Consider the following 111812-nt stretch of genomic DNA (forward strand, 5'->3'; position numbering starts at 1 on the left):
CTCCCGCTCCAGCTCCCGGATCCGGGCCCGGTCCGGCCCGGAGACCGGCTGCCGCTCCTCCTGCGCGCTGGCGATCCGATGCCGGTTCACCCAGCCGCCCAGGGTGCTGGCGTTGATGTCGAACTCGCGCGCCACCGACGCGACCGTTCGATCGCCCTCCAGCACCATGCGGATGGCTTCTTCCTTGAACTCCCGCGAGAACTGCCTGCGACGCCTCGTCACGTACCTACCTCTTCCAGACTTCTGTCAGCTTATGTAGCTGACTGTCCGAAATCTGCTGGGCACCTCATACCAGCGGATGCGGTGACACGCTGGGCCGACTTGTGTCACCCGACGGCACCCAGCGGGAGGACGAGTCTTGATGACACCTGGGTGACACAAGAAAAAAAGCCACAGCATCCGATCTCGGATACTGTGGCTCCGACCTGCGAAAACGCAGTCGGGACGACAGGATTTGAACCTGCGACCCCTTGACCCCCAGTCAAGTGCGCTACCAAGCTGCGCTACGTCCCGGTCGTGCTGACCGCCCTTGCGGGCGAGACGTCATAACCTTAGCGCACATCGAAGGTGCACGCGTACTCAGCGGGCGGGAGCGAGGAGGGCCGGTGGGCCGCAGGCCGACGATCGATCGGGACGAGCTGACCAGGCTCGTCGCCGAGGGGCTGACCGTGCAGGAGCTGGCCGCGCGCTTCGGGGTGAGCGAGTCGGGGGTGCTGCAGGCGAAGCGGGCGGCCGGGCTGGCCAAGCCGATGCTCGACCACAGCCGGGCGGTGCCGTGGAAGGTGGCCAGGGCGCACACGCAGTCGGGGCCGGCGACCAATCTGCGCAACCTGTCGGCGGCCGCCCAGGGCAAGCCGCCCGCCTCCGAGCGGCTGAACACGGCTCTGCGGTGGGCGCAGCGGCTCGTCGACGCCGGTCTCGACGTGGATTACGACCAGGCGGAAGGGTTCCGGGAGGTTCCGGCCTCACCTGGTGACTCGCACGTCGCCGGCGTGCTCGCGGCGGCCCGAAAAGCGCTGGAAGGCCGCTGACGCAGCGTTTCGAGAGTCCGATCAGGGGCAGTCGCTGGTCTCTACACGAAGACCGGAGGCGAACATCATGTCCACCTTGATCTGGGTGGCCGTCGTCGTGGTCGCGGTGGTGGCGGTCGCCGCAGTCGGTTACGTGGTGCTGCAGCAACAGCGCCGTAGCCGGCTCCGCACACGTTTCGGCCCCGAGTACGAACGGCTGATGGCCGAGCACGACAACAAGCGGGAGGCCGAGCAGGAACTGCTCGCCCGCGAGCAGCGCCATTCGGAGCTCGACATCCGGCCCCTGCCGGAGGAGTCGCGCGACAGCTACGCGCACCGGTGGACCGAGGTGCAGGAGCGCTTCGTCGACGCTCCCGGGTTCGCGGTGACCGAGGCGGACCAGCTGGTCACGTCGGTCATGGCGGACCGGGGCTACCCGACGGAGGACTTCGAGCAGCGGGTTTCCGACTTGTCCGTCGGCCACGCGGCCACCCTCGACCACTACCGCAAGGCGCACGAGATCAGCGGGCGTGCGGCCCGTAAGGAGGCCTCCACGGAGGAGCTCCGCCAGGCGATGGTCCACTATCGCGCGCTCTTCGAGGAACTGCTGACCGAAACCACGCGAGGACGGTGAAGCGATAATGACCGACGAATTGAGAGTGCCGTCGCAACGAGCCGATGAGGCCGACGACGACAACGCTCGTGACCCCCACTCCCCCGCGAACGACCACGACGTACGGGCGAACGACGACCTTCGAGTGATCGAACCGAACGATCACGATGTACGGGCGAATGACGACGATCTGCGGGACGGCGACCCGAACGACGAGCACGTGCCGGTGAACGACGCGGACGAGGACACCTCTTACCGTGACCCCTACGGCAGGACCGGTGACACGCCGGCCGAGCCGGACCTGGACCCCGACCACGAGCAGACCCGCGTACACGCGGACCCGGTGGTTGACCAGCAGCCGGTCTACGGCGAGCCCGTGGTGGACCAGGCGCACGACGAGCCCGTGATGGGCGGTACGCCCACCCACGCCGCCCCTCAGGAGGTGATCCTGTTCGACCAGGACCCGGCCGAGGTGCAGGCCCGCTGGCGTGACGTGCAGGCGTCCTTCGTGGACGATCCCGGAGACGCGGTCCAGCGCGCCGACGGGCTGGTCGGCGAGATCGTGGAGTCCCTCACGGCCGCTCTCACCAGCCACACCGGCGAGCTGCGCGGCCGCTGGCAGGGCGCCGACAAGGAAGACACCGAGCAGCTCCGTCTGGCGCTGCGCGACTACCGGAACGTACTCGAGCGGCTGCTGTCGTTCTCCGGCTCCGAGAAGAGGTGACGTGACATGCTCGCGATCGCTGCGGCCATCATCTTCGGACTTGGCTTCCTGCTCGATCTGCTGAACGTGCGGATCGCGGCGGGCATCTCCGGCACGACGTTCATGCTGCTCGGCCTGACACTGCTGGCGCTGCATCAGGCGGGCATAGGTACGGCCGGCGTCCGCAACTCCAGCGGCGGCTGGCGCGGTCGTACCCGCCGGTAGACCACGCCGATGCCCGGCAGCCCGTGCGCGAACCCCCAGCACGGGCTGCCGGGCATCATCATGTCGTACAGCGCCACGTCCAACGAGCAGAGAACGCGGCACCGGCGAAGGGGTCAGGACTCACCGGGGAACCGCATGGTGATCGTGCTCCCGCTGCTCCCGACCTGCAGGTTGAGGTCGAGGGCGAGCAGCCGAGCCACCCACAGCCCCATCCCCCCCACCGACCCGGGCATCGGCCCAGGCTTCCATTCGCCTTTGTCGTGCACCTCGACGACGACGTCACCGGCGTCGACCCAGAGGCGTACCCGGCCGTCCGTGGTGCCGTGGGTGACGGCGTTGGTGGCCACCTCGTTGACGGCGATCACGAAGTCGCCGATGGCCTCCTCCGGCATACCCGCCGTGCGAGCCTCGGTCTCGGCGAAGTGCCGGACCTGGGGCAGGTCCGGCAGCCGGAAGCGGAGCATCTTCACGGGCGCGCCGGGTGGCGGGCTCGTCGAGCCCGTTACTTGAGGATCAAGGTCCTCGTCCACCCGGAGATCCGCCCCTAACCGACGAGTTCTGTGCGTAGCTGGTCCAGCACCTTACGCAGAATTCGCGATACGTGCATCTGCGAGATGCCGAACTCGGCCGCGATCTCCGCCTGGGTCATGTTGCCGAAGAACCGCAGCAGCAGGATGTGCTTCTCGCGCGACGGGAGAGCGTCGATCAACGGTTTGACCGCTTCGCGGTCGAGCATGGTGCTCAGGGTGTCGTCGTCCTCCGGGATGACATCGCCCAGGGAGGCGGCGTCGTCGTCGGTGCCGAGGGGGGCGTCGAGTGAGAGCGTGCTGTAGGCCGCGGACGCATCGAGTGTCAGCAGGACGTCCTCCTCGGAGATGTTCATCTTGGCCGCGAGCTCCGCCACAGTGGGGGAACGGCCCAGGTCCTGGCTGAGGTCGGCGACGAGTCTGTTGAGCTCGGAGCGCCGCTCCTGGTAGAGGCGCGGCACCCGGATGGCCCAGGTGCGGTCACGGAAGTGTCGCTTGACCTCTCCGGTCATCGTGACGACAGCGTAGCCCCTGAACGCGTGGCCGAGTGTGGGGTCGAAGCCGTTGACGGCCTTCATGAGCCCGACGTACGCCGCCTGGAGGAGGTCTTCCATGGGCTCACCGCGATAGCGGTAGCGCCGGGCGATCTCCATGGCCAGGGGGCGGTGCATCTCGACGATTCGCTCGCGCAGCCGTTCCCTCTGGCCGTCGGGGGTGCCTTCTCTGACCATCTCGGCCAGGAGTTGCTCGGCGGTCATCTCTTCGAGGACGTACTCCTGCACAGCCATCGCTGCTCCTCTTAACGTGCTTCGCGGGAGCGCCTCGGCCAAACGGGAAAAGCCCAGGCAGAGGCACACCTCGCGGTAATACGAGACGAAAGCCCTCTGCTGGACTTCGCCCCAGTCTATCCCCCCGTCGCGCGGAAGTATTCCTCTCCACCGCAGTGACAGTAGGGTTGCCTGCGTGACAATGCCGGAGAACGGTGAGGGCTCGGTCGCCGCCCTGAGCCTCAGCTCGTCGACTGTGGACGAAATCACTGTGGTCAAGGTGGACGGCGTGCTCGACGCGACGACGCGGGAGCAGTTCGCCGACTACCTGTCCCTGGCCGGCTCGGACCTGATTCTGGACCTGGCCGGGGTGACCTTCATGGATTCGCGGGCTCTGGGGCTGATCGTCCACCAGTGGCAGAACAGCCTGGCGTCAAAAGCCAAGTTCGCGCTGGTGGGGGTCGAGTATTCGAAGTCCAAGGTGATGTGGATCACCGGGCTGGCCCAGCGGCTGCCGCTTTACGACACGCTGGACGACGCTCTGGCCGCCATTGGCTAGCAGGCGGCGGCTAGCGGCGCGACTTGCGCTGGTGCTCCTCGACCAGCAGCCGGGCCAGGTCGGCCACCTTGACCTGGTGATGCTGCGAGATCCGGCGCAGTTCCTCGAAGGCGGCCTCGGCGGTGCATCCGCTGGTCTGCATGATGATGCCCTTGGCCTGGTCGATCACGGCCCGGCCGGCGAGGGCCTCCTGCAACTGGGCCGCGTCGGTCCGAACGTCCTCGAAGTCGGACATGTTGGCCATGGCCACTCCGACCTGCTCGGTCAGCATCTCCGTGAGCGCGTGGGCGGCCAGCGGGGTGAAGGCTCCGGGGCGTACGGAGTAGAGGCCGACGACCAGCAGCGCGGGGCGCGCCTTGATGGGCAGGGCCAGCACGGAGCGCACGCTCCAGCGGGTGGCGAGGGCGGCGTAGCCTGGCCATCGGCCGTCGGTCAGCACGTCGGTCACGACCACGCGGCCGCCGGTCTGCCGCGCTTCGATGCCAGGGCCCTCGCCGAGGTCGTGCTCTCCCTCGACGAGCATGATCAGCTCGCTGTGGGAGCCGGAGACCAGCACGCGGTGGTCTCGCCAATGCTCGGCCGAGCCTCCGGAGCAGCCCGGCACGCCGGCCGCGAGGGCGGTGGTGAGGCCGCGGAGCACACTTTCGGTGGAGGTGTCCTGGTTGAGCCGTCCCAGCGCCGCCAGATCCCGCGCCAACCCAGATGTCATCATTGCCGTTGATTCCATAGCAAAGTGCCCCTACCCCTTAGTAGCTAGCATTATCCCCCGTGGCGTAGCGTCAGAGGATGACCATGCCCGACCTCGAGCACGCCCTGGACGCACTCACCGTGCGCGTCTCCTCGTTGCGTGAGGCGAGGACGGCGTACCCTTCCGACCTCGCCCCGACCCTGGACGCGGCGCTGGCCGAGCTCGACACCGCCGCCGAGCTGCTGGCCGCGGCCCGCGAGGAGTTGCACAAGGCGACGACCCGGCGGCCGGGCGGCAAGAAGGAGGGGCCGCAGCGGGAGCTCAAGCTGCTGCGCCAGGTCTTCAAGGCCTTCCCGGTGCCGGTGATCGTGCTCGACGGCGGCGGGGTGGTCAGGCGCATCAACGGGGAGACCTCGCGGGTGCTCGGCAGTCCCGACGGCTACCTGGTGGGCCGGTCCTTCCCGCTGCTGGTCGACGTGTCGAGGCGGGCGGCCTTCCGCTCGCACCTGACGTCGGTGCTGCAGACCGGGCAGCCGGCGGCGTTCGAGACCCGGCTGGCGCACCAGGGCAGGACCCACACCGTGCAGCTGGCGCTGACCCGGCTGACGATGCCGGGTGAGCCGCAGCAGATGGTGGCCGCCGTGGCGCTGCCGACCGAGGTGCAGCTGTCCGGTCCGGGCGCCGGGCGGCCGGAGCAGTCCGACGGCGCGCTGCTGATGGCGGCCTCGAAACGCCAGGATCTGCTGGCCAGGATGGGCGCGCTGCTGCTCGACGAGGACGCGCTCAGGCAGCCGATCGCGCTGGCCAGGGCGACGCGGCTGCTGGCGGCCGACTGGGCCGACTGGGTGGTCGCGGACATGGTGCGCGAGGGGCTGCCGCGCCGGGCGGTCGTGGTCGCGCCCAAGAACCATCCGCTGGGCGGTCTGGTGCGGCAGGTGGAGGACGCCGATCCGGCGGCGAGCCAGGTGGTGGCCCAGGTGCTGGAACGTGGCTCCGGCGTGGTGCAGGAGATGATCGACGACGAGACGATCCTGGGCTTCTGCGCCGACGGTCCGCTGCTGACCGCGATGGGGGCCGGGTCGCTGCTGTGCGTGCCGATCGGCTCGAACGACGGGGCGCTGACGCTGGTCAGGGCGGGCGACCGGCCGCCGTTCACGCTGGCCGACCTGGGCGTCATCCAGGAGGTCGGGCTGCAGCTCGGGCTCGCGGTGCGCGCGCAGAGCAGCTTCCAGAGCCGCTCACGGGCGGCGGAGGCGCTGACGGCGAGCGTCGCGCCACGCAACCTGCCGGATGTGCCCGGTTACGAGGCGAGCGCGATCTACAACCCCGGCACGTCGGTGGGCGCCGAGTTCTACGACGTGTTCCCCGTGACGGGCGGCTGGGGGTTCGCCCTGGGCGGCGCGGCGGGCAAGGGCGAGGATGCGGCGTCGGTCAGCGCGATGGTGCGGGGCGGCCTGCGGGTGCTCAGCGCTTGGGACGCCGACCCCGACGTGGTGGTGCGCAAGGTCAACGAGGCCCTGGTCAAGCAGGGCACCGGCATGTTCGTGATGGCGGTCACGGGGTTCGTACAGGGGCGCAAGATCCGGCTGTCGTCGGCGGGCCACCATCCGGCGGCGCTGCTGCATCCCGACGGCGGGGTGCGGTTCGCCTCGGGCGGCGGGGTGCCGCTGGGCATCTCGCCCGAGGCGGAGACCGGTGTGGAGGATCTCACCGTCGGTGTGGGCGAGACTCTGGTCCTTTATTCCGAGGGTCTGATCTCCTCCAGGAACGAGACGGGCGAGCCGTACGGCGAGGAGCGGCTGGCCGACGTGCTGGGCAGATGCACAGGTCAGGCGCCTGCCACGGTGGTCAAGGCGATCGAGGCCGACCGGCACGCCTTCTCCGGCGGGCAGGTGTGGGACGAGATCGTCATCCTGGCACTTCGGGGCGTCTGACCGAGAAGTCTGATCTGTCGGGGTTTGCGTCTGACCGGTTCTTGGGTAAAGTCTTGGAGCAGACAGACGTGCCTAAGACGCAGGCACACCTTGAAGGCTTTTTTCACGCTGAGGTGTGCCATGAATATCGCGATCGTCGCTTCCGTCTCCGGCAACAAGCGCCACAACCTTCACTCCGTGGCGCGCGAACTGGGCCGCGACCACCAGGTCACCATCTACTCCCGCCGTGACAGCGCCGAGGGCAAGCCCAGGACGCGGGTCGCCCCGGGGGTCATGCTGGAGCACATCGACGTGGGCCCGGCCCGCAGCCTCACCGCCGACGACGTCGTCCCCTACCTCAACGACGTCGGCACCCACCTGATGAAGCGCTGGCGCCAGGACCGGCCGGACGTGATCCACGCCTACTCCTGGACCGGCGGGCTCGCCGCGGTGGCCGGAGCCAAGGGTCTGGACGTGCCCGTGACGCAGACCTTCCACACCGTGGACCCCACCCATCTCAAGCTGGAGCGGGCGCTCGGCCGCAGGGCCGACGCCGTCATCGCCGGATCCGGTGACCAGGAGTCGGCGCTGATCAGGCTCGGCGTCCCGCGCAACAACATCGCCATCGTCCCCTACGGCATCGACACCGAGCGCTTCCACCGCCAGGGCGCGGCGGCCGCGCGCGGCACCCGCAGGCGGCTGCTGCACGTGGGCCCCCTCTCGCCGGACCGCGGCGCGCACACGATCGTCCGCGCGCTGCAGGGACTGTCGGACGTCGAGCTCGTGCTGGCCGGCGGACCTGACCCCGACCAGCTCGACGACGACAGGGAGGTACGCCGCCTGCGCGCCCTGGCCGAGCAGCTCGGCGTGGCCGACCGGGTCACCCTGCTCGGGCAGGTCAAGCGAGCCGCGGTGCCGAAGCTCATGCGCAGCGCCGACGCGGTGGTGTCCGTGCCGCGCGAGGCCTCGACCGGGATCGTCGCGCTGGAGGCGATGGCCTGCGGCGTGCCGGTGATCGCCTCGTCCGTCGGGGCCCACCTCGACTCCGTCATCGACGGCGTGACCGGCCTGCTGGTGCCGCCGGACCGGCCCGCCCGCACCGCCCGGCTGGCCCGTGAGCTGCTGACCGATCCGACTCTGCGGACCGCCCTCGGCTACGCCGGCGCCGACCGCGCCCGTTCCCGCTACTCGTGGGAGCGCGTCAGCCAGGAGCTCGTCCGCGTGTACGAGGCCGCCTGCGCCTGACGGCGCCGCGGGTCCTATCGTCTGCCTATGCTGATCCATCCTTGGGACGCCGGCGACGAGGCACGGTCCCTCGCGTTCGTACGCGACAACCTGTTCGGGCACCTGATCGCCGCCGGGCGCGGCCGGGACGTCCCGGTGGTGGTGCCCACGCAGTTCGCGCTGGCCGGCGACCTGACCGTGCTGCTCCACCTGGCCAGGCCCAACCCGGTGTGGGCGGCGATCGAGGAGAACCCGAAGGTGCTGTTGTCCGTGGGGAGCCCGTGGGCGTACATCCCGGGCGAGTGGCGCGCCGAGCCGGGCACCGATCCCAGGCTCGGCGTTCCCACCACCTACTACTCCACCGTCCAGCTCACCTGCCACGCCGAGATCGTCACCGACGACGACGGCAAGCTGGAGATCCTGCGCCACCAACTGGCGGATCTCGACCCCGCCGCGGGCGACCCGGCCCAGATGCCCCGGCTGCTGTCGGGGATCAGGGGCCTGCAGCTGACCGTGGAGGAGATCCGCGGCAAGTTCAAGTACGACGGGCACCGGGACACCGCGCTGCGCGAGCGGGTCGCCAAGGGCCTGACAGGGCGCGGCGGCCCCGGCGACGAGGCCGCCCTGCGCCACCTCAGCTGAGCGATCCGCCCGAGGCGGCTATCCAGCGGAGGGCCGCAGGCGGGCCGCCTTGAGACCGAGGTGGACGGTCAGGCGGTCGTCGCCGTCGGACAGGTCGCGGCCCAGCAGGCGTTCGGCCTTGCCGAGGCGGTAGTAGAGCGTCTGGCGATGGATCCCGAGCTCGGCGGCGGTCTTCTGGGCGTGGCCACCGAGGTCGAGGTAGGTCTCGACGGTGTGGGCCTGGCCGGGGTCCAGCGCCGCGACCTCGGTGGCCAGCTCCCGCAGGTCCGCCTGGCCGAGCCGGGCCAGCAGCCGGTGCACGCCGAGGTCCTCCCACCAGGCGACGGAGGCGAACCGGGGGAAGTGCTCGGCCACGCGCAGGGCCAGGCGGGCCTCCCGCCAGCTCTGCCAGGCGTCGGCCGGGTCGTTCCTGGGGCCGCCGATGCCGGCCGCGGTGCCGTACGCGCTCTGCGTGGTCTGGGCGACCTCGCCGGCCAGGCGCGTGGGTACGAGCAGCGCCACCGGTGAGCCGGGCTGGGCGAGCACGCCGCGCGGGAGGGTCCAGAGCGCGGCGACGCGTTCCTCGGACTCGCGCACGGCGATCGCGGCGACCGGGCCCTCGATCTCGATCGACGAGCCGGCGCGTTCCTCGGGGTCGGCGGAGAGCAGGGTACGCAGGCCGCGGCCCAGGTCCTGGCGGCCGCGGGCCTCCTGGGCGAGCGCGGCGGCCGCTCTGGCGACGAGCGGCTCCACCCGGCGCAGCGCCTCGTCGGTGAGGCTGCCCGCGTCGAGCAGCCACAGATAGCCGTAGGTCACCTCGCGGTAGCGCAGCGGCCAGCAGACCCTGGCCAGCACCTTGAGACCGGCGTCGGCGGGGATGCGGACGGGGGTGCCGGCCCTGGCGATGCCGTAGCGCTCGAAGTAGTCGCGAACCTCCGGGGTGGCGCGCCTGCGCAGGATCGACTCCTGGCGCACGGTGTCGATGTCGCCATGCTGCGCTCCGTACGTGAGCAGGCGGAACGAGCGGTCCTCCAGCGTCGCGGACGCCCCCAGCAGGCGGGCGATCTCATCGACGGTGTCCTGCAGATCAGCCGATTTGTCCATGTGTATGACAGCCTGCCACACGCGGCGTTACGCACGTCGATGGCCGCTCGGTGACCTGCGGTTTTAGGCTGGAGACATGGTCGGTCAACTTCTTCTTGCCGCTTCCCGGAGCGGGCTGGTGCGGCGTTCCGTGTCGGGGTTCCCGCTCACCCGCAAGGTCGTCGACCGGTTCGTCGCCGGTGAGACGGTCCAGGAGGCTCGTGACGCCGTCGTACGGCTCCGCGAGGCGAAGCTGACCGTGACCGTGGATCATCTCGGCGAGGAGACCCGCGACGCGGACGCCGCGGCGGCCACGGCGCAGGCGTACGTGACGCTGCTGGAAGCGGTGCGGCCGCTGCGCCTCGGGGGCGCCGCCGAGGTGTCGGTGAAGCTGTCGGCCGTCGGGCAGGCGTTCGACGAGGGGAAGGCGCTCGAGCACGCCCGGCGGATCTGCGCCGCGGCCGAGGCCGGCGGATCGACCGTCACGCTCGACATGGAGGACCACACCACCATCGACTCGACGCTCAAGATCCTGCGTGAGCTGCGCGCCGACCATCCGTCGACCGGTGTGGCCATCCAGGCCTACCTGTTCCGCAGCGAGGACGACTGCCGTGAGCTGTCCTCGGCGGGCAGCAGGGTGCGACTGGTCAAGGGCGCCTACCGGGAGCCCGCCGCGGTCGCCCACCAGAACAAGACGGACGTCGACAAGGCCTACGTGCGATGCCTGCGGATCCTCATGGCGGGGAAGGGGTATCCCATGGTGGCGACGCACGACGACCGCATGATCTCGATCACGGAACTGCTCGCCGACCGCTTCGGCCGGACCCCCGGCGACTACGAGTACCAGATGCTGTACGGGATCCGCACCGATCGGCAGGAGGCCCTGGCGGGGGCCGGCCACACGGTCCGCGTCTACGTCCCCTACGGCGACGACTGGTACGGCTACTTCATGCGGCGGCTGGCGGAGCGCCCCGCCAACATCGCCTTCTTCCTTCGTGCCCTTGGGGGTAAGTGACATGGACGCCATCAGCAACGTGCCGGTGCCCGCGAACGAGCGTGTGTACGGCTACGCGCCCGGCAGCTCCGAGCGGGCCTCGCTGGAGGCCCGGATCAAGGAGCTGGCCGGGTCGTCGATCGACCTGACCATGACGATCGGCGGTGAGCAGCGGCTCGGCGGGGGCACGCCGATCGACGTCGTGCAGCCGCACAACAAGACCGCCGTCCTGGGGCGTGCCAACGACGCCACGGCTCAGGACGTGCGTGACGCCATCTCCAGCGCGCTGAGGGCCGCTCCCGACTGGCGCGCGCTCTCCTTCGACGAGCGGGCGGCGATCTTCCTCAAGGCGGCCGACCTGCTGTCCGGGCCGTGGCGGGCGACGCTCAACGCGGCGACCGTGCTGGGGCAGTCGAAGTCGGCGCAGCAGGCGGAGATCGACGCGGCCTGTGAGCTGATCGACTTCCTGCGGTTCAACGTGGCCTACGCCCGTCAGCTCTACGCCGAGCAGCCGGTGTCGTCGCCCGGCGTGTGGAACCGGATGGAGTACCGGCCGCTCGAAGGGTTCGTGCTGGCGATCACGCCGTTCAACTTCACCGCCATTGCCGGAAATTTGCCGACATCCGCCGCCCTTATGGGGAATGTCGTTGTCTGGAAGCCTTCGCCCACTCAGCAGTTCGCCGCGCACTTCACCATGCGGCTGCTGGAGGCGGCGGGCCTGCCGCCCGGGGTGATCAACATGGTCACCGGCAACGGCCAGGCGGTCTCCGAGGTCGCCCTGACCCACCCGGCCCTGGCGGGCATCCACTTCACCGGCTCGACCCCGACCTTCCAGCACCTGTGGAGCACGGTCGGCGCGAACATCGCCTCCTACCACGGCTACCCGCGCCTCGTCGGCGAGACCGGCGGCAAGGACTTCGTGCTCGCGCACCCGTCGGCCGATCCGGGCGTGCTGACGACCGCGCTGGTCAGGGGCGCCTTCGAGTACCAGGGGCAGAAGTGCTCGGCCGCGTCGCGGGCCTACGTGCCGCGCTCGCTCTGGACGCGGATGCGCGACGACTTCGTCGGCATGGTCGAGTCGCTGACCGTGGGCGACGTGGCGGCCGACCTGTCGACGTTCATGGGCGCCGTCATCGACGAACGGGCCTTCGCCAAGCACAAGGCCGCCATCGACCGGGCCCGCGAGACGTCCGGCATCGACCTGATCACCGGCTCCTACGACGACTCCGCCGGCTACTTCGTGAAGCCGACCATCATGGAGTGCGCAGACCCCACGGACGAGATCTTCGTCAAGGAGTACTTCGGCCCGCTCCTGGGCGTGCACGTCTACGACGACGCCGACTTCGACGCGGTGCTCGACCAGATGGAGAGCGTCTCGCCGTACGCGCTGACCGGGTCGGTCATCGCCCAGGACCGCTACGCGATCGCCTCGGCCTCGGAGCGGCTGCGCTTCGCGGCGGGCAACTTCTACGTCAACGACAAGCCGACCGGCGCGGTCGTCGGCCAGCAGCCGTTCGGCGGAGCCCGCGCCTCGGGCACCAACGACAAGGCGGGCTCGATCTTCAACCTGATCCGCTGGGTCAACGCCCGCACGATCAAGGAAACGTTCGTCCCGCCGACCGACCACCGCTACCCGCACATGGGCTGACGCTGGTGACGATGCCCGGGGCTCGCATGCGAGCCCCGGGCATCGCCCGGCGGGCATGGTCCGGCGAGTAAGGCGAGCCGAGGCTTCGTTCCCCACGCCCCTGTTCGTCCTGGACGCGCAGCCGTTCTCTCGCCTGGGTGAGAATGACGCCAAGATCGTGGCCCGGATCGCCGTTGCCAGACAGGAAGGGTTCGTCCCGGCCATCAGTGCCGTCACACTGGCCGAAGTGCGCCGCTCGGGAGCGATCGGCAGGCGTCTCATCTGGCAGCGGGCACACCCATCCCGAAACTGATCGCCGCGGCCAAGCTCAGGCGAGACGCGCCAATCGGATGGGTGCCGGCCTGAAGGCCGTCGCCATCACGTTGTCGACGCGGTTGACGCGGTCTATGACTCACGGGTGTCGCTCGCCTCCCTCGGGATCTCCGTGTCGGGACGCAGCAGCCGCCTGCGGATCAACTACCGCAGCACTGAGGAGATCCTCACCTGGTCGACCGGTGTGCTCGACGGCACGAACATCGACGGTCTCGGGGGCGAGGGCAGTGACAGCCTTGCGGGCTACCGTTCGTTGCTCCACGGCAAGCGCCCCTCCGCCGCCGGACATCCGGGCGCGACGTGCGCGTAGCAGTGCTGCAGCCAGGCCAGCTCACTCTCCGCCCGGGTGGGGGACGTAACAGTGTTGTCCATCGCCTGGAGCTCGCCCGGCCGAGGCACTCATGTGCTCGGCGCGTGCTGCCTGAGGAACGTTCTCGCCGCGGCTTGTGACTGGCTCGCCTTCGGGCTGAGCCAGAAGCCCAGGTGGTCGTCGTGCTCGATCCAGTACGGTTCCGCATGGGGTATCCGCCCGGCCGCGAACTCCCCATGGTCGAGAGGCACATCGCCGTCCTGTCTGGCGTGGATCAGCAATGTCGGAGCCGCGATCTGCTCCAGAGGCAGACTGCCACTCCGGGCTTGCGCCGCGTCGTTGTCGGTCCCCGGCCAGCGCTTCCGGTAGGGAAACGTGGTATCGAACATCGCCTCGAAGAACACCCGCGCGTGTGGCGTGTTCATGATGTGTGAGGCGCGTTCCGTCCGCTGCTGCTCCGTGAAGGTGCTGGTCTCATCCAATGTCGCCGCGACGATCGTCTCGAACGAGAGCTTCGCCGTCAGCAGGGTGAGCTTCTCGCCGACGGTGTTCATGAACACTCTACGCAGTGGCGAGCCTGCCTTGGCGGGCGGCGGTTTGCTCAGCCCGCCGATGGAGACCAATCCCCAGACCCGGTCCGGGTGGCGTGCGGCGAAGGTGTAGCCCACCGGGCTCCCGGCCGAGACCGCGAGAACTCCGACCCGGTCGATGCCGAGCTCGTCCAGCAGCGCGGCGAGCAGGTCAGCCTGCTCCTCGTGGGTCCGGCCACTCTCCAGCGGTGTGCCGAGGTAACCCGGCCGCGAGGGGCTCAGGATGCGGAACCCGTCCTTCTGCAGCCAACTGGCGAACAGGCGTCCCTGATCGGCTCCGCCGAGCCCGGCGTGAACGGACAACACCACGGGGCCTTCCGTGCCGTACAGGTCGTACTCGACCGGTCCACGCCGGGTCGTGGCAGTCCGAAGATCGATCTGGACACCAGGCAGGAGCGCTCTGCGCGGCGCGGTGTCGATGCCGCCGTCCCAGAGGAGAAGCCCGGCTATTCCCGCGGCCGGCACCCCGACCAGCACAGCGAGGATCCAGCGGACGATCTTGAAGACTCTTCGCTTCCGCATCACTTCAGCACCCCTTCGGCATCCGGGCTGGGTTCACCGCGGCCGGCTGCGGCGGCGATGATGACGATCAGGACGAAAGCGGCCAGCGCGGTCATGGTGCGGATGGCGTGAAAGGTCTCCCACCGCTGCAGGATCTCGATGTAGCCGTCCGTGACCGAGGTGGTGGCCCACTGCCGGATATACCGGTGCAGGGGGACGTTGCCGAACACCGTGACCAGCAACGAGGTCACCGTCAGCGCGCCGGCGAGCAGGCCGGTGGCCGGCAACGCGGCCCCTTGGACATACCGGAGTAGGGCTCTCATGATCTGACATCGTCGTGCAGCCGCTGGTGAGGGGCATCCCTCAGGCGGAGTCTTCTGTGGCTACCCCACCGGGATCAACGACTGACCGGGCTACAACGCCGGGAGTAGTCCGGCATATGACACCGCGATTCTCCTCACGCGGGGCCGATCGTCGCGGCGACGGTGGCGCCGAGTTCCCAGCAGGCCTCCAGGTCGTTCTTGCCGGGCGCGCCCGTCACCGTCGCCGGCCGCTGGACCCGCTCCCAGCCGAGGCCGGTCGCGATCGACTCCACCGCGCGGACGGCGCCGGTGGTGTCGTTGTTGCCGTGCACGTACAGCGCGTACGGCAGGCGGCGGGTCTCCTCCAGGCAGGGATAGTAGATCGTGTCGAAGAAGTGCTTGAGCGCGCCGCTCATGTAGCCGATGTTGGCCGGGGTGCCCAGGATGATCCCGTCGGCCTCGAACACGTCGACGGCGGTGGCGGCCAGCGCCGCGCGCGTGACCACCTCCACGCCCTCGACCTCGTCGGTGGTGGCACCCTCGCGCACCGCCTCGAAGAGCTCCCACAGCGTGGGCGAGGTGGTGTGGTGCACGATCAGCAGACGCCGGACATCTCGCGACACGGTGCCGATCCTCTCATGCCGGGTGGCGGGGAGGTTCCCGCCACCCGGCGGTCGTCCGTCGAGGTCAGCGCAGGTCGAACAGGCGGGTGCTGGTCTGCTTGAGGGTGTTGCCCTCGGCGTTCCAGGCTTCGACCTTCAGGCTGACCGCGCCCTCGTGTCGCGTGGCGACGGCGGTGGGCGGTTCGGCGAGGGCGGCGTCCATGCCGTCACAGACGGTCGGGAGCCGGCCGGGTCGGGGGCGGCGGGGTGGGCAGGCCGCCGGTCAGCGTGTCCTCCGGCAGCAGCGGCACGTTGGCGTCCCTGACGTAGTAGGTGCGCAGCCGGTCCGACTCGCGCAGCAGCCGGTGGAGATAGCGGCCCAGCACCGCCAGCGCCGCCAGGGTCACTCCCGTGAGCAGAAGCTGGGTCGCGGGCAGCGCCGTGCCGCCCGCCACCCCGAGGTAGCCGAGTGCCGAGAGCAGCAGCGCGAGCGCGCCGCCCAGCGCCCCGGCCGTGTACAACGCGACGAGCGGCCGCAGGGAGAAGCCGAAGAACAGCTCGAAGGAGTGCGCCGCGAGCCTGGCCAGGCGGAGTTTGGACCGCCCGGCCGTCCGGGGCCGGTGCGTGACCGGGGTGGCCGTGTAGCGGGCTCCGACCAGGGGCACCGCCGGGATGAACCAGGGCAGCCGCAGGTCGGTGATCGTACGGGCCAGGCCGGTGCGCACCAGCCGGAAGGTGGAGGCGCCACGCGGCATGCCGATGCCGAAGATCCGCCGGGCCGCCCAGTGCAGCCCCGCCGAGCCGGCCCGGCGGACGAGCGGGTCGCGCCGGCCGCGCCGCTCGCCGAAGACCACGTCGTAGCCCTCGGCGGCCTTGGCGAGCAGGGACCAGATCTCCGCCGGCGGCACCTGGAGGTCGGCGTCGCACTGGACCGTCCACGGCCGGCTCGCGTAGCGGAACCCGGCGGCCATGACCGCGTCGATGCCGAAGTTGCGGGTGAAGGACAGGTAGCGGACCCGCGGGTCCGTCTCCGCCAGACGGCGGATCCGCTCCAGGGAGTCGTCGGAGCTCCCGTCGTCGACGAAGAGGATCTCCAGCTCGCCGATCTCCTTCAGCTCCGCGACCAGCTCGTGGTAGGCGGCCTCGACCTGCGCGCCCTCGTTGAAGCAGGGCACCAGAACGGTCAGCCCGGTCGTCATATCCGTCTCCTCAGCGCGAGTCCCAGCACCAGTCCTTGCGCTCCCAGCGCGTACACGGCTCCGGCGGCGCCGGCGAGCGGGATCACCAGCGCGCCCAGCGCGGCGACCACCGCCCAGGCCAGTACGACGGCCCGCGCGCTGCCGCGCAGGCCGGTGCCGCCGGCGTTCTCCAGCACGAAGATCCCGAAACCGGCCAGCGCGTTGGCGGGCAGCAGCGTCGCCATCAGCACGCCGAGCGCGACCAGGGACCGGGTCCCGGCCAGGCCGCCGGCCAGCGCCACGCCGGCCAGGACCAGCCAGAGGGCGCTCCCCCAGACCGCCAGGCCGGCTATGCGGCGGGCCAGGGCGCGGGCTTCGGGGGCGTCCGGCGAGACCATCCGCAGGGCGAGCCGTGGCTGGTAGATCCGCTGCACGGTGTAGACCACGGAGGTGGCGAATCCCCAGCCGAGGATCATCAGGTAGAGGTCGCCGCTCTGGCCGGCGTGGGAGGTGAGCGCCAGCTCCACGAAGAGAGTGCCCACGATGGCGTTGGCCATCACGTCGGCGGCGCCCATCAGCGCCACCGTGCCGGCCAGCAGCCGGCGCACGGCCCGGCGCGGGCGGGCGCCGGAGCCGCGCGGCAGGCCGCGCAGCAGGGCGATGTTCAGCACGGTCATGAGGGCCACCAGCCCCACCAGGTAGCCGGCGGGCCCGATGCCGGCGGTGAACGCCAGCCCGGCCATGCCGATCATGCCCAGGCCGAGGAGTGAGAAGTGGACCGTGTCGCGACCGTAGCCGCCGAGCGCGCGGTGCAGGGCCACGCCCAGCATGCCGCAGCCCAGGCTGATGTAGTAGGCGATCGCCAGCAGGTAGACCGTGACCGCCGAGTCCGGCGCCAGCGCGAACGCGACGGCCCCGGCCGCGGCGAAGGGCGGCGGCACGTACGCGACGATCGCGCGCAGCGGGCCGATGAGCTGCTCGCGGGTCCGGCGGGCGCGCGGGATGAGAGTGAGAGCCGCCTTCTCCGGGCCCGACTGGACCAGCATGGCCAGCCAGCCGGCCGCGCCCACGGCCGCGGCGTAGACGGTGAAGTCCTCCCGGCTCCACGCGGCGACCAGCACGCCCGCCGAGACGTACAGCAGGAGGCGGAAGGTGGCGCGGCCGCCCAGCAGCGTCAGCAGGCGGCGCGGGCCGATGCGGTGCGCCGCGTCCGCGCTCACGGCGTCCGTGGTCACAGCGCGTCCAGCTCGTCGCGGACCAGCCGGCGCAGCGGGCGGTCGCCGGTCTCCAGGTAGGTGAGCAGCGCCCGGTGGATGCGCTCGTCGCCGAACCGGTCACGCACGCCGGGGAGGGACGGCCCCTTGTCGACCCCGAACAGCGCCGTGAAGAGGGTCCTGACCTGCTCGGTGGTGAACGAGGCGGGCAGCGTGAGCAGCCCTTCGACCGCCTCGCGGGCGGGTTCGGCGGCCTGGGGCGCCTCCGGCCAGGTCGTGGACCGGCCCGCCGTGGCGAGCCAGCGCCGCAGGTGGGTGACGCGTTCGAGGACGAGCGGCTCGTCCTGGCCGCCCAGCCTGGCGACGGCCAGACCGGTGTCGTAGCAGGTGGCATGCAGCGCCGCGCACACCTTGGAGAACGCCGGCGGCTTGACGGGCAGTTGGTCGAGCGGGATCTCGCTGAGCCGGTCGAACCTGGCGCGGGCCTCGGGCGAGGTCCGGGCGGCGGCGGTGAGCGCGTCGAAGTCCTTGTACCAGCCGGCCAGCGTGGCCCGGTCCGGCGCCTCGGGGACCGGTTCCGAGCCGGCTTCCTCCCGTACCCAGCGAACCATCCTGCCCGGCAGGTACGTCGCGAGCGGGTCGTCGGCCACCCGCTCGGGCGGCGCGGGCGGCGCGGCGCCGGGCGGCTCGGGCAGGGCGGGGCAGGGCCGGTAGAGGGCGCCGCAGGATCGGCAGGAGTAGCGGAGCGGGCGCAGCGGCCGTTTGATCGGCACGGGATGCGGATGCCCGCATTGCACGCAGGTCATGAGGGTGTCCACGGATCAGAGGGGTACGGCCAGGGCGGCGGAGGGGACCAGGTCGGCACCGAGGGCGCGCTTGGACTCCGCCTGCCCTTTGCCGAGGACGAGCCCGGTCTTGCCCGAGGCGATGGCCCACTCGACCATGCGGACGTAGCCGTCGAAGTAGAGGTGCTTGCGGCCGCCCTCCTCGGGCAGCAGAGCCCCCCAGCTCAGGCAGATGGGCCAGGCGGGGTGGTCCAGGATCAGGGAGAGCCCGAGCAGGGTCCCGCCGCCGTCGCGGTAGGCGATGGCCACCACCTCCTCGCCGCCGACCAGGGCTTCGAGGTAGGGCAGCGGCAGCGGGGCGACCGGGAAGAGCGCGCTGCGGTGCTTGAGGTCGTTCCTGGCGCGCAGGCCGGCCGCCTCGGCCGGAGCCACCAGGTCGCGGGCCGGCCCGACCCGGATGGACAGGTCGGCGGCGAAGCTCCTGGCCCGCCGCCGGAGCGAGTCCCGGCGGGCCCGGTCGAGCAGGGCGTACCACTCCTCGATGCCGGCCCAGGGGGTGGCCAGCCTGGCCAGCGGCTCGGTGGGCAGGCTGACCTTGACCCGGCCCGGCAGGTGTTCCGGCTCGCCGGGCGAGACCTCCCGCCACACCACGCCCCGCCAGCCGAGGCCGAGTTCGCGGCGGACGCCGCGCAGGTAGCCGCTCAGCAGCTCCCGCCGCTCGCCCGGCGTGGGGTCGCCGGTGAACCACCACCCCTTCTGGGAGCGGTTGGCGGGCGCGTGCACGTCCAGCAGGCCGGCCGGGTCGCGGCCGTCGGCGTAGGCGCCCCGGCGCGGCCGGACGCCGCGCAGGGAGGCGGCCACGGCGCCGACCGGGGTGCCCGCCCGGCTCAGCACGGTGAGCAGGAGCGGCGCCTGAGCGGCCCAGGCGTAGGCGCGCAGCAGGTCGTAGCGCCAGGTGACGCTCTGGCCGGCGGCGGCGCGCAGGCGCTCCCAGCCGTCGGGTTCGGGGTCGTGGCGGGGGTCGAACGTCCGCAGGGTGAGGCTCATCCCATCACCCACCGGGGCACGGCGACGAGCTTCATCGGGACGTACTCGAAACCCAGGGTCTTCTTGATCTCCACTCTGCCCCTGCCGAAGTAAACCTGCTTGGCGCCCGCGGCGATCGCCCGCCGGACGATGCGGGCTTGGACGTCGAAGTAGAGGTCCCTGCGGCCGCCCTCCTCGGGCCGCAGGGCAGCCCAGGGGCCGCTCACCGGCGAGCTCGGATGCTCGTACACGATCCCGAAGGCGAGTAACCGCTCCTCCGAGTGATAGGAGATGAAGGTCACGTCGTCGCGCCGGAGCAGGCTGTCGAAGTACGCGGGAGGCAGCGGGTGACGGGGGTCGAAGCGGGTGGCCAGCCGGTCGGTGTGCAGGCGGTTCAACTCGGCCAGCTCCACCGGATCAAGGTCGCGGCGCTGCCTTCCCTCGCGCACGTCCAGATCGTCGGCCTGGGCGATGGCGGCGATCTGCTGGCGCAGTGAGGCTCTGCGTTTCTTCCTGAGCGAGCTGATCCAGCCCTCTGTCGTGGACCAGTTCAGCCGTAGGAACGTGGTGCCGGGAGAGTCTCGCGTGATCGAGCCACGGCGGGCCACCAGGGACAGCCGGGGTTCGTCCACCATGCGGTAGAGCACGCCGGCGAGCCCCAGCCCGAGGTGCCGCCTCGCCGCCCGCTCGAACCTCCGGAGCAGGTCTCGGCGGGTGCCGTCGGGCACGTCGGCGCCGAAGTGCCAGGTCGGCCTGTTGGAGTGACCGGGCAGGCGGACGTCGAGGAGGATCGGCTCCCGGCGCGGGCGCGGGGGGCGATCGGCCCTCGGCCGTCGCAGCCCGACGTAGACGGCGCCGACCGCGCCGACGATTCGCTCATCGTCCCGGAACACGGTCAGCAGAGGTCGCTCCCATGACCCTTCGGAGGAGGCGGCGAGGACGTCGTAGGACCAGATGGCGGTCAGGCCCTCGGTCTCACGGAAGTCCTCCCAGCCGGGCGGCTCGGGATCGCGGCACGGATCCAGCACGGACAGTTCCACTCGGCAATCCTCTTATGGCGAAATCATCACAACATGGACACAAACCATCAATCGATGACGATCTTCACAGAATACTTCTGCTGTGATCAATATCGTGCCTCATCCGAGGACGGCTCACTTTTCACGGCACTCACACTCAAGAGGTGGCATGAAGGTCGGAGTTACCGGCGGAAACGGGTTCATCGGTCGCTACGTCTGCGAAGAACTCGCGGACCGTGGCCACGTTCCGCTCGTGTTCGATCACCGGGGACGCGCGGACCGCGACCTTCCCTGGGAAGTCATGCGGGGCGACATCCGTGACGCCACCGCCATGACGGAGCTGGCCGCGCACTGCGACGCGATCATCCACCTGGCCGCCGTCCTCGGCACCCAGGAGACCATCACCAACCCCCGCCCCGCCGCCGAGACCAACCTGGTGGGCGGCCTCAACTTCCTGGAGGCGGTCGCACAGTACGACCTGCCAGGGGTCTACATCTGCGTGGGCAACCACTGGATGGACAACAGCTACTCCATCTCCAAGACCGCCGTCGAGCGCTTCGTCCGCATGTTCAACGCCCACCGCGGCACCCGGGTGAACAACGTGCGGGTCGTCAACGCCTACGGTCCCCGCCAGCAGGCGGCGCCGCCCTTCGCCTCCGGCAAGGTCCGCAAGATCACCCCGGCGGTGATCTGCCGCGCGCTGAGCGAGATGCCGGTCGAGCTGTACGGTGGCGGCACCCAGGTCTCGGACATGGTGTGGGTCGGCGACGTGGCCCGCGCGCTGGTGTCCTCCCTGGAGACGGCCGCGGCGGGCACGGTGCTCGACGACGTCGTCGAGGTCGGCCCGACCACCTCCTCCACCATCCGCGAGGTAGCCGAGCTCATCATCGACCTGTGCGTGGACCGCGGCTACGAGCGGGTGCCCATCGTCGACCTGCCGATGCGTCCCGGCGAGACGCCCGACACCGCCGTCACCGCCCGGACCGACACCCTGCGGTCGGTGGGCATCGAGCCGAGCTCGCTCGTCTCGCTCGAAGACGGCATGGCCCGGACCGTGGACTGGTTCGTCAAGTCCCACGGCACCCACTGGAAATCCCCTGAGCCGGTGACCGGCACGTGAAACGACTGGTCATCCTGGGCGGCTCGGACGGCGCGATCAGCGCCTTCCGAGCCGCCCGGCGACTCGGGCTGACCACCGTCTGCGTCGACATGCGCGCCGACGCTCCCGCAGTGCCCGAGGCCGACGAGTTCCTGCACGTGAGTACCCGCGACGTGGACGCGGTCACCGCCGCCCTGCGCGAGCTGGACGGCGTGCTGGGACTGCTCGCCCCGGGGTCGGACGTCAACCTGCCCGCCCTGGCCGCGGTGGCCGGCCGCCTCGGGCTGCCCGGCGGCCTGCCGCCCGCCGCGCTGCGGGCCTCGACGGACAAGGCGTACTTCCGCGAGGTCTGCGCCCGGCTCGGCCTGGCCGGGCCCGCCCACGTCGGCGGCCCCGCCGTCGACGTCCTGCGCGAGGCCGTACGGCTGGACTTCCCCGTCATCGTCAAGCCAGTGGACTCCGGCAGCTCGCGGGGCATCACGGTGTGCGCCGCCGCCCCGGAACTGGCCGCCGCGGTCGAGGCCGCGGCCGCCGTCTCGCCCACCGCCACGGTGATCGCCGAGGAGTTGGTCGTCGGCCGGGACCTGTGCGGCGAGGCGTTCCTCCAGGACGGCCGGGTGGCCCTGCTGGGGCTGAGCGACCGGGTGGTGGCGCCTCCCCACGTCGTGGCGATCGGCCACGACATGGCCCCGCGCGACCCGGAGCTGACGGCGGAGGTCATCCGCCAGCTCGAACTCGTCTGCGCCGAGGTCGGCTACACCGACGGCCCGCTGAACCTCGACCTGTTCGTCACGGGCGACGGCGTGGTGCTGATCGAGATGGGCGCGCGGATCGGCGGCAACGGCATGGGCGAGGCGCTCGGCCTGATGTACGGGGTCGACACCGTGGCGGCGGCCGTGCTGCTGGCCATCGGCGAGCGGCCCGAGCTCACGCCCGGCCCGGCCCGGCACGCGTCGGTCAGGATGCTGCGCGCCGACCGTGCGGGCACGCTCGTCGCGCTGGACGGCGTGCGGGCGGCGCTCGACCTGCCCGGAGTGGCCGACGTGCTGGTCACCGTCTCACCGGGCGAGCGGGTCGCGCCCCTCACCGAGTGCCGGGCGAAGCTGGGGTACGTGCTCGCCTCGGGGACCTCGGCCGGCGAGGTCGCCGGAGTGCTGGCGGCGGTCGAGGACCTGGTGCGGGTCGGTGTCGATGCCGGTTAGGTTCTCGGCGGCACGCTGGGAACGGGCCTACCGCGGGGTCGTCGCGGCGGCCTTCCGGCGGGTGCCGTTCTACCGGGACCAGTGGGTGGCGGCGGGCCGGGCCCTGGCGGAGCCGGAGCCGACCCCGTCAGCCGCCCTGAGCGGCCAGCTCCACCGCCTGTGCCCGTTCGCCCGGCCCTTCGATCCGTCCAGGGAGCCCTCGTTGTGGATCGGCGACGGGCGTGACCTGCGCGACGCGCTCGCCCTGGCGGGCGCGCCGCGCCGGACGCCCGTGGCCGAGGTGCGCGCCGCGGTGCTGGACCGGCGGGCGCTCGGGCCGCGCGGCCCTCGGTACGGCGCGCTGCTCGCGCCGGGCGCCGACGTCGTCGACGAGGACCGCCGCCGCGCGCTGAACGCCGCCGCGCTCGGCACACTCGGGGCTCCGGCCCAGGCCGGGCAGGTGATCGTGGTGGGCGAGCGGGCCACGCTGGAGGCGCTCGGACCCGACCTCGACGGTGTCCGGGTACACGCCATCGAACGCATGACCGCCGCGAGCGCCGTACAGGACCCTCGCCCGGGAGTCCTGTACGACCCGCACCTCGGGTACTTCGCGGCCACCCACCCGGCGTGCGGCCGGGCCCACCTGCTCTGGCGGCGCTTCCACGCCCGCCCGGCCGGGAGGGCGTGGGCCGTCACGGCGCTGCGGCGGCGCAGGCCCGTACTGCTCGACGTGCTCCCGGACGGTTCCGGGACACCGGGCGCGACGACACTCACCACGGGGACGCCGGCCACGGCCGTCTGTGCCGACCACGGCACCCCCGTCCTCACCACACACTGACTGGGATCGCATGCAGAGCACAACTTCCTCGTTCTGGCGGGACAACCGCGTCGCTCTGGCCTTCGGCGCGCTGGCGGTGGCACTGGCCGCCATGGTCCGGTTCGTCATCCCCTACGAGCAGGAGATCACCTCTCTCTGGATCCTGCTGGCCAAGCTGACCCCCCAGATCGCCGCCTTCTTCGCTGTCGCCTGGCTGGACGTGGCCTGGGCTCAGCGGCTGCGACTGCACCTGGTGGCCGTGCCCGCGGTCTTCCTGGCCTTCCTGTGCTACTTCGTGCCGGCGACGTTCATCACCGCCATGGACATGGCCGACGGGAAGGCCGTGTTCGAGGACCTCTACCTGCACGTGGTGGTGTCCGTGCCGTTCCTCATGGTCGCGCTCACCCTGGCCTACCGGCTCGGCGGCGGCTCGCGCGAGGGAGTCCTGCGGACCGGCGCGGCCATGACGATCCTGCAGATGTCGGGCCTGGAGGACCTGGTGGCGGTGCTGATGAACCGGAACCTGGACGGGATCCCCGAAGTCTGGGGCTGGGCGCACCACATCACGGTCCGGCTCGGCCACGTGGCCACGCGCGAGGAGGCCTTCGCCTTCATCGCCGTGCACGTGGTGCTGGCCGTGCTGGCGCTGGCGCTGCCGAGACGGCTGTTCGCCGCGCTCGGCAGCCGCCTGCGCCGCCGCACCGCCGGGTGACGCCCCGGCCTGGTGGTCAGGCCTCTGTCTGGTACGGGGTCACGGCTTGGTCAGCCGCACCAGGAAACCGGGGTGATCGGTGTGGGTCAGCCCGTACTTGTTGGTGCCGACGAAGGAGAAGTCGTTGGTGAAGATGACGTGCTGCACGTCGCCGTCGCCCTTGCGGACATTGCCGGACGGCACGCACTTCTGGACGTTCTCGGGATCGGCGGTGTCGTACTCCAGGTTGAAGTCGCCGCCGACCACCGTCTTGCCGGACACACCCTCCTGCGACCTGATGGAGGGCACGGCGTTGAACATCAGCGCCTGGCACTGGGCCAGGGCGATCGGCTCGCTGGAGGAGCTCAGGTGGGTGGCGCAGGACAGGTGGTCGCCGATGGCGTAGGCGCAGGCGAAGGTGCGCATCTCGTTGCCGGAGTCCTGGGTCGTGTAGCGGCCCGCCCAGCCGTTGACTCCCCGCCACTGCGCCGCGGGGACCCTGCCGAGCACGGCGTTGCCGTAGCTGTCGCCGTTCGTGCAGGTGATGGGATTGCCGGTCTGGCGGTGGACGGCCGGATAGAAGACGTAGTAGGTCCAGTCGTCCGGCCATGCCTCGGCCAATGAGGGATGCAGGTAGTTAGGCAGGTCGTTGGAGCAGATCTCGTTCAACGTCACCAGGTCCGGGGCGAGGTAGTAGATCAGGTCGCCGCCTTCGAAGATGGCCTGGCCGCCGGCGTAGCAGCCGGCGTGACCGCTGTTGCACAGGTTGAGGTGGAGTTCCCTGAACGGGCGCGCGGCCGCGGTGGCGGCCCCGTCCGTCCGTCGCACACCCGGTGCGGCGGCCGGCCTGGCCTTGCCGCCGCGGGCCTTGGCCGTCATGACCCCGGCCTTGGCGCCCATGGGGGCGGTGCTCTGCGCGGGCAGCCGCTGGACGGTCTCCGTGGGGGCGGCGGTGGTGGCGGCGGTGGTCGCAGCGGCGGGGGGCACGCTGCTCAGGGTGAGGACGAGGCCGGACGCGGCGGCCAGGGCGGTCATCAGACGTCGGACCATGCGGACATGCGGGGATGTCACGAGCACTTCCTCCATCGGGCACGGGGCAAGCGCCTTTCGACGCCTTTGATGTCCGATCGTGAAGACAAAAGGGAGGGACGGAAAGAGCCTTTACGCCCCAGAGAAAAAGCGACAAATCACCACAAAAGATCTTGACTAGCCGCAGTCTGACATGGTGAGGTGCCGAATAAAACGGCAGTCGAGGCGTAAGGAGATGAATGGGCACCTTACGAATCCATTTCACGGCGGATGACCTCGCACGCGTCACGCTGGCCGATGCGCACGACCCTCTGTGGGAGATGATCCTCACCCGGTTCCGGTTCCGCGACCGGGTGCGTCCGCTGGCCTTCCGCCCCTGGTTCGAAGAACTCCACGCCGAACCCGCCAGGACCGCCCAGATGCGGCAGGGCGCCCGCCTCCTCGACTCGCTCGTGCCGAGCGGGCCGTACTTCCCCGATTTCCTCACCCCCCATGAGGGGCTGCTCAGCCTCGAACGCGGGCTCGCCGCGCTGCTCGGCACGCCCAGAGGGCGGCTGGCGGCCGAGCTGTGGCGACTGGCCCGCCACCACAGCCTGCCCGGCTGGGTGCGGCCCCTCGCCGAGGGAGACCCCGGCGCGCTCAAGGGACTGGTGGCCGCGCTGCGCGACTACCACGAGGCCGCGGTGGCCCCCTTCCACGAGCTGATGACCGCCGCTGTCGCCGTCGACCGCGCCTGCCGTGCCCACAGCATGCTCAGTGGCGGGGTCGACGGGCTGTTCGCCGGGATGCGGCCGCTGTTCCGCTGGACGCCACCCGTCCTGCAGACCGACTACATCATGGACAAGGACCTGGTGCTCGGCGGACGCGGCCTGCTGCTGGTGCCCTCCTATTTCTGCCACCGCGCCCCTCTGACGCTGGCCGACCCCGAGTTGCCGCCGGTGCTGATCTATCCCATCGAACAGCGGCACCGCTGGCGGCAGGCGGCGACTCACCGCCGGGACCTCGGCGCGCTCATGGGCGCCAACCGTTCGGCCGTGCTGCATGCCCTCGACCGCAGCGCGACCACCACACAGCTGGCCCGCATGCTGCGCATCTCACCGGCGGCGGCCAGCCGCCACACCACCGTGTTGCGCGAGGCCGGGCTCATCGAGACCCGCCGCGACGGCATCGCGGTCCTCCACACGCTCACCCCGCTCGGCGCGGCGTTGCTGGAGGGCTCCACCGGCCACCTCTCCGCCTGAGCCCTCCCGCCCCCTCGCCCGCCATGGCGTCAGGCGGAGCCGGCGATGACGGCGAAGCCGGCGTCGTGCGGGTCGGCCAGGAGCGCCATCCGGCCCACGCCCTTCACGTCCTGCGCCGGGGCGTGGACCATACCGCCGAGCTCGCGGCAGCCGGCCACGGCCGCGTCGCAGTCGGACACCTCGAAGTAGGCCAGCCAGTGCGGCAGATCTCCAGGGTCGAGCGGGGCCAGGCCTCCCACGGACGAGTCGGCGTCGCGGTCGCTGCCGGCCGGTGAGATCAGCGGGTAGGTCGTGTCCTCCATCCGCCTGTCCTCGAACCGCCAGCCGAAGACGGACTCGTAGAAGCCGCGAATGGCCGTGGTGTCAGGCACGTACAGCTCGATCCAGGCCAGCGAGCCGGGTTCGTTGACCAGGTCCACACCGCGGATTCCGGCGGGGCACCAGATCGCGAAAGCGGCGCCGGACGGGTCACTGAACCGCGCCATCTGCCCCTGGGGCGCCACGTCCACCGGCGGCATCAAAACGGTGCCGCCCGCCAGCTCGACGGACCGGACGGCGGCCTCGCAGTCCCGCACCTGGAAATAGGGGATCCAGGCCGAGGTGACCGCCTCCCCCATGAGCGCACCGATCCCAGCGACGTTCCTGCCGCCGACCTGACAGAAGATGTATTCCGGCACCTGCTCCTGAAACTCCCAGCCGAACAGGCCGCCGTAGAATCGCTTCGCGGCCTCGAGGTTCGGACTGTCGAGCTCGATCCAGCACGGTGAGCCGGGCAGAAACTGAGTGGTGAGCATGACGTGTTCCTTACGGCGACTGTTTCGTGAGGCGGTGCTCCGTCAGGGCCGGCATGTCGACCTCGTCCAGAGTGGTGACGACGACGTCGGCGTTCGCGGCGGTCAGCAGGTGCTCGTCGCCCGCGCGAGCCACCCCCAGCGCGGCCATGCCCCCGCCTTTGGCCGCCTGGATCCCGCTGACCGCGTCCTCGACCACGAAGCACTGAGCGGGGGCGACGGCGAGCGCGGCGGCCGCGTCCAGGAAGATCTCCGGATCCGGTTTGCCGTGCGCCACGTCGTGCCCGGACATGTCGGCGTCGAAGAAGTCGAGCAGGGTCAGGCCCGGCCGGACGAAGTCGTACGTCAGGCCCTGCTCCTCGGCGAACGTGTCGAGCCGGATCTGCCGCAGGAAGAGGCCCGCGTTCTTGGACGACGAGGCCGCCGCCGCCGGGATGCCCGCCGCCCGGACGGCCAGCACGAAACGCAGCGCGTCGGGATAGGCCCTGAACCGCTTGGCCTCGATGAGCCGGATCAGCAGCTCCTGCTTGCGCGCCGCGTAGGTCTCGACCCGGTTCTCGGCGTCGGGGACCTTGAAGTACTCGAGGCCGGCCAGGGCCCCGCTCATCCGCGGCTTGCCCGACATGACCCGCTGGTAGACCTCCGAGGTGAACCGGTCGTCCGACCAGTCACTCCGGTCGCGGACGTCGGCCCAGGGGCCCTCCATCAGCTCGCGCAGCGACTCCTTCCAGGCCACTTCGTGCGGTGAGTCGACGAGGACACCGTCGACGTCGAAGATCGCTCCCTCGAATCCTCCTGCGGGCATGCCGGCTCCCCCTTGCCATCGCTCACGGATCATTGGTGCGCCGAGGACTCCTGCGCGGGGAGGGTGAAGACGCACATGCCGGTCGGGGACAGCTCGCGGGTCTCGTCGCCGACGGCGACCCGCAGCGGCCCCCGGAACCCCTCGGCCTGGGCGAGCACCGTCAGCTTGTCCCCGTCGACGGCCACCCGTACGGAGGCCCCCCTGAAGCGCACCGGGAACGAGACGCCGTCGAGGCGGTCGAGCAGCCGCGGCTCCAGGCGCAGGACGTCACCGGTGACGCTGGTGCCGACGAAGCTCCGCTGCAGGAGGTCCAGGGTGCCGGACATGACGCCCACGTGGATGCCCTCCTTGGTAGTGCCGCCCTGCACGTCGCTCACGTCGCTCTCCAGCGCCACCATGAACCGGTCCCAGGAGGTCGGCGGGTGGATGCCGGCCAGCACGCCGGCGAAGGTGACGAAACTGAGCGTCGAGCCGTGGGAGGTGCGCTCGTCGTAGTACTCGACGGTGCGCCGCGCCAGATCCCGGTCGTAGGCGTAGCCGAGCCCCTCGAACAGCGTCCGCAGCTCGTCGGGTTCGAACAGGAAGAAGAGCATCACCGCGTCGGCCTGCTTGGCCACCTTGTAGCGGTTGGGGTCCTTGCCCTCGGCCTTGAGGATGCGGTCCATGCGCTGGATGTTGGGGTACTTGGCACGGTAGTGCTCCCAGTCGAGCTCCTCCAGCTCGGCGTAGCCCTCGAACTGGCTGATGACGCCGTCGTGGAAGGGGATGTACATCCGGCTGCTCATGTCCTTCCAGGTCTCCAGCTCCTCGTCGGTCACCTCCAGGTGCCGGCGCAGCATCGCGGACCGGCTGGTCGGCAGCAGGTCGAGCACCAGCGGGGCGGTCGCGGCGATCCACGCGGCCATGGCGTTGGTGTAGGCGTTGTTGCGCAGGCCGGCCTCCTCGGCTCCCGGGTAGCGCTCGTGGAACTCGTCGGGCCCCATCACGCCGTGGATCTCGTACCGCTGCCTGTCCGGGTTGTAGTGGGCGATCGACGCCCAGAAGCGGGCGATCTCCAGCATCAGCTCGGCGCCGTAGTCCCGCAGGAACTCCAGGTCGTCGGTCGCCTGGAAGTAGCGCCAGACGTTGTAGAAGATGGCCGCGTTGACGTGGCGCTGGATGCGGCTGAGGTCGGGCTCCCACAGCCCGGACAACGGGTTGAGATGGACCCGCTGGGTCTCCTCCGTGCCGTCGCTGCCGCTCTGCCACGGGAACATGGCGCCCCGGTATCCCGCCTCCGAGGCGGCCGCCCGCGCCTCGGTCAGCCGCCGGTACCTGTAGAGCAGCAGGGCACGGGTGATCTCGGGCAGGTGCAGGTTGAGGAACGGGTAGACGTAGAGCTCGTCCCAGAAGACGTGCCCGCGGTAGGCCTCGCCGTTGAGGCCGCGGGCGGGCACCCCGGCGTCGTGGCGGGCGGTGTGCCGCGAGCAGACCTGCAGGATGTGGGCGATGTGCAGGCGCAGCAGCAGTTGCGCGCGGGGTTCGCGAGGAAGCTGGACGTCGCAGCAGTCCCACAGCTCGGTCCAGGCCAGCTCGTGCTCGTGCAGCGCCTCGGCGAAGTCGGGGTAGCGCAGCACGTGGCGACCGGCGGCGGTGAGGGGTTCGGTGATCGCGTTGTCGTGGGAGGTGAACAGCGAGACCTGCTTCTCCACCCGCGCCGGCCGGTCCCGCTCGACGTCGAAGGTGAGCACCTGCTGGATGTAGTCCTGCATCTGGTGCAGGCGCCGTTCGGCCGGGGCGGGCGCGTCGCCGTCGAAGACCCGCGTGCGGGCCGCCTGGGCGACGTAGAGGTTCGACTGGCGGGTCTGCACGTTGAGGGCGATGACCTCGGGGCCGAACGTCCGCGGCGACACGGGATCGAGGTGGCGTCCTTCCAGCTCGCGGTAGCGGGCGACGATGTGGTTGGTCATCCGGCCGTCGAGCGCGGTCACCACCTCGACGCGGCCCGACCAGTTCTCGGGGATCAGGGTCCACTCGATGCAGGCCTGGTGGCTGTGGGCCATGCTCACGAACCGGCGGCTGATCAGCCTCGTCACGCGGCCGGCGGAGTCGCGGAAGCGCAGCTCGCGCCGCACCAGCGCGAGGCGGATGTCGTAGGTGTGCCGGTAGTCGAGCAGCTGCACGTTGGACATCCGGACCGCGGGCTCGCCCTCGATGCGCAGCTTCAGCACCAGCCAGTTGGGCAGGTTGACCAGGTCCTCGTTCAGCACGGGGTGGCCGTCGAAGATCGTGGTCTCCCGGTTGTAGCCACCGTGGGCGTAGGTGCCGGGATAGTGGACGGCGTCCACGTCCTCCCACTCGGCGGTCCCCCGGGTGCAGAAGTAGCCGTTGCCCGTCGAGGTCATCGCCTCGCGCAGCAGCTCGGACTCCGGGTCGAAGTGGTCGTAGGTGAGTGCGAAACCCTGCATGGCGCCCCCCCGAGCGCGTCCGGAGCCGACGACGCACCGGGCTCGGCCCGGGGCATCGCGTCCTTCGGCGTTCAGGTCGTACCCACTCAAACGTGATGAAATCGTCTATTTCGGACAGGACCGGCGACAGACGGGGAGTCAGGCGATCACAGCAGGAAGAGGATCGTCAGGCCGATGACCAGGTCTATGGCGATGCATGCTTCGGCGTAGCCGCGGGGCACGACCTTGTTGGCGACGAAGTGGCCCAGATCCCACAGGGCGTGCGCGAGCCAGCCGGCCGCGATCAGGTAACGGGCGGTGACGGGGTCCGCCGACATCGCCACCAGCGCCAGGGCGGCGTAGCCGGCCACCACGGCCAGCTGGAGCGCGAGCACCCGCCGGTCGCGCAGGGTGCGCCGGAACAGGCCGATCACCGGGTACGCGCCCGCCAGCACCACCAGGAGCACCGGGGGCGGAGTGCCGGGAGACGACCAGGAGTCGAAGGTTATGAGCAGACCCAGCCAGGTCGGCCACCGCTGGACCAGCGCGGCGACGACCGGCCCGCCCGGCAGCGGCGCGGGGCCCGCGTGCGGGGCGCTGTACTCGGCGCGGCGCAGCAGCATCACCAGGAGCATGGCCGGGAACATCAGCACGTGCCCGGCCATCATGAGGCCGCCCTCGGACAGCGCCCCCAGCCAGTACGGCAGCAGCAGCACGAGGAACGGCGCGTACATCGCGACGCCCATCTCGGCGATCGGCGCCCAGGTGTGGCCGCGGTAGCGCATCCAGATCGACATGCCGAGCGTCATGTTCGTGGCCATCACCAGCACATCGACGTCGGGGCGGGCGAACAGCGCCGAGCCCGCGGTGACGGCGTCCCAGACCGGCGCGAAGAGCAGCATCCCGGCGAGCATCGCCAGCACCATCTCCACGTAGTGCCACAGGAACCTCTTGCGGGCGCCACTCGCGGCGACAGGGGGGATCGTCTCGGTTGTCATGTCCCCACTGTCGGGCCGGTGCTCCGGCGGTCCAACGAAAGGCGGATGACGTGTCCGGAATCTTGGGATACCGGTCCTTCTGACATACGGTGCTGGGTATGGACGTTCGCCGGATCATCGTCGTCGCCTACGACGGCGCGGAATTACTCGACTTCGCCTGCGTTACCACGCCGCTGGTGGTGGCCAACCTGGTAGGCGCGGCCCCGCCGTACGAGGTGCGCCTGGCCACGCCCGGCGGCAGGGCGGTGACCTGGGGCACCGGGTTCACGATCCAAGCCCAGGAGACCCTCGAACGCGTCACCGGGCCGCTCGACACCCTCCTGGTGTGCGGCGGGCTCGGGCACAAAACGGCGGCGGCCGACCGCGGTCTCGTCGCGCACGTGCGGCGGCTGGCCCGGGAAAGTCGCCGCGTGGCGTCCGTGTGCACAGGAGCGAGCGTCCTGGCGGCGGCGGGCCTGCTCGACGGGCGGCGGGCCACCACCCACTGGCAGTGGGCCTCCGACTTCGCCGCCCGCTACCCCGCGGTCGCCGTCGACCCCGATCCGATCTTCGTCAGGGACGGCCAGATCTCCACGGCCGCCGGCGTCACCAGCGCCCTCGATCTCACCCTGGCCTTCGTCGAGGAGGACCACGGCGCCGCCCTGGCCCGGCAGGTGGCCAGGCAGCTCGTCACCTACCTGCAGCGGCCGGGCAACCAGGCGCAGATGAGCATGTTCACCGCCGCCCCGCCGCCGGGCGACGGCCTGGTCCGGCGCATCGTCGACCACGTCACCGGCAACCTCGCCGCCGATCTCGGCTCCGCGACGCTGGCCGCCGTCGCGGGGGTGAGCGAGCGCCACCTGTCGCGACTGTTCCTGCGGCATCTGGGCCGGACTCCGGCCCGTTTCGTCCGCGAGGCTCGTACGGAGGCCGCGGCACACCTGCTGGCCACCACCCGCCTGCCGGTCGCGGCCATCGCGGCCCGGTGCGGCTTCAACGGCGCCGAGACCCTGCGCCAGGCCTTCACCGACCGCTACGGCGTCTCCCCGTCGCACTACCGCGCGACCCAGTCGCGGACCTCCCCGGAGCGACGCCTCAGAGTCGCCGCCTCGTGACGGCCCGGGCCGCCCCCTCCGGCCCGGCCGGGGTGCGCGGTGACTTGAGCACGACCAGGGCGATGTCGTCACCGGCCCGGCCGTTCTGGAAGGCCAGGACCCGCTCCACGATCCGGTCGGCGATGCCCTGGGCGTCGAGGGCGCGCGTGCCGGCCAGCAGGCTCGCCAGCCGGGCCTCGTCGAACAGGTCGGCGCCGTCGCGTGCCTCGGTGACGCCGTCGGTGAAGAGCAGGACGGCGTCGCCGGGACACAGCTCGACCGTCTCGTCGTAGACGGTGACGTCGTCGAACAGGCCGAGGACGGTCCCCGGATGCCCGACCGCGGTCACCTCGCCGTCCGCGCTCACGCGCAGCGGCTGGGGATGGCCGCCGAGCGAGACGGTCAGGCTGAAGACGCCGGGCCGGACACGGTGCACCCGGGTGTAGACCACGGTGCAGAAGCGGTCGGCGCGCTGGCGTACCAGGGCGGTGTTGAGCTCGCACAGGACGGCGGCAGGGTGCTTGACCTCGGCGGCGTGCGCCCGCACGGTGTGGCGCGCCAGGCTCGTCACGACGGCGGCCTCGGCGCCCTTGCCGCAGACGTCGCCGAGGACGAGCCCCCAGTCGTCGGGCGACGTCTCGAACAGGTCGTAGAAGTCGCCGCCCACTTCGTCGCCGCGCCCGGCGGGCCGGTAGGCGGCAGCCACGTCGAGGCCGGGGATGCGCGGCAGGGCGGGCGGGATCAGGCTCTGCTGCAGGGTCCGGGCGAGCAGGCGGACCCGGTCCTCCGCCTCCTCCGCGCGCCGGCGGGCGCGCAGCAGTTCGTACTCGCGGCGCTCGGTGGCGCGGAACACGCAGGTGCGGATCGTCGCGGGCAGGTCGCCGGCCGCCTCCGCGAAGCCGGAGCTGACCAGCACGGGCAGCCGCGCGCGGTCGCTGCACAGCAGGTCCACCGCGATCTCGTGGACGCCGCCCGCCCCGAGCACGAGCGGGGCGTAGTGGGTCTCGTAGAAGATCCGGTCGCCGACCGTGAGCAGCTCCTGGAAACGGACGCCGCGCAGCAGGGCCTCCCTGCGGTGGCCGGTCCAGGCCAGGAAGGTCTCGTTGACCGTGATGATCGTGCCGTCCGCCAGCCCGCACAGGTAGCCGCACGGCGCGTGCTCGTACAGCTCCTTCAGCAGTGCCGGACCGTCGTCGGCCATCGCGCGTCTCCCCCTGTGCCCGGCCGCCGGACGTGCGCGTCGCCGCGGCTCGGAAGCGTCATGCCTGGATGCTATCCGCCCCCTCCCGCACGCGTCATAGCAGGTCAGCACCAGGACGGGACAAGCCCTCCCGCCCCACCGGCCTAAAGTGGGAGGGCCACCGGTCGGGGCCCTTGCCCCGTGGGCCCGGAGGTCTCGCCCGCGCCTAGCCGGCCTCCCTCCCGTGACCGAGGAGGACGCCGAGGACGAACCGCTCGCCGTCGCCGTCGAGGCCGAGCGCCGGGTTGAGCAGGTCGTCGAACAGGCTGCTGAACGGCCGGGCGGCCACGCCCAGCGCGGTCGCGGCGAGGATCAGCCGCTGCGACAGGTGCCCGGCCTCGGCGGCCAGCAGCCGGTAGCCACCCGGGCCGCGCCTGCCCTCGTGGCGGGTGAACCCGCCGGTCAGGCAGACGAACACGGCGGCCCCGCCGATCGTCGCCCGGTCGGCGGGCAGGGCGGCGGCCAGCACGTCGGTGTGCGCGCCGCCCTGGCGTACCAGCTCCAGTTCGTCGGCCGCGTAGCGGTAGACGCCGGGCGGCAGGCCGTCCACCGCGAACACGGCGGGCCGCACCTCGATCGACCCGGCGGGCGGGCCGCAGGCGGTGGTGAGGACGGCGTCCAGGTCGGCCCTGCGCAGCGGCGTGCCGTCGTAGTGGACGTCGGGGCGGTGACGTCCGATGAGCGCGTGCAGGGCGACCAGGGGCCCCGGGACGTCCGTGCGCACGGAATCGTCGTCACTGCGCGGCATGACCGGCCCTTCGTTCGACAGCCTCCGATCGGCAAGGAGACTAGGGACCGGCGGACGGCGGCGCGTCAGGGTGGGACCTGGGGATGACCCTAGGGCCGCACTCCCACCGGGAGGACGTCGAAGTGGACCACCACCTGCTCCAGTGAGGGGTCGGGCCGGTCCGGCGACGCCAGGTCGCGCTGATCGGCCCGCCGGCGGTATCTCTCCAGCACCTCGAACACCTCGTCCCTCATCGCCACCGTCTCCTCAGACGTGAGCCGCATCGCTCGCCGTCCGAGGCCGCTGGCCCGCACCCACTCCTCGGGAGTGTCCGGCTCCTCCTCTCGCCAGCGCGCCAGCTCGGCGGCGCGCTGCCGGAGAAGGTCGTCGAGCAGGAGCGCCACGGCCTCGGCCGTCTCGGGGTCGCCGGGCGGAGCCTCGCCGTAGGAGAACCCGCCGGCCACGATCCGCCAGTACTTCTCCTTGCCCTTCCCCAGCTCCGGCACCAGCTCGATCATGCCGTGCCGGGCCAGCTCCCTGAGGTGGTAGCTGGTGGCCCCGGTGTTCTGCCCGGCCAGCCCGGCCAGCCGGGTGGCCGTCGAGGGACCGTGCTCCTCCAGCAGCTCGTACAGGCGCAGGCGCAGAGGGTGCGCGAACGACTTCAGCGCGTGGACGTCGAGGGTCCGGACCGAAAAGCGCTTGCCGGCCATATTGTGCACACCTATCTTTGCAAAGTAATCTATGCACACTTTCCCTTACATACTATCGGAGTCCTCGATGCGGAGTCTCGGGCGATCGTTCACCTTCCTGTGGTCGTCGACCGCGCTGTCCAACCTGGCCGACGGCATGCTGAAGGTCGGGGCGCCGCTGCTGGCCGTCACACTGACCCGCTCCCCCACGGAGGTGTCGCTGGCGGGAGTGGCGGCCACACTGCCGTGGCTGCTGTTCGCGCTGCTCGCGGGCGCGATCGCCGACCGGGCCGACCGCAAGCGGATCATGGTGCTGGCCAACGTCGCCCGCGCGGGGTTGCTCGCGATCGCCGCCGCCCTGGCCGCGCTCGGCCTGCTGAACCTGTGGCTGCTGCTGACGGCGCTGCTGCTGGCCTGCGTGGCCGAGGTCTTCGCGGACATCTCCGCCCAGGCGGTGCTGCCGATGACCGTGTCGCCGGGCCACCTCACCACCGCCAACGGCCGCGTGGTCGGCGCGCAGACGATCGGCAACGATTTCGTCGGCGCGCCCCTGGCGGGCCTGCTGGTCATGCTCGTGCCCGCCGCCGTCTTCGGCGGCCCCGCCCTCCTGTACGGCGCCGCGGGCCTGCTCCTGCTGGGCATGCCCGGCGGCTTCCGCCCGGCGCCGGCGGCGGCGGCACGCGGACGGTCGATGCGCGCGGACATCGCCGAGTCGCTGCGCTACCTGTGGTCGCATCGGTTCCTGCGTACCCTGGCGATCACCGCCGGGATGCTCAATGTCGCCAGCGCCGCCTACTTCGCCGTGTTCGTGCTCTGGGTCGTCGGCGAGGGGTCGCGGATGGGGCTGCAGCCGAGCGCCTACGGGCTGATGATGACCGCGATGGCGGCGGGGGCGGTGGCCGGCTCACTGATGTCGGAGCGGATCACCCGGCGGGCAGGGGAGGGCCGGACACTGATCGGCGCCTGGCTGGCCAACTCCCTGCTCTACCTCGTGCCCGTGCTCGCGCCCGCCGGATGGCTGCTCTATCCGACCGCCGTGCTGTGGGGCGTGACCAGTGCCGCGGCGAACGTGCTCGTCATCTCCACCCGGCAGCGGCTCATCCCGCCGGAGTTGCTGGGCCGGGTGAACTCCGCCTACCGGCTGATCGGCATGGGCGGGATGCCGGTGGGGGCGGCGCTGGGCGGGGTGGTGGGCGAGATCGCCGGGCTGCCGGCCGTCTTCCTCGGCGCCGCGGGTCTCTGCCTGGTCGCGATCGCCTTCCTGTGGCGTGTCGTGCGTCATCAAATTTCGATACCTTTGACCAGTGATCCTTTGGTTCCCGGCACATCCGGATCACGTTAGGCACACTATGTCTTGTGGTGAGATGTCATCATTGCCCCAAGCGTTGAGGGGATGGCATGCGGGAGATCGGCGGACGGTACCTTCTCAATGAGGAGGCCGGTCGTGGGGGTATGGGAGTCGTCTGGCGAGCCTTCGACCAGTTGCTGCACCGCGAGGTGGCGCTGAAAGAGCTGACCTTGGCCGGCGAGGCGGAGATGGTGCGCCGCCGGGTGCTCCGTGAGGCGCGGATGGCGGCCGGGCTCACCCACCCCAACATCGTCACGGTGCACGACCTGATCGAGAAGAGCGGCAAGCTCTGGATCGTGATGGAGTACCTCGACGGGCTCTCCCTGCACCAACTGCTCTCCCAGGTCGGCACCCTGCCCGCGCAGTCGGTGGCCGCGATCGGCCAGCACCTGCTCGCCGCGCTGCGCACCGCCCACCAGGCCGGGGTGCTCCACCGCGACGTCAAACCGGCCAACGTCATGCTCACCGGCGACCGCGTGGTGCTGACCGACTTCGGCATCGCCACGGCCGAGGGCGACATCCGGATGACCAACTCCCGCAGGCTGCGCGGCACCCCGGCGTTCATGGCGCCCGAGCGCCTGCACGGTGGCCCGGCCAGCAAGGAGGCCGACATGTGGTCGTTCGGCGCCACCCTCTACAGCGCCATCGAGGGCCAGCCGCCCTACCCGGGCCAGGACGCGGCGAGCGTGCTCGGCATGGCGCGCAGCGGCCGTTTCCCGCCGCCGCGCCGGGCCGGGGTGATGCGGCCGCTGATCGAGGGGCTGCTGCACCACGACCCGGTGCGCCGCTTCACCCCCGCGCAGACGGCCGCGTTGCTGGCCGGCATGCGCGCCGGCAGCTATCAGGCTGCGATCTAGGACTTCCTGGACCGGGCCTCGGCCTCGGCCGCGTCCATCGCGGCGGCCTCCTCCGGCGTCGGCGCGGTGCCACCGAGATGCGCGGGCTGCCACCAGACCCCCTGCGGGATCTCCGGGTAGGTGCGCTGCGCATGATCCACCATCGCCGTGAGCCGCTCGTGCAGATCGACCGTGTGCTTGTCGACGTCCTCGCCCCGCTTGGGGTACATGGGCTCGCCGACCACGATCGTGATGGGCACGTGGCGCTGCGTCAGCGCCTTGGGCCGCCCCTTGGTCCACAGCCGCTGGGTGCCCCACAGCGCCACCGGGATGACGGGCGTCTTGGTGGCCTGCGCCATCCGGATGGCGCCGCTCTTGATCTCCTTGACCGTGAAGGACCGGCTGATCGTCGCCTCGGCGAACACGCCCACCACCTCACCGGCCTTCAGCATCCGCAGCGCCGTCGCGTAGGACCCGGCGCCGGCCCCCCGGTCGACGGGGATATGGTGCATGCCACGCATCAGCGGCCCGGAGATCCGGTGGTCGAACACGTCCTTCTTGGCCATGAACCGCACCAGGCGCTTGGACGGCAGCGCGCCGAACCCGGCGAAGATGAAGTCGAGGTAGCTGATGTGGTTGCTCACCAGCACGGCTCCCCCGGTGCGCGGAACGTGCTCGGTCCCTTCGAGGTTGAAGCGGTAGTCGAGCACGCGAAAGAGGGTCCGCGCGGCGGCGATCACCGGCGGGTACACGATCTCAGCCATGTGCAGAAGGTAGCCTAGGTTTTACCGTGCTGGGCAGCCAGGGCACGCCGCCGAAGGTCCGCGCGGCCCCGCCTCGGCGCTTGCCCTACGGCCGAAACGGGCACATGTTCTCACCATGAAGAAGCTCATCAACGCGGCGGACTCCGTCGTCGGCGACGCGCTCAGAGGCCTGGCGGCGGCCCATCCGTCGCTGCGGGTGCGCGACCAGGTGGTCTACCGCGCGTCGGGACCACGAGCGGGCAAGGTCGGGCTGGTCTCCGGCGGCGGCTCGGGACACGAGCCGCTGCACGCCGGCTTCGTCGGCCACGGCATGCTCGACGCGGCCTGTCCGGGTGAGATCTTCACCTCACCTGTCCCCGACCAGATCATCGACGCCACCCGGGCGGTCGACGGCGGAGCGGGCGTGCTGCACATCGTCAAGAACTACACCGGCGACGTGCTCAACTTCGAGATGGCCGCCGAACTGTGCGACGGCGTCGACGTGGCGAGCGTACTCGTCGACGACGACGTCGCGGTCCAGGACTCCCTCTACACGGCCGGCCGGCGCGGCACGGGCGCGACCCTGTTCGTCGAGAAGATCGCCGGCGCGCTGGCCGAGGAGGGCGCGCCGCTGGACGCGGTGGCGCGCGTGGCGGCCGAGGTCGACGACCGCAGCCGCTCGTTCGGCATCGCCCTCACCTCCTGTACGACGCCCGCGGCGGGCAAGCCGACGTTCGACCTGCCGGACGACCGGGTGGAGCTGGGCATCGGCATCCACGGCGAGCCGGGCCGCAGCCGGGCGCCGATGGCCTCGGCCCGCGAGCTGGCCGCGGTCGCCATGGAGGCCGTGCACGGCGATCTGCCGCTTCAGGGCGACCTGCTCGTCCTGGTCAACGGCATGGGCGGCACCCCGCTGATGGAGCTGTACGTCGTGTTCGCCGAGGTGGAGGCGTTCATCAGGGGCAGGGGGGCGAGGATCGCCCGGTCGCTGGTCGGCGACTACGTGACGAGTCTCGACATGCAGGGCTTCTCCGTCACGGTCTGCCGGCTGGACGACGAGCTGACGCGGCTGTGGGACGCGCCGGTCGAGACGCCGGGGCTCCGATGGGGACGGTGATGGACACCGCCTTCTTCGTCGCCTGGTTCGAGGACACCGCCAAGGTGATCCGGCTCCACCGCGACGAGCTGACACGGCTCGACGCCGCGATCGGCGACGCCGACCACGGCGCCAACCTCGACCGAGGGTTCGGCGAGGTGCGCACGGCGCTGACCGAGTGGCCGCCCGCCTCTCCCGTGCAGGCACTGGTGTCCGCCGGCACGACGCTGATCCGCCGCGTCGGCGGCGCCTCGGGCCCGCTGTACGGCTCGGCGTTCCGGCAGATGGGCAAGACACTGGAGGAGCCGGTGACGCTGGCCCGGTTCGCCGGAGCGTTCGAGGCCGGAGTCGTCGCGGTCGAGCGGCTGGGCAAGGCCTCGCCGGGCGACAAGACCATGATCGACGCGCTGGCCCCCGCGTCACGGGCGCTGGCGCGGGCCGTGCACGAGGGGCTGGAGCCGCCGGAGGCGTTCGAGCAGGCGGCGCGCGCGGCCGAGGAGGGAGCGCGGGCCACCATCCCGATGCGGGCCCGCAAGGGCCGGGCCAGCTACCTGGGAGAGCGCAGCGTGGGCCACGAGGACCCGGGCGCGGCCTCGTCGGCGCTCATCGTCGCGTCGCTGGCGACGGTAGCGGGCGGGGCGGGCTGATGGTCGGGATCGTCCTGGTCGCGCACAGCGCCGGGCTGGCGGCGGAGACGGCAGCGCTGGCCAGGGGCATCGCCGGGGCCGAGGCGCCCGTGGTGGGCGCGGGCGGCACCGACGACGGCGGGCTCGGCACCAGCTTCGACCTCATCGAGCGGGCACTCGCGTCGGTGGACCAGGGCGACGGCCTGGTGCTCATCCCCGACCTGGGCGGCTCGGTGCTGACGGCCCGGCTGCTGGCCGAGCCGGGGCGGGTGGAGCTGGCCGACGTGCCGTTCGTGGAGGGCGCGATCGCGGCGGCGGTCAGCGCCGCGGCGGGCGCGCCGCTCGCCGACGTGCTCGCCGCCGCCGCCGACGCGTGGACGTATCGGAAGGTCAGTGGCCCTTGAACGCCTCCTCCAGCCACCACGACGGGTGCTCGCGGGTGACCTTCGCGTGGACGAGCAGTGGCCGGTCACGCGGCCCCTTCAGCCACTCGGCCACTCCGCTCAGGTCGCCGCGCTCCCTCACCGTCACGGCGTCGAAGCCGTATCCCCTGGCGACCGCGGCCAGGTCTGCCGTCGGAAAGCGCACCAGGTCGAGCGGGTGGCCGTGCGGCCCGAAGTGGTGCACCTCGGCGCCGTAGCCGTCGTCGTCGTAGACCACGATCACCATCGGCAGCCCCAGCCGGGCCACGGTGTCGAACTCGGCGGCGCCCATCAGCGCCCCGCCGTCGCCCAGGGCGGCCACCGGCAGCCGGTCGGGCCGGGCGAGAGCGGCGCCGATCGCGGTGGCCAGCCCGAGGCCGATCGACTGGAACGCCTGGGTGAAGCAGAACCCGTACTCGTCGGGCACGTCCAGCAGCATCGACGGGTAGCCCATGAAGTTGCCCGAGTCGACGGCCACGATCCGCTCGGCCGGCAGCAGGTCGTCGAGCCCGATGGTGAGCGTCCGCGGGTCGATCCGCCCGTCGCCGCCCTCGTCGTCGTAGGGGACGGCCCGCCACCGGCCCTCGGCCTGGATGCGCCGCATGACCTCGGGCGTGCGATAGCGCCGGCCCGCGCCGGTGCCCGCACCACCGCCGGCATCCGCGCCCGCGTCAGCGCCGACGGCGGTGAAGGCCGCGGCCACGGCCCGCGCGGTGACGGCCGTGTCGCCGGCCAGGCCGAGCCGGACGGGCCGATGGGCGCCGATCGCGCTCTCGTCCACGTCGACCTGGACCAGCGAGGCGTGCTCGCCGATCAGGTGGCCGTGGCGGGTGGTCCACATGTTGAGCGCGCAACCCCAGCCGACGACCAGGTCGGCGTCGTGGATCAGCTCGGCGGCCAGCGGCGTGGCGAACCCGCCGCTCACGTCGAGGTCCCACGGGCTGCCCCGGAACAGGCCCCTGGCAACGGCGGAGGTGGCCAGCAGGGCGCCCGTCAGGTCGGCCAGCTCCTCCAGCTCGTGCCGCGCGTGCCGGGCGCCCCGGCCCGCGACGAACACCGGCCTGCGAGAGCCGGCCAGCAGCCGCGCCAGGTCGGCGGCGTCGCCAGCCGGACCGGATGCCCCCAGCGGGTGGGCGGCGGCCGCGCGCTGGCCGGCGATGATCAGGTCGAAGAACTCGCCGAGCCGCCCGGCCCAGGGCGCGAGGTCGCCCTGCACGTCGAGCGGCAGGTTGAGCAGCACCGTGCGCCGGTCGTGCCAGGCCGTGCGGAAGGCCGCCACGGTCTGCTCGACCGCCTCGTGCGCGGCCGTGACGCGCATCGGGACCGCGCCCACCGCGCGGACCAGGGCGTCCTGGTCGATGTGGAAGTTGGAGCGCACGTCGGTGGCCTCGCCGGCGAGCACCACCATCGGCGTGCGGCTCTTGGCGGCCTCGGCGATGCCGGTCATCGCGTTGGTCAGGCCGGGGCCCTGGTGCACGGACAGCACCGCGACCGTGCCGCTCATCCGGGCGTAGGCGTCGGCCATGGTGGCCGCCCCGCCTTCGTGCCGCGCGGCGACGAAGCGCACGCCGTGCTCGACGAGGCTGTTGGTGACGTGGAAGTTGCCGCTGCCCACCACACCGAACGCGGCCCGTACGCCGAGCGCGGCCAGCGCCCGCCCGACGGCCTCGGCGACGGTCACGGCTCCCGCCCCCGGCCGTCGGCGGGGCTCACTCCGAGCCTCGCTCCACCAGGGCCAGCACGCGGACCGGGCTGCCCGAGCCGCCCACGATGGGCAGCGGCGGGGCGACCACCACCGCGCCGGTCACCGGCAGCCGGTCGAGGTTGCGCAGCTGGGTCAGGCCGTACTTGCCGGCGCCCAGCAGGAAGGAGTGGCAGGGGAAGGCGGGGTCGAACGAGTGGGCGGCGCCCGCGTCGGTGCCCACGGTCTCGACGCCCAGCCCGAGGATCGGCGTCTCCTCGGCGAGCCAGCGCGCGCACTCGACGGAGATGCCCGGCGTGTGCGGGCCGTTCTCGTCGGCGTTGAGGAACGCCGCCTGGTCGCCGGAACGGGTGTCCCAGCCGGTGCGGAGGAGCAGCCAGCCGCCGTCGGGCAGCGGCCCGTTGGCCCGCTCCCACTCCTTGACGTGGTCGATCTGGAGCAGGAAGTCGGAGTCCTTGGCCGCCTCGGCCGAGAAGTCGAGCACCACGGCGGGGGCGAGCAGGCTGCGGACCGGCACCTGCGAGACGTCCTCGCCGTCGCGACCCGTCACCCAGTGGATCGGGGCGTCGAAATGGGTCCCGCTGTGCTCGCCGGTGTGGATGTCGTTCCAGTACCAGGCCGGGCCTCGGTCGTCGTAGCGGCTGATCTCCTCCAGCCGGAACGGGATCGTGTTGCCGAACGGCTCGGGCAGCTGCAGGATCGGCGTCTCGGACGACAGGGGCGCGGTGAGGTCGATCACCTCGATCGCGCCGTTTCGTACGCTGTCCACGAAGCTCCGCAACACCGACATCTTGTCTCCTATGTGGGATGGCCTGGGAGAATCCTCCTACGCGGGCAGGTGCCGTGCCAACAGGTCAGGCTCTGGTCCACTCGGCGCAGCCGCCGGTCTGGAACGCCTTGTCGGTGGGGTCGATGGTGACGGTGGCCGCGCCCTGGGGCATGTCGGCCGCGATGATGTCCGAGGGGCGCGCCGTGGTGCTCTTGAGCCTCGCCCAGTAGCAGGCCGGCTGCCCGGCCACGGGTCCGGCCGTGCGGTAGGTGCCGGGCTGGATGTCGACGCCGACCACCAGGGTGCGGTTGGCCGCCGGCGCGCCGGTCGCGGGCGGATCCGTCGCGGGCGGCCCGGTGGCGGGTGAGCCAGTGGCGGGCGGGCCGGTCGCGGACGGGTCGTTCCCGGCGGTGGCCGGCGGCTGGGAGCCGGCGGGCTCGACCGGCTGCTCGACCGTCACCGTGACGCGGGGCGCGGGCGCGGCGGACGTCTCACCGGTGCCGAGGCCCGCGAAGAACCCGATGAGGAACCCCAGCAACCCCGTCAGCCCGGAGACCAGCAGGATGATCGTCGGACTGCGGGTCGCCCGGGGGAACTCGGGCGGAGCTCCGTACATCACGGGCACCAGCGTGCCACCCGTGTCAACGGTGGAGGTAGTCGACCAGCGACGCCTTCTCCGTCTCCAGCTCCTCGATGGCGCTCTTGACCACGTCGCCGATGCTCACGATGCCGACCAGCCGGCCGCCCTCGACCACGGGCATGTGCCGGAACCGGTGTGTGGTCATGGTCTTGCGGAGCTCTTCGACGTTGTCGCGCGGGCCGACGGTCCGCACCTCGGCGGTCATGATCGCCGACACCGGCTCGTCGAGTACGCCGGCGCCCCGGTCGTGCAGGCGTCGCACGACGTCGCGCTCGGACACGATGCCGACGATCGTGTCGCCGTCGGGCGAGACGACGACAGCTCCGATGTTGTGCTGGGCGAGCTGGGCGAGCAGCTCGCGGACCGTGGCCTCCGGTGCCACCGTCGTCACGTCAGTGCCCTTGTTGCGCAGAATTGTCCCAATGAGCATGTGCACCACCTCGGCTCTCAGCTACCCGGGGAGGACCGGCGTTAAGCCCGTGCCTGTCCTCTCTCAGGCAAGCAACGACAGGAGGACAGCGTCAAGCGTTCCCGTAGGCTGCTTTGTCGTACGACAGCTTTAAAGTGTGAAATCGCACCCCGCCCGCCCAGCCCCAGGAATAGCGATGACCGAGCAGCTCAACACCGGCAGTCACGACCTTCCCATCACCGACGAGCTGGCCGCGTTCATGCGCACGGGCTGGGCCGACACCCGGCGCGCGGACGTGCTCCCGCTGCCGGTCGCACCGTGGGCGGCCAAACGGCGGGCCGCGCTGGCGGCGCGCTTCCCCGGCGAGCGGCTCGTCGTCCCGTCCGGCACGCTCAAGGTGCGCAGCAACGACTTCGACTACCGGTTCCGGCCGCACAGCGCCTACGCGTACCTGACCGGGGCGGGCGAGCCGGACGACGTGCTGGTGATCGAGCCGTCCGGTGAGACCAGGCTGTACCTCAGGCCGCGCTCGCCGCGCGAGGAGGGCCAGGAGTTCTACCGCGACCGCCGCTACGGCGAGTTCTGGGTGGGCCGCCGGCCCGCCCTGGCGGAGGCGGCGGAGCTGTACCAGATCGACTGCGCGCACATCCGCGACCTGGCGCTCAAGGGGCCCGCGAGGGTGCTGCGCGGGGTGGACGCGTCGGTGGACGCCGCGGTGCCCGCGGGCGAGGGCGACGCCGAGTTCGAGCGGTTCCTGTCGGAGATGCGGCTGGTCAAGGACGAGTGGGAGACCGGCGAGCTGCGGGCCGCCGTCGACGCCACGGCGCTCGGCTTCGAGGACGTGGTGCGCGCCCTGCCGCGGGCTCTGGGTCACGCGCGCGGAGAGCGCTACCTGGAGGGCGTGTTCGGGCTGCGCGCGCGGCTCGACGGCAACGCGACCGGCTACGAGAGCATCGTCGCCTCCGGCGCGCACGCGTGCGCGCTGCACTGGATCCGCAACGACGGCCGGCTGCGCGACGGCGACCTGCTCCTGCTGGACGCGGGCGTGGAGACCGACACGCTCTACACCGCCGACATCACCCGCACGCTGCCGCTGTCGGGCCGGTTCACCCCCGTGCAGCGGCAGGTGTACGAGCTGGTGTACGAGGCGCAGACGGCGGCGATCGGCGTGCTCAGGCCGGGCGCCCGCTTCCGCGACTTCCACCTGGCGGCGATGCGCGTCATCTGCGAGGGGCTGCACGAGTGGGGCCTGCTCAAGGACTCCCCCGACCAGCTCATGGAGTCGGGCCTCTACCGGCGCTACACCCTCTGCAGCAGCGGCCACATGCTGGGCCTCGACGTGCACGACTGCGCGAAGGCCCGCGCCGAGGTCTACCTGGACGGCGTGCTGGAGGAGGGCCAGGTGCTCACCGTCGAGCCCGGCCTCTACCTCCAGCCGGACGACCTCACGCTGCCCGAGGAGTTTCGCGGCCTGGGCGTCCGCATCGAGGACGACCTGGTCATCACGTCGGACGGCGCCCAGCTGATGTCCGGGGCGCTGCCGCGCCATCCCGACGAAGTAGAGGCCTGGATGTCCGGGCTTGCCCAAGACCGAGCCTGAGGGACGTCCAGCGGACCTGGCCGATCTCACCGGCCAGGTCGCCTGGCCATAGGGGCCGCTCGCTCTCCCCGCCGATCTGCCGCGCGTCACGGCAGGGTCACGTTTCGTGGAGTACTGACAAGATGTGACGTGCGTCTCATGCCTTCTCCTCAAATTTCCCGCTAGCCATCGACCTACTGGACAACTCGTCAGTAAGGTGACTGATCCGTAGTCAGCGGTGACGAGGGTGGTCATGACGGCAACACGCGCGCGGGCGGGATGCTGATGGCCCTGTCCGGATACCTCGGCCGCCGGGCCGGGTCCGCGCTGGGCCAGGTGGGTGAGCTGTTCGTCATCGTCCTGGAAGCGTTACGCCGCAGCTGGGACGTCAGGCGCTGGTGGTGGGAGTTCGTCGATCAGTGCTGGTTCCTGGCCCGCGTCACCAGCGTGCCCGTCCTGCTGGTCTCGCTCCCCCTGGGCGCGACCGTGGCGCTCCAGGTCGGCGAGCTGGCCTGGCAGCTCGGCGCCGCCTCGGCCACCGGGAGCGCCGTCTTCGTGGGCCTCATCCGTGAGGTGGCGCCGCTGGCCAGCGCCCTGCTGATCGCCGGGGCCGGCGGCAGCGCGATGACCTCCGACATCGGTGCCCGGCACATCCGCGACGAGCTGAGCGCGATGGAGGTCATGTCGGTCAACCCCATCCACCGCCTGGTCACGCCCCGCATGTGGGCGGCCAGCACGGTCGCGGTCTGCCTGTGCCCCCTGGTCATCCTGGCCGGGGCGAGCGGCGGCTACTTCTTCAACGTGGTCGTGCAGGGCGTCACGCCCGGCGCCTACTTCGACGGCGCGCTCTCCCTCGTCGTCGGCTCCGACCTCTACGTCACCCTGTTCAAGGCGTGGATCTTCGGCTTCATCGCCGCGGCCGTCGCCTGCTACAAGGGCATGACCTGCGCCACCAGCCCGGTCGGCGTGGGCCGCGCGGTCAACCAGGCCACCGTGGTCACGTTCATGCTGGTGTTCGCCTTCAACTACGTGATCTCCGCCATCTACTTCCTCGCCTACCCGCCCAAGGCGCTGTGATGGTCACCCGTACGGCCGGCCTCCGGTTCGCCAACCGCGGCCGTGACTGGGCCGAGCGGTTCGCCTCGCTGGCCGACTGGCCGCTGTTCGTGTGGAAGGTGCTGTTCTACTCGGTCCGCGACGTCATCCTCCGGCTGAAGTACTTCAAGGTCGTCATCCGGCAGGTCAGCGACGTGGTCGTGGGCGTCGGCGCGACCGTCATCGGCGGCGGCATGATCTTCGTGGTGTTCACCATGGCCTTCGTGGTAGGCGCGACCGTGGGGCTGCAGGGCTACCAGGGGTTGCAGGCGATCGGCGCCGAGTCGTTCATGGGACTGGTCGGCAGCTTCGCCAACGTCCGTGAGATCACCCCGATCATCGCGGCGACGGCGCTGGCGGCCCAGGTGGGCTCGTCGTTCACCGCCGAGCTGGGCGCGATGCGGATCTCGGAGGAGATCGACGCGCTGGAGGTGATGGGCATCAACGCCTTCACCTACCTGATCTGCACCCGGGTGGTGGCCGCGCTCATGGCGCTGGTGCCGATCTATCTGATCGCGTTGTTCGCCAGTTTCTTCGCCACCCGGCTGATGTGCACGGCCCTGTTCGGGCTGGCGCCCGGCGTCTACGACTACTACTTCTACCTGTACCTGCCGGTCAGCGACATCGTGTTCAGCGTCGCCAAGGTGGCGGTCTTCGCGTTCACCGTCATCGTCATCCACTGCTACCACGGCTTCCACGCCACCGGCGGCCCCGTAGGCGTCGGGGTGGCGGCGGGCCGCGCGATCCGGCAGTCGATCGTGACCATCGTCCTGCTCAACCTGCTCCTGTCGTACCTGTTCTGGGGTGGCGGCGGCAGCGTGAAACTGACGGGGTGAGCGATGGGACGTGACGGGTACTCGCTGCCGCTGCGGATGGGCATCGCGCTCGCGGTGGTCGTGCTGTTCGCCGCGGCGACGCTGTTCGTGGTGCGCACGGCCACGCAGGTGCGCGGCATCCGGGTGGACGCGGTGTTCGGCCGGGCGGGACAGGGCCTCGACACCAACTCGTCGGTCAAGATCCGCGGCGTCACCGTGGGCGACGTGACGGGGGTGTCGCTCGACCGGACGGGCAGGGCCGTGGTGACCATGCACGTCGAGCCCGGCGTACGGCTGCCGCGGACCACGGTCGCGGCGGTGGAGCCCGCGTCGGTCTTCGGCCCCAAGTTCGTCGACCTCAAGCCGGGTCCCGGCGAGGCCACCGGCCCCTACCTGAGCGCCGGAGCGGTCATCACCGACACGAGGGACCCGCTCGACCTGTCCGACACCCTCGGCGACGCCTACCAGGGCCTCGACGCGGTGGACCCGCGCGAGGTCACGGTCATCGTGCACACCCTGGCCAGGGGACTCGACGGCGAGGGCACGCGGCTGCGCGAGCTGATCGACGACGCGGGAACCGTGGTCGGCGTCGCCCACCGGCAGCGCGCCAGGGCCCGGCAGTTCCTGCGCGACAGCGCAGGGCTGTCCACCGCCCTGTCGGACAAGGGCGACGAGCTGGTGTCGATCTCCTCCGACGTCAACGTCATCACTCCCGACCTGCTGGAGCGGGCCGACAAGGTACGGGTCCTGCTGAAGGAGATCACCTCCGTCTCCGACCTGACCGCGCACGGGCTGCGCGAGCACCGGGGCGACCTGCGGGCCGGCGTCCACTCCGGCGAGCGGGTGGTCTCGCTCATCTACGCCCAGCTCGGCCTGGCCGGAGACGGCGTACGAGGCCTGAACAAGCTGATCAACCTGCTCAACGAGCTGATCGAGGCGCCGGGCCCGAACGGGACCCGCCAGCTGCAGGCGGAGGCGTTCGTCGCGACCGACGTCTGCGAGCTCATCGTCGGCGCCTGCGGACCGAGCGACGGGAGGCGCTGAGATGGCGATCTCCAAGGAGCGCGCGGCCCGCCGGTGGACGCTGGTCCGCGTCCTGCTGTTCGCCGGGGTGACCTTCTCCCTGATCGCGCTCATCACCGCGCAGATCGTCCGGGTCAGCACCGCGGACGTCTACCGGCTGGTCGCCACCTTCGACGACGTGTCGGGACTGACCGAGGGCGACCAGGTGAAGATCGCCGGGGCCCCGGTCGGCCAGGTCGACACGATCGGCGTGGTCGGCGGCAGGGCGGAGGTGACCCTGGAGGTCCAGCAGGCCGTCCGGGTGCCCGCCGACACCGAGGCGGCCATCCGGTGGCGCAACGCGGTCGGCCAGCGGGTCGTCTACCTGCTTCCCGGCACCGCCCCCGGCATGCTGGCGCCGGGCTCGCGCATCTCCCGCACCTCGTCGGTGGTCGACATCGGCGAGCTGGTGAGCGATCTCGGGCCGCTGACCCGCACCCTCGAACCGGAGCAGATCAACCAGCTGCTGACCGCGGCCGCCACGTCGCTCAAGGGCAACGACGAGAACATCCCGCGGCTGCTCGACAACGTCAACGACATCACCGGCACCGTCACCCAGCGCAAGGAGACGATCGAGCGGCTGCTGAAGGACTACGCCACCGTCTCGGGCGTGGTGGCCAGGCGCGACAAGCAGATCGAGCGGCTGGTCGACAACCTGGTCACGCTCTCGGAGGCGTTCGCCGGCAACCGCAAGCTGATCGACGACTCGCTGGTGGAGCTCTCGGCCACCTTTCACACCTCCAACGAGGTGATCGGCAAGAACGCCGACGAGCTGGGCGCCGTGGTCGACCACCTGACCGGGCTGACGGGCGGCGTCAGGCGGAACGTGCAGGATCTCGACCGGACGGTCAACACCATGCAGCCGTTGTTCGCCCGCGCCTACAGCAGCGTCGGCCGCGGCCACTACTTCATCACCGCGGTCCCCTGCCTGGCGCTGGGCCCCTCGCCCTGCCCGTACCCCATGCGGACACCGCCCCCGCTGCGCGGCGCCACCAAGGTCCAGAGCACCAAGGACCTGCGCAAGCTGATGGTGGGTGAGTGATGGCGATCAAGTCCTTCAGGGACCGCAACAGGATCGCCGTCGGCCTGGTGTCGCTGGCGGTGCTCGGCACGATCCTGGTGGCCACCTTCCTCGTCGGCAACCTCGGCCTGTTCGAGGGCGGCTACACGATGTCCGGCACGTTCGTCGACTCGGGCGGCCTGCGCACCGGCAACGACGTCCGGGTGGCTGGCGTGCGCGTCGGCGAGGTGACCGAGGTACGGCCCGACTACGGCCAGGGCAACGTGGTCGTCACCTGGCGGGTCGACGACGACGTACGACTGGGCCGCGGCACCCGCGCCGACATCACGCTGTCCAACCTGCTCGGCGGCCGCTACGTCAAGCTGACCGGCCCCGTGTCGGCCCCGTACGTCGACCAGCTGCCGGAGAGCGCGCGGCGCATCCCGGTGGCGCGCACCGGCGTGCCGACGCTGGTCAACGACGCGATCAAGGACGCCACCCGGCTGGTGGACAAACTCGACACCGACGCCGTCGACGACCTGGTGACCGAGCTCGGCAAGATCGACACCGGCGACCGCGGCCGGATCACCCGGCTGCTGAAGAACATCGGCGACCTGTCCGACACGATCAGCAAGAGCGAGCCCGACCTGCAACGGCTGCTCGACAACGGCACCCGGGTGATGAAGGTGCTGGAGCGGAAGGACAAGCAGCTCGGCCGGCTCATCGACGCCATCGACGTCATGCTGAAGGAGCTGCGCAGCCGCCGCGACGAGCTGCGCACGCTGCTGGGCGACGGCAGCGACCTGGTGCGGAGCACCACCCGGCTGATCACCCGGCACGAGAAGTCGCTGGTCCAGGCACTCGACGACACCGGCGCGATCACCTCCAGGCTGAGCGGCGGCAACGAGCGGTTCAACGAGCTGCTGGCATGGGCCGGCCCCACCTTCTCCGGCCTGTCCACGATGGGCGGGCAGGGCCCGTGGCTGGAGGCCATCGCCTCCGGCCTCGGCCCGATCAACCCCGAGGTGCTCGCCGCCATCGCCAAGGACAGGAAGAACGAACGATGAGAGCGCTCGTGATCCTGCTGGCCGGGGCCCTGCTGATCGCCACCGGCGGCTGCGCGCCGCTGGGCGCGCGGCCGTACCGGCTGACGGCGATCTTCAGTAAGGCGCCTGCCCTGTACGAGCAGGCGCGGGTCAAGGTGATGGGGCTGGACGCCGGCTACGTGGAGCGGATCCGGATCGAGGGCGACCGGGTCCGGGTCGAGCTGTCGGTCGACCCGGAGGTGCCCCTGCCCGCCGACGTGCAGGCCGTGGTCGCGTCGCAGAACACGCTGGGCGAGCGCAACGTGGTCCTCTATCCCCCGTGGAAGCCCGGCGACCAGCGGATCGCGGCGGGCGCGACCATCCCCCTGGAACGCACCGACCTGCCAGTGGAGATCGACGACGCGCTCGACGCGTTCACCAAGCTGACCGACGCGCTCGACGCGGACAAGGTGGGCGACGTCGCGGGCGACCTGGCCGACGGGCTCAGAGGCCGCGGCAAGACGATCAACAACGCGCTGGCCGACACCGCGAAGCTCACCAGCACGCTGGCCCGGCAGGACCAGCAGCTGATCGACCTGGCCAAGAACCTGAACAAACTGGCCACGAGCCTCAACCGGCGCCAGGGCCAGGTGACGGACGCGATCGACTCCTTCGCCGAGGCCGGCGCCATCCTGGCCGAGGAACGCGGACGGCTGCGCGGGTTCGTCTCCGGCATGGCCGGTTTCGTCCGGCGCGGCGACGTCATCATCGAGGCGTACTCGGCCCGGCTGCCGCAGGCGACCAGCACCCTGGCCGAGCTCGTGCTGACCGTGCGCGCCAACAGTGCGTCGATGGCCCAGGCGGTCAAGGGCGCCGCCGACTTCGCCGACGTGCTGATCGACTCCTGGGACCGCGAGCACCACGTGCTGAAGATCCGGGTCGTGCTCAACGCGATGAGCAGGGCCTGGCTCACGCCGCTGTTCGACGCTCTCAACCTCGGCAAGGTGCCGTGCCTGCCGTCCGGGCTGAGCAACTGCCCCTTCGAACAGCGGAAGGGGCAGCGATGAAGGCCCGCCTGTGCACCGCGATCCTGGCCCTGAGCCTCACCACGTCGTGCTCGATCCAGACGCTCGGCTCCACGTCGGGCGAGCTGACGCTCAACGCCACCTTCGACGACGTGCAGAGCCTGGTGGCCGGGCACAGCGTGCAGATCGCCGACGTCCGGGTGGGCACGGTCACCGGCATCCGGCTGGAGGGCTACCGGGCCAGGGTGACGATGTCGATCCAGGAACGCCACCGGCTGCCCGTCGGCAGCACGGCCACGGTCGCCAAGACGTCGGTCCTGGGCGAGAACTACATCTCTCTCACCCCACCGGCCGGCAAGGACCTGACGAGGGGCCCCTACCTGGCCGACGGGGCCACGATCACCGAGACCTCGGTCGAGCCGGACATCGAGCAGGTCACCGCGAAGGCCGGGCCGCTGATCGAGGCGCTCGGGGCGCAGGACGTCAACGCCATCCTCGACGCCGCCTCGACCGCGTTCGCCGGCAAGGGCGACGCCGTGAACAAGCTGATCAAGCAGACCGCCGAGGTCACCGACGCCTACGCGGCCGCCCGCCGCGACCTGGGCACGACCATCGACGCGCTGGCCAAGCTGGGTGACGACCTGGCCAAGGGCAGTGACGAGCTCGACCGGCTGCCCGGCACGCTGGCGGCGGCCACGGCCCGCGTCGCACACGGCCGCAAGCACATCAAGAAGGCCGTCGTGGCGCTGACCAGGCTGGCCAAGGAGGCCAACCTGACGGTCTACCCCCGGCACGCCGCCCGGCTGCGCACGTTGCTGCGCCGGCTCGACGCCGTCAACTCCTCGATGCTGCGCGGCAAGGAGGACCTCAAGAAGCTCGTGGCCGAGGTCCAGAAGTTCATCGACGCGCCTCCCGTCACGGTCAACGGGCAGGTGATGACGTACGTGTGGCTGAAGGGCCTGCTCCCCCCGAAGGGCGGAAGCGCCTCCCGCGACGAGCCCCGCGCCGCCACCGCCCCCAAGGCGGACTTCCGCCTGCTCTGGGAGCCGCCGCGATGAAGAACCGCATCTACCTCAATCTCGGCTTCTTCGTGCTGCTCGGCATCGTGATGACGGTCTGGGCGTTCAGCACCATCATCAAGGTCGACGCGATCACCCGGCCCTACCGGGTGTCGGCCGAGTTCGCCTCCTCCCCCGGCCTGACGCGCGGGTTCGACGTGGCCTACCTCGGCGTCCGGGTCGGCAAGATCGGCGAGGTACGGCTGGTGACCGGCAAGATCGTCGTGGGGCTGGACATCGACAAGGAGATCCGGCTGCCGAAGGGCAGCACGGCCGAGGTACGGCGCAAGTCCGCCATCGGCGAGCCGTACGTGGAGCTGTCGCCGCCCGCCACCGGCGTGACAGGGGCGTCGCTCGCGGCCGGCGACGTGATCCCGCTGACCAGCACCAGCGTGCCGCTGGACTACCGCAAGCTGTTCGAGGGCGTCGGCAGGCTGCTGAACGCGGTGCCACCCCGCGACGCCAAGACGATCACGCACGAGCTGGCGGTGGCGCTCGACGGCCGGTCGGGGTCCATCCGCAGCGTCATCGACGACGCGCACGACCTGACCGGCACGCTGGCCGACAACTCCGAGACGCTCGACGAGCTGTCGGTGCAACTCACCGAGCTCACCCACACGCTCGCGGGCCGCAAGGACCAGCTCGCCTCGGGCATCACCGACCTCGACACGGTGACCGGCTCGCTGCGGGCCTCGCGCGCCGACCTCAACGCCTTCCTCGACCAGGGGCCCGGCGTGTTCGGACGGCTCGACCAGGCGCTGAAACGGGCCCGGCCGGGCCTGTCCTGCCTGCTGACCGCCTTCGGACTGCCCCACAAACCGGCCTTCTCCGCACAGACCGAACGCAACGCGCACCGCATGCTCAGCGTCGTGCCGACCGCGCTCACCCTGGCCGACGACATCAGCGACAAACGCGGGGACACCGTGTACGGCAAGGTGGCGTTCGTCTTCAGCGTCCCGGGCGGGCCGCAACCGGCCGAGGAGTACGAGAACACCGTCGGGCCGCCCACCGTGCCACGCCTGCGCGCCTGCCCGGACCGCGCGCCCGTCGCGGACGACCCCGTCGAGGACGTACGTCTCGACAAGCGGACCGGGCAGCCCGAGACCACGACTCCGCCCGAGACCACCACACCGCCCGACACCGCCGAGCCCGCGCCGAGCCTTGAGTCCGAGGAGTCGAGCTCGCCGTCCGGCGTGGCCGCCACCACCGGCGCCACGTCCCGTAGCCCGCTGAACACCACGCCGCTGATTGTCGCGATATTCCTCGCCGTAGTGGTCGCCGGTGGCATCGTGGGCTGGATCGCGGCGGGCCGGGCCGTCCGCCGCCGTGAGGAGAGCGGTTGACCTTCCTGCCCAGCGCCGAAGCCCGGTGTCTCCAGTAAAGGAAATCCGATGACCACCCAGGACCTCACCGAGGGCCGGCAGCCGTCCGAGACAGAGCCCGTCCCCCCTCCTCCTCCCACCGACACCCAGATCACCGCCGTCCCGCCCGCCAAGGAGCCGTCGGCGACCGAACCCCCCGCCGAGACGGACGCGGCCAAGACCCAGCGACCCGCCGGGACGGACGCGGCCGAGACCGACCGGCCCACCGAGCCGGTCCCCGACGAGGACGAGGATCGGCCGGTGGCGGCCGGTGGCGAGGCGGGCCGGAGGCCGCGGGTCACGCGGGCGCGCGTCATGGGGGCGCTGGCGGCCATGCTGGTCGCCGCGCTGGCCGCCACGGCCGTGCTGCAGTGGGTCTCGGCGAACCAGGCGCACGACGCGCTGGCCAGGCTGGAGACGGAGCGCGCGCTGCGGCTGGAGGTGTCGGGCGCGGCCGCCTCGTTCGGCCAGTCCCTGCTCAGCTACGACTACCAGGACCTGCAGACCACCCGTTCCACCCTGATGGCCCAGGCCACGGGCGACTTCCTGACCACGTACGACGAGGCGTTCGGCGGCGCGATGGCCCAGGTCATCGTCAAGCTCAAGGCCGTGTCCCGGGCCACGGTCCGCGAGGTCTACCTGTCCGACGTGGACGAGGCCACGGCCCACGCCATCGTCGTGGTGGACCAGCAGGTCAACACCGCCGAGGCGATCCGCTCGGTCACCGGGTCGCACCTGAAGGTCACCCTGGTGAAGGCGAAGGGCGTCTGGAAGGTACAGGAGGTGACCGTGCTGGGCGCGGCCAAGGAGGATCAGTACAACCTCGACGGCACGCCGGCCGACGACGCGAAGAAGGCCGGCGACACGACGAAGAAGGACTGACCGATCGTCACCGTGGCCATGGGCGGCCGCCCGGACGAGGTACGCGCCCCCGAACAGTGGCTGACCCCGGCCGAACTGGAGCGCGCCGCCCGGTTCGTCTTCGACGCCGACCGCCGCTCCTTCGTCGCGGCCCACCTGCTCGTACGCCTCTGCGCCGCCGACGCGCTGGGCACCGACCCCGGCGGGCTCACGCTGCTGCAGCACTGCGAGGTGCACGGCCCGGGCCACGGCCGCCCGTACATCAGGCAGGCCCCGTCGCTGGGCGTCAGTCTCAGCCACACGCGCGGCTACGTCTGCGCGGCGGCCGGTCAGGGCCGGGTGGGCGTGGACGCGGAGCGGGTGCCGGCCGGGCCGCTGAACGAGTCGCTGGCCGCCACGGCGCTGACCCTCCGCGAGCGCGCGCTGGTGAGCGGCAACGACGAGCTGATCAGGCACTGGACCCGCAAGGAGGCGCTGATCAAGCGCGGCGAGCTGTCGCTGGACCTGCTGCGGTCGGCGGAGATCGACTGGGCCGGGCGGCACCTGCTGGAGTGGACGGCGGAGGCCGACGTCAGAGTGGCCATCGTTACCGACACCCCAGCGGAAAGGCGCCCGATTCCCGGATAAGCTGGAGGTATGTTCTACCGCAAACCCCTCGAAGAGCGGATCGCCGACCGTGTGGCCCAGCGCAAGCCGCTCGAGGAAGGGAAGACCTTCGAGCACGGGCCCGCCAAGTTCGTGTTCGTTTCGCTGATCGTCGCCGTCGTGCTCATGCACGTGGTGGGCGTGGCGATCGTGATGGCCTTCAGCTAGCGGCGGCTCGGGGCGGGATCGAGGAGGACCTGCCTGATGCCCGCGATCACGCGCCGGCGGTGCCGGCCACCGGACCCGTGCACAGGCTCTCAGCCGACCACTTCGCCACCAGATCACTCTACGTGCGTTAGATTGGGGATCATGAGCGCGCCTCGCTGGCTTTCCCCCACTGAGCAACGTGCCTGGCGTACCCACCTGGCCCTGCACAAACTCCTCATGCATCGGCTCGACCGCGATCTGCAGGAGCACTCACTCTCCGTGAACGACTACGAGATCCTGGTCAACCTCTCCGAGAGCCCCGACCGGCGGATGCGGATGAGCGACCTGGCCGACGCGACGATCCAGTCGCGCAGCCGCCTGTCCCACCAGATCTCCCGCATGGAGGCCAAGGGCCTGGTCACCCGCGAAGACTGCCGCGACGACCGGCGCGGCACGTTCGCGGTGCTCACCGAGGAAGGCTGGGACACCATCCAGCGGGTGGCGCCCGACCACGTGGCCAGCGTGCGCGAGCACTTCGTCGACCGGCTCACCGACGAGCAGCTCGACGCGCTCGAGGCCGCGTACCGGCCGATCGTCGAGCACCTGAAGAAGTTGCGCTGACACCCAACCGATATCGCTGACGGCTCACGATCGCTCCCGGCCGATCGCTACGATCCGCTCATGCTCAAAAAGCTGCTGCTCGTCGTCGTTCTCGCGCTTTCGTCGGCCTGCTCGTCAGGCGGCGGCGCCGAGTTGCCCGCCGGTCCCGACCTGACGAAGAAGGCTTCGGAGGCGATGAAGACGGTCAAGTCGGCCGCCTTCTCGATCTCCACCGAGGGCAAGCCCAAGGTGCCGGTAAAGAAGGCCGACGGCCGGCTCACCGCCGCGGGCGACGCCGACGGCACGATCACGCTCGAGGTGCTCGGCAACCTCCAGGAGATCACCTTCGCGCTGGTCGGCGACACCGTCCACTTCAAGGGCCCGACCGGCGGCTTCCAGAAGCTCACCCGCGCCGACCTGGCGCAGCTCTACGACCCGTCGCTGATCCTCGACCCCGGCAAGGGGGTCGCGCAGCTGCTGAGCACGGCCACCGACCCGCGCGTCGAGGCCGAGGAGGGCGGCGCCTACCGGGTCGCGACCACGTTCTCCGGCCAGGTCCTCGGCGCGCTGGTGCCCGGCGTCACCCAGGGCGTCAACGGCAAGGTCTGGATCGACAAGGCCGGCAGCCGGCTCACCAAGATCGAGCTGCCGCTGCAGGACGGCACGGTGACGGTGTCGTTCAGCGACTACGACGCGCCGGTCACGATCACCCCGCCCCCCACGGCCGGATGAGAGCCGCCCGCCGGGTCGCGCTCGGCGTCGGCGGAGCGGTGGTGCTGCTCGCCGCGCTCGACGCCTACGTGGTGGTCACCGTCCTCATCGACATCGCCGAGGACATCGGCATCCCGCTCAACCGGCTGGAGCGAGCCACGCCCGTGGTGACCGGGTTCCTGCTGGGTTATGTCGCCGCGATGCCGCTGCTCGGGCAGCTCTCCGACCGCTTCGGCCGGCGCCCGCTGATCCACGTCTGCCTGGCGGCGTTCGCCGTGGGCTCGGTGCTGACGGCCCTGGCGAGCGGCGAGGTCATGGTCGTGACGGGGCGCACGGTGCAAGGGGTGGCCGGCGGCGCCCTGCTGCCGATCACGATGGCGCTCATCGGCGACCTGTGGGACGAGCGGGAGCGGCCGGTGGCGCTCGGCGCGGTCGGCGCGGCCCAGGAGCTGGGCAGCGCGCTCGGCCCGCTCTACGGCGGCGTGCTGGCGCTGGCCCCGGCCCTCACCCTGGCAGGCGTGCGGCTGGACGGCGGTCCGGGCCCGCTCACCGGCGGCCTGATGGGCGTGATCCCCGGCTCCATGCTGCTGCGCGGCGTGGAGCTGGGCGGCTGGCACGCCATCTTCTGGATCAACGTCCCGCTGGCCGCGCTGGCCGCCGTCGCCGTGCACTTCACCGTCCCCCCGCCCGATCGCGAGCGCCGCTCGACGGGCGGCCGGGTGGACGGCGTGGGCGGCGCGCTGCTGGCCCTCTCGCTGGCGCTGCTCGTGGCCGGCCTCTACAACCCCGACCCGGCCCATGCCGTCCTGCCGCCCTGGGGGCTGCCGCTGATCGCCGCCGGTGTCCTGGCCGGGGTGGCCTTCGTCTGGTGGGAGATCCGCTCCCCCGTCCGCCTGCTCGACCTGTCCACCACCCGCAAGGGCCCCCTGCTGGCCACGCTGGGCGTGAGCTTCCTGACCGGGGCCGCGCTGCTGGTCACCATGGTGTTCGTCCAGTTCACCGCGCAGACGCTGCTGGACCTGGAGGCGCTCGAAGCCTCGCTGGTGCTCGGCAGGTTTCTGATCGCGCTGCCCGTCGGCGCGATAGCGGGCGGCCTGCTGGCCCGCAGGCTCGGCGACCGGATCGTCTGCGTGGCGGGCCTGCTGATCGCGACGGTGGGCTACGCGCTGATGAGCCGCTGGCCGCTCGACCTGGCCGGCGCCCGGCTCATGGTCGACCTCGACCTGGTCGTGGCCGGGCTCGGCATCGGGCTGGTCATCGCGCCGATCTCGGCCGCGGTGCTCCGGGTGACACCGGCCGCGCAGCACGGCGTGGCCTCGGCCGCGGTGGTCGTGGCCCGGATGATGGGCATGCTGATCGGCATCGCGGGCGTGTCAGCCTGGGGGTTCTACCGCTTCCAGTCGCTGACCGCCCACCTCGACACGCCGCTGCCGTTCGGCCTCGACCCCGCCGTCTACACCAGGCAGGTGAACGAGTACCTCGCCAAGGTCGACGCCGCGCTGCATCTGGAATACACCGAGATGTTCCTGGTCACGGCGGTGCTGTGCGCGATCGGCGCGATCGTCTCCGGGTTCCTGCCCAAGCGCTCGCTCTAGCCCTGGCCGCGGGCGTGACCGTCCGGACCGTAGCCTGTTCGACCGCTCGGCCTCGCCGGACGCCCGGCGCGGGCACGGCAGGGCGCGGATGGCTCTCTCGCCCTGCCGTGCCCGATGGTGTTACGGCGTCAGCCGGTGCAGGTCGCGCGGGAAGAGCGTCACCTGGCGGACGTTGGCGGCGCCGGTGAGCCGGGCGGTCCAGCGTTCGAGGCCGATGGCGAAGCCGCCGTGCGGCGGCATCCCGTACGCGAACGCCCGCAGATAGCCCTCGTACGGCTCGGCGGACTCCCCCCGGGCGGCCAGCGCGTCCAGGTAGTCCTGGTGGCGGTGCAGCCGCTGACCTCCCGTCACCAGCTCCAGCCCCCGGAACAGCAGGTCGAACCCGTTGGAGCTGCCGGGTCGTTCCGGGTCGGGATGGGGGTAGAAGGGCCGTTTGGCCATCGGGTAACCCGTCACGAACAGGAACTCCGACCCGTGCTCCCGCAGCGCCCACTCCGACAGCCACCGCTCCTGGGCCGGCGACAGGTCGGGCTCGTCCTGCCCGGTCATCCGCTGCGCCTCGCCGAAGTGCACGGCGGGGATCTCGGCGGGCACGTCGGGCAGGTCGAGGCCCAGGGTGGCGACGGCTCCGGGGGCGCGGTGCCGTACGGAGTCGAGCATGCCCGCCATGACCTCGCGCAGCACCGCCATCACGTCGCGGTGGTCGCGGACGAACCCCAGCTCGGCGTCGAGACTCGTGTACTGGGCGAGGTGGCGGGCGGTGTCGTGCGGCTCCGCGCGGAACACCGGCCCCACCTCGTAGACCCGCTCGAACACGCCGACCATCGCCTGCTTGTAGAACTGCGGCGACTGGGCGAGATAGGCCGGGCGGCCGAAGTAGTCGATGCCGAAGACGTTCGCGCCGGACTCGGTGGCCGAGGCGACGATCTTCGGGGTGTGGATCTCGGTGAAGCCGAGCGCGTCGAGCGTGGACCGGAACCCGGCCACACCGGCCGCCGAGATCTCCGGCGCCGCCCTGAGCAGCGGGTGGCGCAGCGCGACCGGCGCGTGGTCGAGGATCGTCGGCAGCGCGGCGGAGACGACCGGCCGGTAGAGGTCGAACGGCGGCGCCTGGACCGGCTCGGCCAGCACCTCGATCTCCGGCTCGATGAGCTCGGCGCCGCCGGGCGCGCGCGGGCTGGCCGTCACGGTGCCGGTGACCCGGACGGCGCTCTCCTCGGCGGGCAGAGCCGCCGACGTCACCACCTGGGCGACCCCCGAGCGGTCTCTGACCACGAGGAAGGACACGGATTTCAGTTGCCGGCGGCGATGGACCCAGCCGGCGATCGTCACTCGTTCTCCGGCGTGCTCTGCGAGCTCCGCCGACATGACACGAGAGATCATCACAGCTCCTCACGAGGAAGTGCATGACCCCTTGGGAGTGCGGGGGAGAAGGGAACTCCCGGTGCCACCGCACTTTCGCCGCCGAGGCGGCCTCCAGGACCCGATGACGAGGGTCAGACCGGCGGGGCATTTCCTCCCCGCACTCGGGAGTGTCTTCGCCAGGAGGGCGCGGGGCCGCCTTCGCAGCTGCCGGCGGCTCTCTCGACCCGCGCGGGCTCCTGGCTACTCGTCTCCGTCTGCGCGTTGCGACGGATGCTAGCCGCCGGGCAGCACCGGCGGCAACGTCATTACCGCCGGCTACTTCCTGGCCTGGCCGCCCTTGCGCTTCTCGCGGATCTTCATGGTCACCTCGATCGGCGACCCGGCGAAGCCGAACTCCTCACGGATGCGGCGCTCGACGAACCGGCGGTAGGTGTCCTCCAGCCAGCCCGAGGTGAACAGCACGAACTTGGGTGGCTCGACCGACGCCTGCGTGGCGAACAGGATCTTGGGCTGCTTGCCGCCCCGGACCGGCGGCGGGGTCTGCTGCACCAGCTCGGTGAGGAACGCGTTGAGCCTGGCCGTCGGCACCCGCGTCGACCACGACTCCAGCGCCCGCTCCAGGGCCGGGACCAGCCGGTCCATGTGGCGGCCGGTCTTGGCGGAGATGTTGACCCGCAGCGCCCACGGGGTGCGGACGAGCTGCCTGTCGATCTCCTTCTCCAGGTAGTGCCGGCGGTCCTCGTCGACCAGGTCCCACTTGTTGAACGCGACCACCATGGCCCGGCCCGACTCGATCACCAGACTGATGATGCGGAGGTCCTGCTCGGTGAGCGGCTCGCTGGCGTCGATCAGCACGATCGCCACCTCCGAGCGCTCCAGCGCGGCCCTGGTGCGCATGGCCGCGTAGTAGTCGGCGCCCTGCAGCTCGCGGTCGCGCCGCCGGATGCCGGCCGTGTCGACGAACCGCCACGTCCGGCCGCCCAGCTCGATCAGCTCGTCGACCGGGTCACGGGTGGTGCCCGCCATCGGGTCGACCAGCACCCGCTCCTCGCCGGCGAGCTTGTTGAGCAGCGAGGACTTGCCGACGTTGGGCTTGCCGAGCAGCGCCACCCGGTAGGGGCCGCGCTCGGCCCCGAACGTCACCTGCGGCGTCTCGGGCAGCGCGTCGAGCACCACGTCGAGCAGGTCGCCGCTGGAGCGGCCGTGCAGGGCCGAGACCGGCTGGGGCTCGCCGAGGCCGAGCCCCCACAGGGAGGACGCCTCCAGCTCCAGCTGCTGGTTGTCGACCTTGTTGGCGGCCAGGATGACCGGCTTGCCGGACTGGCGCAGCACGGAGCCGACGACCTCGTCGGCATCGGTCGCGCCCACGGTCGCGTCGACCACGAACACGATCACGTCGGCCAGCTCGACGGCCACCTGGGCCTGCTCCGCGATGCGGAGATTCATGCCGGTGGCCTCAGGGTCCCAGCCGCCCGTGTCGACGACGGTGAAGCGCCGGCCGCGCCAGTTGGCGTCGTAGGTGACCCGGTCGCGGGTCACGCCCGGCACATCCTCGACGACCGCCTCCCGGCGGCCGATGATGCGGTTGACCAGCGTGGACTTGCCGACATTCGGCCGCCCGACGATGGCCACGACCGGAACCGGGCCGGTGTCGGCCGGCTCTCCGGAAATCTCGAGATCGTCGAGCTCAGCCTCGACCCATTCCCCCGTTGACACGTTGTCTCATCCTTAGGAGTCCCGCACCCTCAGGTGCGCTCGTATGTATGGCCGGTGCCACTCCGGGACCCGTCGCCCTTGGCGCCGGAGCCTCGTCGTGCCTCGACCAGCCTCAGCACCTCCGCGATGACCTCTTCGAGGTTGAGCGCGGTGGTGTCGAGCTCGACGGCGCCAGCCGCCATCGAGAGTGGATCTGCCCGGCGCGTGGAGTCGAGGGTGTCGCGCCTGGCCATCGCGGCCTGCTGTGCCTCCACCGTGGTGCCGGCCAGCTCCGCGTGGCGGCGCCGGGCGCGGGCCTCGGCGCTGGCCGTCAGGTAGACCTTGAGCGTCGCGTCGGGGGCGACCACCGTGCCGATGTCGCGGCCCTCGACCACGATGTCACCGTCGCCGATGATCTCCCGCTGGAGCGCCACGAGACGCGAGCGCACCTCGGGCACCGCCGCGACGACCGAGACCGAGGCGGTGACCTCGGTCTCCCTGATCGGGCCCGCCACATCGACGCCGTCGACGTGGATGGTGGGCCCATCGGGGTCGGTGCCGGAGACGATCTCGGGCTCGACCGCCCGGGCCGCGATCGCGTCGGAGTCGGCCAGATCGACGCCCTGATGCAGCATCCACCAGGTCATCGCGCGGTACATCGCCCCGGTGTCCAGGTAGCGCACGCCGAGCGCCCTGGCGACTCCGCGCGACGCGCTCGACTTGCCGGACCCCGAGGGGCCGTCCATGGCGATGACCAGACCGGCCACGGGCTCTCCTTCTCCACGTTCTTTACCCAACCTCAAGAGGCTACCGCCTCCCGGCCCTTCGCCCGGCCGGGCTCGCGCCTTCCGATCTTCGGCGGCGCCGCCTGCGGCGTACACGCCGGATGCGGCACGCGGCAGGACCGGGATGTGACGTCAGGCGGTCACGGGACCTGCCAGCCGCGCTCGTGCAGGGCCCGGGAGAGCACGGCCGCCGCATCGGGCTGCACGGAGAGCTCGGCGATGCCCAAGGGCAGGCCGGGAGCGTGCTCCAGCCGGACGTCCTCGACGTTGACCCCGACCTCGTCACACACCTGGAACAGCCGGGCCAGCTGGCCGGGACGGTCGCCGATGACGACCTGGACCACCACGTAGGCGGGCGCCGGGCCGCCGTGCTTGCCGGGAATGCGGTCGTGGCCCGCGACGCCGCGCTTGAGCAGCTGGGTGATGTCGTCGGTGGCGGTGCCGTCGCCGCCGGCCAGGGAGCGCAGCGCGGTCGCGGCCTCGGCGAGGTCGCGGGAGACCGCCTCCAGCACCTCCGCGACCGGGGTCGCGTTGCCGGACAGGATGCCGAGCCACAGGCCGGGGTCGCTGCCGGCGATCCTGGTGACGTCTCTGACTCCCTGCCCGGCCAGGCCGAGCGCGACCTCGGGCGCGTCGGCCAGACGGGCCGCCACGGCCGAGGCGGCCACGTGGGGGGCGTGGGAGACGACGGCCACGGCCCGGTCGTGTTCGGCGGCGTCCACCACGACCGGGTTGCCGCCGCAGAGCTCGACCAGCCGCAGCACGGCGGCTCTGGCCTCGGGTGCGGCCTCGGGCGTGGGGCACAGGGCCCACGGGCGGCCCAGGAACAGGTCGGCCCTGGCGGCTCCCGGCCCCGACCTCTCGCGTCCGGCCAGCGGGTGGGAGGCGACATAGGTGCGCAGGTCGCAGTCGAGCTGGGCGGCCCGGTGGATGGGCTCGGCCTTCACACTGGCCACGTCGGTGTAGTAGGCCGCGGCGTCGCGCTGCTGGAGGTCGAGCAGCTCGGTGGCCACGTGGGCGGGCGGCACCGAGATCACCGCGAGATCCGCCTTCGGGCCGCTCTCCGGCTGCCAGTCCTCGCCCGCGCCGAGCTCCCGCGCCAGTCGCACCGCCGCCTGGTCCCGGTCGGCGAGCAGCACGCGTACGTCGTGCTGGCGCAGGGCCAGGGCGACGGAGGTGCCGATGAGACCGGTGCCGACTACCAGCACGGTACGGAGTGCGGAGGCCATGTCGATGTCCTGATTTTTCGGTCTTATTTGGGTGATGCGGTTAATGCTGCCTAAAGCTGGTTGACGACTGATTAAAGCCCTCTGCCCTACTGGGCAATGTCCTGGCGCAAAGCGACGGCGCCGCGCAGATAGACGTGCTGGATCTCGGTCCGGGGCCGGTCGGTCTCCACGTGGGCCATCAGCCGGACCACCCGGGGCAGCGCCCCCGGCACGTCGATCTCGGTGCAGCAGATCAACGGCACGTCGTGGAAGCCGAGCTTGCGGGCCGCCAGCGCCGGGAACTCGGCGGTGAGATCCGGCGTCGCGGTGAACAGCACGCTGATCACGTCGTCGGTGGTCAGCTGGTTGCGCTCCATCAGCTCGGAGACGAGCACGGTCGTCCCCTCGATGATCGAGTCACGGTCGTCGGCGTCGACCTGGATCGCCCCGCGGATCGCCCGAACCATCTGAACCCGTCCCTCCATAAGCGGTTGGAGCCCGTGCGTCCTCCGCACGGGCTCCTGCGTCCTGCCAGGTTACAACTTCACCGCGGCGTAGAGTTCGCCGACCTCCGTCAAGCTCAGCGACCTGACGGTGCCAGGCTTGGTGCGGCCCAGCTTCACCGGCCCGAACTCGATCCGCGCCAGGTCGATCACCCGGTGGCCCGCCTCTTCGAGCATGCGCCGGACCACGTGCTTGCGGCCCTCGTGCAGCACCACCTCGACCAGCGCCTGCTGGCCGTGCTCCTGCACGATCGCGAAGCCGTCGGCCTTGGCGAGGCCGTCCTCCAGCTCGATCCCCTGCTTGAGCCTGCGTCCCAGGTCACGCGGGATCGGGCCGGGCACCTTGGCCCAGTATTTCTTCTGCACCCCGTAACTGGGGTGGGTCAGCCGGTTGGCCAGCTCGCCGTCGTTGGTGAGCAGCAGCAGGCCCTCGGTCTCGGTGTCGAGCCGGCCCACGTGGAACAGCCGCGGAGCCAGCTCCTCCACATAGTCGGCCAGGCACGGCCGGCCCTGCGGGTCGTCCATGGTAGAGACGACGCCGATGGGCTTGTTCAGGGCGTAGTAGACCAGGTCGGGCGCGGTCGGGATGCGCTTGCCGTCGACGTGGATGACCTGCGCGGCGGGGTCGACCTTGGCACCGAACCTCCGCACCACCTGACCGTTGACGGTCACGCGGCCGTCGCCGATCATCTCCTCGCAGGCGCGGCGGCTGGCCACGCCCGCCTGGGCGAGCACCTTCTGCAGCCGCACGCCGTCGGGCACCTCGGTGGTGTCGCGCTCGTCGGTGTAGCCCTCGGGGTAGAAGTTGCGGTCGCGCATCGGCTGGCGCGCGGTCTTGAACCGGTCGCGGCCGGCTGCCCCGGCGGGAGAGCCACCGCTCCTGGATCCGCCGATCGTCCGCACGCCGTCACGCCCGGCCGGCCGGCCGCCGTCACGTCGCCCGCCCGTGTCGCGGCCGCCCTCGGACCTGCCGTAGCGGGCGCGGCCCTGCTGGCCGCCCTCGTCCCGCCGCCCGCTCCGGTCGGCCCGGAAGCCGCCCTCACGAGCCTGGTCACGGCCGCCGTACCCGCCGCGCTCGGACCGGAACCCACTCCTGTCCGTACGGGCGCCGTCGCGATCGTCACGCCGGTCGGAACGGTAGCCATCGCGACCCTGACCGCCGCTGCGGTCGTCACGCCGGTCGGAGCCGAAACCGCCACGCGGGCCACTGTCGCGGCCCTGGCCGCCGCTGCGGTCGTCACGCCGGTCGGAGCGGAAACCGCCAAGGTCGGAGCCACCACGAGAGTCGGAAGCGCCGTACCGGGCACGAGGACCGCCACGGTCGGCGCGGAGCGCGTCACGGCCCGAGCCGTACTCGCCTCTGGAACCCCGGTCGCCAGCGTCACGCCGCTCCGGACGAGACCCGCCACGGTCGTCGCGCCGCTCGGGCCGGTAGCCGTCGCCGCCCTGGGAACGGAACCCCGCACGGCCGTCGCGCCGCTCAGGCCGGGAACCTCCCCGGTCATCGCGCCGCTCGGAGCGGTAGCCGTCACGGCCCTGACCGCCGTCGCGCCGCTCAGAACGGTAGCCATCACGGCCCTGACCGCCATCGCGCCGCTCAGGCCGGGAACCTCCCCGGTCATCGCGCCGCTCGGGGCGGTAGCCATCACGGCCCTGACCGCCATCGCGCCGCTCAGAACGATAACCGTCACGGCCCTGACCGCCGCTGCGGTCGTCACGCCGGTCGGAGCGGAAACCGCCACGGTCGGAGCCACCACGAGAGTCGGAAGCGCCGTACCGGGCGCGGGAACCGCCACGGTCGGCGCGGAGCGCGTCACGGCCCGAGCCGTACTCGCCCCTGGAGTCGCGGCCGGTGCCGCGGTCGTTGTCGTCGCGGCGCGATCCGCCGCGGGTGTCGTCTCGGTGGGAACCGCCACGGAAGCCCTCGCGGCGGGAACCGCCACGGGTGTCGTCCGAGCGGAAGGCGGGACGCCCACCACGGCTGCTGGAGCCGCCGGTGCGTCCACGACCGCGTCCATCACCGGACGGGGTGCTGCGCCTGTTGTTCACTTTGTCGTCTCCTCGAGGTTTTCCACGTCGTCGGGGAGGAAGGGCGCGAGCTCGGGGAGCTCGCTCAGGTCCCTCAGTCCCAGACGTTCAAGGAAGTATGAGCTTGTCCGGTAGAGCACTGCCTGGCTCTCCGGGTCGGAGCCGGCCTCTTCGACCAGGCCCCTGGCGACGAGTGTCCGCATGACACCGTCGCTGTTGACGCCGCGTACCGCGGCGACACGGGCGCGGCTCACCGGTTGCCGGTAGGCCACGACCGCGAGTGTTTCGAGCGCGGCCTGCGTCAGCCGCGTCTGCTGGCCGTCGCGGACGAACCGCTCGACCAGCGGAGCGCATGCCGGACGTGTGTAGTAGCGCCAGCCGCCCGCCACTTCTCTTAGATCGAAACCCCGCCCGGCTTCGGTGTATTCCGCCGCCAGCGCTCGCAACGCGGTGACCACCTCGTGGGTGGGCCGTTCGAGCACCTGCGCCAGGGTGATCTCGGAGACCGGTTCGTCCACGACCATGAGGATGGCTTCGAGCGCGGCGCTCAACCCCGGGCCCTCGTCACCGTCGGACGTCGAGGAGGGCTCGGTGGATCCCCACACGCCCTCGGCCGCCGCACCGGCCGTGGCCGGCTCGGGAGCCGAATCCCTGGGCCCTTTCTCCCTCGCCTCCGCGCCGCTCCCCGACCCGGGATGGTCCAGCTCGGAAACATCCGGCACCGGCACGGCCGGCTCAGAATCGTCAAAGGCGAGACCGTCCGGCCCGGGAACGTCCGGCCCGGAATCGTCCGGAACAGGAACGGTCGCCACGGGAACGGTCGGCACAGGATCCGCCGGCACGGGCGGCGGGTCCGACTCCGGTTCCAGGGGCTCCTGGGTGGTGGCGAGGGACCCGGGGAGAGACATCCAGGCGGGCAGCCCCGCTTCGGGCGATTTGCGGGGCGGGGGCGGAACGTCGTCCGGGCGATCAGTCATCAGCAGCCTTCTCCGCGCTCTCCTCGTAGTCGTCGCCCACCGCGACGTCCCCGTCGTCGCTGCCCGTCCAGGTGACATGCAGATCACCCAGAGGCTCGACCTGCTCGAAGGTGACGGCCGACTCCCGGAAGAGCTCGAGCACGGCCAGGAAACGGGCGATGACCTCGAAGGTGCCGTCGCAGTCGGCCACCAGGGCCCGGAAGGTGGCCCGGCGCATGCGCCGCAAGTGCTGGACAAGAATAGCGGCTTGCTCCCGCACGCTGGCCAGCGGTTGGTAGATGTGGCCGATGTTGACCGTGGGCGCCGGCTTGGGGGTGAAGGCCCGCGCGGCGATGCGGGCGAGCTGGTCGGGGCCGATGCCGAGGATCAGCTCGGGGAGCAGGTCGGCGAACTGCGGCTCCAGCGGCGCGGTGCGCGGGAAGCGGAGCGCCTCCTCGGCCATCCGGCCGGAGAAGAGCTTGGCCACCTCTTTGTACGCGCGGTATTGGAGCAACCGGGCGAACAGCAGGTCGCGGGCTTCCAGGAGGGCGAGGTCCTCCTCGTCCTCGACCTCGCCCGACGGGAGCAGCCGGGCCGCCTTGAGGTCGAGCAACGTGGCGGCGACCAGCAGGAAGTGGCTGGTCTGGTCGAGGTCCCATTCGGGGCCGCGGGAGCGGATGTAGGCGATGAACTCGTCGGTGACCTTGGAGAGCGAGACCTCGGTGATGTCGAGCTTGTGCTTGGCGATGAGCCCCAGCAACAGGTCGAACGGCCCTTCGAAGACGTCGAGGTGAACGTGGAACCCCGCCGCCTCCTGTTGCGTCACCTGGCCATTGTGGCAGGCGCCGGCCAGCGCGACAGCACCTCGCGGGCCAGCTCCCGGTAGGCGTTGGCGCCCAGGGACGACGGGTCGAAGGTGGTGATCGGCTCGCCGGCGACCGTGGCGTCGGGGAAGCGCACGGTGCGGTTGATCACCGTGTGGAACACCTTCTCGTCGAACGCCTCCACGACGCGGGCGAGCACCTCGCGGCCGTGCAGCGTGCGCGCGTCGTACATGGTGGCCAGCAGGCCCTCGATCTCGAGGTCCTCGTTGAGCCGCTCCTGCACCTTGGAGATGGTGTCCATGAGCAGGGCGACGCCGCGCAGCGCGAAGAACTCGCACTCCAGCGGCACCATGACGCCGTGGGCGCAGGTGAGCGCGTTGATCGTGAGCAGGCCCAGGGACGGCTGGCAGTCGATGAGGCAGACGTCGTAGTGCGGCAGCAGCGGCTTGATCACCCGGCCGAGCACCTGCTCGCGGGCCACCTCGGTGACGAGCTGGACCTCGGCGGCCGACAGGTCGATGTTGCTGGGCAGCAGATCGAGGCCCTCGACGCCGGTCTCCAGCAGGACGTCCTCGGCGGTGACGTTGCGCTCCATGAGCAGGTTGTAGACCGTGAGGTCGAGCTGCAACGGGTTGATGCCGAGGCCGACGGAGAGCGCGCCCTGCGGGTCGAAGTCGACCAGCAGCACCTTGAGGCCGCATTCGACGAGCGCGGCGCCCAGGTTGATGGTGGTGGTCGTCTTGCCGACCCCGCCCTTCTGGTTGACCATCGCGACCACGCGGGCCGGCCCGTGCGTCTCCGGCGGCACGGGCTCGGGGAACACGGGCCTGGGGCGCCGGGTGGGCCCCAGATTGACGCCGGTGGAGGGCGTGTTGGTCTTCGTGTCACCCCAGGGGTTGTCGGGGGTCCCCGGGGTCGAACCGTTGGTCTTCACAGTCACCAGCTCGAACCTCCCTGACGATCCCGAACCGGACCGTCCGGACGGACACTATGGCGTCACTACTTAACGCGGCAAGGCGGCACGCCGAAGTGCCGCGCGCCGCAAAAGACTATAGATCACTGCCGTGCACGGGGATGCGCGGCGGCGTAGACCTCGCGGAGCTTGTCCACCGTGACCAGGGTGTAGACCTGGGTGGTCGTCACCGAGGCATGACCGAGCAGCTCCTGGACCACCCTAACGTCGGCGCCGCCGTCGAGCAGGTGGGTTGCGAAGGAATGGCGTAGAACATGGGGAGATATCCCGGCTAGTCCGGCCCGTTCCGCGGCAGCCTGCAGCACCTCCCAGGCTCCCTGCCTGGTGAGGCGCCCGCCCCTGGCGTTGAGGAACACCGCCGGAGTGCCGCGGCCGTGGGCGAGCAGGCCGGGCCTGGCCCTGACCAGGTAGGCGTCGAGCGCGGCGCGGGCGTAGCGACCGAGGGGCACGACCCGGGTGCGGCCGCCCTTGCCGCGCAGGCGTACCTGGTCGGTCTCCAGGTCGTCCACGGCGAGACCGACCGCCTCCGAGATGCGCGCGCCCGTGCCGTACAAAACCTCGAGCAGGGCGCGGTTGCGGAGGGTCAGGGGCGCGCCCTCGGGGCCGGAGGCGGCGATGAGCCGCTCGACCTCGTCGACGGCGATCGCCTTGGGCAGCCTGCGGAGCTGGCGCGGCGGCCGGACCTCGTGCGCGGGGTCGTGCGCGGTGACGCCCTCGCGCAGCGCGAAGCGATGCAGCCCCCGCACGGCCGACACCGCTCGCGCGGCCGAGCTGGCCACGAGCGCCGGGTGGTCGCCGTCTCCCTCGCGCAGCGCGGTGAGGAAGTCGAGGATGTCGGCCTCACCCACGTCGCGGAGCGTGTCACGGCCGCGCGACCGCAGGTGCTGGAGATAGCGGCGCAGGTCACGACGGTAGGAGGCGAGCGTGTTGGCAGCCAGGCCCCGCTCCACCGCCAGATGAGCGAGGTAGCTGGAGAGCACCGCCTCCACGAAATGGTCCTCCGTCACGCCTCGGGCGCGTCGGCCGGCCGCAGCAGGGCGTAGCCCTCGACCGACGCCGCATATGCGGCGAGGATACCGGCCACGGTCGGGGAATTGTGGATCATTCCCATCAGCGCCGCCTCGACGGCGTCGGCCAGCGGCACCCACTCGACCGGCATGTCGATCTCCTCGTGGCGATGGACGAAGCCGTTCTCGTCATCGGGGATCTTCGACACGTCGCGGGCGAGGAACACCCGGATCCGCTCGTTGGTCATGCCGGGCGAGGGGAACAGGTCGACCAGGGTGTGCCAGGTGGCGGCCCGGTGGCCGGCCTCCTCGGCCAGCTCCCGCGCGGCCCCGGCGACCAGGGACTCCCCCGCCACGTCGCGGATCCCGGCGGGCAGCTCCCACAGCAGGTGGCGCGTCGGGTGACGGTATTGGCGGATCAGCAGGACCCGGTCGTCGGCGTCGAGCGCGAGCACCGCGACCGACCCCGGATGCACCACGTAGTCGCGGTCGGCCACCTCGTCGCGCGGCATGCGCACGGTATCGGTGCGCACGTCGATCACGTAGCCCTTGAACCGGTGCTTCGTGTCGACGACGTCCCATGCCTCGGGCGTGTCTCTGATCACGGCCCCATTCTCCTCTGGTGCGGGCAGGCCGTGGCTCACTTGGCCACGCTGGAGCTGACGCGGCTGTCGGCGTAGACGAGCGCGGCGCTGATCAGGCCCTTGAACAGCGGGTTGGCCCGCGTCGGCCGGGAGCGGAACTCGGGGTGCGCCTGGGTGCCGATGAAGAACGGGTGGATGTCGACGGGCAGCTCGGTGTATTCGACCAGGCGTCCATCGGGCGACACCCCCGAGAACACCAGGCCGACGCGCTCCAGCTGCTCGCGGTAGGCGTTGTTGACCTCGTAGCGGTGGCGGTGACGCTCGTCGGCCTTGGCCTTGCCGCCGTAGAGCTGCCTGGCCAGCGTGCCCTCACCGAGCTTGGCCGTGTAGAGGCCGAGCCGCATGGTGCCGCCCATGTCGCGCTCGCCGGCGACGACGTCCTCCTGATCGCTCATGGTGGAGATGACGGGGTGCTTGGTGTCGGGGTCGAACTCGGCGGAGTTGGCGTCCTCGATGCCGGCCATGTTGCGGGCCGCCTCGATGACCATGCCCTGCATGCCGAGGCAGAGGCCGAGCAGCGGGATCTTGTGCTCGCGGGAGTGGCGGATGGCGCCGATCTTGCCCTCGATGCCGCGCACGCCGAACCCGCCGGGCACCAGCACGCCGTCGACCCCGTCGAGCTCGCGTTCGGCGCCCTCGTCGGTCTCGCAGTCGTCGCTCTTGACCCAGCGGATGTTGACCCGGGCGTCGTTGGCGAAGCCTCCCGCGCGCAGCGCCTCGGTGACCGACAGGTAGGCGTCGGGCAGGTCGATGTACTTGCCGACCAGGGCGATGGTGACCTCCTTGGCCGGGCGGTGCACGCGGCGCAGGAGCTGCTCCCACTCCTTCCAGTCGACGTCCCTGAACGGCAGGCCGAGCCGGCGGACCACGTAGGCGTCCAGGCCCTCGGAGTGCAGCACCTTGGGGATGTCGTAGATGGAGGCGGCGTCGACGCAGCTGACGACGGCGTCCTCGTCGACGTCGCACATCAGGCTGATCTTGCGCTTGATGGAGATCTGGACGGGCCGGTCGGAGCGGAGCACGATGGCGTCGGGCTGGATGCCGATGCTGCGCAGCGCGGCCACGCTGTGCTGGGTCGGCTTGGTCTTGAGCTCGCCGGACGGCCCGATGTAGGGCAGCAGCGACACGTGCAGGAAGAAGACGTTGTCGCGGCCGACCTCGTGCCTGATCTGGCGGACGGCCTCCAGGAAGGGCAGCGACTCGATGTCGCCGACCGTGCCGCCCACCTCGGTGATGACCACGTCGACCTCGGGACCGGCCATGCCCCTGATGCGGTCCTTGATCTCATTGGTGATGTGCGGGATGACCTGGACGGTGTCGCCCAGGTATTCGCCGCGGCGCTCCTTGGCGATGACGTTGGAGTAGACCTGGCCGGTGGTCACGTTGGCCGAGCCGTGCAGGTCGGTGTCGAGGAAGCGCTCGTAGTGGCCGACGTCGAGGTCGGTCTCGGCGCCGTCGTCTGTGACGAACACCTCTCCGTGCTGGAACGGGTTCATCGTGCCGGGGTCGACATTGAGGTAGGGGTCGAGTTTCTGCATGGTGACCCGGAGACCGCGTGCCTTGAGCAGACGACCGAGGCTGGATGCCGTGAGGCCCTTGCCGAGACTTGAGGCGACACCGCCGGTGACGAACAGATGCTTGGTTTGCGATGCGCTGCGCAAAGGGGCTCCCGTGGCTCGAGGTGTGGTCAAGTGTCCACGGGCTCTCAGGATATCAAACATCGTCCCCGACATGCCCGAACGGTGGGACCAAGCGGTAACTTTGGGCTTTATGTCACTTGTACGCCGGACATTGGGCACATTGGTCCACCGTGCCTACACGGCGATCCGCGAGGCCGGTGCCATCACCCCGGCCAGCCCGGCAGGGCACGCGTTCCGCAGGCTGGGGGACGGCGCGAAGATCGCCTTCCCGCCGGGCGCCATCTTCGGTGAGCAGTGGATCGAGATCGGCGACCACACGCTGATCGGCGAACGGGTCTCGATCTCCTGCGGCATGTGGCCGGGCGCCGAGCTGGGTCCCGACTCCATCCTGCGCATCGGCGGCGGCTGCTCGATCGGCCGGGGCTCGCACATCGTGGCCCACCAGTCGATCGACATCGGCCACGACGTCTTCACCGGCCCGTACGTCTACATCACGGACCAGAACCACGTCTACGACGACCCGGACATCCCGATCGGCCAGCAGTGGCCGCGCAACAACCCGGTCTCGATCGGCGCCGGCTCGTGGCTCGGCACGGGGGCGATCATCCTGCCGGGCACCCGGCTCGGCCGCCAGTGCGTGGTGGCGGCCGGCGCCGTCGTCCGCGGCGAGTTCCCCGACCACAGCGTGGTGGCCGGGGTGCCGGCCAGGAAGGTGCGCTTATACAACCCTGAGCAGGGCTGGCACCCGCCCGGCGTCGCCCTGGCCATCGACCGGCAGGCGACGGCCTCCTGACCGCCGGGCCCCGGCGACTGGACCGGGAATCTGGACCGAACATCGTTCTGGCGGTTAGCGTCGGTTCATGCGAACCGCAATCACCGAGCGCCTCGGCGTCGAGTTCCCCCTGTTCGCCTTCAGCCACTGCCGCGACGTGGTGGCCGCGGTCACCAACGCCGGCGGCTTCGGGGTGCTGGGCGCCATCGCCTACACGCCCGAACAGCTCGACACCGAGCTCACCTGGATCGACGAGCGGGTCGGCGGCCGCCCGTACGGGGTGGACGTGCTCGTCCCCGGCAAGATCGACGCCTCCGCGCTGGACCTTGACGCGCGGCTGGCCGACTTCATCCCCGAACGGCACCGCGACTTCGTCACGCACCTGCTGTCCAAGTACGGCGTGACCGGCCCGGTCCAGCCGATGGGCGGGTCGCCGGACGAGTTCGGCAGGCGGGTGACGGCGGCGGGCGCGACCGGCCTGATCGACGTGGCCCTCAAGCACCCGATCGGCCTGATCGCCAGCGCGCTCGGGCCGCCCCCGCCGGAGATGGTGGCGAGCGCCCGCGAGGCCGGGGTGCCCGTGGCGGCCCTGGTCGGCACCGTGGAGCACGCGCGCAGGCAGGTGGCGGCGGGCGCCGACCTGATCGTCGCGCAGGGCACCGAGGCGGGCGGGCACACCGGCGAGATCGCCACGATGGTGCTGGTGCCGCAGGTCGTGGACGCGGTGGCGCCGCTGCCGGTGCTGGCCGCCGGCGGCATCGCCTCCGGCCGGCAGATGGCGGCGGCGATGGCGCTCGGCGCGCAGGGCGTGTGGTGCGGGTCGGTCTGGCTGACCACCGAGGAGGCCGAGACGGCGCCCTCGGTCAAGCGCAAGATGCTGACCGCCTCGTCGCTGGACACGGTCCGTTCCCGCTCCCGCACCGGCAAGCCCGCCCGCCAGCTCAGGTCGGCCTGGACCGACGAGTGGGACTCCGGTCAGGAGAGCCCCGGGCCGCTCCCGATGCCGCTGCAGATGCTGGTGGCCGAAGGCACGATGGCCCGTGTCACCTCGGCCGCCGAACGGGGCGAGCCGGGCGCGCTGGAACTGGCCAACTACTTCGTCGGGCAGGTCGTGGGCCAGATGAACCAGATCAAGCCGGCCCGCGAGGTGGTGTACGAGATGGTGAGCGAGTTCGCCGACGCCGTGGAGCGGCTGGCCCGGCTCTCCGGCTGACGGCTACGATGCGCGTGTGGTCGGGACACCCGAGCTGGAGCGTGGCACCGGTGTTCCCGCGCACGTGCAGATCGAGCGCTGGCTGCTCGCCTCGATCGCCGGCGGCGAGATGGCGCCCGGCGACCGGCTGCCCGGCGAGCGGGAGCTCGCCGGACGGCTCGGCGTGAGCCGGATGACGCTCAGGCAGGCGCTGGCCACCCTGGAGCGCGACGGCGTGCTGATCCGGGTCCCGGGCAGGTCCGGCGGCGCGTTCGTGGCCGAGCCGCGCGTCGACTGCGACCTGACCGGGCTGACCGGCTTCACCGAGCAGATGCGCCGCGCCCACCTGCACGCCGAGGCGCGGGTCCTGGTGGCCGCGACCGTGCCCGCGACCGGGCGGGTCGCCGCCGCCCTGGAGCTGGCCGAGGGCGAGCCGGTGCACGAGGTCGCCCGGGTGCGTTCCGCCGGGCGGTCGCCGGTGGCGCTCGAACGCTCCTTCTTCCCCGCGCTGCCCGGGTTCCTGGACGCCGACCTGGGCGGGTCGCTCTACGCGCTGCTCGCCGGCGCGTACGACCTGGAGCCGCGCACGGCCGTGGAGCACCTCGACCCGGTGATCGCCGGGCCGGGCGAGGCGGCCGAGCTGGGCATCGCGCCCGGCGCGCCGCTGATGTCGATCGAACGCACCGCCTACGCGGCCGACGGCACCCCGGTCGAGTACGCCCGCGACCTGTTCCGGCCCGACCGGGTGCGGATCTCGGTGCGCAGCGGCGTCAGCGCACCCGCTCCCCCGCCGGGTCGTAGAGCGGATCGCTGACCACGTCCGCCGCCACCCAGGAGCCCTCCACCTCGACCTCCGCCCGGGTGCCCGGCTCGCAGCGCGCGGGCAGGTAGGCGTAGGCGATGGACGCGGCGACCGTGTAGCCGTAGCCGCCGGAGGTGACCCGGCCCACGACCTGGCCGTCCACGCGTACCGGCTCGTTGCCGAGGGCGATGGCGCGCGGGTCGCCGAGCGTGAGGCAGCGCAACCGGCGGCTCGGCTCGGGGTCGAGCGCGTCCCTGCCCAGGAAGTCCTTGTCCGGTTTGACGCAGAAGCCGAGCCCCGCCTCGTACGGGGTGGTCTCGGGTCCGACGTCCGCCCCCCACACCCGGTACCCCTTCTCCAGGCGCAGGCTGTCGATGGCCCGGTAGCCGGCGGCCGTCAGCCCGTACGGCTCGCCGGCCCGCCACAGCGTCGTCCACAGCGCCAGTCCGTACTCACTGGAGCAGTACAACTCCCAGCCCAGCTCCCCCACGAACGTCACCCGCAACGCCAGCACCGGCACGTCACCCACGGTGATCTCGCGCGAACTCATGAACGGGAAGTCCAGCGGATCGGGCGTCAGCCCGGACAGGACGTCGCGGGCGCGCGGTCCCCACAGCCCGAAGCAGGCATACTGCCCGGTGACGTCGGCGATCCGGACGTCGGCCCCGGTCAGCGCGGCCTGCCGGCGCAGCCAGCCGAGGTCGTGGGAGCCGAACGCGGTGCCGGTGACGACGAGGAACTCGTCCTTGGCCCGCCTGGTCACCGTGAAGTCGCACTCGATGCCGCCGCGCCGGTTGAGCGCCTGGGTGTAGGTCACGGCGCCGACGCGGCGGGCCACCCGGTTGTCGCAGACCCACTCCAGCAGGGCGGCCGCGCCGGGACCGGTGATCTCGATCTTGGCGAACGACGACTCGTCGAACAGCCCGGCCGCCTCGCGGGTGGCACGGTGCTCGGCCCCGACGGCGGCCGACCACGACCGCCCGGCCCAGCCCCTGGGCCGCTCACCGGCGTGGTCCGGCGCGTTCGAGCGGTAGTGGTTGACCCGCTCCCAGCCCGCCTTCTCGCCGAACTCGGCGCCGTGCGCGGCGTGCCAGCCGTACGCGGGCGAGACCCTGAGCGGGCGGCCGGCCGAGCGCTCGTGGCCGGGGTAGCGGATGTCGTAGTAGGTCTCGTAGTTCTCGACGGCGCGGGCGAGCGTGTAGGACGGCGAGCGGTACTGGCGGCCGAAACGGCGGATGTCCATGTGCCAGAGGTCCATGCCGGGCTCGCCCTCGACGATCCACTCGGCCATCACCCGGCCGATGCCGCCGGCGCCCGCGATGCCGTGCGCGCAGAACCCGGCCGCCACGAAGAACCCGCCGACCTCGGTCTCGCCGAGGCAGAACTCGTTGTCAGGGGTGAACGCCTCGGGCCCGTTGATCAGTTTGCGGATGCCGACGTCGGCCATGGCCGGGACCCGGATCCTGGAGTTGTCGGATATTTCCTCAAATCGCGGCCAGTCTTCGGGCAGCAGCCGCCCGTTGAAGTCGCCCGGCACGGCGTCGAACCGGCCGGGACCGGCGGTCCAGGGCGCGCAGGTCCGCTCGTAGCCCCCCATGACCAGCCCCCGCACCTCCTGGCGGTAGTAGACGAGCAGGTCGGGGTCGCGCAGCGTCGGCAGGCCGGTGTGGTCGTGGAAGGCGTCGGTGACCACGTACTGGTGCGACATCGGCACGATCGGCACCCGCACGCCGGCCATCCGGCCGATCTCGGCCGCGAACATGCCGCCGCAGTTGACCACGATCTCGCAGTCGAGGTCGCCCTGGTCGGTGCGGACCCTGGTGACCCTGCCGTCCTTGGTGTCGATGCCGAGCACGCGCGTCTTCGTGCGGATCCGCGCACCGCCCTCGCGGGCGCCGGCCGCCAGCGCGTAGCAGAGCCGCGAGGGGTCCACCTGACCGTCGGTGGGCAGGTAGGCGGCGCCCACGACTCCCTCGGGGTCCATGAGCGGGAACAGCTCGACGGCCTCGGCGACGGAGATCTCCTCCAGCGGCAGCCCGGACGCGCGGGCCCAGCCGATCTGGCGGCGGATCTCCTCCATCCGCTCGGGCGTGGAGGCCAGCTTGATGCCGCCGCACTCCGTCCAGCCGACGTCGAGTTCCCGGTAGAGCTCGACGGAGTACTGGTTCATCCGGGTGAGCGTCGGGTCGGCGCGGAGCTGGCCGACCAGGCCCGCGGAGTGGAAGGTGGAGCCGCTGGTCAGCTCGTCCCGGTCCAGCAGGACGACGTCCCGTTCGCCGAGCCGGGTCAGGTGGTAGGCGACGGAGGCGCCGCCCACGCCGCCGCCGATGATCACGATGCGCGCCGAGTCGCTCATGGTCGCGAGGCTAACCTTTTTGGAGCTAAAAGGTCTAGACCGTTTAGGGTGGCAGAGCTAGCATCGACCATGGCCCTGAGCGAGGTCCTCGACCGCATCCCCCTGCTGTCCGGCGTCCCGCGTTCCGTCGAGGAGCTGCCCGGCGGGCTGACCAACCGCAACTACAAGGTGACCGTTCCCGGCGGCGCGTACGTGGTGCGCGTGTCGGCCAGCGACGGCGCGCTGCTGGCCATCGACCGTGACGCCGAGCACGTCAACACCCTGGCCGCCTTCCGCGCGGGCGTGGGGCCTCCGGTGCACGACTACCTGCCGGGCGCCGGTGTGCTGGTGGTGGGGTTCCTGCCGGGGCGGACGTTCACCGAGGCCGACCTGCGTGACGCCCGGAACCTGCCGCGGGTGGCTCAGGCGTGCCGGGAGTTGCACGCCGGTCCCCGGTTCGCCGGGGACTTCGACATGTTCGACGTGCAGCGCCGCTACCTGGCCATCGTGCGGGAGCGGGGGTTCCGGCTGCCGGCGCGGTATGTCGACTTCATGCCCGACGTGGCCCAGATCCAGAAATGTCTGGAAATACGGCGGGAAAGTACCGTTCCCTGTAACAACGACCTGCTGCCCGGCAACATCATCGACGACGGCGAGCGGCTCTGGCTGATCGACTACGAGTACGCGGGCAACAACGACCCCTGCTTCGAGCTGGGCAACATCTGGAGCGAGTCGGACCTGCCGCTCGACCACCTCGACGAGCTGGTCACCGCCTACTACGGCCGCCGCCTGCGCAACAGGATCGCGCGGGCGCGGCTGCTCGGCCTCATGTCGAAGTACGGCTGGACCCTGTGGGCCTCGATCCAGGACGGCGCCAACGAGTCCATCGACTTCGACTTCTGGTCGTGGGGGATGGAGAAGTACGAGCGGGCCGTCGCCGAGTTCACCGGGCCTGATCTCCCACGCCTCATGAACGACGCGATCCGGGCAGACTAGGGCCATGTTCGCTGCACTGACAGGGCTGGGGTTATCCACCGCCGCCGGGTTGAACGCCTACATCCCCCTGCTGGTCGTGGGCGTGCTGGCCAACTTCACCGACGCAGTGAGACTGCCCGACGGCTACGACTGGCTGTCCAACTGGGGGGTGATCTGCGTTATCGCGGTGCTGCTCGCCGCCGAGGTCGTCCTGGACAAGGTGCCCGCCGTCGACACGGTCAACGACATGATCCAGACGGTCGTACGGCCGGCGTCGGGCGGGGTCGTCTTCAGCGCCACGAACGCGGCCGCCGAGTTCGACCAGTCGACCTGGATGGCCGAGAATCCGTGGGCGGGGTGGCTGCTGGGCATTCTGGTGGCGCTGGCCGTACACACTCTGAAGGCGACGGCCCGGCCGGTGCTCAACGCGGGCACGGCCGGAGCCGGCGCGCCGGTCGCGAGCACCGTGGAGGACGTCGGATCGCTCGGCATGAGCCTCGTCGCGGTGTTCCTGCCGATCCTGGTGATCGTCGCACTGGCCCTGCTGGCCCTGCTGGCGTGGTGGGCGCTCCGGAAGGTACGCCGCCTGCGGGCCCGGCACCGGAGTCGTTCTCCGGGGTGACCCCCGGTCCACCGGCGGGGTGATTCCCCCGCCGGGCGCCCGCTCGTACGCTCCTGCAGGACGTGTGGGCGCATCGTGGTCCCCCGCCCTCGCGCCCACACGTCCCGCGGCCCGTCAGGTGTTGGCGGCGTCCATGTAGTAGTTGAGCAGGGCCGTTTGTCCGGCCGTCCACCCGCCGTCCACCGCCAGCTCGGCTCCGGTCATGTAGGAGGCGGCGTCCGACAGCAGGAACACGACCGCCTGGGCCACCTCCTCCGGCTCCCCGCACCGGCCGGCCGCCACGAGGGGAAAGCCGCCCTCACCGGAGACCGCTCCGTGCTGCTGGGTCATCGGGGTGACGATCATCCCGGGGTGCACCGAGTTGACCCGGATTCGCGGACCGAGCTCGATGGCCGCGATCTTGGTGAGCCCGCGTACCCCCCACTTCGAGGCACCGTAGCCGCCCGTGGCCGGGAGCGCGGAGAGACCGGCCACCGACGACAGGTTCACGATCGAGCCGCCGCCCCCTGCCCGCATCGGCTCGATGACCGCCTTCACCCCGAGGAACGGTCCGACCAGGTTCACCTTGATCGCCCGCTCGAAGTCCTCGGCCGACTGCTCCTCCAGAAAGGCCACCGTGGAGACGCCCGCGTTGTTGACCAGCCCGTCGATCCGACCGTGCTCCTCCAGCACCGTCGCCACCACCGAGGCCCATCCATCGGCCTCGGTCACGTCGTGAGCGAGGAAACGGCAGCCGAGCTCCTTCGCCGTGGCCGCGCCCTCCTCGGCGAGCACGTCCGTGATCACGACCCGCGCCCCCGCGCCGACGCACCGCCGGGCGGTCGCGGCGCCCATCCCCCGCGCGCCACCCGTGATGATCACTACCTTGCCGTCCAGCATGCCCACTCCTCACCCGGATCCGCGAGCACCCCCACGCCTCCATTGAGCCGCGGCGGTAAGTACGAGGACTGAACCACAGCGGCACCAGTTGATCAAGAGCAGTCGCCGGGCCACCGCCGCACCCGCCAACGGACCCGCCGGGCGCACTATCCTCGAAGGCAGCGACCAATCAGGAGGTGGGCACCATCAGCGAGCTCCTTCTCATCGTGCTGGTGATCCTGGCGTTCTTCCTCCTGCTCACCGGGGTCGGCGTCTACTTCCTGGTCAAGGTGGGCCGGAAGGCGGCGACCAAGGCCAGGCAGGCGACGACGCGGCTGACCACCCACGTCAACGCCATGGGCACCGGCGACGCCGCCGAGGTCGAACGCCTCCGCCTCGACCTGCACCGCGAGGTGTCACTGACCCGCCAGGCCGTCGACCAGGCCCAACGCCAGGGCTGGGGTCTCGGCGACCTGCCGGACCTGCTGTCCGACCTGGTCCGCCAGGCCGGCGTACACGACGGGCAGCTCGCGATGTACGCCCAGCAGCGCCGCGCCTCCCCCTACGTCGACCACGTCACCCTCGACCGGCTCCGCGAGCACCAGGCCAAGCTCACCGCGATGTGCGCTCGCATCCGCGCCGACCTGCTCAGCGACCAGGTCCACCACACCGCGACCGGCATCGACGACCTCAACTCGCGCACCGAACTGGAGATCGAGTCCCGCCGCCGCGCCCCCGACCCGCTCGACGAGATCGACGAGCTCTACCGGCGCACCCTTCAGGAACGAAAAGATCTCCCCTGACCGCTACCGTACGTGGCACGATGGATCCACGGCGTGACATGTCCGAGGAGGCACCACGATGAGCACCGCCCTTCCAGAGTGGTTCTATCCCGGCCCTCCCGGTGGCTGGACCGCCGACATGCTCGATCATCTTCCCCCCGACGCGCCCCCGCACGTCGAGCTGATCGATGGGTCCCTCATCATGATGTCGCCACAAACGGCTTTCCACATGCTCACGCTCCGGTTGCTGGAGCAGTCGCTCCGACCGCCCCAGCGGCTCGTCGTCGCCCGCGAGATGGCGGTCACGCTGGGCCTGCGTCAGCGGCCCGAGCCGGACATTCTCCTGGTCAACCGGTCGGCTCTCGCGCCGAAGGTGACCTCGTTCAGGCCCGAGGACGTCCACCTGGTCGTCGAGGTGGTGTCTGAGGAGTCCAGAGACAGGGACCGCATCACCAAGCCGATCAAATACTCCAACGCCGGCATCCAGCACTTCTGGCGAGTGGAAGCGGAGGACGCCAACCCTGTCGTCTACACGTTCGAGCTCGAACCCGTCGTGAAGGCCTACGTGCCGACCGGCATCCACCGCAAGCGGCTGTGCGCCAACATCGGCTTCGACGTGGAGATCGATCTCGACCTCGACCGGGTCATGGGCTGACCCCGCCCCACCCGTCATAGACGGCGGCGCTGAGCTCGTCGACGCCGGCGCTGAGCTCGTCGACGCCGGCGCCCTTGTTGTAAAGGGCTTTCGTCGCCTGCGCCTGTTTCACAGTGGGAAGCAGCCCTTCCAACAGCACCGGCAACGACAGCCGGCGCAGCAGGAGCTCACCCTCCGAGATCCCGTACGGCCTGCGCACCACGGACACGTTGACCCTGAGCGCGTGCTCGTTGCCCGGCGGCACTCCCGGCCGGTCGATCTCGATCGCCGCGTACCTGAAGCCGTTGGCCAGATCGCACCCGGCGCAGCCAGCCAGGCCCCGGCTCAGCCTGCCGCCGCACTCGGCGCAGATCAGCCGGTCGTAGGCGGCGTCGACGACCCGCCACAGATGCTTGTCGGGCTCGTCAACGACCATCTCCGCGAGGTCCCGTTCGTCGGCCGCGCTTGCCCCGGCGAACTCGCGCCCCAGAAACTCCCGCCACCCCGCCTCGACGAGTTCGTCGACCACGGCCGCGCAGTCGGCGCAGCCGGGGGCTCCGGCCGGTTCCCAGCCCCCACACGCTTCACAACGCCGCATGCCTGGCACCGTAGCTTGCCCCGGCTTGGCCCTTCACCTCCTTAATCGGCGGCCCCTTCTTGTTCTGCCTGGATTTTGCCGAAGCGCCATCGCCTTGGCTCACCCGGGTGCTCCCAACTCTTGGCCTGGGTGGCCGCAGGCCCGGGCTGGCCTGGGTGGCCGCGGAGGCGGGTGGGCGTTCCGGCCGACCGCGATTGCCCGGGGTCTGGTGATCCTGGCCTTCGGCCTTACTTCGGGCGCGGGGGTACTTGGCACGGTCTTAAGTCGGCCGGAACGCCCACCCGCCTCCGCTTCACTGCCCCCGCCGTCCTGCCTGCCCGCCGCAGAACGGGCAAGGCTTCGACGCCTTCCTCCTCGCCGATGCTGAAGCACCTGTTCCCACCCTTTGCACCTGCTCGCCGTAGCTGAAGCCGTCACTTGCCGGCACAGTGCGGGCTGGGCGCCGTATCCGTGGCTCTTGCTCTCACGAACCTGGCCGCACTCCTTGGCGACTGCTCTTGCGGCTTGACCTCTTGATGAATGTCGCTGGGGCCTTGGGACGCATCGACCACTGAGTCGGACCAATCGATCGCGGCTGCCCCTCGGCAGAGACCTCAGATGAGGACGTACGGAAGGGCCGGTCGCGCACAGCGTGCGACGGTCTTGGGACGCCCCTGCCGGCCGTGTGGCCGAATCCGGCGAGTTGGTCGACCTGCTGGACCGCTTCGGCATGGCGAGGTCGGCGCGGACTCGCGCGAACTGCTGACCGCCGGCCTGGCCTACGACATCGGGGGCGGGGACGATGACAGCACGTTGGTCTGCCTCAGATCGGCCACGATCGCGGCCAACTCGCCGACTGTTCGCGCCGTGTAGGTGCGCTCGATGCGCTCGGTCAGTTCGTCCATGGTGATGCGGCCGTCGCTGACCGCGACATGCAGCATCTCGGCCACTTTGCCCCGGTCCTGGTCGCCGGCTCGTATGTCATGGGGGTCGATCACGGCGTCCTCCATGACAGCCCCAACGAGATCGTTACTCCAGCCTTGTCCACCACGCGGGCCAAGGACCGAGAGGCCGGACTGGGCGACGATGGCCTGAAGGGCGGCCACGTGGTTCTGGTATGCCTCGCGGCCAGCGCGGGTTAGGCTGAACCAGGTTCTCGGGCGCTTGCCCACGTGTCCCTTGCGGATCTTCACGTACCCGGCCGCTTCCAGGGCGCTCGCGTGCTTGGACAGCACCGAGTCGCTGATGTCCAGGCTGTCGCGCACGAACGCGAACTCGGCCTCGTCGGCGGCGGCAAGCAGGGAGGCGATCTGCAGCCGGGTCGTGGCGTGGATGACCGGATCGAGCTGCGGGGTCATCGGTTCGCCGTCTCCGCCCGGCGCACGGTCCTCATGGACATCCATCGGGTCAGGATAGGCGTGGTGATCAGCGCGACCACGGTCATCGTGACGCCCATCACGGTCCGCGGGTAGGAGACGCCGAGCGCTTCCAACCCCACCGCCACGCCCACACTTCCGAATGCCGTGATGACGATCCAGACCGCGAAGCCACCCCATGCCCATGGATCCACCACGCCAGGATGGGGGCGCATGGACTGATTCCGAATATCCATGACGAACTTGAATACGGCGGCCATGAGCCCGATCGAGAGAACAGGCAGGGCGATTCTGAGCGCCGACAGAGGGGTGACCTCGGTGAAGAACTGCATACCGGTGACGAAGACCCAGACGGCCACCACGTACCAGGACGGGAACATCGGGGGTGCGGATCGAAGTGCCCTGCGCTGCGTCTCGTGGATCTGGGCCAGCGACTGCGCCGCTTCTTCGGGGGTGATGTGCATGATGACCTCTTCCTAGCTTTCCATCCCGGAAAGTACTTTCTACTTGCCGTATCGTCAAGTACTTTCCATACAGACAAATTGCTAGATGTCATACCCGACAGGCCCGGACGTCGGCCTGTTGCCGAGTTCCCATCCGACGGGGCGGACGGCAAGGCGCCGGAGGGCACTCTGGCCGCGTTTCGGTGAAGCACAGCCCGCATCGTCCGGTGCCATCATGGTCAGGCCGATACGGTGACAAACCGCCACGGAGCGGCCGATCCTCTCGCCCTGTCGTCATCGCTCACCTTCAGGCCGATCGTGTACATGCCGGCCCGAGTGAAGGCTTGGGCGCGGTCACAACTGCCGGCGTTCGGGGCGTACTCGTCGTCGGTGCTGTCGTCCCGGGTCACGGCGCTGAAGAGGGTGTCGTTCGCACCCGAGTCGAAGTGAGAGGCGCGCAGACGCACCTGTCTGCCGACTCGGTGCCCGGTCCATGAGGCGGGCCCGTCGAACGTGAGCCTGGGCGAACCGTTACGCACCGTGACCGTCACCCTCGAGGAGATCGGGTCGTGGATGCCGTCGTCGGCGCGGATGATGCTGGTGCGAGCGCGGTCGGGTGGGGCGAACGGCAGGTCGTGACCGTGCCCAGGTCTTGTCCGCTGCCACGTAGTGCGGCCAGGTCCGTGCGCACAAGTGCCACAGCTACGGCGCCCGGCCCGCACGTGTGCCGGAAAGTTCGGGCTGCAGCTACGGCGAGCAGGCCCAAAGGGGGGAACAGGTGCTTCAGCATCGGCGAGCAGAAAGGCGACGGGCCTCTGCCCGTTCTGCGGCGGGTGGACAGGACGGCGATGCGCCGTAGAGCGGAGGCGGGTGGGCGTTCCGGCCGACTTAAGACCGTGCCAAGTACCCCCGCGCCCGAAAACAAGGCCGAAGGCGAACATCACCAGACGCCAGGCAATCGCGGTCGGCCGGAACGCCCACCCGCCTCCGCGGCCACCCAGACCAGCCCAAACCTGCGCCCACCCACACCAGCCCAGCGTCCACCGGGTCGACCCGGAGCAGCCCAGGGTCAGCCAAGGCGTGCGGACAGTCAAATTGATCAAGGCTGCGGGCGTGCAGGTCAGCCCGGACGCTACGGCCACCGGGTCAACCGGACCAGTGCCCAGAGGGGGCCAAGGCAGTCGGGTCGGCCAAGGCTCCGGCCACCCAGATCGGCCCAGACTTACGGCACCCGGGGGATCTAAGGCGATCAGCCAAGGACACTGAACCATGGCAGGCGAAAATCGCCAGAGCCCCGGCCAAGCGGCAACCCTCGGACGGAGGGCGAACTACTTGACCCCGGCCTCGCGCATGTCGCGGAGCTCCCGCTTGAGCTCCTTGATCTCGTCACGGAGCCGAGCCGCCACCTCGAACTGCAGGTCGGCAGCCGCCTGATGCATCTGCTCGGTCAACGACTCGATCAAGGACTCCATCTGCGCCCTGGGCAGCTCGCCCGCGATCGCCTTGGCGTGCGCTCCAGCATGCTTGGCCGCGAACCCCGGCACAGGCGCCTTACCGCGGGACTGGGACCTGCCGCCGCCGAGCAGCCGGTCGGTGTCGGCGTCCTCGCGCTGCAACGAGTCGAGGATGTCGGCGATCTTCTTGCGCAACGGCTGCGGATCGATCCCGTTGGCCTCGTTGTAGGCGATCTGCTTGGCCCGCCGCCGATTGGTCTCGTCGATGGCCCGCTCCATCGACGGCGTGATCTTGTCGGCGTACATGTGCACCTGACCGGAGACGTTTCGGGCGGCTCGTCCGATGGTCTGGATCAGGGAGGTGTCCGACCGGAGGAACCCCTCCTTGTCGGCGTCGAGGATGGCGACCAGCGAGACCTCGGGCAGGTCGAGCCCCTCGCGCAGCAGGTTGATGCCGACGAGCACGTCGAACTCGCCGCTGCGCAGCTCGCGTAGCAACTCGATGCGGCGCAGCGTGTCGACCTCGCTGTGCAGGTAGCGGACCCGGATGCCGAGCTCCAGGAGGTAGTCGGTGAGGTCTTCGGACATCTTCTTGGTCAGGGTGGTGACCAGCACCCGCTCGTCGCGCTCGGCCCGCTCGCGGATCTCGTGGACGAGGTCGTCGATCTGGCCCTTGGTCGGCTTGACGACCACCTCGGGGTCGACCAGCCCGGTGGGCCGGATGACCTGCTCGACGACGTCGCCCTTGGCGCGGCCCAGCTCGTAGGGGCCGGGGGTGGCCGACAGGTAGACGGTCTGGCCGATGCGTTCGAGGAACTCCTCCCACTTCAGCGGCCGGTTGTCGAGCGCGGAGGGCAGCCGGAACCCGTGGTCGACGAGGGTGCGCTTGCGGGAGGCGTCGCCTTCGTACATGGCGCCGATCTGCGGGACGGTCTGGTGGGACTCGTCGAGCACCAGCAGGAAGTCTTCGGGGAAGTAGTCGAGCAGGGTGTTGGGCGCGCTGCCGGCGGCCCGGCCGTCCATGTGACGCGAGTAGTTTTCGATGCCGGAGCAGGTGCCGATCTGGCGCATCATCTCGATGTCGTAGGTGGTGCGCATACGCAGCCGCTGCGCCTCCAGCAGCTTGCCCTGCCGCTCGAACTCGGCGAGCCGCTCGGTCAGCTCGGCCTCGATGCCGTCCACGGCCGTGGCCATCCGCTGCTCGCCCGCCACGTAGTGGGAGGCGGGGAAGATGTAGAGCTCTTCGTCCTCGGTGATCACCTCGCCGGTCAGCGGGTGCATGGTGGAGAGCTTCTCGATCTCGTCGCCGAACATCTCGATGCGTACGGCCAGCTCTTCGTACTTGGGGATGATCTCGATCGTGTCGCCGCGGACCCGGAAGGTGCCCCGGGTGAAGGCGAGGTCGTTGCGGGTGTACTGCATGTCGACGAGGCGGCGCAGCAACTGGTCGCGGTCGACGTCCATGCCGACGCGGAGGCGGGCCATGCGGTCGACATATTCCTGGGGCGTGCCGAGGCCGTAGATGCAGGACACGGAGGCGACCACGATGGTGTCACGCCGGGTCAGCAACGAGTTGGTGGCGGAGTGGCGCAGCCGCTCGACCTCGTCGTTGATCGAGGAGTCCTTCTCGATGTAGGTGTCGCTCTGCGGGACGTAGGCCTCGGGCTGGTAGTAGTCGTAGTAGCTGACGAAGTATTCGACCGCGTTGTTGGGCAGCATCTCGCGCAGCTCGTTGGCGAACTGGGCGGCGAGCGTCTTGTTGGGCTGCATGACGAGCGCGGGGCGCTGCAGCCGCTCGATGAGCCAGGCGACGGTGGCCGTCTTGCCCGTGCCGGTGGCGCCCAGCAGGACATTGTCCTTGGCTCCGGCCTTGACACGGCGCTCCAGCTCTGCGATGGCCGTCGGCTGGTCTCCGGACGGGCTCATCTCGGTGACCACCTCGAAGGGCGCCACCTTCCGCTGCAAATCTGTGACCGGTCGCATGCTGCCCACTGTAGGCGGCACCACCGACAGAAACGTCACCCGCTGACGGGCACGGCCTTCATCGGGGTGAACCCGAACAGGTTGACGTCGACGCTGGTCACCTCGGCGGGCGGCGCGGTCATGAGCACGAACATCCGGATGTGCTCCCCGGGCCCGACCTTGGTCAGGATGGGCGTCGAGCAGACGCAGCGTTCCGGGTGGCGGTCCCCGGCGGTCGCCAGCGGGAAATAGCGCGTCCCGGCGGCGTCGGTCAGCGCGACCCAGAAGAAGTCGATCTTGACCTCGGTGACGGACCCGAACTCCTTGAGATCCCGATCCCAGGCGCCATCCTCCAGTCGGACCGGACCGCCTTCTCCCGTATGGCGGAAGTCGACGGTGGCGATGAGCGTCTTGTCGCTGAGCCGGCGCAGTTCCAGGAGATCGGCGGACAGCCCGGTCAGCTTGCGCTGCCCGGTGGTGGTGGCGACGGCCGGGCCCGGCGTCGCGGAGGCGCCGGTGGAGGGGCCGGTGGAGGGGCCGGTGGAGGGGCCGGTGGAGGGGCCGGTGGAGGGGCCGGTGGAGGGGCCGGTGGAGGGGCCGGTGGAGGGGCCGGTGGAGGGGCCGGTGGAGCCAGTTGAGCCAGTGGAGGGGCCCGGAGTGGCCTCCGGGCCGGTCTGGGTCGCGACAGCACGCTCCCGCTCGAACGTCACCTGGACCCGCCGGTTGCGGGCACGGGCCTGGTCGGAGTCATCCTTGTCGACCGGCTCGTCCTCGCCCCTGCCCTCGGTACGGAACCTCGCGTCCGGAACGAGGGCGGCGAGCGCGCCCTCCACCGCCTTCGCGCGGCGCAGGGACAGGGCGAGGTTGTAGCGGTCGGCGCCGACGTCGTCGGTGTGGCCGACGATCCGTACGGCGCCCTTGGCCTCGGCGTCGATCCGGTCGGCGGTGCGGCGCAGCGTCTCGCGGGCCTGCGAGGTGAGCGTCGCCTTGTCGAAGGCGAACAGGACGTCGGTGTTGAGCGCGATCTCGACCTGCTTGTCGGACTCGGCGACCGAGGACGTGGTGCCGGACAGCTGGGTGGCGAGCGGAACGGTGGTGGGAAAGGCCGCGGCGATGGCCGTGGCGTCGGGCTCGTCGTCCAGCCGGGCGCCGGCGCCCGCGGGGCTGATCGGCAGGGGCGCGGTCAGGCCCGCGTGGTGGAACCCGACCGCCACGGCGGCCGTCTCCGGCGGGACCTGGTAGACCGCCCACAGCTGGGCGGGCGCGCCGGGCGTGACCTTCGCGAAGTATTCCGGATAGCTGCACAGGCAGGGGGCCCGGCTGTCGGTGTTCTCCTTCCGCATCGGGTAGTACGCGGTCAGGCGCGGATGGTCCAGCAGGTAGAAACCGGAGAAGGCGCGGGTGAAGTCGTAGAGCGTGGTCCCGGGCAGACCGGAGGCGCGGAAGCCCTCCAGCCTGACCATGCCGGTGTCGGCGCTGATCCTGAAGCGGGCGGTGACCGAGGTGGCGGTGGTGCGCTCCAGGCCGATCACCTCGACCTTCGCGCCACCGTGGTCGTCGTCGTGGCCGTCGCCGTACAGGGTGGCCAGCGCGGGCCCTCCGGCGGTCTCGGGGGTTCCGGCGGGCGCGGAGCCCGCAGGGGTGGCGGAGACGGACGGCGCCAGGGAGGCCGCGGGCGGCGCGGTGGCGGATGCCGTTGGCTGCGCGGTGGCGGATGCCGTGGGCTGCGGCTCGCGACTCGCGCTCGGAAGGGGCACGAGCCCGCATCCGCCGAGGAGTAACACCGCGAAGACGATCCTGGCCGCCAAACCGCACCTCAAGGTCATAGATCGTTATTTATACCGATATGTCAGGCAGTTCGCTCGCCGATCTTCGGGAACGGGGTCGTGGAGAAGATCACCTCGACCGGCACGTCGAAATGGTCGGCGATGCGCAGCGCGAGGTAGAGGCTCGGGCTGTATTCGCCGCGTTCGAGGTAGCCGATCGTCTGGTAGTGCACTCCCAGCGCGTCGGCGAGTTGCCTGCGGGTCACGCTGCGTTCGGCGCGCAGCAGCGCGATGCGGTTGTAGACGGTCTCACTCATCGCCGTACATCTTCTCAGCCGATGCGCTGCAGCGCCCTGTCGCGGCGTGCCTGCACGGCCGAGCCCGATTCGCGCCTGGCCATCCGGCACAGCACCGGCGGTGCGATCAGCAGCCCGGCGACCGACCACGCGATCAGGACGGCCATCGTCATCCCCGGCCGCCACGAGCCGCCGATCTCCACGGCCGCGGCCGAGTCGGGCAGCAGCGCGGAGCGCATGCCGAGCCCCAGCCAGTACATCGGGAACACGTGCGCCACGGCCAGCGAGCCGACCGCCCCGAGCAGTCCGTTGGCGCCGATCATCAGGCCCAGCATGCCGGGCATGGTGACCAGCGCCAACGGCATGGTCGAGCCGGGCACCGTCGCGTCGCGCTGAAAGTAGAGCACCACGTTGACTTCCTCCCCACGCCTGAAGGCAGGGGACTCCAACCCTCGCAGGCTGAACCTTCCTGCTTCACAGGCGACTGCCGTCCCGGTCAAGGCGAGGGACAGAGAACTGTCCAACGGTCTTACGTGGCCTCCACAGGCATCACATCCCGCCGGCCCGGCGGTAGACCCGGCAGCTTGGTTCGCACCACCGGGCAGGCACACCATACCCGGCACACACGAGAGTGCGCCGCTGTTTCCCCAACGACGGCCCGCCTTGACGGCAAATCGCCGATCTCCTCGCCGTACTGCGCGAACAGGTCGCGGACGAAGCCGGTGGCGTCCTCGGTGGCGTGCACGTAGTGCTCGCCCGCGCGGCTCCAGCACACCTGCGCGTCGCGGGACATCTCGCGCGCCAGACGGTCGGGGCTGTCGTCGGCGACGATCCTGCCGCCGGCCAGGATGAGGATGCGGTCGGCGAGCTTCTCCGCCTCGTCGAGGTCGTGCGTGGTGAGCAGGATCGTGGTCTCGTCGAGGTCGGAGAGCCGGTGGACGAGGTCGTGGAAGTCGCGGCGGGCCTGCGGGTCGAAGCCCGCGGTGGGTTCGTCGAGGAAGAGCACCTCGGGACGGCCGACGATGCCGATGGCGACGTCGAGGCGGCGGCGCTGCCCGCCGGAGAGCCGGGCCACCCGCTGGTCGACCTGCTCGCCGAGGCCGACCGCCTCGATCAGCTCCTCGACGCCGAACGGGCGGCTCCTGCCCGGGGTGGAGTACGGGGCGTAGTAGGCGCCGAGGTGTTCCAGCAACTCGCGCACCCGCCAGCGGCCGTGATCGCGCCACGACTGCAGGACCACGCCGATCCGGGCCCGCCACCGCTCGTCGGCCGAGACGGGATCGACGCCGAGCACCCGCACTCGGCCCGCCGAGGGCACGCGGAAACCCTCCAGGATCTCGATGGTGGTGGTCTTGCCCGCGCCGTTGGGGCCGAGCAACACGACCACCTCACCCGCCGCCACCGCGAAGCCGACGCCCCGCAGCACCTCCTTCGGCCCGTAGGCCATGCGCAGGTCGCCGACCTGGATCGCGGGGGCGGTGCCCGCGGCCTCGACGTGGCCGTCAAGCTCGCTCAGTGCGCTCATCCATCCTCCAGATAGTAGGACTACTACATTCATAGCATGTCTACTATTGAACGCAATACACCTGTGACCCGCACTGCAAGCGAACCGTAAGCCGTACCCGATACGGTCGAAATCGCCTGTAGCGGAAAAGGAAGGTGTTATGTCACGCCCCAGAGAGGCATTCATCCAAGCAGGCCAGGGCCTGGCCCAAGCCGTCATGCAGGGTGGTGACGTACGGCAGGCGATGGGACAGGCCGTCGGCCAGACGATGAACCATCCCGGACAGGCTCCGGGCTTCGCGCTGAACCCGTACGACTTCGCGGCGGCCCGCGACGGCGGCGTCTCGATCGGCACGCTGATCGAGGCCAGGACCTCGTCGCTGGGCGAGGCCGGCGAGATCGTCAACCGCAGCTTCGCCGAGAACGGCATGCACGTCATCTCGCCCGTGGTGATCCCCAAGGGCAGCACCGCCAAGGTGATCGTGCAACTCGGGCTCCTGGTGGTGCTCGGCCTCATCGGCGCGCTCGGCAACGTGATCCCCAACACCGACCTGTTCTTCGGCCCGCACTACTGGATCGTCTTGGTGCTGGCGGCCGCGTTCCTGTGGTGGCGGCGCAGCGTGGTCATGGTGCCCGAGGGCTGCAAGGCGCTGATCACGAAGTTCGGCAAGCTCGTGCACATCGCCGAACCGGGCAGGGTGACGCTGTTCAACCCGTGGAAGCGGGTCAGCTACATCGTCAACACCACCCGCGAGTACCCCTTCAACGCCCCCATCCGCGAGGCGCCGACGCAGCAGGGCGTCAAGGCGAGTGTCGACCTGTTCCTGCAGTTCAGGATCGAGAACCCGGCCGAGTTCATCTTCGTGCTCGGCTCGGTCAGCGGCTTCCAGTCCAAGCTGCAGAACGCCATCAGCGAGGTCACCCGCTCCCTCATCTACGCCCAGCGGGCCGAGGACATCTACGACCTGGTGGGCGAGAGCACGCACGGCATGCTGGAGAGCCTCAACCAGCAGTTCCTGCCCGCCGTACGGCTCACCGACGTGAACATCACGCACGCCGAGCCGTCCAGCCAGGAGTACCGGATGGACCTGGCGGCGCCCGAGATGGTGCGGGTGGCCAAGGAGGCCTACACCTACGAGTACGAGCTGCAGCTGCGCAAAGAGCAGAACGAGGGCGACCTGGTCAAGGAGCTGGCCGGGCTGCAGGAGACGCTGAGCGCCATCCAGGCGGAGATCGCCGGCTACCAGGCCCGCATGGACACCGCCCTCGAACGGGCCGAGCACCAGGCCAAGGCGCAGGCCGGGCAGCGCCTGGTCGAGGCCGAGTCCACGGCCAAGGCCAACTCGGCGCTGCTGGAGGCCCAGGCACTGGACATCCGGGCGCTCAGCGCGGCCGAGGCTCCGGAGATCCTCGAGTACCGCTTCCAGCAGGACCTGCTGGACAAGCTGGAGTCGGTGTCGAACCGGCTGCCGCAGGTCGTGCAGGTGGGCGAGCAGACCGACATCGACTTCCTGGCGCTGGCCCAGCAACTGGTCGGCGGGAAGGGGGCGGCGCTCTTCTCCCCCGAGGACATGGCCGCCATCCGCTCCCGGCTGTCCGAGATCGGCAAGCGGGTGGAGGACCGCGGGGCGGAGATCAGCGCGCTGCTCAGGAAGGTCGCCGCGGAGGTCACCGAGGTCCCCGAGATCGAAGCGGTGACGACGGCTGCGGCGGGGCCGCGCAGCGTACAGAATGTGGAGCGTGAGGTTCGATGAGCGGCCGTGAGTTCTCGAAGATCAAGGAGTCGGTGGCCTCCTGGTCCGACATCCGCCAGCTGCTGCGCGGCGGCGAGCAGGGGCAGCTCGTGCCCGTCGTCATCCCCAAGGACAGGCGCGGTTTCGCCTGGATGGCGCTGGTGTTCGTGGGCGTCTACTTCGCCGGGATGGCCGTGCTGACCGACCTCACCCTGCTGGCCGCGCCGGCGGCGCTGTTCTTCCTGGTCGTGGCGATGATCTGGATGTGGCGCCGGGCGATCATCGAGATCGAGGAGGGCACCACCGGCGTGCGGAGCCGCTGGGGCGCGATCACCGGCACGCTGCCGCCCGGCCGCCACTACCTGTGGGTGCCGTGGGACCGGGTCGACGCCGTGGTCGACACCTCGACCGAGATCCCCTACTCGGCGCCCATCGTGGCCTGCCCGACGGCCGAGAACGTGCCGCTGAAGTCGATCGAGTTCTTCCTCAAGTTCCGCATCGTCGACCCGGTGGCGTTCGTCCGCACGATCGGCGCGGGCAACTTCGACCTGGTCCTGTCGAGCGCCGTCCAGGACGCGATCAGGCAGCGCAGCCGCCGGGTCAACACCGAGCGGGCCTACGACCTGCGCGGCTCCGACGTGGGCGACATGCAGGAGGCGCTCAACCGCCAGCTCGGCCGCTACGGCGTGCGCGTCACCGGCGCCAACATCCCCGACGTGCAGTTGCCCGACCAGTACCAACAGCACCTGGCCACCCGCGAGAAGGTCGCCAAGGAGCTGTCGGCGTACGAGCGCGAGTGGGAGCTGACCCGCAAGCGCCGCATCGACACCCTGCTCATGGAGATCGAGCGCTCCAAGAAGACCCGCGACGCCCGCGTCGTCGAGGTCAAGGCCGCGCACAACACCGCCCGCAAGGACGTGGCGCGGATGCTCGAGGAGCAGGAGACCGAGGCCCAGCGGGTGCGCTGGGAGATCGAGGCTCGCGGCCGCGCCGAGCTGACCGCGGCCGAGAACGAGGCCAAGGCGCTGCGCCGGCTGGCCGAGTCCTACCGTGACAACCGGGCCGTGCTGCACTACGAGCTGGCCCGGCGGCGTCTCGACGTGGGCGCCAAACTGGCGGAGAACGCCCCGCAACCCCTGGTGGTGCGCACCCAGCAGGGCGCGGGCGACTCCGCGCTGTCCACCCTCCTCCTGGCCCAGCTGCTCCCCCGCATTTCGGGCCACCCCAACGGCGAGGCGCCGACCTCATAGGAGAACCCCATGGTGTTCCGCAAGTTGATGGCCGCGTTCGGCGCGGGCGTCGAAGTAGACACTGTGCTGACCGGCACCGGCGTCCGGCCCGGTGAGCGGTTGCGCGGCATGGTCAACTTCCGCGGCGGCGGCTCTGACTACAAGGTCGAGGGCATCTTTCTCGACCTGACCGCCGTCGTCGAGGTCGAACAGGGCGACCACGAGTACAAAACGTCCTACAGTTTCCTGCGCCAGCAGGTGGCGGGGTCGTTCCAGCTGACGGCGGGCGCGCAGCACAGCCAGCCGTTCGAGATCCCGATCCCCTGGGAGACACCGATCAGCGCCATCGGCGGTCAGCCGCTGCGCGGCATGCGGCTGGGCGTGCAGACCGAGCTGGCGCTGGCCGGTGCGCTGGACAAGGGCGATCTCGACCCGCTGTTCGTCAGCCCGCTGCCCGCGCAGGAGCACGTCCTCGGCGCGCTCGACCGGCTCGGCTTCCAGTTCAAGAAGGCCGACCTGGAGCGGGGCACGCTGTACGGCTCGACGATGCCGTTCTTCCAGGAGATCGAGTACTACGCGGGCGGCCAGTGGCGGCGCCACTTCAACGAGCTGGAGCTGACGTTCATCGCCGGGCCGCAGCAGATGGACGTCATCCTGGAGGCCGACAAGCGGGGTGGTTTCCTCACCTCAAGCCACGACGCCCTCAACCGCTTCACGGTCCGCTACGACGCCAACCCCGGCTCGGCCGACGAGGCGCTGCGGCGCGCCCTGGAGCAGATGGCACGCCGCCGCGGCTGGTTCTGACCGGCCGGCCGCCGTCCGTCACGGCCGCCGATCCTGTCCCGGGGGTCGGCGGTCCGTATCCCTGCGTACGCTGGTGATCGCGGGGCGCGCTCGTTACCATGACGTGGGGACTGACTGATCGTCGGGATGCGGGGCGAGGATGGCACGGTTCATGGCGACGGTGCGCGGGGTCGCGCCATGGGCCGCCCAGAACGCCGACGGCGCGATCGCGCTCGGGCTGGCCATCGTGGTGGGTGTGCTCGGCATCATGCCCGAGGACATCTTCGGCGACGACGGCGTCGACGTGCAGCGCCAGCTCGTCAGCGCGGCCACTCTGGTGATCCTGGCGCTGGTGGCCACCGCGCTGCTGCGCGACCGCGCCCGTCAGGCGCCCGTCGAGGCGACGATCACCTCGGGCGCGCTCGCCGACCTGCCGCGGCGCCTCCAGCGCCTCGACGAGATCGACACCCTGGTGGCCGGCACCCGTAAGGCGCTCGACTCGCTCCAGCTGGTCCGCGTGCTGGGCAGCCGTCAGGAGATCGCGCAGGCGCACGCCGAGGCCCGCAAGGACACCACGCGGTGGAGTTTCAAGGGCGGCACCGGCACCTACCTGCGGGCCGTCACCCTGCCCGAGTGCGCCGCCGCCGCGCGCCGGGTCAAGCGCCATCTGACCGTACGGATCGAGGTGATCGACCCGTCCAACGCCGAGGTGTGCGAGACGTACGCCCACTACCGGCGCTCGCTGTCCGACGTCCCCGACGGCACCGGCGAGACGTGGACCACCGACAGGGTGCGCAAGGAGTCGTACGCCACGATCCTGGCGGCGTTCTGGCACCGTCAGCGCTACGGCCTGCTCGACATCGGGGTGGGGCTGTCGGCGACGATGACCACGTTCCGCTGGGACCTGTCGGCCTCCCGGCTGATCATGACGGTCGAGGACCCCAACCGGGCGATGACGGCGCTGGCCGGCACGTTCTTCTACGAAAACTGCGACACGGAGTTGCGGCTCAGCTTCGAGCAGGCGCGCCGGGTGCCTCTGGAGATGTACAAGCGGGCGCCGCTGAGCGACGAGCCGACGGTCGAAGAGGTGCAGGAGCTGTTCGAGAGGATCGGGGTGCCGCTGCCCAGGGCCTACAACGAGCATGACGTCGTCGAGATCGCGCGTAAGGCGTTACGCGCCGTCAATCCGTACAAATCATGAGCTATCACGGCGTCTACCAGCAGGTGACCGCGGGGCGGGGCCGGTCGTGGGCGCTGCGGGCGATCTCCGGAGGCGACGTCACGGCCGTGCGCCACCCGCTCGGGTTCGTCTGCCTGCCGCTCGAACGCGACGGCGGCGACGGGGTCTGCCTGCACCTGTGGTCCGACACGCTCGCCCACGCGCGCAGCACGACCTCGCAGATCCACTGCCACAGCTGGGACCTGTTCAGTCACGTGCTCTACGGCCAGGTGCGCAATGTGCACGCCGTGGTCACCGACGCCGCGCACGACGCGACGCACCGCGTGTTCGAGGTGGTCAGCGGAGCTGACGGCGACCGCATCTCCCCCACTGCGCGCACCGTGCGGCACGCCATCGACCTGGTCGAGGTGTTCGGCGCGGGCGACAGCTATACGCTGCCCGCGGACCGGTTCCACAGCAGCGTGGTGCCGGAGGGCGGTGAGGCGGCCACCATCGCGCTCGGCAGGGGCCGGCCGGGCAGCCGCGACCTGTCGCTCGGCCCGCTCGGCGCGCGGGGGCACCACGTGTCCAGGGAGCCGCTCGACGCAGAGGAGACGGCGCTCGCCGTCCGCCTGATTGCCGCCCACCTGACCTGAAGGGTGCCACGATGGATCTGGATCACGCTCGCGCGGTCGCCGTGGACGCCGCGCAGGCCGCGGGCGCCCTGCTCCTGGCCGGCACCGGCGGCGCCATCGGGGTGCGGCCCAAGGGTGGCTCCGGCGACGTGGTGACCGACCTCGACCTGGCTTCGGAGAAGCTGCTGCTGGAGCGCATCCTGACGGCCTTTCCCTCGCACGCGGTGATCGCCGAGGAGTCCGGCCTGCTGGGCGCGTCGGGCGGAGAGTGGACCTGGCTGATCGATCCGCTCGACGGCACCAACAACGTGGCGATCGGCCTGCCCGCCTACGTCGTGGGCCTGGCCCTGTGCCGGGCCGGCCGGCCCATGCTGGGCGTGGTGCACGACCCGGTCACCGCCCAGACCTGGTCCGCGATCCGGGGCGGCGGCGCCGTCACCGCCTCGGGCGTACGGCTGGCCGCCCCCTACCGTCCGTCACCGCACGGGCCGCTGCTGGCGTGGACCCAGGGCTACACCGTGTCCAGGGACGACGCGACCGTACGAGCGCTGAAGTCGGCTCTGGAGCTGGGCGCGCGGCGCGTCCTGCAGTTGTGGGCGCCGCTGCTGTCGTGGGCGATGCTGGCCAGGGGCGACATCGACGGCATGGTGGGCTACCGGGCCGAGGCGGTCGACCTGCCCGCCGGGGCGCTCATCGCGCGGGAGGCCGGCATCGAGATCCGCGCCCTGGACGGCGGGCCGTTCGAGGAGGGCATCGACGGCACGGCCGACGACCGTAGCTTCGTCGCGGCCCACCCGCACGCCCTGCCCGCGCTGCTCGCCCTGATCCGCTGATCGGGCTCAACTCGTCGCGACGAGGGCCCAGGTGGTGGCCAGCACGCCGACGACGGCCAGGCCGGTGCCGGTCAGCAGGAAGCGGCGCATCGGCACCCTGACCTCGTGGCGCCGGCACGACTCGAACCACAGCAGCGTGGCCAGCGAGGCCCAGGGCGTGACGACCGGCCCGACGTTGGTGCCGGTGAGCAGGGCGAGCAGCTGACCCTGCTCACCAGAAGGGATGATCTCCTCGACGGCCTTGTAGGCGGGCAGGTTGTTGATCAGGTTGGACAGCCCGGCCCCGACGGCGGCCGTGCGGTAGGGGTCGTGCTCGGCGCCGAGCATCCAGCCCATCAGGTCGTCCAGGCCGTACCTGCTGAGGGTCGGCACGACCAGGAACAGGCCCGTCACGAAGATGAGCAGCTGCCAGGGGACCAGGCGCCAGGAGAGCCGGCCGCGGGCGCGCAGGGCGAACGCCACCACGACGATCAGCGCGGCCGCCGGCGCCGCGACGGCGACGTGCACGTTGAGCAGCAGCAGGCCGATGAACAGCGCGCACGCGGCCGACGCGGCCGCGAACAGCACCCGGTCGCCGACCGGCTCCAGCAGGGGCGGGACGTAGCGCACGTCACGCCGCTCGCCACGCCGCCAGTAGAACACCCACAGGAAGACCATGGTCACCGCGATCGAGACGAGCTGCGGCGCCCACATGCGCGCGGCGAACCCCTGGACGTCCAGGCCGATCTTCTGCATGCCCAGGAGGTTGGTCAGGTTGGAGACCGGCAGCAGCAGGCTCGCGGTGTTGGCCAGCCAGATCGTGGTCATGGCCAGCGGCAGGGCGGCGATGCGGGCCTTGGGCGCGAGAGCCAGCATGACCGGGGTGAGCAACACCGCAGTCGTATCGAGGTTCAGAAATATCGTGACAAACGATGCGAAGGCCGTACACAGAAGGAAGAGGGCTAGGTAGTTGCCGCGGCCGAGCACCGCCATCCTGGCCGCGAGGGCGTCGAAGACCTGAGCCTCCTTGGTCAGCTCCGCCAGCACGATGACGCCCACCAGGAACACCAGCAGCGGCACGATCTCGTCGAGGCTCTCGATCGCGTCCCGCAGGGGAAGCAGCCCGGTCGCCACGAAGATCAGACCGAGCGTGAGCAGCCCGATCCTGATCCAGTCGAGCACGCCAAGACGCCGCCACACTCGACGATGATCGCACATCGACTCCAAAACTCCGATCCCGCGAGGGATACTGAGCAGATGGCACGTGAGGGCAGGCCGACCGAGATCTTCGTCAGCTACTCCCCCGCCGACACGGCATGGGCGACGTGGATCGCATGGGAGCTCGAGGCGGCGGGCTACAAGACGATGATCCAGGCGTGGGACTTCGTGCCCGGCACCAACTTCATCGACTTCATGGATCGCGGCGTCAGCGAGGCACAACTCGTCGTGGCGGTGCTGTCGCGCCACTACCTGACCTCTCGCTACGGCCGCCTGGAGTGGCAGGCCGCGCTGCGCGCCGACCCCGACAACCCGTCGAACAAACTGGTGACGATCAGGCTGGAGGACGTCCGGCTCGAAGGGCTGCTGTCCACGATCACCTGGGTCGACCTGCTCGGCGTCACCGACTCCGGGCAGGCCAGGGCGCTGCTGCTGGGCCGCGTCGGGGAGGCGCTGGCGGGCCGGGCCAAGCCGGAGGCGGCGCCCGCCTTCCCCACCGGCATCGGCCCCGGGGTGCCGCTGCCCGCGCCGACCCTGCCGCCCCCCGCCGAGCGCTCCCGCTCGCGCCGCGCCCCGGTCACCGCGCCCCGCTTCCCGCCGTCGGCCGCGGCAGATCGGCGGCGCGAGTCGCTCAGCGTCCTGCACATCGGCGGGCCCCGGTTCGGCCGCGCGCTGCCCGACCCCGGCGAGCCGTTCACCCCCGAGGACATGCAGGCGCGCATCTGGGCCGATCTGACGGCCATGTACGACAAGGGCATGCCGCGGCCCGATCTCATCGTCGTCAGCGGCGACCTGACCGAGTCGGGCAGCCTCGGGCAGTTCGGCCAGGCCACCCGGTTCGTCACCGACCTGCGGCTGCTCATCGGGCTGGAGCCGCACCGACTGCTGATCGTGCCGGGGCCGCGCGACGTCACCAAGGCCGCGGCCAGCGCCTACTTCCTCACCTGCGAAGCCGACGACGTCAGCCCGCAGCCGCCCTACTGGCCCAAGTGGCGGCACTTCGCCGGGCTGTTCGGCGAGGTCTACCAGGGGCTGGACGACCGGGTGTTCGACGGCGGGCAGCCGTGGACTCTGTTCGAGGTGCCCGACCTGAAGGTCGTGGTGGCCGGACTCAACTCCACCATGGCCATGAGCCACCTGGAGCGCGACGCCTTCGCCCTGCTCGGAGAGGCGCAGGCCGCGTGGTTCGCCGAGCGGCTGCGGCCGTACGAGGAGAGCGCGTGGCTGCGGCTCGGCGCGCTCGGCCATCCGCCTGGGGCGCTGCGCGACGCCCCGGGTTACGAACGCCTCCTGTCGCACCGGCTCAACCTGGTGTTCCACGGCTCGGGGACCACGGCAGGCGCCCCCGGCGGAGACGGAGTCGTGATCCCCGCGCCGAAGGCCGGCCGCCACCAGGTGGTCGAGATCACCGCCGGCGGGCTGCGGACCTGGCTGCCCGACGGCGAGCCCGTACGCGCCGCCCACCGCTGGCGGGCCGCGCAGGCCACGTTCACCGGCGAGACGCCGTTCGTGCCGGCGCCCCGGCCGGAGCCCGCCGAACGTGAGCCGAGCCCCGTGGAGTTGCTGCTCGACCGGATCACCGAGGTGTGCGAGGCCCGGCATGAGCGGGCCAGGATCCGCCGGTTCGCGGGCCACCTCGTCGTCACCCACCCCGAGGACGGCTTCGTCCGCCAGACGATGATCGGCGCGCACGTGGGCGAGGTCGACGCCGGCACCGCCGAAGACTTCGTCCGTCAGGCGCACGCTGCCGACCTGGCGTCCGAGCTCGTCTACCAGGGCCCGCCCCCGGCCCGGCCGCTCCGCGACGACCTCATGCGCAGGGGCGTGCGGCTGCGGAGCTTCACTGAGTTCCAGGGCCTGCTCGACCTGTCCGGCTATGTGGCCGAGCAGACCGCGAGGCTCAGCGCCGACCGCCGCTACCCGCCCGGCCTGTACGTCCCGCAGCGCTACCGCGAGCTCGACCGGCCCGGCCACCAGATCAGGCAGGGGCTGACCGACGAGCTGATGCGGCTGCTGGCGTCCGACCACGGCAGGTTCCTGCTGCTGCTCGGCGACTTCGGCCATGGCAAGACGTTCGCGCTGCGCGAGCTGGCCAGGCGCATCCCGGCCGAGCTGCCGCACCTGACGCCGATCCTGATCGAGCTGCGCGCCCTGGACAAGGCGCACTCGGTCGACGCCCTGGTGGCCGCTCACCTGGCCAACCACGGCGAGGAGTACATCGACCTCAAGGCGTTCCGCTACCTGCTGCGGCAGGGCCGGATCGTGCTGCTGTTCGACGGCTTCGACGAGCTGGTCACCCGGCTGACCTACGACCGGGCGGCCGACCACCTGACGACGTTGCTGGCCGCGGCCGAGGACAAGGCGAAGATCGTGGTCGCCAGCCGCACCCAGCACTTCAAGTCGCACAGCCAGGTGCTCACCTCACTCGGCGAGATGGTCGGGGTGCTGCCGCAGCGCCGGGTGCTGGGCGTCGAGGACTTCACCCGCGACCAGATCCGCTCCTACCTGGCCAACCGGTTCGACGACGGCGACGAGGCCACGGCCCGCATGTCGCTGATGGAGGGCATCAAGGACCTGCTCGACCTGGCGCAGAACCCGCGCATGCTGAGCTTCATCGCCGACCTCGACGCCGACCGGCTGCGTACGGTGGCCGGCGCCCGCCACACGATCAGCCCGGCCCTGCTGTACGAAGAGATCCTCAGCTCCTGGCTGGCCTTCGAGGAGCGCCGGGCCAAGGTGCCCGGCTCGGCGACGGCGCTGACCACCGCGGAGCTGTGGCAGGCGGTGACGGCGCTCGCGCTGCGACTGTGGGACTCCGGCGAGTCGCTGCTCGGCGTCGACGAGCTGACCGAGATCGCCGAGACGCTGTCCGACCTGGCGGGGGGCCAGCTGACCACCGCGCACACCGTCTACGCGATGGGCTCGGGCAGCCTGCTGGTGCGCACCGACGAGGGCATGTTCGGGTTCATCCACTCATCGGTGATGGAGTGGCTGATCGCCCGGCACATCGCGGCGACGATCAGTGCTCCGCTGTCGCTGTCGAGGCGGCCGCTGTCGGCGCTGATCGTCGAGTTCCTGTGCGACCTGGCCGACATGCGGGCGCTGCGGGCATGGGTGGCCGATCCGCCGGGCGACGACGTGGCCCGTGCCAACGCCGTCAAGATCGCGGCCAGGCTGCGCACCCCGGCACGGGCCAACCTGCGCGGCGCCAACCTCAAGGGCGAGGACCTGTCGGCGCGTGACCTGCAGGAGGTCGACCTGACCGGCGCCGACCTGACCGACGCCACGCTGGCCGGCACCAACCTGTCCCGTGCCGTGCTGCGCGACGCCAAGCTGGTGGGCGCGCGGCTCGACGGGGCCCGGCTGACCGGCGCCGATCTGCGCGGCGCCGACCTGTCGGGAGCCCGGCTGGCCCGGACCGACCTGAGCGACGTGTCGGCCGAGGGCGCCCGCTGGCACCGGGCCACCCTGATCAACGTGTCGGGCACGCTGCCGGCGCTGCCGGGCGCGGCCATCGTGCCCGGCCAGCCGGTCGAGACGCAGCTGGCCCCGGCCGGGATCGGCGTGCCGTACGGATATCACTTCCAGACCAGCCGCCTGCCCGAGCCGATCGCCTACAGCCCCGACGGGTCGACGATCGCGATCGGCGGCGAGGACGGCAGCGTGCTGCTCTGCGTCGGCGGCGCCCCCGTGCGCACCCTCCAAGGTCATCACGGCCGCGTCTACGCCGTCTCGTTCGCCGGCGACCTGCTGGCCACCGGAGCGAGTGACGGGAGCGTGCTGCTCTGGCACTCCCTCACCGGCGAGCGGCTGCGGCGGCTGTCCGGCCATCCCGACGGCGTCTGGCCCGTACGGCTCAGCCCCGGCGCCGACCTGGTGGCGGCGGGCGGCGGCGACGGGGTGGTCCGCCTGTGGGAGACGGCCACCGGGCGGCAGGTCCACCAGCTCACCGGTCACCAGGAGCCCGTCTACACCGCCTCTTTCGGCCCCTCCGTGCTGGTGACGGGCGACTCGGCGGGCGTGGTGCGGATCTGGGACCTCACCTCAGGCGCCATGATCGGCACCCTCGACGGGCACCGCGGCTCGGTCTACCGCGCCGTGCACAGCCCCGACGGGGCGCTGCTGGCCACCGGCGACGAGGCCGGCGTCGTACGCGTGTGGGACACCGCGTCGTGGACGCTGCGCCACGAGCTGACGGGCCACACCGGTGGCATCTACTGCGTGACCTTCTCCCCCGACGGGTCCGCGCTGGCGACCGGCGACACGGCCGGCACCGTGCGGCTCTGGGACCCTGCGGCCGGCCGGGCACTCGGCGTGCACACCGCCCACGAGGCGACGATCTACCAGGTGACGTTCAGCCCCGACGGCCGCACGCTCGCCAGCGGCGACCGCAACGGCATCGTCCGGCTGCAGGAGGTGGGCGGCACGTCGCGGGTCGAGCTGACCGGCCACCGCAGCTCGGTGTGGCCGTTCGCGTTCCACCCCGACGGGGACCAGCTGGCCACCAGCAGCAACGACGGCACGGTCCGGCTGTGGGACCCGGTGACCGGGCAGTGCCAGCGGGTGCTGCGCGGCCATGGCCGGCGCATCTCCTCCGTGCGGTTCAGCGCCGACGGTTCGATGCTGGCGACCAGCGGCAACGACGGCGTCGTCCGGGTGTGGGAGCCGCACACCGGGCGACGGTTGCGTGAGTTCACCGGGACGGCCGACCGGCTCATCTCCGCCGAGTTCTCCCCTGCCGGGCCGGTGCTCGCCACCTCCAGCAATGACGGCGGCGTGCACTTCTGGAACGCCACCACCGGCGACTACGAGCGGGAGCTCAACGCCGAGACCGATCATGTGTGGGCCGAGGCGTTCAGCCCCGATGGCTCCCTGCTGGCCACGGCCAACGACGACGACAGCGTGCGCGTCTGGTATCGCGCGACGGGCCGCCTGGTGACCAACCTGGCCGACCACCGCGGCCGGGTCCGCTCGATCGCGTTCAGCCCCGACGGCCGCTACCTGGCGACGGGCTGCGACGACCGGCTGGTCCGCATCTGGCACGTCGAGTCGGGCGGCCGGGTGGCGACGCTCGACGGCCACACCGACCGGGTCTACTCGGTGGTGTTCTCACCGTCGGGCCGCCAGTTGGCGAGCGCGAGCAACGACGGACGGGCCATGGTGTGGGAGCTGCGTCCCGGCCAGCCGTGGCAGCCGCTGCTCCGGCACACGCTCACCCAGCACACCGGACGGTTGTGGAGCGTGGCGTTCAACGCCACGGGCGACCGCCTGGCCACGGGCGGCGACGACCTGACCGTGCGGGTGTGGGACTCGACGACCGGCGGGTTGCTGCACACGCTGGCGGGGCACGCCCGCCGGGTGTGGTCCGTGGCCTACAGCCCCACGTCCGACCTGCTGGCCAGCGCCGGAGACGACGGGGTGGTGATCCTCTGGGAGGGCACGACCCGCCGGGCGACGCTGCTGGGGCTGCCGGAGGGCTGGGCCGCGCTGTCGCCCGACGGGCGCTACAAGGTGCAGGGCGAGCTGGCAGGTCAGTTCTGGCACGTCATCGGGATGTCCAGGTTCGAGCTGGGCGAGCTGGATCCGCACCTGCCGGGGGTGCGCCAGGTGCCGCTGGAGTCGCCCTTCTGATCACTTGCGGCGACCGGCCCCACGCGCCGGGGCCGCCCAGTGCGCCGGACGCGTGAGAGGGGCCGGCACTCTCGTGGCCGTGTCGCCCCTGGCCGCGTTGAGCTGCGGCTGGGTGACGAAGATGGCTCCGGTCAGATCGGCTCCGCCGAGGTCGGCGCCCCGCAGGTCGGCCCCGATGAGGTCGGCCGTGCGCAGATCGGCCCGCCTCAGGTCGGCTCCGATGAGATAGGCGCCTCTCAGATTGGCCGCCCTGAGGTCGGCGCCGGCGAGCTTGGCGCCGATGAGGTCGGCTCCACGCCGGTCCTTGCGCCGCGGGATCTCTCCGCGCGCCAGCTCACTCGTACGCAGCAGCAGGGTGTTGACCTCCTGCCGGTGTGCCGCCACGTCCAGCTCCACAAGGGCGCCGGGGTCGCGGAGGGTGAGCCGCTCGGTCTCGTCGAGCGCGAGGCGGAGCTCGTCGTGGATCGGGTGTGCCTGCGGGAGCGCCAGGGCCTGCGCCAGATACCACAGCAGCTCGTGCAACTGCCGCATGACCGGGAACACCTCGAACATCCGCTGGGCCGTGTCCGGGGCCCGCCGCCAGTCGTGGCCGCCGAAGGTGACCTGCGAGACCTTCTGGCCCGCGCCGAAGCAGTCGTAGACGGTGCAGCCCGCGAACCCCTGCTGCCGCAGCGTGCCGTGAATGCCGCAGCCGAAGTCGTCGCGCAGGTTGCGGCACGGCTGCCCGGCGTCCTTGCCGATCGCGAAGTCGGCCGACGCCGCGAAGGGCAGCGCCACGCAGCACAGCGCGAAACAACTGCCGCAGTCGGCTCGCAACTCCCGGTCGTCGATCATGCTCACTCCACCACACTCCTGCTCACGTGCTGATGAACCCGGCCGATCCTATCCACGGCCACGTGCCCGCTCTCCTCATCCGAGATCGTCCCGCCTCCGGGCACCGACTCCGAGCCGTGACCGCAGCGCCCGTACGCCGGCAGCGAGCACCGGCGGCACGGTCGGCCGGCTTGATGGTCAGCAGCCGGTGATCGATCGACTCCACCCACTCCGCGGGCAGCCAGGCGGGATCGTCGAGCGCCCCGAGGGACCGGACCAGGGCGGTGATCGTCTCGCCGAACTCCCGGTCCGCGGCGGGACAGGCGGTGTCCTCCAGCACGTCGTGCAGCAGGCCCGCGCACACCGTCTCGTGGTCCGATCCCAGGTCGGCGAGGATCGCGGCGACCGCCACCGGGTGGGTGATGCAGGGATCACCGCTGGCTCGGGTCTGGCCCCGGTGCCAGTAGGCCCTGGTGATCGCCTCGCGAGCCCGCTCGGCGCCGTCGGGAGTGATCCGGTAGGTAGTAGCGGCGGCTCGGCCGTCCCTCCTGTACGTGGACGCCGGGGTCCTCCCACCGCCACCTCGGCTCGCTACCCTCGGCGGCGGGTGGGGCGGCTCAGCTCGGACCCGCTACCCCCGGCTCAGTCTCGGGGCCTGCCGCGCCTCGGCGGGCCGAGTAGGCGGGTCAGCCTCGGGCGGCGCGGCTCCGCAGGTCATCCCAGACCTCGTCGACCCTGGCGTCGAGGGCGTCCAGCGAGCCGTCGTTGTCGATGACGATGTCGGCGATCTTGAGGCGGTCTTCGCGGCCGGCCTGGGCGGCGATGCGGGCCTTGGCGTCATGCTCGGCCATGCCGCGGTGCTCGGCCAGCCGGGCCAGGCGCGTCTCGTCGGAGGCGTCGACGACCACGACCACGTCGTACATGGGGGCCAGGCCGTTCTCCGCCAGCAGCGGCACGTCGTAGACCACGATCGCGTCGTCGGCGGTCCGCGCCTGCAACTCGGCGACCCGCTCCCCCACCAGCGGGTGGACGATGGCGTTGAGCGAGGCGAGCTTGTCGGGGTCGGCGAAGACGATGGTGCCGAGCTTCTCCCGGTTGAGCGAGCCGTCGGGGCGCAGCACCTCGGTGCCGAAGGCCGCCACCACCCGCGCCAGCCCGGGCGTGCCGGGCTCCACCACCTCGCGGGCGATCCTGTCGGCGTCGATCACGACGGCGCCCCTGTCCGCGAGCCGCTTGGAGACCTCGCTCTTGCCCGACCCGATGCCGCCGGTGAGACCAATCATCAACACGCGGCCAGCCTAGCCGCGAGGGGTTTGGGGCGGCAGTCCGGGGATCTGCTCTCTGCGCAGGTGGACGAGCGTCAGGTGCTCGTCCATGCGTTCGCGATGGGTCTCACGGTAGCCGAGGCGCCGGTAGAGCCGCAGGTTGCCACCGGACAGGTGCCCCGTGAACAGGTCGAACGCGGTCGCCGCCGGCACCTGCTCGTGCAGCGCGCCGAGCAGCGCCGTGCCGAGCCCGTGGCCCTGCCGGTCGGGCGCGACGACCAGCCGGCCCACCAGGCAGGTCGTGCCGGTCTGCCGGCCACGCACGGCGCCGATGATCCGGCCGGCGTCGACCGCCTTGAGCACGATCCCGCCCTCGACGGCCTTGCGGACCTGCTCGACGGACTCCACCAGCGGCGGGATGAACGGGTCGCCGTAGAGCTGAGCCTCGCTCACGTAGGCCGCCCGCTGGACGGTGAGGATCTCGCCCGCGTCAGCGGCCAGCGCCCGTTCGATGTCCACCCGCAGCACCCTATGCCAGCCCGGACGACCACGGCCACCGGCCATCTGCCGGGCTGCCCAGTTGCCCGGACCGGAACGCGGAGAAGCCCCGCACGAACCCGTGCGGGGCTTCTCCGGACTGTCTGTTCCCTTAGCTCTGACCGCCGGCGAGCTTCTCGCGCAGAGCCGCGAGAGCCTCGTCGGAGGCGAGAGCGCCGCTGGCCGGAGCCGACGACGAGGAGGAGGAAGAGCTGCTCGACTGAGGCTGCGTCTCGCCGGAGTAGGTCGAGGGAGCGGCCTCGCCGGCCTCCGCCTCGGCCTTGCGGGCCTCCTCGATCTGCTTCTTGTGAGCCTCGAAGCGCGTCTGGGCCTCGGCGTACTGCCGCTCCCACTCCTCACGCTGCTTGTCGAAGCCCTCGAGCCACTCCCCGGTCTCCGAGTCGAAGCCCTCCGGGTAGATGTAGTTGCCCTGGTCGTCGTAGGTCGCCGCCATGCCGTAGAGCGTGGGGTCGAACTCGACCTCGGTGCCGACACCCTCGTTGGCCTGCTTCAGCGAGAGGCTGATGCGACGGCGGTCGAGGTCGATGTCGATGATCTTTACGAAGATCTCGTCGCCGACCTGGACGACCTGCTCCGGAATCTCCACGTGGCGCTCGGCCAGCTCGGAGATGTGGACCAGACCCTCGATGCCCTCCTCGACCCGGACGAACGCGCCGAACGGCACCAGCTTGGTGACGCGACCGGGCACGACCTGGCCGATCTGGTGGGTGCGGGCGAACTGCTGCCACGGGTCTTCCTGGGTGGCCTTGAGCGACAGGGAGACGCGCTCGCGCTCCATGTCGACGTCGAGGACCTCGACCGTGACCTCCTGGCCGACCTCGACGACCTCGGACGGGTGGTCGATGTGCTTCCAGGACAGCTCGGACACGTGGACCAGGCCGTCGACGCCGCCGAGGTCCACGAACGCGCCGAAGTTGACGATCGAGGAGACGACGCCCTTGCGGACCTGACCCTTCTGCAGGGTGTTGAGGAACGTCTGGCGAACCTCGGACTGCGTCTGCTCAAGCCAGGCGCGGCGCGACAGGACCACGTTGTTGCGGTTCTTGTCGAGCTCGATGATCTTCGCCTCGAGCTCGCGGCCGACGTAGGGCTGCAGGTCGCGGACGCGGCGCATCTCGACCAGGGACGCCGGGAGGAAGCCACGGAGGCCGATGTCGAGGATGAGACCACCCTTGACGACCTCGATGACGGTGCCGGTGACGATGCCGTCCTCGTCCTTGATCTTCTCGATCGTGCCCCAGGCGCGCTCGTACTGAGCACGCTTCTTGGACAGGATCAGCCGGCCCTCCTTGTCCTCCTTCTGGAGAACCAGGGCTTCGACGTGCTCGCCGACCTCCACGACGTCAGCCGGATCGACATCGTGCTTGATCGACAACTCACGCGAGGGAATGACTCCCTCGGTCTTGTAGCCGATATCGAGAAGAACCTCGTCTCGATCGACCTTGACGACGGTGCCCTCGACGATGTCGCCGTCGTTGAAGTACTTGATGGTCTCGTCGATCGCTGCGAGGAAGGCTTCCTCGGACCCGATGTCGTTGACCGCTACCTGCGGGGTGCTCGAGGTTGCCTCAGTGCTGGACGTCATGTGTGGAATTGCTCCGAACGCGGACAGGATGTCGATGTGGCGGACGCGCGGCAGGCCCTCTTCCGCATCAAGCCGAGGAGTTACGACATCGACGTGACCGAGCGCGAGCCCGCTCCGTCTGAGGCGCGCGCGAGCCCACAGCGCAGCGATCAGCATATGAGACCTTGGGCCCGGGGTCAATCCGGCCCACGCATGCGCACCGACTTAGTAGGCGATGACCTGACCCCGCCACTTGGGGGCGATATTACCGCGAAGTTTCCGTGGCACGGAGATCCGATCCGGGTCGCCGTCGGACACGTAGCGCCTATCGGGATGGCGGTCGAGCCACTCCAGCCAGTACTGCGAACACCAGGTACGGCACTCGCCCTTTTTGCCATTGCTCTGGATCCGCTGGATCGCCCCGCGGTCGAAATTTTTCGCGTATGGCGAAACCGACGGCTCGGCTCCGGCCAGGAAGACCCCGGTGAACTCGTAGGCCGTGCCGTCCCAGCGGCCGGCGCGCGCCAGCTTCTTCGGCCGCGGCAGGATCCCGTACGGCAGGGCCATGGTCGTGGACGGCCTGCCCCCCAGCTTGTGCAGCAGTCGTTCGAGCCGGACGATCTGCTCGCGGACCTTCTTCTTCGGCACGGCGGCCAGGTTGGCGTGCGACCAGGTGTGGTTGGCCACCTCGAAGCCGTGGTCGGTCAGCCAGCGCACGGCCGCGGCCTGCTGCTCCGGGTCGCGCAGCCCGAACGGCTCGCGGTTGACCCAGAGCGTGGCGACGGGCCGGAACGACGGATATCTCCTGGCCACGTCGAGGATCATGCCGACCGCCGTGTCAGGACGGGGATTGCCGCTCGCGTCGAGCCCGAAGTGGCTCTCGTGCCCGTCGTCGAAGGTCAGCACGACGGGGAACTTGCCGGCCGGGACCCGGATGTCACCGGAGGCGAACTCGCCGGCGGTGATCGGCGCGTAGCCGCGTTTGGCGAGCCGTTCGAGCTCCCGCATGAACTGCTCGGGCGTGCGGTCGATGGAGGCGTGGCGTTTCTTCAGGATCCGGTGGTACATCAGGACCGGCACCAGGCCGGACTCGTTGGCCTTGACCTGGCGGGCGAACTCGGGGGTGGCCACCACGCCCGGCGGCCGGTCGTCGACGGGCGGCTGCGACGCCGACGGCTGCGGCTGCGGCGTGGCCATAGCCTGCCTTCGGGTGGGCGCCTGCCCGGAGGAGGGGATCACCATCAGCCCGATGATCGCGAGAATCACCACCACGATGTTCGCAAGGCCGATGACGCGCGTGGGGGACGCTGAAAACCGCACAAAACTCCCGTACCGTTCGGGTGGAATCGGCCTTACAGCCTAGTCCAGACCCGATCAGCCGGGCGCGGCGGCGATCTCGCGCGCCCGGCCGGGAGGGCGTCAGTGGCCGGCGTCCTCCCACGTGCGGCCGACGCCGACGGAGACCTCGAGCGGCACCCGCAGGTGGTAGGCGGCGTTCATCTGGTCGCGCACCAGCCGCGTGAGCGGGTCGAGCTCGCCCGGCGCCACCTCGAACACCAGCTCGTCGTGGACCTGCAGCAGCATCCGGGAGGAGAGCCCTGCCTCGCCGATGGCCTGCCGGACGTGGAGCATGGCGACCTTGATGATGTCGGCCGCCGACCCCTGGATGGGGGCGTTGAGCGCCATCCGCTCGGCCATCTCGCGCCGCTGCCGGTTGTCGCTGGTCAGGTCGGGCAGGTAGCGGCGGCGGCCCATGATGGTCTCGGTGTAGCCGTCGGTGCGCGCCTGCCGGACGATGTCGTGCAGGAAGTCGCGGACCCCGCCGAACTCCTGGAAGTATTCCTCCTTCAGCGCCCGCGCCTCGGCCACCGGGATGTTGAGCTGGCCGGACAGCCCGAAGTCGGACAGGCCGTAGGCGAGGCCGTAGTTCATCGCCTTGATGCGGGCGCGCAGCTCGCCGTCGATCTGCTCGGGCGGCAGGTTGAACACCCTGGCCGCGGTCGCCTGGTGGAAGTCGTGGCCCGACTCGAACGCCTCGATCAGCGACTCGTCGCCCGACAGGTGGGCCATGATGCGCAGCTCGATCTGGCTGTAGTCGGCGGTGAGGAGCGTCTCGTAGCCCTCGCCGACCACGAAGCCCTGCCGGATGCGGCGGCCCTCGGCGGTGCGGATCGGGATGTTCTGCAGGTTGGGCTTCTCCGACGACAGCCGGCCGGTCGCGGCGATGATCTGGTTGAAGGTCGTGTGGACGCGCCCGTCGTCGGCGATCTCCTTGATCAGGCCCTCGACCGTGGTGCGCAGCCTGGTCTGGTCGCGGTGCCGCAGCATGATCACCGGCAGCTCGTGGTCGGTCTGCGTGGCGAGCCAGGCCAGCTGGTCGGCGTCGGTGCTGTAGCCGGTCTTGATCTTCTTGGTCTTCGGCAGCGCCAGCCTGACGAACAGGATCTCCTGCAGCTGCTTGGGCGAGCCTAGGTTGAACTGCTCGCCGACCGCCCGGTGCGCCTCCTCCACCGCGTGCTTGACCGCGGCGCCGAACTCGGCCTCCAGCCCGGCGAAGTATTCGCCGTCGACGGCGATGCCGGCCCGCTCCATCTCGGCCAGCACGCCCAGCAGCGGCAGCTCCACGTCGGTGAGCAGCTGGGTGCCACCGCGGCCGGCCAGGAAGCCCTCCAGCGCCTCGGCCAGCTCCAGTGCGGCGTGCGCACGCAGCGCGAGGTCCTTGGCCGGGGCGTCGTCGTCGTCGCCGAACAGCGCGGCCTGCCCGCCGGACTCCTGCTCGGCGCGCAGGTCGCGATTGAGGTAGCGCCTGGCCAGGTCTTCGAGCGTGAACGTGCGCTGGCCCGGCATCGCCAGGTAGGCAGCCAGCGCGGTGTCGCAGGACAGGCCCCGCAGGGTCATGCCCTGCGCCCACAGGGCGAGAATCGGGCCCTTGGCGTCGTGCACGGCCTTGAGCCTGGACTCGTCGGCGAGCCAGGCGCGCAGCGCCGCCTCGTCGGCCTCGGTGAGCTTGACGGGGTCGATGTGGGCCGCGGTGCCGTCGGGCGAGGCGATGGCGATGGCGTCGATGCGCCCGGTGCCGCTGCCGTAGGCGCCCTTGAAGGCGAGGCCCGCGCGGCCGGCCGGCAGCGCGGCCAGCCAGCCGGCGACGCGGTCGGGCCCGAGGATGACGGTCTCGACCTCGAAGCCCAGCTCGGGCTCCTGCTCGCCGGTGCCGAGCGTCTTGAACACCCGCTCGCGCAGCTCGCCGCGGATCTGCAGGGTGTCGAAGAGCTTGTTGACCTCCTCGCGCTCCCAGCCTCCCTGCTTGAGGTCGGCCAGATCGACGTCGAGCGCGACGTCGCGGAGCAGCTCGGTGAGCCGGCGGTTCATCAGCACCTGGGCGACGTGGTCGCGCAGCTTGTCGCCGACCTTGCCCTTGACCTCGTCGACCCGGTCGACCAGCGCGGTCAGCGAGCCGAACTCGCGCACCCACTTGGCGGCGGTCTTCTCGCCCACGCCGGGGATGCTCAGCAGGTTGTCGCTGGGGTCGCCGCGCAGCGCGGCGAAGTCGGGATACTGCACCGGGGTCAGGCCGTACTTCTCCTGGACCGCCTCGGGGGTGAAACGCGTCATGTCGCTGATGCCCCGGCGCGTCATCAGCACCGTGACGTGCTCGTCGACCAGCTGCAGCGCGTCGCGGTCGCCGGTGACGATCAGGACGTCCATGCCCTCGGCGGAGGCGCGCGTGGCCAGCGTGGCGATCAGGTCGTCGGCCTCGAAACCCGGCTTGGACAGGTGCGGGATGCGCAGCGTGCCGAGCAGCTCGTAGATCAGCTGCATCTGGCCGCGGAAGTCCTCGGGCGTCTCACTGCGGTTGGCCTTGTAGGCGGCGTACTCCTCGTGCCGGAACGTCGGCTCCGAGCGGTCGAAGGCGACCGCCACGTGCGAGGGCCGCTCGTCGCGCAGGATGTTGGTCAGCATCGAGGTGAACCCGTAGACCGCCTCGGTGTGCTGACCGTCGGTGGTCATCAGGTTGGCGTCCTTGAGCGCGTAGAACGCGCGATA

At 71.0% G+C, this 111812-nt stretch carries 109 protein-coding genes and 1 tRNA gene (1 of these 110 running past the window's edge); 51 read left to right on the forward strand and 59 right to left on the reverse strand.

Annotation, left to right across the window (positions count from 1 at the left end):
• Both AB0I38_RS12025 and AB0I38_RS12030 read right to left on the reverse strand, forming a co-directional pair.
• On the reverse strand, positions 1-222 hold a 222-nt coding region (locus tag AB0I38_RS12025; protein WP_358465970.1), incomplete at its 3' end, for a transposase.
• Between the two features lie 217 nt (positions 223-439).
• Positions 440-513, reverse strand: a tRNA-Pro gene (locus AB0I38_RS12030).
• Between the two features lie 92 nt (positions 514-605).
• Here AB0I38_RS12030 and AB0I38_RS12035 point away from each other — a divergent pair.
• The 4 genes from AB0I38_RS12035 (at position 606) to AB0I38_RS12050 (ending at position 2551) form a co-directional block, all read left to right on the forward strand.
• A complete protein-coding gene (locus AB0I38_RS12035) occupies positions 606-1031 on the forward strand; it encodes a hypothetical protein (protein WP_358465972.1) in 426 nt (141 codons plus the stop codon).
• 67 nt (positions 1032-1098) lie between these two features.
• Positions 1099-1644, forward strand: a complete 546-nt coding sequence (locus AB0I38_RS12040; RefSeq protein ID WP_358465974.1) for a hypothetical protein — start codon at positions 1099-1101, stop codon at positions 1642-1644.
• Between the two features lie 7 nt (positions 1645-1651).
• Positions 1652-2347 carry a hypothetical protein gene (locus AB0I38_RS12045; protein WP_358465976.1) on the forward strand — a complete coding sequence of 232 codons (696 nt, stop codon included), beginning with the start codon at positions 1652-1654 and terminating at the stop codon, positions 2345-2347.
• A gap of 6 nt (positions 2348-2353) precedes the next feature.
• Positions 2354-2551, forward strand: a complete 198-nt coding sequence (locus AB0I38_RS12050) for a hypothetical protein (RefSeq protein ID WP_358465978.1) — start codon at positions 2354-2356, stop codon at positions 2549-2551.
• A 113-nt stretch (positions 2552-2664) separates the two neighbouring features.
• On the opposite strand, the gene AB0I38_RS12055 is transcribed toward AB0I38_RS12050, so the two are convergent.
• On the reverse strand, positions 2665-3015 hold the full coding sequence (locus AB0I38_RS12055) for an ATP-binding protein (protein WP_358466522.1): 351 nt from the start codon (positions 3013-3015) through the stop codon (positions 2665-2667).
• 80 nt (positions 3016-3095) lie between these two features.
• Positions 3096-3866, reverse strand: a complete 771-nt coding sequence (locus AB0I38_RS12060) for a SigB/SigF/SigG family RNA polymerase sigma factor (protein WP_358465980.1) — start codon at positions 3864-3866, stop codon at positions 3096-3098.
• A 181-nt stretch (positions 3867-4047) separates the two neighbouring features.
• On the opposite strand from AB0I38_RS12060, the gene AB0I38_RS12065 reads away from it, so the two are divergent.
• Positions 4048-4404, forward strand: a complete 357-nt coding sequence (locus tag AB0I38_RS12065; protein ID WP_358466524.1) for an STAS domain-containing protein — start codon at positions 4048-4050, stop codon at positions 4402-4404.
• Between the two features lie 10 nt (positions 4405-4414).
• Here the strand turns inward: AB0I38_RS12065 and AB0I38_RS12070 are convergent, their stop codons facing one another.
• The gene (locus AB0I38_RS12070) at positions 4415-5101 is read right to left on the reverse strand and encodes a GAF and ANTAR domain-containing protein (RefSeq protein WP_358465982.1); all 687 of its coding nucleotides are present in this window, start codon (positions 5099-5101) and stop codon (positions 4415-4417) included.
• Positions 5102-5190: 89 nt separating this feature from the next.
• Between AB0I38_RS12070 and AB0I38_RS12075 the strand changes: the two genes are divergently transcribed.
• The 3 genes from AB0I38_RS12075 (at position 5191) to AB0I38_RS12085 (ending at position 8871) form a co-directional block, all read left to right on the forward strand.
• Positions 5191-7026 (forward strand): SpoIIE family protein phosphatase, encoded by a 1836-nt coding sequence (locus AB0I38_RS12075; RefSeq protein WP_358465984.1) that lies wholly within the window; start codon positions 5191-5193, stop codon positions 7024-7026.
• A gap of 120 nt (positions 7027-7146) precedes the next feature.
• Positions 7147-8250 (forward strand): glycosyltransferase, encoded by a 1104-nt coding sequence (locus AB0I38_RS12080; RefSeq protein ID WP_358465986.1) that lies wholly within the window; start codon positions 7147-7149, stop codon positions 8248-8250.
• 27 nt (positions 8251-8277) lie between these two features.
• Positions 8278-8871 carry an FMN-binding negative transcriptional regulator gene (locus AB0I38_RS12085; protein WP_358465988.1) on the forward strand — a complete coding sequence of 198 codons (594 nt, stop codon included), beginning with the start codon at positions 8278-8280 and terminating at the stop codon, positions 8869-8871.
• Between the two features lie 18 nt (positions 8872-8889).
• On the opposite strand, the gene AB0I38_RS12090 is transcribed toward AB0I38_RS12085, so the two are convergent.
• Positions 8890-9954 carry a PucR family transcriptional regulator gene (locus tag AB0I38_RS12090; protein WP_358465990.1) on the reverse strand — a complete coding sequence of 355 codons (1065 nt, stop codon included), beginning with the start codon at positions 9952-9954 and terminating at the stop codon, positions 8890-8892.
• A gap of 76 nt (positions 9955-10030) precedes the next feature.
• On the opposite strand from AB0I38_RS12090, the gene AB0I38_RS12095 reads away from it, so the two are divergent.
• From AB0I38_RS12095 to AB0I38_RS12105, 3 genes are all read left to right on the forward strand, one after another.
• Complete coding sequence (locus AB0I38_RS12095) at positions 10031-10948, forward strand: proline dehydrogenase family protein (protein ID WP_358465992.1); 918 nt, start codon at positions 10031-10033, stop codon at positions 10946-10948.
• Between the two features lies 1 nt (position 10949).
• Complete coding sequence (pruA, locus tag AB0I38_RS12100) at positions 10950-12575, forward strand: L-glutamate gamma-semialdehyde dehydrogenase (RefSeq protein WP_358465994.1); 1626 nt, start codon at positions 10950-10952, stop codon at positions 12573-12575.
• Between the two features lie 397 nt (positions 12576-12972).
• Complete coding sequence (locus AB0I38_RS12105; protein WP_358465996.1) at positions 12973-13197, forward strand: hypothetical protein; 225 nt, start codon at positions 12973-12975, stop codon at positions 13195-13197.
• A gap of 89 nt (positions 13198-13286) precedes the next feature.
• Here AB0I38_RS12105 and AB0I38_RS12110 read toward each other — a convergent pair whose 3' ends face one another.
• The 9 genes from AB0I38_RS12110 to AB0I38_RS12150 form a co-directional block, all read right to left on the reverse strand.
• Positions 13287-14264 (reverse strand): alpha/beta fold hydrolase, encoded by a 978-nt coding sequence (locus AB0I38_RS12110; protein ID WP_358465998.1) that lies wholly within the window; start codon positions 14262-14264, stop codon positions 13287-13289.
• A 44-nt stretch (positions 14265-14308) separates the two neighbouring features.
• Positions 14309-14575 carry a DUF1772 domain-containing protein gene (locus AB0I38_RS12115; protein ID WP_358466000.1) on the reverse strand — a complete coding sequence of 89 codons (267 nt, stop codon included), beginning with the start codon at positions 14573-14575 and terminating at the stop codon, positions 14309-14311.
• 170 nt (positions 14576-14745) lie between these two features.
• Positions 14746-15213: a flavodoxin family protein gene (locus tag AB0I38_RS12120; protein ID WP_358466002.1), complete on the reverse strand. Its 468-nt coding sequence runs from the start codon at positions 15211-15213 to the stop codon at positions 14746-14748.
• Between the two features lie 64 nt (positions 15214-15277).
• On the reverse strand, positions 15278-15415 hold the full coding sequence (locus AB0I38_RS12125; RefSeq protein ID WP_358466004.1) for a hypothetical protein: 138 nt from the start codon (positions 15413-15415) through the stop codon (positions 15278-15280).
• Between the two features lie 4 nt (positions 15416-15419).
• Complete coding sequence (locus tag AB0I38_RS12130) at positions 15420-16391, reverse strand: glycosyltransferase family 2 protein (protein ID WP_358466006.1); 972 nt, start codon at positions 16389-16391, stop codon at positions 15420-15422.
• A complete protein-coding gene (locus AB0I38_RS12135) occupies positions 16388-17605 on the reverse strand; it encodes a hypothetical protein (RefSeq protein WP_358466008.1) in 1218 nt (405 codons plus the stop codon). Before AB0I38_RS12135 ends, AB0I38_RS12130 begins: the two co-directional genes overlap by 4 nt.
• Positions 17602-18390 carry a hypothetical protein gene (locus AB0I38_RS12140; RefSeq protein ID WP_358466010.1) on the reverse strand — a complete coding sequence of 263 codons (789 nt, stop codon included), beginning with the start codon at positions 18388-18390 and terminating at the stop codon, positions 17602-17604. Before AB0I38_RS12140 ends, AB0I38_RS12135 begins: the two co-directional genes overlap by 4 nt.
• 15 nt (positions 18391-18405) lie before the next feature.
• Positions 18406-19416, reverse strand: coding sequence for a hypothetical protein (locus AB0I38_RS12145; protein ID WP_358466012.1), 1011 nt, complete (start codon positions 19414-19416; stop codon positions 18406-18408).
• A complete protein-coding gene (locus AB0I38_RS12150) occupies positions 19413-20435 on the reverse strand; it encodes a GNAT family N-acetyltransferase (RefSeq protein ID WP_358466014.1) in 1023 nt (340 codons plus the stop codon). The genes AB0I38_RS12145 and AB0I38_RS12150 overlap by 4 nt, the downstream gene beginning before the upstream one ends.
• 148 nt (positions 20436-20583) lie before the next feature.
• Between AB0I38_RS12150 and AB0I38_RS12155 the strand changes: the two genes are divergently transcribed.
• Genes AB0I38_RS12155 through AB0I38_RS12170 form a run of 4 tightly spaced genes read left to right on the forward strand, consistent with a single transcriptional unit; the run spans position 20584 to position 24223 of the window.
• Positions 20584-21534, forward strand: coding sequence for an NAD-dependent epimerase/dehydratase family protein (locus AB0I38_RS12155; RefSeq protein WP_358466016.1), 951 nt, complete (start codon positions 20584-20586; stop codon positions 21532-21534).
• On the forward strand, positions 21531-22715 hold the full coding sequence (locus tag AB0I38_RS12160) for an ATP-grasp domain-containing protein (protein WP_358466018.1): 1185 nt from the start codon (positions 21531-21533) through the stop codon (positions 22713-22715). The genes AB0I38_RS12155 and AB0I38_RS12160 overlap by 4 nt, the downstream gene beginning before the upstream one ends.
• Positions 22699-23532 carry a hypothetical protein gene (locus AB0I38_RS12165; protein ID WP_358466020.1) on the forward strand — a complete coding sequence of 278 codons (834 nt, stop codon included), beginning with the start codon at positions 22699-22701 and terminating at the stop codon, positions 23530-23532. The genes AB0I38_RS12160 and AB0I38_RS12165 overlap by 17 nt, the downstream gene beginning before the upstream one ends.
• Before the next feature lie 10 nt (positions 23533-23542).
• A complete protein-coding gene (locus tag AB0I38_RS12170; RefSeq protein ID WP_358466022.1) occupies positions 23543-24223 on the forward strand; it encodes a hypothetical protein in 681 nt (226 codons plus the stop codon).
• Between the two features lie 39 nt (positions 24224-24262).
• On the opposite strand, the gene AB0I38_RS12175 is transcribed toward AB0I38_RS12170, so the two are convergent.
• Positions 24263-25252 carry an endonuclease/exonuclease/phosphatase family protein gene (locus AB0I38_RS12175; RefSeq protein WP_358466024.1) on the reverse strand — a complete coding sequence of 330 codons (990 nt, stop codon included), beginning with the start codon at positions 25250-25252 and terminating at the stop codon, positions 24263-24265.
• 218 nt (positions 25253-25470) lie between these two features.
• Between AB0I38_RS12175 and AB0I38_RS12180 the strand changes: the two genes are divergently transcribed.
• The gene (locus AB0I38_RS12180; RefSeq protein ID WP_358466026.1) at positions 25471-26472 is read left to right on the forward strand and encodes an ArsR/SmtB family transcription factor; all 1002 of its coding nucleotides are present in this window, start codon (positions 25471-25473) and stop codon (positions 26470-26472) included.
• Between the two features lie 29 nt (positions 26473-26501).
• On the opposite strand, the gene AB0I38_RS12185 is transcribed toward AB0I38_RS12180, so the two are convergent.
• The 4 genes from AB0I38_RS12185 to AB0I38_RS12200 all read right to left on the reverse strand — a co-directional run bounded on the left by AB0I38_RS12185 (position 26502) and on the right by AB0I38_RS12200 (position 31492).
• On the reverse strand, positions 26502-27266 hold the full coding sequence (locus AB0I38_RS12185; RefSeq protein WP_358466028.1) for a VOC family protein: 765 nt from the start codon (positions 27264-27266) through the stop codon (positions 26502-26504).
• Positions 27267-27276: 10 nt separating this feature from the next.
• Positions 27277-28068 (reverse strand): HAD family hydrolase, encoded by a 792-nt coding sequence (locus AB0I38_RS12190; protein ID WP_358466030.1) that lies wholly within the window; start codon positions 28066-28068, stop codon positions 27277-27279.
• A gap of 29 nt (positions 28069-28097) precedes the next feature.
• A complete protein-coding gene (locus tag AB0I38_RS12195; protein ID WP_358466032.1) occupies positions 28098-30515 on the reverse strand; it encodes a glycoside hydrolase family 65 protein in 2418 nt (805 codons plus the stop codon).
• A gap of 146 nt (positions 30516-30661) precedes the next feature.
• Positions 30662-31492, reverse strand: a complete 831-nt coding sequence (locus AB0I38_RS12200; RefSeq protein WP_358466034.1) for a hypothetical protein — start codon at positions 31490-31492, stop codon at positions 30662-30664.
• Positions 31493-31590: 98 nt separating this feature from the next.
• Between AB0I38_RS12200 and AB0I38_RS12205 the strand changes: the two genes are divergently transcribed.
• Positions 31591-32586, forward strand: coding sequence for a GlxA family transcriptional regulator (locus AB0I38_RS12205; RefSeq protein WP_358466036.1), 996 nt, complete (start codon positions 31591-31593; stop codon positions 32584-32586).
• Here the strand turns inward: AB0I38_RS12205 and AB0I38_RS12210 are convergent.
• The 3 genes from AB0I38_RS12210 to AB0I38_RS12220 form a co-directional block, all read right to left on the reverse strand.
• The gene (locus AB0I38_RS12210) at positions 32567-33766 is read right to left on the reverse strand and encodes a PP2C family protein-serine/threonine phosphatase (RefSeq protein WP_358466038.1); all 1200 of its coding nucleotides are present in this window, start codon (positions 33764-33766) and stop codon (positions 32567-32569) included. The genes AB0I38_RS12205 and AB0I38_RS12210 overlap by 20 nt on opposite strands.
• A 205-nt stretch (positions 33767-33971) precedes the next feature.
• Entirely contained in the window at positions 33972-34553 is a 582-nt protein-coding gene (locus tag AB0I38_RS12215; protein WP_358466040.1) for a nitroreductase family protein, read from the reverse strand.
• 89 nt (positions 34554-34642) lie between these two features.
• Positions 34643-35242 carry a helix-turn-helix domain-containing protein gene (locus AB0I38_RS12220; protein WP_358466042.1) on the reverse strand — a complete coding sequence of 200 codons (600 nt, stop codon included), beginning with the start codon at positions 35240-35242 and terminating at the stop codon, positions 34643-34645.
• Positions 35243-35309: 67 nt separating this feature from the next.
• Between AB0I38_RS12220 and AB0I38_RS12225 the strand changes: the two genes are divergently transcribed.
• Entirely contained in the window at positions 35310-36563 is a 1254-nt protein-coding gene (locus AB0I38_RS12225; protein WP_358466044.1) for an MFS transporter, read from the forward strand.
• A gap of 56 nt (positions 36564-36619) precedes the next feature.
• Positions 36620-37426: a serine/threonine-protein kinase gene (locus tag AB0I38_RS12230; RefSeq protein WP_358466046.1), complete on the forward strand. Its 807-nt coding sequence runs from the start codon at positions 36620-36622 to the stop codon at positions 37424-37426.
• Here the strand turns inward: AB0I38_RS12230 and AB0I38_RS12235 are convergent.
• Positions 37423-38169, reverse strand: a complete 747-nt coding sequence (locus AB0I38_RS12235) for a lysophospholipid acyltransferase family protein (protein WP_358466048.1) — start codon at positions 38167-38169, stop codon at positions 37423-37425. The two genes, AB0I38_RS12230 and AB0I38_RS12235, sit on opposite strands and share 4 nt — an antisense overlap.
• A gap of 115 nt (positions 38170-38284) precedes the next feature.
• On the opposite strand from AB0I38_RS12235, the gene dhaK reads away from it, so the two are divergent.
• Genes dhaK through AB0I38_RS12250 form a run of 3 tightly spaced genes read left to right on the forward strand, consistent with a single transcriptional unit; the run spans position 38285 to position 40274 of the window.
• Positions 38285-39265, forward strand: a complete 981-nt coding sequence (gene dhaK / locus AB0I38_RS12240) for a dihydroxyacetone kinase subunit DhaK (protein WP_358466050.1) — start codon at positions 38285-38287, stop codon at positions 39263-39265.
• Positions 39265-39891 (forward strand): dihydroxyacetone kinase subunit DhaL, encoded by a 627-nt coding sequence (gene dhaL, locus AB0I38_RS12245; RefSeq protein ID WP_358466052.1) that lies wholly within the window; start codon positions 39265-39267, stop codon positions 39889-39891. Before dhaK ends, dhaL begins: the two co-directional genes overlap by 1 nt.
• Positions 39891-40274, forward strand: a complete 384-nt coding sequence (locus AB0I38_RS12250) for a PTS-dependent dihydroxyacetone kinase phosphotransferase subunit DhaM (protein WP_358466054.1) — start codon at positions 39891-39893, stop codon at positions 40272-40274. The genes dhaL and AB0I38_RS12250 overlap by 1 nt, the downstream gene beginning before the upstream one ends.
• Here AB0I38_RS12250 and AB0I38_RS12255 read toward each other — a convergent pair.
• From AB0I38_RS12255 to AB0I38_RS12270, 4 genes are all read right to left on the reverse strand, one after another.
• Entirely contained in the window at positions 40261-41973 is a 1713-nt protein-coding gene (locus AB0I38_RS12255) for a thiamine pyrophosphate-binding protein (RefSeq protein ID WP_358466056.1), read from the reverse strand. The genes AB0I38_RS12250 and AB0I38_RS12255 overlap by 14 nt on opposite strands.
• Before the next feature lie 28 nt (positions 41974-42001).
• Entirely contained in the window at positions 42002-42784 is a 783-nt protein-coding gene (locus AB0I38_RS12260; RefSeq protein WP_358466058.1) for a cyclase family protein, read from the reverse strand.
• A gap of 64 nt (positions 42785-42848) precedes the next feature.
• The gene (locus AB0I38_RS12265; protein ID WP_358466060.1) at positions 42849-43382 is read right to left on the reverse strand and encodes a hypothetical protein; all 534 of its coding nucleotides are present in this window, start codon (positions 43380-43382) and stop codon (positions 42849-42851) included.
• Between the two features lie 22 nt (positions 43383-43404).
• Complete coding sequence (locus AB0I38_RS12270; RefSeq protein ID WP_358466062.1) at positions 43405-43833, reverse strand: CBS domain-containing protein; 429 nt, start codon at positions 43831-43833, stop codon at positions 43405-43407.
• Between the two features lie 175 nt (positions 43834-44008).
• Here AB0I38_RS12270 and AB0I38_RS12275 point away from each other — a divergent pair, with 175 nt between their 5' ends.
• From AB0I38_RS12275 to AB0I38_RS12345, 15 genes are all read left to right on the forward strand, one after another.
• Positions 44009-45412, forward strand: coding sequence for an aminopeptidase P family protein (locus AB0I38_RS12275; protein WP_358466064.1), 1404 nt, complete (start codon positions 44009-44011; stop codon positions 45410-45412).
• A 264-nt stretch (positions 45413-45676) separates the two neighbouring features.
• Positions 45677-46468, forward strand: coding sequence for an MlaE family ABC transporter permease (locus AB0I38_RS12280; RefSeq protein ID WP_358466066.1), 792 nt, complete (start codon positions 45677-45679; stop codon positions 46466-46468).
• On the forward strand, positions 46468-47322 hold the full coding sequence (locus tag AB0I38_RS12285) for an ABC transporter permease (protein ID WP_358466068.1): 855 nt from the start codon (positions 46468-46470) through the stop codon (positions 47320-47322). Before AB0I38_RS12280 ends, AB0I38_RS12285 begins: the two co-directional genes overlap by 1 nt.
• A 3-nt stretch (positions 47323-47325) precedes the next feature.
• Positions 47326-48345 (forward strand): MlaD family protein, encoded by a 1020-nt coding sequence (locus AB0I38_RS12290; protein WP_358466070.1) that lies wholly within the window; start codon positions 47326-47328, stop codon positions 48343-48345.
• 1 nt (position 48346) lies between these two features.
• Positions 48347-49405, forward strand: coding sequence for an MlaD family protein (locus AB0I38_RS12295; protein WP_358466072.1), 1059 nt, complete (start codon positions 48347-48349; stop codon positions 49403-49405).
• Complete coding sequence (locus AB0I38_RS12300) at positions 49405-50430, forward strand: MlaD family protein (protein ID WP_358466074.1); 1026 nt, start codon at positions 49405-49407, stop codon at positions 50428-50430. The genes AB0I38_RS12295 and AB0I38_RS12300 overlap by 1 nt, the downstream gene beginning before the upstream one ends.
• Positions 50427-51455 carry an MCE family protein gene (locus AB0I38_RS12305; RefSeq protein ID WP_358466076.1) on the forward strand — a complete coding sequence of 343 codons (1029 nt, stop codon included), beginning with the start codon at positions 50427-50429 and terminating at the stop codon, positions 51453-51455. The genes AB0I38_RS12300 and AB0I38_RS12305 overlap by 4 nt, the downstream gene beginning before the upstream one ends.
• Complete coding sequence (locus AB0I38_RS12310) at positions 51452-52471, forward strand: MCE family protein (RefSeq protein WP_358466078.1); 1020 nt, start codon at positions 51452-51454, stop codon at positions 52469-52471. The genes AB0I38_RS12305 and AB0I38_RS12310 overlap by 4 nt, the downstream gene beginning before the upstream one ends.
• The gene (locus tag AB0I38_RS12315; protein ID WP_358466080.1) at positions 52468-53814 is read left to right on the forward strand and encodes an MlaD family protein; all 1347 of its coding nucleotides are present in this window, start codon (positions 52468-52470) and stop codon (positions 53812-53814) included. Before AB0I38_RS12310 ends, AB0I38_RS12315 begins: the two co-directional genes overlap by 4 nt.
• A gap of 48 nt (positions 53815-53862) precedes the next feature.
• Complete coding sequence (locus tag AB0I38_RS12320; RefSeq protein WP_358466082.1) at positions 53863-54714, forward strand: hypothetical protein; 852 nt, start codon at positions 53863-53865, stop codon at positions 54712-54714.
• Between the two features lie 18 nt (positions 54715-54732).
• On the forward strand, positions 54733-55320 hold the full coding sequence (locus AB0I38_RS12325) for a 4'-phosphopantetheinyl transferase family protein (protein WP_358466084.1): 588 nt from the start codon (positions 54733-54735) through the stop codon (positions 55318-55320).
• 9 nt (positions 55321-55329) lie between these two features.
• Positions 55330-55506, forward strand: a complete 177-nt coding sequence (locus tag AB0I38_RS12330; RefSeq protein ID WP_358466086.1) for a hypothetical protein — start codon at positions 55330-55332, stop codon at positions 55504-55506.
• Positions 55507-55647: 141 nt separating this feature from the next.
• A complete protein-coding gene (locus tag AB0I38_RS12335; RefSeq protein ID WP_358466088.1) occupies positions 55648-56106 on the forward strand; it encodes a MarR family winged helix-turn-helix transcriptional regulator in 459 nt (152 codons plus the stop codon).
• Positions 56107-56166: 60 nt separating this feature from the next.
• Positions 56167-56817 (forward strand): LppX_LprAFG lipoprotein, encoded by a 651-nt coding sequence (locus tag AB0I38_RS12340; protein WP_358466090.1) that lies wholly within the window; start codon positions 56167-56169, stop codon positions 56815-56817.
• Entirely contained in the window at positions 56814-58391 is a 1578-nt protein-coding gene (locus tag AB0I38_RS12345; protein ID WP_358466092.1) for an MFS transporter, read from the forward strand. The genes AB0I38_RS12340 and AB0I38_RS12345 overlap by 4 nt, the downstream gene beginning before the upstream one ends.
• A gap of 120 nt (positions 58392-58511) precedes the next feature.
• On the opposite strand, the gene aspS is transcribed toward AB0I38_RS12345, so the two are convergent.
• The 12 genes from aspS to AB0I38_RS12405 form a co-directional block, all read right to left on the reverse strand.
• The gene (gene aspS, locus AB0I38_RS12350) at positions 58512-59774 is read right to left on the reverse strand and encodes an aspartate--tRNA(Asn) ligase (RefSeq protein WP_358466094.1); all 1263 of its coding nucleotides are present in this window, start codon (positions 59772-59774) and stop codon (positions 58512-58514) included.
• A gap of 297 nt (positions 59775-60071) precedes the next feature.
• Positions 60072-61472, reverse strand: coding sequence for a ribosome biogenesis GTPase Der (der, locus tag AB0I38_RS12355; RefSeq protein ID WP_358466096.1), 1401 nt, complete (start codon positions 61470-61472; stop codon positions 60072-60074).
• A 29-nt stretch (positions 61473-61501) separates the two neighbouring features.
• Positions 61502-62218: a (d)CMP kinase gene (gene cmk / locus AB0I38_RS12360; protein WP_358466098.1), complete on the reverse strand. Its 717-nt coding sequence runs from the start codon at positions 62216-62218 to the stop codon at positions 61502-61504.
• A 158-nt stretch (positions 62219-62376) separates the two neighbouring features.
• Positions 62377-63465, reverse strand: coding sequence for a prephenate dehydrogenase (locus AB0I38_RS12365; protein WP_358466100.1), 1089 nt, complete (start codon positions 63463-63465; stop codon positions 62377-62379).
• Positions 63466-63551: 86 nt separating this feature from the next.
• Complete coding sequence (gene aroH / locus AB0I38_RS12370; protein ID WP_358466102.1) at positions 63552-63911, reverse strand: chorismate mutase; 360 nt, start codon at positions 63909-63911, stop codon at positions 63552-63554.
• A gap of 69 nt (positions 63912-63980) precedes the next feature.
• Entirely contained in the window at positions 63981-65996 is a 2016-nt protein-coding gene (locus tag AB0I38_RS12375) for a pseudouridine synthase (protein WP_358466104.1), read from the reverse strand.
• Complete coding sequence (scpB, locus tag AB0I38_RS12380) at positions 65993-66580, reverse strand: SMC-Scp complex subunit ScpB (RefSeq protein ID WP_358466526.1); 588 nt, start codon at positions 66578-66580, stop codon at positions 65993-65995. The genes AB0I38_RS12375 and scpB overlap by 4 nt, the downstream gene beginning before the upstream one ends.
• 364 nt (positions 66581-66944) lie before the next feature.
• A complete protein-coding gene (locus AB0I38_RS12385; protein ID WP_358466106.1) occupies positions 66945-67757 on the reverse strand; it encodes a segregation and condensation protein A in 813 nt (270 codons plus the stop codon).
• Complete coding sequence (locus AB0I38_RS12390) at positions 67754-68695, reverse strand: ParA family protein (RefSeq protein ID WP_358466108.1); 942 nt, start codon at positions 68693-68695, stop codon at positions 67754-67756. Before AB0I38_RS12390 ends, AB0I38_RS12385 begins: the two co-directional genes overlap by 4 nt.
• 116 nt (positions 68696-68811) lie before the next feature.
• On the reverse strand, positions 68812-69735 hold the full coding sequence (locus AB0I38_RS12395) for a site-specific tyrosine recombinase XerD (protein ID WP_358466110.1): 924 nt from the start codon (positions 69733-69735) through the stop codon (positions 68812-68814).
• Positions 69732-70340 (reverse strand): NUDIX hydrolase, encoded by a 609-nt coding sequence (locus tag AB0I38_RS12400; RefSeq protein ID WP_358466112.1) that lies wholly within the window; start codon positions 70338-70340, stop codon positions 69732-69734. The genes AB0I38_RS12395 and AB0I38_RS12400 overlap by 4 nt, the downstream gene beginning before the upstream one ends.
• A 35-nt stretch (positions 70341-70375) precedes the next feature.
• Entirely contained in the window at positions 70376-72040 is a 1665-nt protein-coding gene (locus AB0I38_RS12405) for a CTP synthase (protein WP_358466114.1), read from the reverse strand.
• A gap of 139 nt (positions 72041-72179) precedes the next feature.
• Between AB0I38_RS12405 and AB0I38_RS12410 the strand changes: the two genes are divergently transcribed.
• From AB0I38_RS12410 to AB0I38_RS12420, 3 genes are all read left to right on the forward strand, one after another.
• Positions 72180-72812 (forward strand): acyltransferase, encoded by a 633-nt coding sequence (locus AB0I38_RS12410; RefSeq protein ID WP_358466116.1) that lies wholly within the window; start codon positions 72180-72182, stop codon positions 72810-72812.
• Between the two features lie 67 nt (positions 72813-72879).
• Positions 72880-74004 carry an NAD(P)H-dependent flavin oxidoreductase gene (locus tag AB0I38_RS12415; protein WP_358466118.1) on the forward strand — a complete coding sequence of 375 codons (1125 nt, stop codon included), beginning with the start codon at positions 72880-72882 and terminating at the stop codon, positions 74002-74004.
• Between the two features lie 16 nt (positions 74005-74020).
• Entirely contained in the window at positions 74021-74797 is a 777-nt protein-coding gene (locus tag AB0I38_RS12420) for a GntR family transcriptional regulator (RefSeq protein WP_358466120.1), read from the forward strand.
• On the opposite strand, the gene AB0I38_RS12425 is transcribed toward AB0I38_RS12420, so the two are convergent.
• Positions 74754-77141 (reverse strand): GcvT family protein, encoded by a 2388-nt coding sequence (locus AB0I38_RS12425; protein ID WP_358466122.1) that lies wholly within the window; start codon positions 77139-77141, stop codon positions 74754-74756. The two genes, AB0I38_RS12420 and AB0I38_RS12425, sit on opposite strands and share 44 nt — an antisense overlap.
• Positions 77142-77189: 48 nt before the next feature.
• On the opposite strand from AB0I38_RS12425, the gene AB0I38_RS12430 reads away from it, so the two are divergent.
• Complete coding sequence (locus tag AB0I38_RS12430) at positions 77190-78116, forward strand: phosphotransferase (protein ID WP_358466124.1); 927 nt, start codon at positions 77190-77192, stop codon at positions 78114-78116.
• Positions 78117-78120: 4 nt separating this feature from the next.
• Positions 78121-78717, forward strand: coding sequence for a DUF4126 domain-containing protein (locus AB0I38_RS12435; protein ID WP_358466126.1), 597 nt, complete (start codon positions 78121-78123; stop codon positions 78715-78717).
• Between the two features lie 114 nt (positions 78718-78831).
• Here the strand turns inward: AB0I38_RS12435 and AB0I38_RS12440 are convergent, their stop codons facing one another.
• On the reverse strand, positions 78832-79596 hold the full coding sequence (locus AB0I38_RS12440) for a glucose 1-dehydrogenase (protein WP_358466127.1): 765 nt from the start codon (positions 79594-79596) through the stop codon (positions 78832-78834).
• 176 nt (positions 79597-79772) lie between these two features.
• Between AB0I38_RS12440 and AB0I38_RS12445 the strand changes: the two genes are divergently transcribed.
• Positions 79773-80378: a hypothetical protein gene (locus AB0I38_RS12445; protein ID WP_358466129.1), complete on the forward strand. Its 606-nt coding sequence runs from the start codon at positions 79773-79775 to the stop codon at positions 80376-80378.
• 58 nt (positions 80379-80436) lie between these two features.
• Positions 80437-81012 carry a Uma2 family endonuclease gene (locus AB0I38_RS12450; RefSeq protein ID WP_358466131.1) on the forward strand — a complete coding sequence of 192 codons (576 nt, stop codon included), beginning with the start codon at positions 80437-80439 and terminating at the stop codon, positions 81010-81012.
• On the opposite strand, the gene AB0I38_RS12455 is transcribed toward AB0I38_RS12450, so the two are convergent.
• The 9 genes from AB0I38_RS12455 to AB0I38_RS12495 form a co-directional block, all read right to left on the reverse strand.
• On the reverse strand, positions 81002-81589 hold the full coding sequence (locus AB0I38_RS12455) for a hypothetical protein (RefSeq protein WP_358466133.1): 588 nt from the start codon (positions 81587-81589) through the stop codon (positions 81002-81004). The genes AB0I38_RS12450 and AB0I38_RS12455 overlap by 11 nt on opposite strands.
• Positions 81590-82347: 758 nt before the next feature.
• Positions 82348-82971 carry a transcriptional regulator gene (locus AB0I38_RS12460; RefSeq protein ID WP_358466135.1) on the reverse strand — a complete coding sequence of 208 codons (624 nt, stop codon included), beginning with the start codon at positions 82969-82971 and terminating at the stop codon, positions 82348-82350.
• Positions 82923-83408 (reverse strand): hypothetical protein, encoded by a 486-nt coding sequence (locus tag AB0I38_RS12465; protein WP_358466137.1) that lies wholly within the window; start codon positions 83406-83408, stop codon positions 82923-82925. The genes AB0I38_RS12460 and AB0I38_RS12465 overlap by 49 nt, the downstream gene beginning before the upstream one ends.
• 218 nt (positions 83409-83626) lie before the next feature.
• Positions 83627-83938: a hypothetical protein gene (locus AB0I38_RS12470; protein WP_358466139.1), complete on the reverse strand. Its 312-nt coding sequence runs from the start codon at positions 83936-83938 to the stop codon at positions 83627-83629.
• A 777-nt stretch (positions 83939-84715) separates the two neighbouring features.
• Positions 84716-86824: an excinuclease ABC subunit UvrB gene (gene uvrB, locus AB0I38_RS12475; RefSeq protein ID WP_358466141.1), complete on the reverse strand. Its 2109-nt coding sequence runs from the start codon at positions 86822-86824 to the stop codon at positions 84716-84718.
• Positions 86825-86859: 35 nt separating this feature from the next.
• A complete protein-coding gene (locus AB0I38_RS12480; protein WP_358466143.1) occupies positions 86860-88611 on the reverse strand; it encodes an OmpA family protein in 1752 nt (583 codons plus the stop codon).
• Between the two features lie 41 nt (positions 88612-88652).
• Positions 88653-88886: a helix-turn-helix transcriptional regulator gene (locus AB0I38_RS12485; protein ID WP_358466145.1), complete on the reverse strand. Its 234-nt coding sequence runs from the start codon at positions 88884-88886 to the stop codon at positions 88653-88655.
• A 14-nt stretch (positions 88887-88900) separates the two neighbouring features.
• Positions 88901-89275, reverse strand: a complete 375-nt coding sequence (locus AB0I38_RS12490) for a hypothetical protein (RefSeq protein WP_358466147.1) — start codon at positions 89273-89275, stop codon at positions 88901-88903.
• Between the two features lie 119 nt (positions 89276-89394).
• A complete protein-coding gene (locus AB0I38_RS12495) occupies positions 89395-90390 on the reverse strand; it encodes an ABC transporter ATP-binding protein (RefSeq protein WP_358466149.1) in 996 nt (331 codons plus the stop codon).
• 139 nt (positions 90391-90529) lie between these two features.
• On the opposite strand from AB0I38_RS12495, the gene AB0I38_RS12500 reads away from it, so the two are divergent.
• The 6 genes from AB0I38_RS12500 to AB0I38_RS12525 all read left to right on the forward strand — a co-directional run bounded on the left by AB0I38_RS12500 (position 90530) and on the right by AB0I38_RS12525 (position 96740).
• Positions 90530-92122, forward strand: a complete 1593-nt coding sequence (locus AB0I38_RS12500) for an SPFH domain-containing protein (RefSeq protein WP_358466151.1) — start codon at positions 90530-90532, stop codon at positions 92120-92122.
• On the forward strand, positions 92119-93351 hold the full coding sequence (locus AB0I38_RS12505; protein WP_358466153.1) for an SPFH domain-containing protein: 1233 nt from the start codon (positions 92119-92121) through the stop codon (positions 93349-93351). The genes AB0I38_RS12500 and AB0I38_RS12505 overlap by 4 nt, the downstream gene beginning before the upstream one ends.
• A 9-nt stretch (positions 93352-93360) precedes the next feature.
• Complete coding sequence (locus AB0I38_RS12510) at positions 93361-94134, forward strand: sporulation protein (protein WP_358466155.1); 774 nt, start codon at positions 93361-93363, stop codon at positions 94132-94134.
• Positions 94135-94285: 151 nt separating this feature from the next.
• The gene (locus AB0I38_RS12515; protein WP_358466157.1) at positions 94286-95314 is read left to right on the forward strand and encodes a hypothetical protein; all 1029 of its coding nucleotides are present in this window, start codon (positions 94286-94288) and stop codon (positions 95312-95314) included.
• On the forward strand, positions 95311-95928 hold the full coding sequence (locus AB0I38_RS12520) for a hypothetical protein (RefSeq protein WP_358466159.1): 618 nt from the start codon (positions 95311-95313) through the stop codon (positions 95926-95928). Before AB0I38_RS12515 ends, AB0I38_RS12520 begins: the two co-directional genes overlap by 4 nt.
• 11 nt (positions 95929-95939) lie before the next feature.
• Entirely contained in the window at positions 95940-96740 is an 801-nt protein-coding gene (locus tag AB0I38_RS12525) for an inositol monophosphatase family protein (RefSeq protein WP_358466161.1), read from the forward strand.
• A 6-nt stretch (positions 96741-96746) separates the two neighbouring features.
• Here AB0I38_RS12525 and AB0I38_RS12530 read toward each other — a convergent pair whose 3' ends face one another.
• A complete protein-coding gene (locus AB0I38_RS12530) occupies positions 96747-97919 on the reverse strand; it encodes an SLC13 family permease (RefSeq protein WP_358466163.1) in 1173 nt (390 codons plus the stop codon).
• A gap of 57 nt (positions 97920-97976) precedes the next feature.
• On the opposite strand from AB0I38_RS12530, the gene AB0I38_RS12535 reads away from it, so the two are divergent.
• Complete coding sequence (locus AB0I38_RS12535) at positions 97977-103568, forward strand: TIR domain-containing protein (protein ID WP_358466165.1); 5592 nt, start codon at positions 97977-97979, stop codon at positions 103566-103568.
• Here the strand turns inward: AB0I38_RS12535 and AB0I38_RS12540 are convergent, their stop codons facing one another.
• The 7 genes from AB0I38_RS12540 to polA form a co-directional block, all read right to left on the reverse strand.
• Positions 103569-104402: a pentapeptide repeat-containing protein gene (locus AB0I38_RS12540; RefSeq protein ID WP_358466167.1), complete on the reverse strand. Its 834-nt coding sequence runs from the start codon at positions 104400-104402 to the stop codon at positions 103569-103571.
• A 22-nt stretch (positions 104403-104424) separates the two neighbouring features.
• Positions 104425-104895 carry an HD domain-containing protein gene (locus AB0I38_RS12545; protein WP_436838741.1) on the reverse strand — a complete coding sequence of 157 codons (471 nt, stop codon included), beginning with the start codon at positions 104893-104895 and terminating at the stop codon, positions 104425-104427.
• Positions 104896-105067: 172 nt separating this feature from the next.
• Positions 105068-105670 (reverse strand): dephospho-CoA kinase, encoded by a 603-nt coding sequence (gene coaE, locus AB0I38_RS12550; protein WP_358466171.1) that lies wholly within the window; start codon positions 105668-105670, stop codon positions 105068-105070.
• A gap of 9 nt (positions 105671-105679) precedes the next feature.
• Positions 105680-106210: a GNAT family N-acetyltransferase gene (locus tag AB0I38_RS12555; protein WP_436838739.1), complete on the reverse strand. Its 531-nt coding sequence runs from the start codon at positions 106208-106210 to the stop codon at positions 105680-105682.
• Positions 106211-106295: 85 nt separating this feature from the next.
• A complete protein-coding gene (rpsA, locus tag AB0I38_RS12560) occupies positions 106296-107789 on the reverse strand; it encodes a 30S ribosomal protein S1 (protein ID WP_358466173.1) in 1494 nt (497 codons plus the stop codon).
• Positions 107790-107993: 204 nt separating this feature from the next.
• Complete coding sequence (locus AB0I38_RS12565) at positions 107994-109034, reverse strand: polysaccharide deacetylase family protein (protein ID WP_358466175.1); 1041 nt, start codon at positions 109032-109034, stop codon at positions 107994-107996.
• A gap of 153 nt (positions 109035-109187) precedes the next feature.
• Positions 109188-111812, reverse strand: the 3' portion of a protein-coding gene (polA, locus tag AB0I38_RS12570) for a DNA polymerase I (protein WP_358466177.1). It continues 66 nt past the right edge of the window; the window shows 2625 of its 2691 coding nt (coding positions 67-2691); its start codon lies beyond the right edge, outside the window — the gene reads right to left on this strand; its stop codon occupies positions 109188-109190.

This window comes from Nonomuraea cavernae (genome assembly GCF_040655715.1).
GTDB classification, from domain to species: Bacteria; Actinomycetota; Actinomycetes; order Streptosporangiales; family Streptosporangiaceae; genus Nonomuraea; species Nonomuraea cavernae_A.

Excerpts from the sequence above, each read along its gene's own strand:
- AB0I38_RS12235 (WP_358466048.1), bottom strand. The coding sequence starts at position 38,169 with ATGGCTGAGATCGTGTACCCGCCGGTGATCGCCGCCGCGCGGACCCTC.
- AB0I38_RS12415 (WP_358466118.1), top strand. The coding sequence starts at position 72,880 with ATGCGAACCGCAATCACCGAGCGCCTCGGCGTCGAGTTCCCCCTGTTC.
- AB0I38_RS12295 (WP_358466072.1), top strand. The coding sequence starts at position 48,347 with ATGGCGATCTCCAAGGAGCGCGCGGCCCGCCGGTGGACGCTGGTCCGC.
- AB0I38_RS12075 (WP_358465984.1), top strand. The coding sequence starts at position 5,191 with ATGACCATGCCCGACCTCGAGCACGCCCTGGACGCACTCACCGTGCGC.
- AB0I38_RS12290 (WP_358466070.1), top strand. The coding sequence starts at position 47,326 with ATGGGACGTGACGGGTACTCGCTGCCGCTGCGGATGGGCATCGCGCTC.
- AB0I38_RS12045 (WP_358465976.1), top strand. The coding sequence starts at position 1,652 with ATGACCGACGAATTGAGAGTGCCGTCGCAACGAGCCGATGAGGCCGAC.
- pruA (WP_358465994.1), top strand. The coding sequence starts at position 10,950 with ATGGACGCCATCAGCAACGTGCCGGTGCCCGCGAACGAGCGTGTGTAC.
- AB0I38_RS12425 (WP_358466122.1), bottom strand. The coding sequence starts at position 77,141 with ATGAGCGACTCGGCGCGCATCGTGATCATCGGCGGCGGCGTGGGCGGC.
- AB0I38_RS12220 (WP_358466042.1), bottom strand. The coding sequence starts at position 35,242 with ATGGCCGGCAAGCGCTTTTCGGTCCGGACCCTCGACGTCCACGCGCTG.
- AB0I38_RS12505 (WP_358466153.1), top strand. The coding sequence starts at position 92,119 with ATGAGCGGCCGTGAGTTCTCGAAGATCAAGGAGTCGGTGGCCTCCTGG.
- AB0I38_RS12210 (WP_358466038.1), bottom strand. The coding sequence starts at position 33,766 with ATGGCCGACGACGGTCCGGCACTGCTGAAGGAGCTGTACGAGCACGCG.
- AB0I38_RS12330 (WP_358466086.1), top strand. The coding sequence starts at position 55,330 with ATGTTCTACCGCAAACCCCTCGAAGAGCGGATCGCCGACCGTGTGGCC.
- AB0I38_RS12435 (WP_358466126.1), top strand. The coding sequence starts at position 78,121 with ATGTTCGCTGCACTGACAGGGCTGGGGTTATCCACCGCCGCCGGGTTG.
- AB0I38_RS12450 (WP_358466131.1), top strand. The coding sequence starts at position 80,437 with ATGAGCACCGCCCTTCCAGAGTGGTTCTATCCCGGCCCTCCCGGTGGC.
- AB0I38_RS12065 (WP_358466524.1), top strand. The coding sequence starts at position 4,048 with ATGCCGGAGAACGGTGAGGGCTCGGTCGCCGCCCTGAGCCTCAGCTCG.
- AB0I38_RS12055 (WP_358466522.1), bottom strand. The coding sequence starts at position 3,015 with ATGCTCCGCTTCCGGCTGCCGGACCTGCCCCAGGTCCGGCACTTCGCC.
- AB0I38_RS12305 (WP_358466076.1), top strand. The coding sequence starts at position 50,427 with ATGAGAGCGCTCGTGATCCTGCTGGCCGGGGCCCTGCTGATCGCCACC.
- AB0I38_RS12325 (WP_358466084.1), top strand. The coding sequence starts at position 54,733 with ATGGGCGGCCGCCCGGACGAGGTACGCGCCCCCGAACAGTGGCTGACC.
- AB0I38_RS12205 (WP_358466036.1), top strand. The coding sequence starts at position 31,591 with ATGGACGTTCGCCGGATCATCGTCGTCGCCTACGACGGCGCGGAATTA.
- AB0I38_RS12085 (WP_358465988.1), top strand. The coding sequence starts at position 8,278 with ATGCTGATCCATCCTTGGGACGCCGGCGACGAGGCACGGTCCCTCGCG.
- AB0I38_RS12170 (WP_358466022.1), top strand. The coding sequence starts at position 23,543 with ATGCAGAGCACAACTTCCTCGTTCTGGCGGGACAACCGCGTCGCTCTG.
- AB0I38_RS12310 (WP_358466078.1), top strand. The coding sequence starts at position 51,452 with ATGAAGGCCCGCCTGTGCACCGCGATCCTGGCCCTGAGCCTCACCACG.
- AB0I38_RS12090 (WP_358465990.1), bottom strand. The coding sequence starts at position 9,954 with ATGGACAAATCGGCTGATCTGCAGGACACCGTCGATGAGATCGCCCGC.
- AB0I38_RS12455 (WP_358466133.1), bottom strand. The coding sequence starts at position 81,589 with ATGCGGCGTTGTGAAGCGTGTGGGGGCTGGGAACCGGCCGGAGCCCCC.
- AB0I38_RS12180 (WP_358466026.1), top strand. The coding sequence starts at position 25,471 with ATGGGCACCTTACGAATCCATTTCACGGCGGATGACCTCGCACGCGTC.
- AB0I38_RS12340 (WP_358466090.1), top strand. The coding sequence starts at position 56,167 with ATGCTCAAAAAGCTGCTGCTCGTCGTCGTTCTCGCGCTTTCGTCGGCC.
- AB0I38_RS12270 (WP_358466062.1), bottom strand. The coding sequence starts at position 43,833 with ATGCTCATTGGGACAATTCTGCGCAACAAGGGCACTGACGTGACGACG.
- AB0I38_RS12440 (WP_358466127.1), bottom strand. The coding sequence starts at position 79,596 with ATGCTGGACGGCAAGGTAGTGATCATCACGGGTGGCGCGCGGGGGATG.
- AB0I38_RS12140 (WP_358466010.1), bottom strand. The coding sequence starts at position 18,390 with ATGACCTGCGTGCAATGCGGGCATCCGCATCCCGTGCCGATCAAACGG.
- AB0I38_RS12555 (WP_436838739.1), bottom strand. The coding sequence starts at position 106,210 with ATGGCCGGTGGCCGTGGTCGTCCGGGCTGGCATAGGGTGCTGCGGGTG.
- AB0I38_RS12540 (WP_358466167.1), bottom strand. The coding sequence starts at position 104,402 with ATGATCGACGACCGGGAGTTGCGAGCCGACTGCGGCAGTTGTTTCGCG.
- AB0I38_RS12130 (WP_358466006.1), bottom strand. The coding sequence starts at position 16,391 with ATGACGACCGGGCTGACCGTTCTGGTGCCCTGCTTCAACGAGGGCGCG.
- AB0I38_RS12320 (WP_358466082.1), top strand. The coding sequence starts at position 53,863 with ATGACCACCCAGGACCTCACCGAGGGCCGGCAGCCGTCCGAGACAGAG.
- AB0I38_RS12215 (WP_358466040.1), bottom strand. The coding sequence starts at position 34,553 with ATGCCGCGCAGTGACGACGATTCCGTGCGCACGGACGTCCCGGGGCCC.
- AB0I38_RS12195 (WP_358466032.1), bottom strand. The coding sequence starts at position 30,515 with ATGCAGGGTTTCGCACTCACCTACGACCACTTCGACCCGGAGTCCGAG.
- AB0I38_RS12275 (WP_358466064.1), top strand. The coding sequence starts at position 44,009 with ATGACCGAGCAGCTCAACACCGGCAGTCACGACCTTCCCATCACCGAC.
- AB0I38_RS12200 (WP_358466034.1), bottom strand. The coding sequence starts at position 31,492 with ATGACAACCGAGACGATCCCCCCTGTCGCCGCGAGTGGCGCCCGCAAG.
- AB0I38_RS12515 (WP_358466157.1), top strand. The coding sequence starts at position 94,286 with ATGGCGACGGTGCGCGGGGTCGCGCCATGGGCCGCCCAGAACGCCGAC.
- AB0I38_RS12500 (WP_358466151.1), top strand. The coding sequence starts at position 90,530 with ATGTCACGCCCCAGAGAGGCATTCATCCAAGCAGGCCAGGGCCTGGCC.
- AB0I38_RS12525 (WP_358466161.1), top strand. The coding sequence starts at position 95,940 with ATGGATCTGGATCACGCTCGCGCGGTCGCCGTGGACGCCGCGCAGGCC.
- AB0I38_RS12365 (WP_358466100.1), bottom strand. The coding sequence starts at position 63,465 with ATGGCCTCCGCACTCCGTACCGTGCTGGTAGTCGGCACCGGTCTCATC.
- AB0I38_RS12095 (WP_358465992.1), top strand. The coding sequence starts at position 10,031 with ATGGTCGGTCAACTTCTTCTTGCCGCTTCCCGGAGCGGGCTGGTGCGG.
- AB0I38_RS12465 (WP_358466137.1), bottom strand. The coding sequence starts at position 83,408 with ATGCACATCACCCCCGAAGAAGCGGCGCAGTCGCTGGCCCAGATCCAC.
- dhaK (WP_358466050.1), top strand. The coding sequence starts at position 38,285 with ATGAAGAAGCTCATCAACGCGGCGGACTCCGTCGTCGGCGACGCGCTC.
- AB0I38_RS12155 (WP_358466016.1), top strand. The coding sequence starts at position 20,584 with ATGAAGGTCGGAGTTACCGGCGGAAACGGGTTCATCGGTCGCTACGTC.
- AB0I38_RS12520 (WP_358466159.1), top strand. The coding sequence starts at position 95,311 with ATGAGCTATCACGGCGTCTACCAGCAGGTGACCGCGGGGCGGGGCCGG.
- AB0I38_RS12485 (WP_358466145.1), bottom strand. The coding sequence starts at position 88,886 with ATGAGTGAGACCGTCTACAACCGCATCGCGCTGCTGCGCGCCGAACGC.
- AB0I38_RS12050 (WP_358465978.1), top strand. The coding sequence starts at position 2,354 with ATGCTCGCGATCGCTGCGGCCATCATCTTCGGACTTGGCTTCCTGCTC.
- AB0I38_RS12315 (WP_358466080.1), top strand. The coding sequence starts at position 52,468 with ATGAAGAACCGCATCTACCTCAATCTCGGCTTCTTCGTGCTGCTCGGC.
- AB0I38_RS12260 (WP_358466058.1), bottom strand. The coding sequence starts at position 42,784 with ATGTCGGTGTTGCGGAGCTTCGTGGACAGCGTACGAAACGGCGCGATC.
- AB0I38_RS12230 (WP_358466046.1), top strand. The coding sequence starts at position 36,620 with ATGCGGGAGATCGGCGGACGGTACCTTCTCAATGAGGAGGCCGGTCGT.
- AB0I38_RS12080 (WP_358465986.1), top strand. The coding sequence starts at position 7,147 with ATGAATATCGCGATCGTCGCTTCCGTCTCCGGCAACAAGCGCCACAAC.
- AB0I38_RS12285 (WP_358466068.1), top strand. The coding sequence starts at position 46,468 with ATGGTCACCCGTACGGCCGGCCTCCGGTTCGCCAACCGCGGCCGTGAC.
- AB0I38_RS12060 (WP_358465980.1), bottom strand. The coding sequence starts at position 3,866 with ATGGCTGTGCAGGAGTACGTCCTCGAAGAGATGACCGCCGAGCAACTC.
- AB0I38_RS12300 (WP_358466074.1), top strand. The coding sequence starts at position 49,405 with ATGGCGATCAAGTCCTTCAGGGACCGCAACAGGATCGCCGTCGGCCTG.
- AB0I38_RS12185 (WP_358466028.1), bottom strand. The coding sequence starts at position 27,266 with ATGCTCACCACTCAGTTTCTGCCCGGCTCACCGTGCTGGATCGAGCTC.
- AB0I38_RS12510 (WP_358466155.1), top strand. The coding sequence starts at position 93,361 with ATGGTGTTCCGCAAGTTGATGGCCGCGTTCGGCGCGGGCGTCGAAGTA.
- AB0I38_RS12225 (WP_358466044.1), top strand. The coding sequence starts at position 35,310 with ATGCGGAGTCTCGGGCGATCGTTCACCTTCCTGTGGTCGTCGACCGCG.
- AB0I38_RS12495 (WP_358466149.1), bottom strand. The coding sequence starts at position 90,390 with ATGAGCGCACTGAGCGAGCTTGACGGCCACGTCGAGGCCGCGGGCACC.
- AB0I38_RS12345 (WP_358466092.1), top strand. The coding sequence starts at position 56,814 with ATGAGAGCCGCCCGCCGGGTCGCGCTCGGCGTCGGCGGAGCGGTGGTG.
- uvrB (WP_358466141.1), bottom strand. The coding sequence starts at position 86,824 with ATGCGACCGGTCACAGATTTGCAGCGGAAGGTGGCGCCCTTCGAGGTG.
- AB0I38_RS12040 (WP_358465974.1), top strand. The coding sequence starts at position 1,099 with ATGTCCACCTTGATCTGGGTGGCCGTCGTCGTGGTCGCGGTGGTGGCG.
- rpsA (WP_358466173.1), bottom strand. The coding sequence starts at position 107,789 with ATGACGTCCAGCACTGAGGCAACCTCGAGCACCCCGCAGGTAGCGGTC.
- AB0I38_RS12250 (WP_358466054.1), top strand. The coding sequence starts at position 39,891 with ATGGTCGGGATCGTCCTGGTCGCGCACAGCGCCGGGCTGGCGGCGGAG.
- AB0I38_RS12460 (WP_358466135.1), bottom strand. The coding sequence starts at position 82,971 with ATGGATGTCCATGAGGACCGTGCGCCGGGCGGAGACGGCGAACCGATG.
- AB0I38_RS12125 (WP_358466004.1), bottom strand. The coding sequence starts at position 15,415 with ATGGACGCCGCCCTCGCCGAACCGCCCACCGCCGTCGCCACGCGACAC.
- dhaL (WP_358466052.1), top strand. The coding sequence starts at position 39,265 with ATGGACACCGCCTTCTTCGTCGCCTGGTTCGAGGACACCGCCAAGGTG.
- AB0I38_RS12175 (WP_358466024.1), bottom strand. The coding sequence starts at position 25,252 with ATGGTCCGACGTCTGATGACCGCCCTGGCCGCCGCGTCCGGCCTCGTC.
- AB0I38_RS12535 (WP_358466165.1), top strand. The coding sequence starts at position 97,977 with ATGGCACGTGAGGGCAGGCCGACCGAGATCTTCGTCAGCTACTCCCCC.
- AB0I38_RS12190 (WP_358466030.1), bottom strand. The coding sequence starts at position 28,068 with ATGCCCGCAGGAGGATTCGAGGGAGCGATCTTCGACGTCGACGGTGTC.
- AB0I38_RS12335 (WP_358466088.1), top strand. The coding sequence starts at position 55,648 with ATGAGCGCGCCTCGCTGGCTTTCCCCCACTGAGCAACGTGCCTGGCGT.
- aspS (WP_358466094.1), bottom strand. The coding sequence starts at position 59,774 with ATGATCTCTCGTGTCATGTCGGCGGAGCTCGCAGAGCACGCCGGAGAA.
- AB0I38_RS12280 (WP_358466066.1), top strand. The coding sequence starts at position 45,677 with ATGGCCCTGTCCGGATACCTCGGCCGCCGGGCCGGGTCCGCGCTGGGC.
- AB0I38_RS12145 (WP_358466012.1), bottom strand. The coding sequence starts at position 19,416 with ATGAGCCTCACCCTGCGGACGTTCGACCCCCGCCACGACCCCGAACCC.
- aroH (WP_358466102.1), bottom strand. The coding sequence starts at position 63,911 with ATGGTTCGGGCGATCCGCGGGGCGATCCAGGTCGACGCCGACGACCGT.